Origin of the sequence: Micromonospora sp. NPDC005173, from assembly GCF_040608515.1 — a bacterium.
Classification (GTDB): Bacteria; Actinomycetota; Actinomycetes; order Mycobacteriales; family Micromonosporaceae; genus Micromonospora.
This window is the reverse complement of record NZ_JBEXIK010000012.1, coordinates 1-115,343: the sequence shown is the minus strand read 5'-3', so window position 1 is coordinate 115,343 and position 115,343 is coordinate 1. Positions and strand designations below refer to the sequence as shown.

102 protein-coding genes and 2 pseudogenes (1 of these 104 running past the window's edge) are annotated in these 115,343 nt (G+C 71.9%); 32 read left to right on the top strand and 72 right to left on the bottom strand.

The window, feature by feature from the left end:
• A protein-coding gene (locus ABZV00_RS16400; RefSeq protein WP_355606610.1) for a hypothetical protein crosses the window boundary here: on the top strand, positions 1-865 show its 3' portion. 215 nt of this gene lie to the left of the window's left edge; the window shows 865 of its 1,080 coding nt (coding positions 216-1,080); its start codon lies off the left edge, out of view; the stop codon is at positions 863-865.
• A 13-nt stretch (positions 866-878) separates the two neighbouring features.
• On the opposite strand, the gene ABZV00_RS16395 is transcribed toward ABZV00_RS16400, so the two are convergent.
• On the bottom strand, positions 879-1,388 hold the full coding sequence (locus ABZV00_RS16395) for a hypothetical protein (RefSeq protein WP_355606607.1): 510 nt from the start codon (positions 1,386-1,388) through the stop codon (positions 879-881).
• 214 nt (positions 1,389-1,602) lie between these two features.
• Between ABZV00_RS16395 and ABZV00_RS16390 the strand changes: the two genes are divergently transcribed.
• Together ABZV00_RS16390 and ABZV00_RS16385 are read left to right on the top strand one after the other, a co-directional pair.
• Complete coding sequence (locus ABZV00_RS16390; RefSeq protein ID WP_328423779.1) at positions 1,603-1,830, top strand: helix-turn-helix domain-containing protein; 228 nt, start codon at positions 1,603-1,605, stop codon at positions 1,828-1,830.
• 102 nt (positions 1,831-1,932) lie between these two features.
• Complete coding sequence (locus tag ABZV00_RS16385; RefSeq protein ID WP_355606604.1) at positions 1,933-2,523, top strand: Rv3235 family protein; 591 nt, start codon at positions 1,933-1,935, stop codon at positions 2,521-2,523.
• Between the two features lie 303 nt (positions 2,524-2,826).
• Here ABZV00_RS16385 and secA read toward each other — a convergent pair whose 3' ends face one another.
• Positions 2,827-5,748, bottom strand: a complete 2,922-nt coding sequence (gene secA, locus ABZV00_RS16380) for a preprotein translocase subunit SecA (protein ID WP_355606602.1) — start codon at positions 5,746-5,748, stop codon at positions 2,827-2,829.
• 168 nt (positions 5,749-5,916) lie between these two features.
• Here secA and ABZV00_RS16375 point away from each other — a divergent pair, with 168 nt between their 5' ends.
• Both ABZV00_RS16375 and ABZV00_RS16370 read left to right on the top strand, forming a co-directional pair.
• Positions 5,917-7,068 (top strand): GNAT family N-acetyltransferase, encoded by a 1,152-nt coding sequence (locus ABZV00_RS16375; protein WP_355606599.1) that lies wholly within the window; start codon positions 5,917-5,919, stop codon positions 7,066-7,068.
• Positions 7,069-7,103: 35 nt separating this feature from the next.
• A complete protein-coding gene (locus ABZV00_RS16370) occupies positions 7,104-8,177 on the top strand; it encodes a GNAT family N-acetyltransferase (protein WP_355606806.1) in 1,074 nt (357 codons plus the stop codon).
• A gap of 73 nt (positions 8,178-8,250) precedes the next feature.
• On the opposite strand, the gene raiA is transcribed toward ABZV00_RS16370, so the two are convergent.
• The 8 genes and pseudogenes from raiA to efeU form a co-directional block, all read right to left on the bottom strand.
• The gene (gene raiA / locus ABZV00_RS16365) at positions 8,251-8,886 is read right to left on the bottom strand and encodes a ribosome-associated translation inhibitor RaiA (RefSeq protein ID WP_328423771.1); all 636 of its coding nucleotides are present in this window, start codon (positions 8,884-8,886) and stop codon (positions 8,251-8,253) included.
• Positions 8,887-9,131: 245 nt separating this feature from the next.
• A pseudogene (locus tag ABZV00_RS16360) lies at positions 9,132-9,823 on the bottom strand (ComF family protein).
• Positions 9,824-9,827: 4 nt separating this feature from the next.
• Positions 9,828-11,639, bottom strand: a complete 1,812-nt coding sequence (locus tag ABZV00_RS16355) for an LpqB family beta-propeller domain-containing protein (RefSeq protein WP_355606595.1) — start codon at positions 11,637-11,639, stop codon at positions 9,828-9,830.
• Entirely contained in the window at positions 11,636-13,294 is a 1,659-nt protein-coding gene (mtrB, locus tag ABZV00_RS16350) for an MtrAB system histidine kinase MtrB (protein ID WP_355606804.1), read from the bottom strand. The genes ABZV00_RS16355 and mtrB overlap by 4 nt, the downstream gene beginning before the upstream one ends.
• Positions 13,295-13,405: 111 nt before the next feature.
• Complete coding sequence (mtrA, locus tag ABZV00_RS16345; RefSeq protein WP_355606592.1) at positions 13,406-14,095, bottom strand: MtrAB system response regulator MtrA; 690 nt, start codon at positions 14,093-14,095, stop codon at positions 13,406-13,408.
• Between the two features lie 226 nt (positions 14,096-14,321).
• Entirely contained in the window at positions 14,322-15,599 is a 1,278-nt protein-coding gene (gene efeB, locus ABZV00_RS16340; protein ID WP_355606589.1) for an iron uptake transporter deferrochelatase/peroxidase subunit, read from the bottom strand.
• 25 nt (positions 15,600-15,624) lie between these two features.
• A complete protein-coding gene (gene efeO, locus ABZV00_RS16335) occupies positions 15,625-16,758 on the bottom strand; it encodes an iron uptake system protein EfeO (RefSeq protein WP_355606586.1) in 1,134 nt (377 codons plus the stop codon).
• A gap of 23 nt (positions 16,759-16,781) precedes the next feature.
• On the bottom strand, positions 16,782-17,759 hold the full coding sequence (efeU, locus tag ABZV00_RS16330; RefSeq protein WP_355606584.1) for an iron uptake transporter permease EfeU: 978 nt from the start codon (positions 17,757-17,759) through the stop codon (positions 16,782-16,784).
• A gap of 168 nt (positions 17,760-17,927) precedes the next feature.
• Here efeU and ABZV00_RS16325 point away from each other — a divergent pair, with 168 nt between their 5' ends.
• On the top strand, positions 17,928-18,086 hold the full coding sequence (locus tag ABZV00_RS16325; protein ID WP_328423755.1) for a hypothetical protein: 159 nt from the start codon (positions 17,928-17,930) through the stop codon (positions 18,084-18,086).
• Positions 18,087-18,158: 72 nt separating this feature from the next.
• Here ABZV00_RS16325 and ahcY read toward each other — a convergent pair whose 3' ends face one another.
• The 18 genes from ahcY to ABZV00_RS16235 all read right to left on the bottom strand — a co-directional run bounded on the left by ahcY (position 18,159) and on the right by ABZV00_RS16235 (position 35,425).
• On the bottom strand, positions 18,159-19,637 hold the full coding sequence (gene ahcY, locus ABZV00_RS16320) for an adenosylhomocysteinase (RefSeq protein WP_355606581.1): 1,479 nt from the start codon (positions 19,635-19,637) through the stop codon (positions 18,159-18,161).
• Between the two features lie 276 nt (positions 19,638-19,913).
• Positions 19,914-21,077, bottom strand: coding sequence for a mannose-6-phosphate isomerase, class I (manA, locus tag ABZV00_RS16315; protein WP_355606579.1), 1,164 nt, complete (start codon positions 21,075-21,077; stop codon positions 19,914-19,916).
• 3 nt (positions 21,078-21,080) lie between these two features.
• The gene (locus ABZV00_RS16310) at positions 21,081-22,088 is read right to left on the bottom strand and encodes a cation diffusion facilitator family transporter (RefSeq protein ID WP_328423749.1); all 1,008 of its coding nucleotides are present in this window, start codon (positions 22,086-22,088) and stop codon (positions 21,081-21,083) included.
• A 67-nt stretch (positions 22,089-22,155) separates the two neighbouring features.
• Complete coding sequence (locus ABZV00_RS16305; RefSeq protein WP_355606575.1) at positions 22,156-23,352, bottom strand: SIS domain-containing protein; 1,197 nt, start codon at positions 23,350-23,352, stop codon at positions 22,156-22,158.
• On the bottom strand, positions 23,349-23,534 hold the full coding sequence (locus tag ABZV00_RS16300) for a Trm112 family protein (RefSeq protein WP_328423745.1): 186 nt from the start codon (positions 23,532-23,534) through the stop codon (positions 23,349-23,351). The genes ABZV00_RS16305 and ABZV00_RS16300 overlap by 4 nt, the downstream gene beginning before the upstream one ends.
• Positions 23,535-23,595: 61 nt before the next feature.
• Positions 23,596-24,981, bottom strand: coding sequence for a phosphomannomutase/phosphoglucomutase (locus tag ABZV00_RS16295; protein WP_328423743.1), 1,386 nt, complete (start codon positions 24,979-24,981; stop codon positions 23,596-23,598).
• A gap of 69 nt (positions 24,982-25,050) precedes the next feature.
• Positions 25,051-26,103, bottom strand: a complete 1,053-nt coding sequence (locus tag ABZV00_RS16290) for a hypothetical protein (RefSeq protein WP_355606572.1) — start codon at positions 26,101-26,103, stop codon at positions 25,051-25,053.
• A 151-nt stretch (positions 26,104-26,254) separates the two neighbouring features.
• Complete coding sequence (nfi, locus tag ABZV00_RS16285; RefSeq protein WP_355606569.1) at positions 26,255-26,923, bottom strand: deoxyribonuclease V; 669 nt, start codon at positions 26,921-26,923, stop codon at positions 26,255-26,257.
• Between the two features lie 206 nt (positions 26,924-27,129).
• Positions 27,130-27,441, bottom strand: coding sequence for a hypothetical protein (locus ABZV00_RS16280; RefSeq protein WP_355606566.1), 312 nt, complete (start codon positions 27,439-27,441; stop codon positions 27,130-27,132).
• Between the two features lie 109 nt (positions 27,442-27,550).
• Complete coding sequence (locus ABZV00_RS16275; RefSeq protein WP_355606564.1) at positions 27,551-28,207, bottom strand: tetratricopeptide repeat protein; 657 nt, start codon at positions 28,205-28,207, stop codon at positions 27,551-27,553.
• The gene (locus tag ABZV00_RS16270) at positions 28,207-28,812 is read right to left on the bottom strand and encodes a DinB family protein (RefSeq protein WP_355606801.1); all 606 of its coding nucleotides are present in this window, start codon (positions 28,810-28,812) and stop codon (positions 28,207-28,209) included. Before ABZV00_RS16270 ends, ABZV00_RS16275 begins: the two co-directional genes overlap by 1 nt.
• A gap of 5 nt (positions 28,813-28,817) precedes the next feature.
• A complete protein-coding gene (locus tag ABZV00_RS16265) occupies positions 28,818-29,264 on the bottom strand; it encodes a hypothetical protein (protein ID WP_355606562.1) in 447 nt (148 codons plus the stop codon).
• Positions 29,264-29,908 (bottom strand): endonuclease V, encoded by a 645-nt coding sequence (locus ABZV00_RS16260; protein ID WP_355606559.1) that lies wholly within the window; start codon positions 29,906-29,908, stop codon positions 29,264-29,266. The genes ABZV00_RS16265 and ABZV00_RS16260 overlap by 1 nt, the downstream gene beginning before the upstream one ends.
• A 104-nt stretch (positions 29,909-30,012) precedes the next feature.
• The gene (locus ABZV00_RS16255) at positions 30,013-30,321 is read right to left on the bottom strand and encodes a hypothetical protein (RefSeq protein WP_355606556.1); all 309 of its coding nucleotides are present in this window, start codon (positions 30,319-30,321) and stop codon (positions 30,013-30,015) included.
• Between the two features lie 135 nt (positions 30,322-30,456).
• Positions 30,457-30,762, bottom strand: coding sequence for a hypothetical protein (locus ABZV00_RS16250; RefSeq protein ID WP_355606553.1), 306 nt, complete (start codon positions 30,760-30,762; stop codon positions 30,457-30,459).
• Between the two features lie 15 nt (positions 30,763-30,777).
• On the bottom strand, positions 30,778-34,656 hold the full coding sequence (locus tag ABZV00_RS16245; RefSeq protein ID WP_355606550.1) for a toxin glutamine deamidase domain-containing protein: 3,879 nt from the start codon (positions 34,654-34,656) through the stop codon (positions 30,778-30,780).
• 17 nt (positions 34,657-34,673) lie between these two features.
• Positions 34,674-35,006: a hypothetical protein gene (locus ABZV00_RS16240; protein ID WP_355606547.1), complete on the bottom strand. Its 333-nt coding sequence runs from the start codon at positions 35,004-35,006 to the stop codon at positions 34,674-34,676.
• A complete protein-coding gene (locus tag ABZV00_RS16235) occupies positions 35,003-35,425 on the bottom strand; it encodes a YbaB/EbfC family nucleoid-associated protein (protein WP_355606545.1) in 423 nt (140 codons plus the stop codon). The genes ABZV00_RS16240 and ABZV00_RS16235 overlap by 4 nt, the downstream gene beginning before the upstream one ends.
• Before the next feature lie 78 nt (positions 35,426-35,503).
• Here ABZV00_RS16235 and ABZV00_RS16230 point away from each other — a divergent pair, with 78 nt between their 5' ends.
• The gene (locus ABZV00_RS16230; RefSeq protein ID WP_355606542.1) at positions 35,504-36,745 is read left to right on the top strand and encodes an SUKH-3 domain-containing protein; all 1,242 of its coding nucleotides are present in this window, start codon (positions 35,504-35,506) and stop codon (positions 36,743-36,745) included.
• Here ABZV00_RS16230 and ABZV00_RS16225 read toward each other — a convergent pair.
• Positions 36,742-38,181, bottom strand: coding sequence for an aldehyde dehydrogenase family protein (locus tag ABZV00_RS16225; protein ID WP_355606539.1), 1,440 nt, complete (start codon positions 38,179-38,181; stop codon positions 36,742-36,744). The two genes, ABZV00_RS16230 and ABZV00_RS16225, sit on opposite strands and share 4 nt — an antisense overlap.
• A gap of 258 nt (positions 38,182-38,439) precedes the next feature.
• Complete coding sequence (locus tag ABZV00_RS16220; protein WP_355606536.1) at positions 38,440-39,552, bottom strand: RNA-guided endonuclease TnpB family protein; 1,113 nt, start codon at positions 39,550-39,552, stop codon at positions 38,440-38,442.
• Between the two features lie 102 nt (positions 39,553-39,654).
• Here ABZV00_RS16220 and ABZV00_RS16215 point away from each other — a divergent pair, with 102 nt between their 5' ends.
• Together ABZV00_RS16215 and gabT are read left to right on the top strand one after the other, a co-directional pair.
• A complete protein-coding gene (locus tag ABZV00_RS16215) occupies positions 39,655-41,091 on the top strand; it encodes a gamma-aminobutyraldehyde dehydrogenase (RefSeq protein ID WP_355606533.1) in 1,437 nt (478 codons plus the stop codon).
• Between the two features lie 5 nt (positions 41,092-41,096).
• Positions 41,097-42,368 (top strand): 4-aminobutyrate--2-oxoglutarate transaminase, encoded by a 1,272-nt coding sequence (gene gabT / locus ABZV00_RS16210; RefSeq protein ID WP_355606531.1) that lies wholly within the window; start codon positions 41,097-41,099, stop codon positions 42,366-42,368.
• Positions 42,369-42,418: 50 nt separating this feature from the next.
• Here gabT and ABZV00_RS16205 read toward each other — a convergent pair whose 3' ends face one another.
• Positions 42,419-43,096: a hypothetical protein gene (locus tag ABZV00_RS16205; RefSeq protein WP_355606528.1), complete on the bottom strand. Its 678-nt coding sequence runs from the start codon at positions 43,094-43,096 to the stop codon at positions 42,419-42,421.
• 186 nt (positions 43,097-43,282) lie between these two features.
• Between ABZV00_RS16205 and ABZV00_RS16200 the strand changes: the two genes are divergently transcribed.
• Genes ABZV00_RS16200 through ABZV00_RS16190 form a run of 3 tightly spaced genes read left to right on the top strand, consistent with a single transcriptional unit; the run spans position 43,283 to position 46,458 of the window.
• Entirely contained in the window at positions 43,283-44,560 is a 1,278-nt protein-coding gene (locus ABZV00_RS16200) for a GAF domain-containing protein (protein WP_355606525.1), read from the top strand.
• A 48-nt stretch (positions 44,561-44,608) separates the two neighbouring features.
• On the top strand, positions 44,609-46,114 hold the full coding sequence (gene adh / locus ABZV00_RS16195; protein WP_355606522.1) for an aldehyde dehydrogenase: 1,506 nt from the start codon (positions 44,609-44,611) through the stop codon (positions 46,112-46,114).
• Positions 46,111-46,458, top strand: a complete 348-nt coding sequence (locus ABZV00_RS16190) for a DUF779 domain-containing protein (protein WP_355606798.1) — start codon at positions 46,111-46,113, stop codon at positions 46,456-46,458. Before adh ends, ABZV00_RS16190 begins: the two co-directional genes overlap by 4 nt.
• A gap of 246 nt (positions 46,459-46,704) precedes the next feature.
• Here the strand turns inward: ABZV00_RS16190 and ABZV00_RS16185 are convergent, their stop codons facing one another.
• The 9 genes from ABZV00_RS16185 to ABZV00_RS16145 all read right to left on the bottom strand — a co-directional run bounded on the left by ABZV00_RS16185 (position 46,705) and on the right by ABZV00_RS16145 (position 56,648).
• Positions 46,705-47,595, bottom strand: a complete 891-nt coding sequence (locus ABZV00_RS16185) for a hypothetical protein (protein ID WP_355606519.1) — start codon at positions 47,593-47,595, stop codon at positions 46,705-46,707.
• A gap of 220 nt (positions 47,596-47,815) precedes the next feature.
• Entirely contained in the window at positions 47,816-48,589 is a 774-nt protein-coding gene (locus ABZV00_RS16180) for a G5 domain-containing protein (protein ID WP_355606796.1), read from the bottom strand.
• A 301-nt stretch (positions 48,590-48,890) separates the two neighbouring features.
• Entirely contained in the window at positions 48,891-49,904 is a 1,014-nt protein-coding gene (gene speB / locus ABZV00_RS16175) for an agmatinase (RefSeq protein ID WP_355606516.1), read from the bottom strand.
• The gene (locus ABZV00_RS16170) at positions 49,901-51,103 is read right to left on the bottom strand and encodes a saccharopine dehydrogenase C-terminal domain-containing protein (protein ID WP_355606514.1); all 1,203 of its coding nucleotides are present in this window, start codon (positions 51,101-51,103) and stop codon (positions 49,901-49,903) included. Before ABZV00_RS16170 ends, speB begins: the two co-directional genes overlap by 4 nt.
• Complete coding sequence (locus ABZV00_RS16165) at positions 51,103-52,557, bottom strand: FAD-dependent oxidoreductase (RefSeq protein WP_355606511.1); 1,455 nt, start codon at positions 52,555-52,557, stop codon at positions 51,103-51,105. The genes ABZV00_RS16170 and ABZV00_RS16165 overlap by 1 nt, the downstream gene beginning before the upstream one ends.
• A complete protein-coding gene (locus ABZV00_RS16160; RefSeq protein ID WP_355606508.1) occupies positions 52,554-53,396 on the bottom strand; it encodes an ABC transporter permease in 843 nt (280 codons plus the stop codon). Before ABZV00_RS16160 ends, ABZV00_RS16165 begins: the two co-directional genes overlap by 4 nt.
• Positions 53,396-54,310, bottom strand: coding sequence for an ABC transporter permease (locus ABZV00_RS16155; RefSeq protein WP_328423717.1), 915 nt, complete (start codon positions 54,308-54,310; stop codon positions 53,396-53,398). Before ABZV00_RS16155 ends, ABZV00_RS16160 begins: the two co-directional genes overlap by 1 nt.
• The gene (locus tag ABZV00_RS16150) at positions 54,307-55,458 is read right to left on the bottom strand and encodes an ABC transporter ATP-binding protein (protein WP_355606504.1); all 1,152 of its coding nucleotides are present in this window, start codon (positions 55,456-55,458) and stop codon (positions 54,307-54,309) included. The genes ABZV00_RS16155 and ABZV00_RS16150 overlap by 4 nt, the downstream gene beginning before the upstream one ends.
• Before the next feature lie 5 nt (positions 55,459-55,463).
• On the bottom strand, positions 55,464-56,648 hold the full coding sequence (locus ABZV00_RS16145; protein ID WP_355606501.1) for a spermidine/putrescine ABC transporter substrate-binding protein: 1,185 nt from the start codon (positions 56,646-56,648) through the stop codon (positions 55,464-55,466).
• 205 nt (positions 56,649-56,853) lie between these two features.
• On the opposite strand from ABZV00_RS16145, the gene ABZV00_RS16140 reads away from it, so the two are divergent.
• On the top strand, positions 56,854-57,366 hold the full coding sequence (locus ABZV00_RS16140) for an Lrp/AsnC family transcriptional regulator (protein ID WP_328423711.1): 513 nt from the start codon (positions 56,854-56,856) through the stop codon (positions 57,364-57,366).
• Between the two features lie 84 nt (positions 57,367-57,450).
• Here ABZV00_RS16140 and ABZV00_RS16135 read toward each other — a convergent pair whose 3' ends face one another.
• Positions 57,451-57,645 (bottom strand): DUF397 domain-containing protein, encoded by a 195-nt coding sequence (locus tag ABZV00_RS16135; RefSeq protein ID WP_355606498.1) that lies wholly within the window; start codon positions 57,643-57,645, stop codon positions 57,451-57,453.
• Positions 57,636-58,406: a helix-turn-helix transcriptional regulator gene (locus ABZV00_RS16130; protein WP_355606495.1), complete on the bottom strand. Its 771-nt coding sequence runs from the start codon at positions 58,404-58,406 to the stop codon at positions 57,636-57,638. Before ABZV00_RS16130 ends, ABZV00_RS16135 begins: the two co-directional genes overlap by 10 nt.
• 601 nt (positions 58,407-59,007) lie before the next feature.
• On the opposite strand from ABZV00_RS16130, the gene ABZV00_RS16125 reads away from it, so the two are divergent.
• Positions 59,008-60,354 carry an aspartate aminotransferase family protein gene (locus ABZV00_RS16125; protein ID WP_328423707.1) on the top strand — a complete coding sequence of 449 codons (1,347 nt, stop codon included), beginning with the start codon at positions 59,008-59,010 and terminating at the stop codon, positions 60,352-60,354.
• 17 nt (positions 60,355-60,371) lie between these two features.
• A complete protein-coding gene (locus ABZV00_RS16120) occupies positions 60,372-61,751 on the top strand; it encodes an FAD-binding oxidoreductase (RefSeq protein WP_355606793.1) in 1,380 nt (459 codons plus the stop codon).
• A 126-nt stretch (positions 61,752-61,877) separates the two neighbouring features.
• On the opposite strand, the gene ABZV00_RS16115 is transcribed toward ABZV00_RS16120, so the two are convergent.
• Complete coding sequence (locus ABZV00_RS16115; RefSeq protein WP_328423703.1) at positions 61,878-62,243, bottom strand: DUF3499 domain-containing protein; 366 nt, start codon at positions 62,241-62,243, stop codon at positions 61,878-61,880.
• 152 nt (positions 62,244-62,395) lie between these two features.
• Here ABZV00_RS16115 and ABZV00_RS16110 point away from each other — a divergent pair, with 152 nt between their 5' ends.
• The gene (locus tag ABZV00_RS16110; protein WP_355606491.1) at positions 62,396-62,845 is read left to right on the top strand and encodes a metallopeptidase family protein; all 450 of its coding nucleotides are present in this window, start codon (positions 62,396-62,398) and stop codon (positions 62,843-62,845) included.
• Positions 62,846-62,898: 53 nt separating this feature from the next.
• Here ABZV00_RS16110 and ABZV00_RS16105 read toward each other — a convergent pair whose 3' ends face one another.
• The 8 genes from ABZV00_RS16105 to ABZV00_RS16070 form a co-directional block, all read right to left on the bottom strand.
• The gene (locus tag ABZV00_RS16105; RefSeq protein ID WP_088980572.1) at positions 62,899-63,156 is read right to left on the bottom strand and encodes a WhiB family transcriptional regulator; all 258 of its coding nucleotides are present in this window, start codon (positions 63,154-63,156) and stop codon (positions 62,899-62,901) included.
• A gap of 468 nt (positions 63,157-63,624) precedes the next feature.
• Positions 63,625-63,954 (bottom strand): phospholipase, encoded by a 330-nt coding sequence (locus ABZV00_RS16100; protein ID WP_355606488.1) that lies wholly within the window; start codon positions 63,952-63,954, stop codon positions 63,625-63,627.
• 20 nt (positions 63,955-63,974) lie between these two features.
• Positions 63,975-65,369 carry a DUF4331 domain-containing protein gene (locus ABZV00_RS16095; protein WP_355606485.1) on the bottom strand — a complete coding sequence of 465 codons (1,395 nt, stop codon included), beginning with the start codon at positions 65,367-65,369 and terminating at the stop codon, positions 63,975-63,977.
• 50 nt (positions 65,370-65,419) lie between these two features.
• Complete coding sequence (locus tag ABZV00_RS16090; protein ID WP_328423687.1) at positions 65,420-65,698, bottom strand: hypothetical protein; 279 nt, start codon at positions 65,696-65,698, stop codon at positions 65,420-65,422.
• Positions 65,699-65,856: 158 nt separating this feature from the next.
• Entirely contained in the window at positions 65,857-68,367 is a 2,511-nt protein-coding gene (locus ABZV00_RS16085; protein WP_355606482.1) for a bifunctional FO biosynthesis protein CofGH, read from the bottom strand.
• Positions 68,368-68,535: 168 nt separating this feature from the next.
• Positions 68,536-69,483, bottom strand: a complete 948-nt coding sequence (locus ABZV00_RS16080; protein WP_355606479.1) for a hypothetical protein — start codon at positions 69,481-69,483, stop codon at positions 68,536-68,538.
• Positions 69,484-69,541: 58 nt separating this feature from the next.
• Positions 69,542-70,948 (bottom strand): transposase, encoded by a 1,407-nt coding sequence (locus ABZV00_RS16075; protein WP_355606476.1) that lies wholly within the window; start codon positions 70,946-70,948, stop codon positions 69,542-69,544.
• Positions 70,945-71,166, bottom strand: coding sequence for a hypothetical protein (locus ABZV00_RS16070; RefSeq protein WP_355606811.1), 222 nt, complete (start codon positions 71,164-71,166; stop codon positions 70,945-70,947). The genes ABZV00_RS16075 and ABZV00_RS16070 overlap by 4 nt, the downstream gene beginning before the upstream one ends.
• 101 nt (positions 71,167-71,267) lie before the next feature.
• Here ABZV00_RS16070 and cofD point away from each other — a divergent pair, with 101 nt between their 5' ends.
• Positions 71,268-72,215: a 2-phospho-L-lactate transferase gene (cofD, locus tag ABZV00_RS16065; protein ID WP_355606474.1), complete on the top strand. Its 948-nt coding sequence runs from the start codon at positions 71,268-71,270 to the stop codon at positions 72,213-72,215.
• Positions 72,212-73,300, top strand: coding sequence for a coenzyme F420-0:L-glutamate ligase (locus ABZV00_RS16060; protein ID WP_355606471.1), 1,089 nt, complete (start codon positions 72,212-72,214; stop codon positions 73,298-73,300). Before cofD ends, ABZV00_RS16060 begins: the two co-directional genes overlap by 4 nt.
• Before the next feature lie 13 nt (positions 73,301-73,313).
• Here ABZV00_RS16060 and ABZV00_RS16055 read toward each other — a convergent pair whose 3' ends face one another.
• Entirely contained in the window at positions 73,314-74,312 is a 999-nt protein-coding gene (locus tag ABZV00_RS16055; protein WP_355606468.1) for a winged helix-turn-helix domain-containing protein, read from the bottom strand.
• Positions 74,313-74,659: 347 nt separating this feature from the next.
• Here ABZV00_RS16055 and ABZV00_RS16050 point away from each other — a divergent pair, with 347 nt between their 5' ends.
• Positions 74,660-75,268, top strand: a complete 609-nt coding sequence (locus tag ABZV00_RS16050; RefSeq protein ID WP_355606466.1) for an NUDIX hydrolase — start codon at positions 74,660-74,662, stop codon at positions 75,266-75,268.
• Here ABZV00_RS16050 and ABZV00_RS16045 read toward each other — a convergent pair.
• Positions 75,237-76,328, bottom strand: a complete 1,092-nt coding sequence (locus ABZV00_RS16045) for a sugar phosphate nucleotidyltransferase (RefSeq protein ID WP_355606463.1) — start codon at positions 76,326-76,328, stop codon at positions 75,237-75,239. The two genes, ABZV00_RS16050 and ABZV00_RS16045, sit on opposite strands and share 32 nt — an antisense overlap.
• A 63-nt stretch (positions 76,329-76,391) precedes the next feature.
• Entirely contained in the window at positions 76,392-77,537 is a 1,146-nt protein-coding gene (locus tag ABZV00_RS16040; RefSeq protein ID WP_328423673.1) for a glycosyltransferase family 1 protein, read from the bottom strand.
• Positions 77,538-77,692: 155 nt separating this feature from the next.
• Here ABZV00_RS16040 and ABZV00_RS16035 point away from each other — a divergent pair, with 155 nt between their 5' ends.
• Complete coding sequence (locus tag ABZV00_RS16035; protein ID WP_355606460.1) at positions 77,693-78,382, top strand: TIGR03089 family protein; 690 nt, start codon at positions 77,693-77,695, stop codon at positions 78,380-78,382.
• A gap of 16 nt (positions 78,383-78,398) precedes the next feature.
• On the opposite strand, the gene ABZV00_RS16030 is transcribed toward ABZV00_RS16035, so the two are convergent.
• A complete protein-coding gene (locus tag ABZV00_RS16030) occupies positions 78,399-80,408 on the bottom strand; it encodes an acetoacetate--CoA ligase (protein ID WP_355606457.1) in 2,010 nt (669 codons plus the stop codon).
• A gap of 175 nt (positions 80,409-80,583) precedes the next feature.
• Positions 80,584-81,102, bottom strand: a complete 519-nt coding sequence (locus ABZV00_RS16025; protein WP_328423667.1) for a hotdog domain-containing protein — start codon at positions 81,100-81,102, stop codon at positions 80,584-80,586.
• Between the two features lie 23 nt (positions 81,103-81,125).
• Between ABZV00_RS16025 and ABZV00_RS16020 the strand changes: the two genes are divergently transcribed.
• A complete protein-coding gene (locus tag ABZV00_RS16020) occupies positions 81,126-81,797 on the top strand; it encodes a hypothetical protein (protein WP_328423665.1) in 672 nt (223 codons plus the stop codon).
• 32 nt (positions 81,798-81,829) lie between these two features.
• On the opposite strand, the gene ABZV00_RS16015 is transcribed toward ABZV00_RS16020, so the two are convergent.
• Both ABZV00_RS16015 and ABZV00_RS16010 read right to left on the bottom strand, forming a co-directional pair.
• Positions 81,830-83,122, bottom strand: coding sequence for a multidrug effflux MFS transporter (locus tag ABZV00_RS16015; RefSeq protein ID WP_355606453.1), 1,293 nt, complete (start codon positions 83,120-83,122; stop codon positions 81,830-81,832).
• 253 nt (positions 83,123-83,375) lie between these two features.
• Positions 83,376-84,545, bottom strand: coding sequence for an acyl-CoA dehydrogenase family protein (locus ABZV00_RS16010; protein WP_355606450.1), 1,170 nt, complete (start codon positions 84,543-84,545; stop codon positions 83,376-83,378).
• Positions 84,546-84,795: 250 nt separating this feature from the next.
• On the opposite strand from ABZV00_RS16010, the gene ABZV00_RS16005 reads away from it, so the two are divergent.
• Both ABZV00_RS16005 and ABZV00_RS16000 read left to right on the top strand, forming a co-directional pair.
• On the top strand, positions 84,796-86,223 hold the full coding sequence (locus tag ABZV00_RS16005) for a UDP-glucose/GDP-mannose dehydrogenase family protein (protein ID WP_355606447.1): 1,428 nt from the start codon (positions 84,796-84,798) through the stop codon (positions 86,221-86,223).
• A 151-nt stretch (positions 86,224-86,374) separates the two neighbouring features.
• Positions 86,375-91,276 carry a permease gene (locus tag ABZV00_RS16000; protein WP_355606444.1) on the top strand — a complete coding sequence of 1,634 codons (4,902 nt, stop codon included), beginning with the start codon at positions 86,375-86,377 and terminating at the stop codon, positions 91,274-91,276.
• Between the two features lie 70 nt (positions 91,277-91,346).
• Here ABZV00_RS16000 and purE read toward each other — a convergent pair whose 3' ends face one another.
• The 6 genes from purE to mca form a co-directional block, all read right to left on the bottom strand.
• The gene (purE, locus tag ABZV00_RS15995) at positions 91,347-91,838 is read right to left on the bottom strand and encodes a 5-(carboxyamino)imidazole ribonucleotide mutase (RefSeq protein ID WP_328423655.1); all 492 of its coding nucleotides are present in this window, start codon (positions 91,836-91,838) and stop codon (positions 91,347-91,349) included.
• Between the two features lie 38 nt (positions 91,839-91,876).
• Positions 91,877-93,052: a 5-(carboxyamino)imidazole ribonucleotide synthase gene (locus ABZV00_RS15990; RefSeq protein WP_328423653.1), complete on the bottom strand. Its 1,176-nt coding sequence runs from the start codon at positions 93,050-93,052 to the stop codon at positions 91,877-91,879.
• Between the two features lie 163 nt (positions 93,053-93,215).
• Positions 93,216-95,252 carry a thioredoxin domain-containing protein gene (locus tag ABZV00_RS15985; RefSeq protein ID WP_355606440.1) on the bottom strand — a complete coding sequence of 679 codons (2,037 nt, stop codon included), beginning with the start codon at positions 95,250-95,252 and terminating at the stop codon, positions 93,216-93,218.
• 111 nt (positions 95,253-95,363) lie between these two features.
• Positions 95,364-97,844 carry a bifunctional diguanylate cyclase/phosphodiesterase gene (locus ABZV00_RS15980; protein ID WP_355606790.1) on the bottom strand — a complete coding sequence of 827 codons (2,481 nt, stop codon included), beginning with the start codon at positions 97,842-97,844 and terminating at the stop codon, positions 95,364-95,366.
• 230 nt (positions 97,845-98,074) lie between these two features.
• On the bottom strand, positions 98,075-98,368 hold the full coding sequence (locus tag ABZV00_RS15975; RefSeq protein ID WP_328423647.1) for a hypothetical protein: 294 nt from the start codon (positions 98,366-98,368) through the stop codon (positions 98,075-98,077).
• Between the two features lie 48 nt (positions 98,369-98,416).
• Positions 98,417-99,298, bottom strand: a complete 882-nt coding sequence (mca, locus tag ABZV00_RS15970) for a mycothiol conjugate amidase Mca (protein WP_328423645.1) — start codon at positions 99,296-99,298, stop codon at positions 98,417-98,419.
• Between the two features lie 200 nt (positions 99,299-99,498).
• Between mca and ABZV00_RS15965 the strand changes: the two genes are divergently transcribed.
• Both ABZV00_RS15965 and greA read left to right on the top strand, forming a co-directional pair.
• Positions 99,499-99,939 (top strand): DUF4307 domain-containing protein, encoded by a 441-nt coding sequence (locus ABZV00_RS15965; protein ID WP_355606436.1) that lies wholly within the window; start codon positions 99,499-99,501, stop codon positions 99,937-99,939.
• A 167-nt stretch (positions 99,940-100,106) separates the two neighbouring features.
• On the top strand, positions 100,107-100,604 hold the full coding sequence (gene greA / locus ABZV00_RS15960; protein WP_355606433.1) for a transcription elongation factor GreA: 498 nt from the start codon (positions 100,107-100,109) through the stop codon (positions 100,602-100,604).
• Between the two features lie 38 nt (positions 100,605-100,642).
• On the opposite strand, the gene ilvA is transcribed toward greA, so the two are convergent.
• The 4 genes from ilvA to ABZV00_RS15940 form a co-directional block, all read right to left on the bottom strand.
• Positions 100,643-101,863 (bottom strand): threonine ammonia-lyase, encoded by a 1,221-nt coding sequence (gene ilvA, locus ABZV00_RS15955; protein ID WP_355606431.1) that lies wholly within the window; start codon positions 101,861-101,863, stop codon positions 100,643-100,645.
• Between the two features lie 154 nt (positions 101,864-102,017).
• A complete protein-coding gene (locus tag ABZV00_RS15950; RefSeq protein WP_355606427.1) occupies positions 102,018-103,019 on the bottom strand; it encodes a DUF4328 domain-containing protein in 1,002 nt (333 codons plus the stop codon).
• Positions 103,020-103,064: 45 nt separating this feature from the next.
• Positions 103,065-104,474, bottom strand: coding sequence for an amidase (locus tag ABZV00_RS15945; RefSeq protein WP_355606424.1), 1,410 nt, complete (start codon positions 104,472-104,474; stop codon positions 103,065-103,067).
• A 12-nt stretch (positions 104,475-104,486) separates the two neighbouring features.
• Complete coding sequence (locus ABZV00_RS15940) at positions 104,487-105,629, bottom strand: cystathionine gamma-synthase (RefSeq protein WP_355606422.1); 1,143 nt, start codon at positions 105,627-105,629, stop codon at positions 104,487-104,489.
• A 67-nt stretch (positions 105,630-105,696) separates the two neighbouring features.
• Here ABZV00_RS15940 and ABZV00_RS15935 point away from each other — a divergent pair, with 67 nt between their 5' ends.
• From ABZV00_RS15935 to ABZV00_RS15920, 4 genes are all read left to right on the top strand, one after another.
• Complete coding sequence (locus ABZV00_RS15935; protein ID WP_355606419.1) at positions 105,697-106,131, top strand: HIT family protein; 435 nt, start codon at positions 105,697-105,699, stop codon at positions 106,129-106,131.
• 73 nt (positions 106,132-106,204) lie between these two features.
• Entirely contained in the window at positions 106,205-106,867 is a 663-nt protein-coding gene (gene msrA / locus ABZV00_RS15930; RefSeq protein WP_328423629.1) for a peptide-methionine (S)-S-oxide reductase MsrA, read from the top strand.
• A 398-nt stretch (positions 106,868-107,265) separates the two neighbouring features.
• Positions 107,266-108,195, top strand: a complete 930-nt coding sequence (locus ABZV00_RS15925; protein WP_355606416.1) for a ribonuclease Z — start codon at positions 107,266-107,268, stop codon at positions 108,193-108,195.
• Positions 108,192-108,701 carry a GNAT family N-acetyltransferase gene (locus tag ABZV00_RS15920; RefSeq protein ID WP_355606414.1) on the top strand — a complete coding sequence of 170 codons (510 nt, stop codon included), beginning with the start codon at positions 108,192-108,194 and terminating at the stop codon, positions 108,699-108,701. Before ABZV00_RS15925 ends, ABZV00_RS15920 begins: the two co-directional genes overlap by 4 nt.
• Positions 108,702-108,854: 153 nt before the next feature.
• Here ABZV00_RS15920 and ABZV00_RS15915 read toward each other — a convergent pair whose 3' ends face one another.
• A complete protein-coding gene (locus tag ABZV00_RS15915) occupies positions 108,855-110,225 on the bottom strand; it encodes a cystathionine beta-synthase (RefSeq protein ID WP_355606411.1) in 1,371 nt (456 codons plus the stop codon).
• Between the two features lie 72 nt (positions 110,226-110,297).
• A complete protein-coding gene (locus tag ABZV00_RS15910; protein ID WP_328423619.1) occupies positions 110,298-110,654 on the bottom strand; it encodes a YkvA family protein in 357 nt (118 codons plus the stop codon).
• A 150-nt stretch (positions 110,655-110,804) separates the two neighbouring features.
• Between ABZV00_RS15910 and ABZV00_RS15905 the strand changes: the two are divergent.
• The 3 genes and pseudogenes from ABZV00_RS15905 to ABZV00_RS15895 form a co-directional block, all read left to right on the top strand.
• A pseudogene (locus ABZV00_RS15905) lies at positions 110,805-111,877 on the top strand (SGNH/GDSL hydrolase family protein); the annotation flags it as partial.
• Positions 111,854-112,666 (top strand): SGNH/GDSL hydrolase family protein, encoded by an 813-nt coding sequence (locus tag ABZV00_RS15900; RefSeq protein WP_355606787.1) that lies wholly within the window; start codon positions 111,854-111,856, stop codon positions 112,664-112,666. The pseudogene ABZV00_RS15905 and the gene ABZV00_RS15900, both read left to right, overlap by 24 nt.
• A gap of 78 nt (positions 112,667-112,744) precedes the next feature.
• Entirely contained in the window at positions 112,745-114,007 is a 1,263-nt protein-coding gene (locus ABZV00_RS15895; RefSeq protein ID WP_355606408.1) for an acetyl-CoA C-acetyltransferase, read from the top strand.
• Between the two features lie 7 nt (positions 114,008-114,014).
• Here the strand turns inward: ABZV00_RS15895 and ABZV00_RS15890 are convergent, their stop codons facing one another.
• Both ABZV00_RS15890 and ABZV00_RS15885 read right to left on the bottom strand, forming a co-directional pair.
• The gene (locus tag ABZV00_RS15890) at positions 114,015-114,335 is read right to left on the bottom strand and encodes a hypothetical protein (protein WP_355606405.1); all 321 of its coding nucleotides are present in this window, start codon (positions 114,333-114,335) and stop codon (positions 114,015-114,017) included.
• 46 nt (positions 114,336-114,381) lie between these two features.
• Positions 114,382-115,140 carry a Bax inhibitor-1/YccA family protein gene (locus tag ABZV00_RS15885; RefSeq protein ID WP_355606403.1) on the bottom strand — a complete coding sequence of 253 codons (759 nt, stop codon included), beginning with the start codon at positions 115,138-115,140 and terminating at the stop codon, positions 114,382-114,384.
• Positions 115,141-115,343: the final 203 nt, after the last annotated feature.

Sequence of the window (115,343 nt, the reverse complement as noted above, 5' to 3'; positions counted from 1 at the left end):
GCCCGGCGTGATCTCAGCCGCGCTGGTGGCGGGGGCGGCCGTCGCCCTGGCCTGCGGCAACGTGCTGTCCCGCCGGTACGGCGACTGGGTCACCCTGCGCTTCGTCGGGGCGATCGGGGCGGGAATGCTGGTCGGGCTGGCCGCCGCGCTGGCGATCAACCTCACCTACTTCGACACGTCGACCACCAACGTGATCGCCGGCACCACCGCGGCCGCGGCGATCATCGGTGGCGCGATCGCCGGTGCGCGGACGGCCCCGGCGGTCGGTGCGGTGGTCACCGCCGCGCTGGGCACGCTGGTCTTCGTGGTCGCGTTCAGCCCCGCCCGGGACCCGCTGTTCGACCTCTTCGGCGCGGGCGACAGCCAGGAGTCGCTGGTCGACGCGGCGAAGTGGGTGTCGCGCACCGAGTCGCTCCTCGCCGGGCTGCTGGCCGGGCTCCTCGCCTTCGGCTACCTGACCTGGGCGCGCCGACGGGCCGTCCGCCGCGATCCCGAGACGTCGGCGCTGCGCTGGCCGGCCTACCTGCTCGCCGGCGCCGGGCCGGGGCTGCTCCTGCTGCTCGCCGAGGTGATCATCCGGATCGGTGGCCGGTCACTGCTCGACCTGGCCAGCGCGTTGAGCGAGGCGGACGCGGTGGCGCAGACCTCGCTGGGCACCTCGCGGGTGGACAACGGCATCTGGGTGCTCTTCGTGGGGGCGTTGACCGCGCTCATCGCGTTCGGCCGCACGCTCAGCCCAGCCCACTCCGACGACGACGAACCCGTCGCGGCGAGCGCCCCGGACCGGGCCGACCCGTTCGACTCGGATCCAGCCGACGCGGACCCTGTCGACGCGGACCAGGCCGAGGCCGACCCAGCCCGCTGACCGGGCGGCCGGCTCAGCCGGCAGCGCGCAGCAGCAGGTCCAGCTCGGTCACGTCGTACCACTCCAACTCGTGGTCCTCGGCGCCGTCGACCGTGAACTGGGCGTCGGGGTCGCCAGCGGCGGCCTCGGCCACCACGTCGGCCGCGGCGGCGACCTCCTCGACAGCGTCGGCGCCGTCCACGTGGATCGCCGCGACGGCGCCCACCGGCACGGCGTCGGCCAACGTCACCATGCTGGAACCCAGCTCACCATCACCCCGGCCGACCGCAGCCGGAGGCAGGTCGACCGAGACGACGACCCGACGGCGGGGCGCGGCCGAATCGGCCCGGAGCAGGTGCAGCGCGTCCTGGGCGGCGCGGGTGAACGCCACGTACTCCAACTCCTCCTCATCGCCCTCCGCGTACCACTCGCGCAGCGCCGGGGTCACCGCGTGCCCGCTGTCGGCGGTCAGCCCCTGTTCCCGCAGCCGGGCCAGCATCGGTACGGTCGCCGGCACATACACCCGGACAAGCTCGTCGGTCACCGGTCGTCTCCCCGCTCAGTCCTCCACCGGCGGCAGCCGGCACGGGCGCAGATCATGCCGCACGCCGTGACCGTCATACACCTCGCCTCCGGCCGGTGGAAGTTCCCCGCCGGTGTGTCTCGCCATGGTCGGTCCGCCGCCGGGCCCCGAGTGCTGGGCCGCCCGGGCTGTCAATGGCAAACTAAGGCAAACGACATCAACCCCGGGAGTTTCTGTGGAGCCGAGGTTCCTGCTGCTCTCCGACGTCGCCGCCGAGCTGAACGTGTCGGACTCGCAGGTCTACCACATGGTGCGCAGCGGGGAACTGCCGGCGATCAAGATCGGTGGACGAGGCCAGTGGCGGGTCGAGCGTGCCCGGCTGGAGGAGTACATCGAGCGCAAGTACACCGAGACCGCCGACTGGGTCCAGGACAACCCGCTCGTCGAGCGCGACCCGGAGTAGCCTCCTGCCTCCACTGCGCCATTGACCGCAGCCGCTCCATCGCTCGGAATCGAACCTGTCGGAGGCAAACGAAGGCAAACGCAAGATTAAAAGGGGGCTACGATGAGCGAGCCGCGATCCGGTCCGTCCCGACCACCCGTGCGGCTGCGCCCCGTCCCGCCCATCGACCCGCCGTACGCGGACGAGGCCGACGGGGCGTACTGGACGGCGCCGACCCACGGCCAACTCGCCCTCGACCTGTTCGCCTCGACCCGTCCGGACCCGGTTCGGCCGCCGGACCGTCGCGCCGCCCTCCGCCGGGTGCCCACCCGGCCCACCACCCACCCGGGCGCACCCCTGCCACCGGCGACCGCCCCCGAGGCGACCCGGGCCGCGCACCGTTTCGTCGGCACCTGCCTGGAGGTGGTCAACGGCTACCGGTCACCGGCTCAGGTGCCGCCCCTGCTCGACCCGGGCCGGGCCGGTGAGCTGCTGACCGAGCTGGCCCGGGCGTCCGGGCGAGCCGGTTCGCCCCGCCGCCGCGCCGCGCGGCCGGTGGTCCGACTGCTCCGGCTGCGGCTCGGCGAGCCCCGCGAGTCCGCGGTGGAGGCGGCCGCCGTGGTCACCGGCGGCGGCGGTCGGAGCTGGGCGATGGCGCTCCGCTTGGAGCACCGACGAGGCCGCTGGCTCTGCACCGCCCTGCACATCCTCTGAGCGCGACCACCGCCCCGCCGGGACCGCCCGACCAGGGCCGCCCCGCCGGGGTCGCCCGACCAGGGCCGGGGAAGGGGCCCGGCGGCCGGTTGAGGTGTTGATCGACTCCATGTCGCCGACATTGGGGCATCCCGGCGCCAAGACACCGCGACATCGCCGACATGGAGTCGATCACTCCGACCCAGGCGACCCCACCCCGCGCCGGTCGGCGGCCCGGCCGGTCGGCGCGGGTTCCCGGCGTCGGTGCTGGAGACACGGACGGGCCCCGGCCAGATCGGCCGGGGCCCGTCGCGCTGCTGTCGGTCAGTTGCCGCCGTTGGGGGCGCCGTGGCACCGCTTGTACTTGCGGCCCGAGCCACACGGGCACGGAGCGTTGCGGGACGGGCCGTTGCTGGCCTCGGCCTGGTTCGGTGCCGGCCGTCGGGAGGCGGCCGACGGCACCGCCGGGCCACGCAGCCCGGAGGCCGGCCGCTGCGGGGCGGACGGGGCGCTCGTCCCCGGCGACGCCGGGGCGCCCGGGGCCGGTCGACCCACACCCAGCGCCGGAGCCTGCTGCTCGGCCTGCTCGACGGCCACCGCACCGGGGCTGGCCTCACCGTCGATGGTGGGGGCGGAGTATTGCAGGCCCTGCCGCTGCGGCGCCCGGTTGAGACCCTTGGCTCGGATCTCCACCGGCTTGTCGAGCAGCGTGACCTCCTCCGCGTCCGGCTCCGGCTCGGTCACCTGGACATCGACGTTGTAGAGGAAGCCGACCGTCTCCTCCTTGATGCCGTCCATCATGGTGGCGAACATGTCGAAGCCCTCGCGCTGGTACTCCACCACCGGGTCGCGCTGGGCGTACGCCCGGAGGTTGATGCCCTCCTGGAGGTAGTCCATCTCGTAGAGGTGCTCACGCCACTTGCGGTCGATCACCTGGAGCAGCACCATCCGCTCGAGCTGGCGCACCCCCTCGGTGCCGACCTGCTCCTCACGGCGGTCGTACGCGGCGTTCGCGTCCTCCTTGAGGCGGGCGACCAGGAAGTCGGCGTCCATGCCGGCCCGGGAGCCGCCGGCCTCCTCCTCCAACTCCTCGATCGTCACGCCGACCGGGTAGAGCTGCTTGAGGCTGGACCAGAGCTGCTCAAGGTCCCAGTCCTCGCCGTACCCCTCGGAGGTGGCACCCCGCACGTACGCCTCGACGGTGTCGTCGATCATGTTGCGGACCTGCTCAGAGAGGTCTTCGCCGTTGAGCACCCGGAGCCGCTCGGCGTAGACGACCTGGCGCTGCTTGTTGAGCACCTCGTCGTACTTGAGCACATTCTTACGGATCTCGGCGTTCTGGCCCTCGATCTGGGCCTGGGCACTCTTGATCTGCCGGGTGACCATCTTCGACTCGATGGGCACGTCCTCCGGGATGTTGAAGCGCTCCATCACCGCCTCGACCGCGCCGGCCCGGAAGCGCCGCATCAGCTCGTCCTGCAGCGACAGGTAGAAGCGGGACTCGCCCGGGTCACCCTGCCGGCCGGCGCGACCGCGCAGCTGGTTGTCGATCCGCCGCGACTCGTGCCGCTCGGTGCCCAGCACGTACAGGCCACCAGCGGCGGAAACCTCGTCCGCCTCGGCGTCGCAGGCCTGCTTCCACGTGGGCAGGACCTCCTCCATCGCCTTGGCGTACTCGTCCTCGTTCTCCAGCGGGTCGAGGCCGCGCTGGCGCAGGTCGTTCGCGGCGAGGAACTCGGCGTTGCCGCCGAGCAGGATGTCGGTGCCACGGCCGGCCATGTTGGTGGCCACGGTGACCGCGCCCTTACGCCCGGCCTGGGCGACGATCTCGGCCTCCCGCGCGTGGAACTTGGCGTTCAGCACGTTGTGCGGGATGCCCCGCCGGCGCAGCAGCTGGGAGAGGATCTCGGAGTTTTCCACCGAAACGGTGCCGACCAGCACCGGCTGACCCATCTGGTGCCGCTCGGCGATGTCCTCGATGACCGCGTTGAACTTGGCCTTCTCCGTCTTGTAGATGACGTCCGGCCGGTCCTCGCGGACCATCGGGCGGTGCGTCGGGATGGTCACGACGCCGACCTTGTAGACCTTGTTGAACTCGCTCGCCTCGGTCTGCGCCGTACCGGTCATCCCGGACAGCTTGCTGTAGAGGCGGAAGTAGTTCTGGAGGGTGATGGTGGCCAGGGTCTGGTTCTCCTGCTTGATCTCCACCCCCTCCTTGGCCTCGATCGCCTGGTGCATGCCCTCGTTGTAGCGGCGGCCGTGCAGGATGCGACCGGTGAACTCGTCGACGATCAGGACCTCACCGTCGCTGACGATGTAGTCCTTGTCGCGCTTGTAGAGCTCCTTGGCCTTGATGGCGTTGTTGAGGTAGCCGACCAGCGGAGTGTTCACCGACTCGTACAGGTTGTCGATGCCGAGCCGGTCCTCGACCTTGGCGACACCGCGCTCGGTGACTGCGATGGTGCGCTTGGAGTGGTCGACCTCGTAGTCGCCCTCGCCGTCGGTGCCGGGCTGGAGCCGGGCCACCACGCCGGCGAACTCGCCGTACCAGCGGGCCGAGTGCTCGGCCGGGCCGGAGATGATCAGCGGGGTACGTGCCTCGTCGATCAGGATCGAGTCGACCTCGTCGACCACCGCGAAGTTGTGCCCGCGCTGCACCAGTTCGTCCTTCGACCACGCCATGTTGTCGCGCAGGTAGTCGAAACCGAACTCGTTGTTGGTGCCGTAGGTGATGTCGCACTCGTACGCGGCACGGTGCTCGGTAGCCGGCCGGTTGGGCAGCACCACGCCGACGGTCAGCCCGAGGAACTCGTGCACCCGGCCCATCCACGCCGCATCGCGCTGGGCGAGGTAGTCGTTGACCGTGATCACGTGCACGCCGTCGCCGGAGAGCGCGTTGAGGTAGACGGCCATGACCGAGGTCAGCGTCTTACCCTCACCGGTCTTCATCTCGGCGATGTTGCCGAAGTGCAGCGCCGCGCCGCCCATCACCTGGACGTCGTACGGCCGCTGGCCGAGCACCCGCGCGGCCGCCTCGCGGGACACCGCGAACGCCTCCGGCAGCAGGTCGTCGAGGGTCTCGCCGTCGGCGAGCCGCTCGCGGAACTGCTCGGTCATGCCCCGCAGTTCCTCGTCGGTGAGGTTGACGTAGTCGTCCTCGATCGAGCTGACGGCGGCGGCGATGGCCTTGAGCCGGCGCACCATGCGGCCCTCGCCCGCGTTAAGGACCTTTTCCAGAATCGACACGGATCAACGCTCCCCTAGACAGTCTCGAACCATCGTAGGCGCTCCATCGGCGCGATGGTCACTGGTGGCGGCGGTCCACCCCGCCGAACCCGACATAACTCGCGCACCGGGTGCGTACCGAAGGTTATCCGGTTACGCCGTCGGCGAACGTTCCGGCACGATGCACGGGTGGAGCCTGTGGAGATCATCGAGGACGGCCTGCTGTTGCGGCCCTGGCGGGACGCCGACGCCGACGCGGTGCACCGCGCGTGCCAGGACCCCGACATCCAGCGCTGGACCACCGTACCGCGCCCATACCTACCCGAACACGCGCACGGGTTCGTCACCGAATTGAGCGGGCGGGCCTGGGCGGAGGGCACCGGGGCACCGTTCGCGGTCTGCGACCCGACCACCGGCGAGCTGTTGGGTTCCTGCGGGCTGATCTCGATCAGCGATGCCGGCACCGGCGAGATCGGCTACTGGACGGCCCCGTGGGCGCGCGGCCGAGGGGTGACCGTCCGGGCCGCCCGCGCGGTGGCCCGCTGGTCCTTCGACACGCTCGGGCTGCGCCGGCTGATCTGGCAGGCCGAGGTGGGCAATCACGCCTCCCGGCTGGTCGCGCTCCGGGCCGGGTTCCGGATCGACGGCCGGCTGCGGCTGGCCGACCCGGCGCTCAAGGGCAGCGCGGACGGCTGGATCGGGTCTCTACTGCCCGGCGAGGTGCCCGAGCCGGGGTCGACCGAGCCGGCCGGTCCGGGCACCCTGGCCGCCCTGCGGGCCGCCGTCTTCGGCCGCCCGCAACCCACCCTGTTCGCCACCGCCGGGGCCGGCGAGCTGCGGCTGCGTCCGATGGAGGAGCAGGACCTGGACGCCGTGGTGGAGACCTGCCGGGACCCGGGGACCATCCGCTGGACCACCGTGCCGGACCCGTACGAGCGCTCCGACGCGCAGTGGTACGAAAACTTCGGCCGGGAAGCCTGGGCTCTGGGGGAGGCCGCCTGCTTCGTCATCGCCGACCCGGATGACCGGTACGCCGGCTCGATCGACCTGCGGCTCTCCCCCGCCGATCCGCTGCTCGCCGATGTGGGCTTCATGACCGCCCCGGCGGCCCGTGGCCGCGGCTACATGCCGGCGGCGCTGGCCGCCCTGAGCGCCTGGGGCTTCACCACGCTGGGCCTGGCCCGGATCGAGTGGAAGGCGCACGTGGGAAACACCGCCTCCCGCCGGGTGGCCGAGAAGGCGGGCTTCGCGTTCGAGGGGACGGCCCGCGGCGGCCTGCAGCACCGGGGTGAGCGGGTCGACGTCTGGGTGGCCGCGCTGCTCGCCAAGGACCTGACGTGACCCTGCAGCAGGTCGTCGAGGCGCACGGGGTACGGCTGCGTCCGTTCCGGGCCGCCGACACCGCCGACGTCGTCGCCGCCTGCGCGGACCCGCTCACCCAGCGGTTCATTCCGGGCATGCCGGCCCCGTACACGGAGACCGACGCCCGCTGGTGGATCGACGCCGGCGCACCGGCGGTCTGGACCGGGGGCGGCGCGGTGTACGCCGTCGCTGACCCGGCCACCGACCGGCTGCTCGGCGGGGTGGGGCTGAGCAACCCGGTGCCCGCGCGAGGTCAGGCCGAGGTCGGCTACTGGGTGCGGCCGGCGGCGCGCGGGCGGGGGGTGGCCGCCGCGGCCACCCGCGCGCTGAGCGAGCACGCGTTCGACACCGGGACGGTCCGGCTGGAGCTGCTCACCGACCCGGAGAACGGGCCGAGCCAGCGGGTCGCGCTGGCTGCCGGCTTCCACCACGAGGGGGTACGCCGCTCGGCCGGCGCGCGCCGCGACGGCGTCCGGCACGACCTGCTGGCCTGGGTACGCCTCACCGACGACCCGCCCGGCCCGGCCGCCCGGCTGCTGCCCGACCTGCCGGGCGGGGTGCTCACCGATCAGGTGGTGGCCCTGCGCCGGCTCGCCCCGGACGACGCGGAGCTGATGTACCGACTGCACAGCCGGCCCGAGGTGGTGGCGAACCAGGCGCCGCCCGTGCCGCCGGAGCGGTCCGCCATCGAGCGGCGCTGCCGGCTCGCGGAGAGCGGGTGGCTGACCGGCGACATCGCCCGGCTGCTGATCACCGACGTGGCCAGCGGCGAGCCGGCGGGCAGTTGCGGGTTGTCGTACACCGACGTGTCCAGCGGTGAGGGGTCGATCGGCTACGCGTTGCTGCCCGACTGGCGGGGCCGGGGGTACGCCACCCGGGCGGTCCGGCTGCTGGCCGGTTGGGCGTTCGGGCCGGCCGGCATCGCCCGGCTGACCGCCGGCACCGTGCCGGAGAACACCGCCTCGCACCGTGTGCTGGAGCGGGTCGGCTTCCACCGCGAGGCCCTGCAGCGCGCCCGGCTCCCCGGCCTGGCCGGCGCCCGCCTCGACGACCTGACCTTCGCCCTGCTACCCGCCGACCTCCGCTGACAGATCATGGAGTTGTGGGGGGCGGTCGGGGCCGCCCCACCACAACTCCATGATCGACGCGGGTCAGGCCCGGTCAGGTGGCGAGGGAGATGATGCCGTAGTCGTAGGCGTGGCGGCGGTAGACGACGCTCGGGCGGCCGGACTCCTTGTCCTGGAACAGGTAGAAGTCGTGGCCGACCAGTTCCATCTCGAACAGGGCGTCGTCGATGGTCATCGGTTCCGCCGGGTGCACCTTTTCCCGGGCGATGTGCCACGGCTGCTGGTCGTACTCCTCCTCCACCCGCTCGGCGACGGCCGTGCCGGAGCGGGCACCGTCACCGTTCGCGCTCAGCGGGGCAGCCACCAGGTCCGCGACCGGCAGGTCGGCGGTGGCGGCGGCGACGGAGATCGGCGCGTGCCGACCACGGTGTACGCGGCGACGATCGGCCGCGCGGCGCAGCCGCGTGTCGAGCTTCGCGATGGCCGCGTCGAGCGCGCTGTAGAAGTCATCCGTGCAGGCCTCGGCCCGGATCACCGGGCCCCGGGAAATGCAGGTGATCTCCACCCGCTGGCAGTGGTCGGCCTGGCGCGGATTGCGCTCGTGGAACAGCTCGACATCGACACGAATAAGTTTGTGGTCGTAGCGTTCGACCTTTGCGAGTTTCTCGGCTACGTGCACCCGGTAATGGTCCGGCACTTCGACGTTACGGCCCTTGACCACGATGTCCACGTGACCTCCCTTGTTCGGACGGTCTTCGATCCGGTAACCCGGTCGCGCGCCCTGGGGAGCCCCGCTGGCGTCGACCGGTCAGTACGGCTACGCCTCCTCTCACCGCCGGAGGCGGGTGGAATGACCTCCTACCCCCGACAGCGAAACGCTAACTCTTGTTCGCCCGGTCGTCACCCCAAGTTGCCGAGACCGCCCAGTATTTTTCGCAGCTCATACACCAACGGGTGAAACGGAAACACGGTCGGTTACAAACGGAGTCGTTTCTCGGTCGCCGCGAGCACCACGGCGACACTCGGTGCCCGCCCGGTCCCGGCCAGCACCCGGGACGCAGCGGCCAGGGTGACCCCGGTGGTGACGATGTCGTCCAGCAGCACCACCACGGGTGCGCCGCCCCCGCTGGGCGCACCGGAACGGAGCCGGAACGCCGCCTCGGCCGCCGCCCGGCCGGCGCTGTCCAGGGTCACCGAGTCGGGTCGGGGCAGCGCGCGCAGCGGCCGGTCCACCCGGACCGGCCAGCCGCCCCGGCTCAGCCGGGCCGCACAATGCCGGGCCAGCCGATCGAGGTGGTCGCCGTAGCGGGCCCGGGCCGCTGCCGCGGTGTCCGGCACCGGCACCAGCGCCACCGGACAGGCCCGGCCGACCGCCGCCGCGACAACCTCGGCGAGCAGAGCGCCGAGTGGGCGGCCAGCCCGTGCCGGCCGCGCTCCTTGTATGCCAGCAGGGCCTCGCGCAGCGGGCCGGCGTACGGGCCGAGGGCGACGCAGGGCGGCAGGCCGGGCGGGACGGGGGTGGGAAGTACGGGCCGGGGGCGGAGTGCGCCCAGCGCCGTCACACAGGCCGGGCAGACGCCATGTCGCAGGCCGGGGCGGCGCTCTCGACAGCCCGCGCAGTCGGCGGGCACCACCAGATCGGCGAGATCCGCCCAGAGCCCGCGCACGACGTCAGTAGAGGAAGAACGGGGCCGACGGGTTGCTCGCGCGGACCCCGGCGGGCGGCGGGGCGATGTCCCGCACCCGTTGGGCCTCGATCCGTTCGAACGGGCTGCTGCGGTAGGCCACCCCGTTCGCCTCGTACATGTACGCCCCGCTGGGCAGCGGCACACTGCGATTGGTCGGGTACGCCGTCAAGTGGTTGACCTTGGCACCCACGTCGGTCCGCAGCGGCGTCTCCAGGGCACCGTCGACGCTGATCTCGTAGATCGCCGGCTGGCCGGCGGACCCGGCCACCACCAGCCGGTCCTCGCTGCCCCAGTCCACCGCGGTGAGGCCGGTCAGCGAGGTGACCAATGACCGGGGCGGGCCGATGGAGACTCCCCCGCCGTCCAGGTTGACCGCCGCGACGTAGAGCCGGCCGCCGGCGATCAACGCGACCCGCTGGCCGTCCAGCGCGGCCGCCACCGCGGTGACCTCGGTGGAGGGCAGGTTGAGCGGTACCGGGTACATCCGGGCGGCCTCGTCGAAGCGGTAGAGCCGGCCGTCGGCCACCACCAGGCCCCGAGCCGGGCGGGAGTCGATGGTGCGCAGCCAGACCGGGCGGCTGATCGAGGCGTACTCGGGCCCCCTCCGGTTGGGCACGCTGACCGGAACGCGGCCGGTGCCCACGGCGAGCCGGTGCCGGCCCTTGCCGCTGGTCACCACCATCGCGGCGAGGATCCTGCTGTCGTCCCGGGCCAGACTGGCGGAGACGATGTTGCGGTTGGCCTCGGCCGCCAACGGCACGGCGCCGCTGGGCTCACCGACGAAGTCGAGCGGGCGGATGGCGCCCTCGTACACGCCGAACCGCTGCGGGCTCTCCGTGATCGGGTAGAGCCCACGGGACATTCGGCGCTCATTCAGATCCTGTACGGGCTGCGAGTTGTTGCGGATCTTCAACTCCAGCTCGCCCGGCAGGTCGCCCAGCGACCAGGCGAGCTGCGTGATCAGCTGGTCGATGCGGGTCTTGTCGTCACCGGACATGTCCAGGTTGACCTCCCACCGGCCGTTCGCACCGGTGGCATTGTTGATCAGCTCGGTGCGGTCGGGTAGCCCGACGACACCGGGGCGCAGCCACTCGGAAGGGCCGCCGACCAGCCACTTCACCACCTCGTTGACCCTGCGCTCGTCCGGCACGGCCAGCGGCAGGTAACGCTGGTCGGGCACCAGCCGACTGCGGTCGGAGTTCCAGAAGTAGATCGACTCGTCCTGGTAGTACTGCTGGAGGGCCACGTCGCTCAGCAGCAGCACGTTCGGTGGGTTGAGGACGTACAGGCCGGCGCGCTCGTCGTTGCCGGCTCCGCCGAGTGCCCCGCTGCGCAGCCCGAACTCGTACTCCGTCTCGGTCGCCACCGGCGGAGCCAGGGTGCCGTTGGTCCCCAGCACGCCGATCTGCTGCACCGTGATCTTCACGGTGGTGGTCGAGTCGCTGTTGAGGGTGAAGACCGTCTCCCGCAGGCGGACCACGGTCAGCGCGACCTCACTGCCCTTCTTCTCCTGCAACCGGGACCGGTGCTCCGGGGCGACGAACTGCTTGACCCGCTCGTAGGCCCGGTCCGACTCGCCGGCGGCGGCGGACAGGAAGTTGCGCACGAACGCGTCGTTGGCACTGCCGCTGGCCGTCCGCGACGGCGGTTCACTGCCCCGGCCGTTGACCGAAGCGGCCTCCGCCGCGGTGCCACCCTTGCCGTCCACCCGCACGTCGGACGCCTCCGGGATGCCGCATCCGGCACCCAGCAGCAACACCACGCCCAGTGCCCCGAGCAGACCCTGACGCCTCACGAGCTCACCTCCGCCCGCTGCTCGTCCCCGGCCGCTGCCGGGTTGATCGCCAGCGCCCCGCCGGTGCCCGGCCCGATGGCCAGCGGGCCACCGTCCCGGGGGCCACCGAACGGCAGCGCGGCGTCGGCGGGCACCAGCCGCAGCGGTGAGGTGGTCAGCCGGTCACCGGCGCGGGCCGGCAGGGTGAGCCGGAACTGGGCGCCCTGCCCGGGCGCACCCCACGCCTCCAGCCAGCCGCCGTGCAGCCGGGCGTCCTCCAGGCTGATCGACAGGCCCAGCCCGGTACCCCCGGTCTGCCGGGCCCGGGACGGGTCCGCCCGCCAGAACCGGTTGAAGACCAACTTCTCCTCGCCCACCTTGAGCCCCACCCCGTGGTCCCGCACGGTGATCGCCACGGCGGTCTCGTCGATGCCGAGGGTGATCAGCACCGGCCGGCCCTCACCGTGCTCGACGGCGTTGCCGACCAGGTTGCGCAACACGCGCTCGACCCGGCGCGGGTCGACCTCGGCGATCACCGGCGTGCCCGGGAGATCAAGCTCGATCGGTACGCCCACCCGCCCGGCCAGGCCGGCCAACCGGTCGACCACCCGGTGCACCACCGGCACCAGGTCGGTCGGCTCGGCGTCCAGCATGGCGAAGCCCGCGTCGAACCGGCTGATCTCCAACAGGTCGGTGAGCAGCTCCTCGAAACGGTCCAGCTCGGCCTGGAGCAGCTCGGCGCTGCGGGCCACCGCCGGATCGAACTCGTCGCGCTCGGCGAAGATCAGGTCGGCGGCCATCCGGACCGTGGTCAACGGGGTACGCAGCTCGTGCGAGACGTCGGAGGTGAACCGGCGCTGCAACCGGGACATCTCCTCCAGGCGCAGGATCTGCCGTTGCAGGTTGGTCGCCATCTGGTTGAACGAGGCGGCGAGCAGAGCGAGGTCGTCCTCCCCGTTGACCACCATCCGCTGGTCGAGCAGGCCGGCGGACAGCCGCTGGGCGGTCCGCGCGGCGACCCGGACCGGGTTTACCACCAGGCGGGTGACCAGGGCCGCGAGCAGCCCGAGCAGGATCACCAGGGCACCCCCGGTGGCCACCACGGTGGCTCGGGCGTCGGCGGCGGTGGCGTCCTGCCGGGTCAACGGCACGAGGTAGTACAGCTCGATCTGGCCGAACCGGGTGGGCACCGGCGAGCCGTACACCAGATATTTGGTCGGCTCCCCGGTGAGCCGTCCGGTGCGGATCTGGCTGGCCACCTTGCCGTCGGCGACCGCGGCCCGCAGCTCCGGGCTGATCAGTGGCTGGACGTTCACCGCGGGCGCCGTGCGGGTCTGGATGATGTTGGGGTAGCCGTCGGCGGTGATCGCCACCACCACACCACCGGTCTGCTGGGGGTCGCCGCCGGCCAGGTAATTGACCGTGTCCTCGATGGTCTCCTGGAGCTGCGCCTCCTGCGGCTGGCCGTAGAGGGAGACCTGCTTGACTGCGTAGCCGGCGCCGCTGTTCACCCGAATCCGGACATCGGTGCGGGCGTTGTCGAGCAGGATCGTGGTGATCTTGTCAGCGATCAGGTACGCGAAACCGCCGACCAGCAGGCTGGAGGCGACCAGCGTGATGGTCACCACCCGGACCTGGAGCGAGCGGCGCCAGGTCTGGTGCACCCGGGCCACCATCCGGGCGGCCCGCCCGCTCAGGGCACGCCACAGCTCCCAGCCGGCGCCGGGCCGGCGGGCAACCGTGGGCGGGGGGTGCGGGGGCGGGGAGGTCGACACAGTGTGACCAGGCTATCCGGTCCCCGCCTTATAGCCCACGCCCCGCACGGTGAGGATGATTTCCGGCCGCTCCGGGTCCGGCTCGATCTTGGCGCGCAGCCGCTGCACGTGCACGTTGACCAGCCGGGTGTCGGCAGCGTGCCGGTAGCCCCAGACCTGCTCCAGCAGCACCTCGCGGGTGAAGACCTGACGCGGCTTGCGGGCGAGCGCGACCAGCAGGTCGAACTCCAGCGGAGTCAGCTTCACCTCCTCGTCGTTGCGGCTGACCGTGTGCGCGGGCACGTCGATGGTGATCTGGTTGCTGGGCGGCCCGATGGTCAGCATCTCCGGCGCCACATCCTCGCCCCGGCGCAGCCGGGCCCGCATCCGGGCCACCAGCTCCTTGGGCTTGAACGGCTTGACCACGTAGTCGTCGGCCCCGGACTCCAAGCCGAGCACCACATCGACGGTGTCGCTTTTGGCGGTCAGCATGACGATCGGCACGCCGGACTCGGCCCGGATCGAGCGGGCCACGTCTATACCACTCATTCCGGGCAGCATCAGGTCGAGCAGCACGATATCCGGACGACTGTCGCGAAATGCCGCCAACGCCCGCTCGCCGTCGGCCACGAACGAGGGCAGGAAGCCCTCGCTCCGCAGCACGATGCCGAGCATCTCGGCGAGTGCGGGGTCGTCGTCGACCACCAGTACCCGGGCTCTCATGGGATTAATATTGCATCCCCATTCAGTTTGGTGGGACCGGCGTCACCCGGTACGGATAGCGCCGTCGGCAAGTGTGGCATCCCGACCTGCGGCGACGGCGCCACATGGTGCGGGGGCTCGGCGCGCGGAAAGTTCCCGGGCCGAGCCATCACCATGATCCCCCTTCGGCGCCGCCCGGCGCCACCGCTACCTCCGGCCGGTCGCACTGTCACGATCACGACCGAGGTCAGCCAAAGAGTGCCCGCCCCCAGTGGTCCCCGCCGTCGCGCACTCCGGGCGGGCATGCGAACAGGCCGCTGGAGACGTGCCGAAGGTATTCGTTCATCACGTCGTGCCGGGCCAACTGGGTCTGGATCGGCACGAACTGCCGGCGTGGATCCCGCTGGTAGGCGATGAAGAAGAGGCCTGCGTCGAGCCGACCGAGGCCGTCCGAGCCGTCGACGAAGTTGTAGCCCCGGCGCAGCAGGTGGGCGCCGGCGTTCCGGCTGGGGTGCGCCAGCGTGACGTGGGCGTGCTCGGCGATCACCGGCTGCCCGTCGTCACCACGGGCGGCGAAATCCGGCTCGTCGAACTCGTCGGTCCTGCCCAGCGGGGCACCGCTGCCCTTGGTTCGGCCGACGATCTCCTCCTGCTCGGCCAGCGAGGTCCGGTCCCAGGTCTCCACGAGCATCCGGATCTTGCGAGTGACCAGGTACGAGCCGCCGGCCATCCAGTCCGGCCCGTCGCCCGGCTGCACCCACAACTGGTCGCGCAGCAGGTCGGTGTCCTCGGCCTTGAGGTTGGCCGTGCCGTCCTTGAAGCCGAACAGGTTGCGCGCCGTGGCCTGGTCGCGGGAGGTCGACGAGGTACGACCGAAGCCGAGCTGCGACCAGCGGACGCTCACCACACCCATACCGAGCCGGGCCAGGTTGCGGATCGCGTGCACCGCCACCTGCGGATCGTTGGCGCACGCCTGCACGCAGAGGTCGCCGCCGGAGAGTTGCGGCTGCAACGCGTCGCCGGGGAACTTCGGCAGCTCGGCCAGGGCGGCCGGGCGCCGGTCGGCGATGCCGAACCGGTCCCGGCCATCGGCATCGCGGAACAGCGTCGGCCCGAAGCCGATCGTCAGGGTGAGCTGCGACGGGGGCAGGCCGAGCGCCTCGCCGGTGTCGTCCGGCGGGGCCTCCGGCATCCCGCCGACCGCGCCGAGCACCCCGGCGTCGCGCCCGGCGGTCATCCGCACGGCGGCAGCCGTCCACTCCTGGAGCAGCTCGACCAGCCGGGCCCGGTCCTTGGTGATCACGTCGAAGGCGACGAAATGCAGCCGGTCCTGAGCCGGGGTGACGATGCCGGCCTGGTGTTCGCCATGGAACGGCACCGCTCCCGCCGGGTGGTCGCTGGCCGCGGCCGGGTCACGAGAGTCGCTGATCAGCGCGCCCGCGCCCGCCGCCACCCCGGCGACTCCGGCCACTCCGACACCGGCGAGCGTGATCGCCCGCCGCCGGCTCAACCTGCTTCCGCTCATCGACTCGACTCCCCCTGACGTCCGGTCACCGGGCGACGACCGCAGCGACCTTGCTGATCGGCTCGGCGAGCGCGTTGATGCCGTCGGAGAGCTCCTTGAGCTCGGCCTTGCTCAGCGCGGTGTGCAGCTTCCAGCCGTCGCCGTCGCGGTGCTTGCCGAGCAGCGCCTCGACGTTGGTGAACTCGGTGTCGAGCTGCGTGACCAGCTCCGGCGAGCGCTGCTCCAGCGCCGGCCGCAGGGCGGCCACGGCGGCCTTGGAACCTTCCAGGTTGGCGGCGAAGTCCCACAGGTCGGTGTGCGAGTAGCGGTCCTCCTCGCCGGTGATCTTGCCGCTGGCCACCTCGTCGAGCAGTTCCTTGGCGCCATTGGCGAGCTGGAGCGGAGAGAGCTTCTCGGCGTTGGCCTTGGCCACGATCTCCTTGACGTCGACCAGCAGCCGGTCGGCGATCGGGCCGTCCTTGCTGATGTCGCCGGACTGCCAGAGGTCCTTCTCGATCCGGTGGAAGCCGGTGAACTCCATCCCCTCCTCGATGACCTCCTCGCGGCCGTCGATCTTGGGGTCGAGGTCGCCGAAGATCTCGGCCACCGGCTCGATCCGCTCCCAGTAGGTACGGGCCACCGGGAAGAGCGCCTTGGACTTCGCCACGTCGCCGGCCTTGACCGCGGCCACGAACTCCTCGGTCTTCTCCAGCAGCGCGCCGGTCTGGCTCTTGACGTACCGCTGGTAGTTGTCCGTGGCGCCCGCCAGCGCGGCGTCGGCGGTCAACGGCTCCGCCGACCCACTGACCTTGAGCGCGCCCCGGATGCCCTTGCCGCTCATCCCCGGCTTGCAGGCCGTCTCGTACGTGCCGGCCGGCAGCTCCACGTGCAGCTCACGGCTCAGCCCGGGGGCGATGTTCTCCACCTCGCCCATCACCCGGTCGCCGGAGGCGTACACGTAGAACTCGGTCACCTTCGCACCGGAATTAGTGATCTTGAAGGTGGCGGTGCCGGCGCCGAGGTCGGTGGTGCCGACGTCGCAGGCGGTGTCGCTGGCCTTGACCACGATCGGGCCGCCGGCCGTGGCCGAGTCACCCTTCTCCGAGTCGGAGCAGGCGGCAACACCGGTCGTCGCCAGCACGCCGGCGGCGGCCAGCGCGAAAAATCGGGCGGTACGCATCTGAGCTTTCTCTCCTCGTGGGGTCAGGCACGCTGCGGCGTGGTCGCCGCGTCGGCCTCGGGGTCGGCCCCGCGCTCGGTGCCGGTAGCGGTGGTGGGGGTGGGGGTGTTCGCGGTGTCGCTCGCGCCGGTCGTCGGGGCCGCCTCGCTCGCGGGCCCGCCCGGTGCCGCGACGGGTGCCGCGACGGGTGCCGACCTGCGGCGGGTCGGGCGCAGGAAGAGCAGGAGGACCGGCACGGCGTACCCGACCCAGGCGATCGTCTCCAGCACGGTGGGCGCGGGAGTCACGTTGAACATGCCGGCGAGCAGCGCGGCGTACCAGGTGCTCGGGTCGAGCACGGTGGTGATGTCGAAGGCCAGGTCGTTCAGGCCGGGCAGGACGCCGGCCTCCTGGAAGTCGTGCACGCCGTACTTGAGGATGCCGGCGGCGACCAGGATCAGCAGCGCGCCGGTCCAGGTGAAGAACTTGCTGAGGTTGATCCGCAGGGCACTGGCGTACAGCAGCCCGCCGATCACCACGGCGGTGGCGATGCCGCCGATCAGCGCGAGCAGCGGCCCGCTGTCGCCGGCCGCGCCCTGGGCTGCGGAGTAGAAGATCAGCGCGGTCTCCAGGCCCTCGCGGATCACCGCGAGGAAGGCCATCCCGGCGACCGCCAGAGAGCCGACGGCCAGCGCCTCGGTGAGTTTGCCCCGCAGCTCGCCGGCGATACTCCGGGCAGCCCGACGCATCCAGAAGATCATCCAGGTGACGAAGACGACGGCGGCGACGGAGGTGACCGCCTCGAACAACTCGCGGTCCTCGGAGCGGGCCAGCAGGGAGGTCGAGGTGTACTCGATCAGCCAGCCGAAGAGCACCGAGAGCGCAACGGCCAGGCCGACCCCTGCCCAGACCTGCGGCAACCGGTCCCGCCGCTGCGACTTCACCAGGAAGGCCACGAGGATGCTGACCACCAGGGTCGCTTCCAGGCCCTCCCGCAGGCCGATCAGATAGGTGGCGAACATCGGGACTCCGAGATCCTCAGGCACTTCTCAGCTAACTTAGGGCAGCCATACCTTCCTCCTGATCAGAGGCCTCGTCAAGCCGTTCTCGACAAGCTCACCTGGGTCGCGACCGAGCCTCGGCCGAGCGACGATCAGCCGGTGCCGTCCGGGCTGTGAAAGGATCCCGCCGTGAAGGGATTCCTGCCGTGGCTGACGGTGCTGGCCGTGGTGCTGCTGCTCAGCGCGCTGCGCATGCGGGCGCTGGCCACCGTCGTGTCGCTCGGATGGCTGGCCTGGTGTCTGTGGACGTGGTTCCGCCCCGCCCGCCGTCGTTCCCACCCGGACTGACCAGGGTCCAAACCGGCCGGGAACGACGAACCGGGCCGGCTGCGGACAGCCGACCCGGTACGAAAGTGTCGATCAGTAGCGGTAGTGGTCCGGCTTGAACGGACCCTCGGTGGAGACGCCCAGGTAGGCGGCCTGCTCCTTGGTCAGCGTGCTCAGCTTGGCGCCGAGCGCGCCCAGGTGCAGCCGGGCGACCTTCTCGTCCAGGTGCTTGGGCAGCACGTAGACGCCGATCGGGTAGTCCTCGGTCTTGGTGAACAGCTCGATCTGGGCGATCGTCTGGTTGGCGAACGAGTTCGACATCACGAAGCTCGGGTGCCCCGTGGCGTTGCCCAGGTTCAGCAGGCGGCCCTCGGAGAGCACGAGGATGGCGTGCCCGTCGGCGAAGCGCCACAGGTCGACCTGCGGCTTGATGTTGACCCGCTCGACGTCGGAGCGCTTGGCCAGGCCGGCCATGTCGATCTCGTTGTCGAAGTGGCCGATGTTGCCGACGATGGCCTGGTGCTTCATCCGGGCCATGTGCTCGTTGGTGATGACGTCGTAGCAGCCGGTGGCGGTGATGAAGATGTCACCCAGTTCGACCACGTCGTCCAGGGTGGCGACCTGATAGCCGTCCATCGCGGCCTGCAACGCGCAGATCGGGTCTACCTCGGTCACCACGACCCGGGCGCCCTGGCCACGCAGCGACTCGGCGCAGCCCTTGCCCACGTCGCCGTAGCCCATCACGACCGCCATCTTGCCGCCGATCAGCACGTCGGTGGCCCGGTTGATGCCGTCGATCAGCGAGTGCCGGCAGCCGTACTTGTTGTCGAACTTGCTCTTGGTCACCGAGTCGTTGACGTTGATGGCCGGGAAGAGCAGGGTGCCGGCGCGGTGCATCTCGTAGAGCCGGTGCACGCCCGTGGTGGTCTCCTCGGTCACGCCCTTGATGCCGGCGGCGATCCGGGTCCAGCGCTGACCGTCCTCAGGGAGCGAGCGGTGCAGCAGCTCGAGGATGACCGCGTACTCCTCGGAGTCGGCGGACTCGACCGGCGGTACGACCCCGGCCTGCTCGAACTCGGCGCCCTTGTGCACCAGCAGGGTGGCGTCGCCGCCGTCGTCGAGGATCATGTTCGGGCCCTGCCCGTCCGGCCAGGCGAGCACCTGCTCGGTGCACCACCAGTACTCCGGCAGGGTCTCGCCCTTCCAGGCGTAGACCGGCACGCCGGCGGGGGCCTCGGGGGTGCCGTCCGGGCCGACGACGATCGCCGCGGCGGCGTGATCCTGAGTGGAGAAGATGTTGCAGGAAGCCCAGCGCACCTGCGCGCCGAGGGCCACCAGCGTCTCGATCAGGACGGCGGTCTGGATGGTCATGTGCAGCGAGCCGGTGATCCGCGCGCCGGCGAGCGGCTGCGCCTCGGCGAACTCCCGGCGGATCGACATCAGGCCGGGCATCTCGTGCTCGGCGAGTTGGATCTCCTTGCGCCCGTATTCGGCAAGCGACAGATCCGCCACCTTGAAGTCGCCCTCGGCGAGGGTGCTACCGCTGGGGAACGCCGGGAGGGTGCTGGTCATGAAAGCTCCTGTCGAACGATGTCTGCGCCGACCCTCCACCTTACGCGCGTCGGCGACGGGCGCCAGGGACGGTCCGCGGACAGCGCACGGGGCGGTCGGTGATGGACAGAAATTCCGCCCACTCCCGCCCGCCCCGCGCATCCCCCCGGTTTGGTTCCCCGCACGTTGTCGGACCGTCGTCGCGATAACGCTGCGTACTCATAGGGTCACACCCGAGCAGCACAGCGTCAAGCTATTCCGGGAAAGTCGGACTTGTGTCGTCGCGGTGAGTCAGCGTCAACGCAGTCCGGCGGTGGCCACGTACGCCTCACCGCTGCCGCTGACCCGCAACTGCTCACCGGCCGCGGTGCCGATCGCCGCCTGACCGGACCCCAGCGTCAGCGCGCCAGCCCCGTCGTCCACGGTGATCGGGCCGACACCGCAGAGCACCACCCGGGGACCGGGCAGCGACAGCGTGACCGAGGGCACCGCCGCCCCGACCCGCACCCGGTGCAGCGCGAAGTCGTCCACCGGCACCGGCCACCAGTCCGCCCCCGGGGCGACCGGCTGCGCGGTCCGTACCGGATCGTCGAGCACCTCGAAGCGCAGCACCCGCAGCAACTCGTCGACGTCCACCCGCTTCGGGGTCAGCCCGCCGCGCAGCACGTTGTCGCTGGCCGCCATGATCTCCACTCCGCAGCCGCTCAGGTAGGCGTGCAGGTTGCCGGCGGGCATCCAGATCGCCTCCCCGGGCACCAGCCGCACGTGGTGCAGCAGCAGCGCGACCAGCACGCCCGGGTCCCCCGGGTAGGCAAGAGCCAGCCGGCGGGCCAGTTCCGCGTCCGGGCTGTCGGTCGAGGCCACCACCACGGACCCCAGCAACTCGCCGCGCTCCGCCGCCGGCCAGGCGAGCAGCGTCTGCACCGCCGCCCGCAGCCCCGCCGGCCCCGTTCGCAACGCGGCGACCACCGGCGCCAACGCCGGTACGCCGAACGCAGCGAGCGCCTCGGCCGACTCCGCCGGGTCCCGGAAACCGCACAGCGCCTCGAACGGCGTCAGCGCCACCAGCAGCTCCGGCTTGTGGTGCGGGTCGGAGTAGTTGCGCTCCTCCAGCGGGCGCCCCGTGTCCGCCGCGAAGCCCGCCCGAGCCTGCTCGGCGTCCGGATGGGCCTGCAGGCTCAGCGGGGCGTCGGCGGCGAGCACCTTGAGCAGGAACGGCAGCCTGCTGCCGAACCGATCCGAGACCCGCTGGCCGAGCCACTGCCCCGGCTCGTCGCGCACCAGGTCGCAGAGGCTGACCCGGAGACCGGCCCGCTCAACGCTGGCCGGGGCGCCCGGGTGGGCGCCCAGCCACAGCTCCGCCTCCGGGCCGGCGCTGGGCACCGGTCGCCCCTGCAACATGGCGATCGCCGAGCGGGACCCCCAGGCGTAGTCCCGGATCGGTCCGTACAGCAGCTCCACCTGTCAGCCCCCGGGCCGCCCGGCCGCCTCGCCCGATCCATCCCCGGGTTGCGTCACGGCGGTGTCGGCGGCCGCACCGGTGCCGGCCTCGGCGGCGGCGGCGCTGTAGATGTCCGGCTCCAGGTAGATCACCCGGGCGGTCGGAACGGCGGCACGGATCCGCAGTTCCACGGCGTTGATGCCCCGGGCCAGATCGTGGGCGTTCTCGCAGGCCTGCACCCCGATCTTCGCGGCCACCATCAGCTCTTCCGGCCCCAGGTAGAGCGTCTTCATGTGGATGATCCGCTCCACCTCGGGGCCTTCGGTGATCGCCCGCTCGATGGCGGCCACGTCCTGCTGCTCGGCGCCTTCACCGAGCAACAGGCTCTTGGTCTCGATGGCCAGCACAACGGCGATCGTCACCAGCAGGATGCCGATCATCGCGGTGCCGGCGGCGTCCCACTCGCCGTTGCCGGTGATCAGCGTCATGGTGACGCCGAACAGCGCGAAGACCAGACCGACCAGCGCGCCGAGGTCCTCCAGCAGCACCACCGGCAGCTCGGGCGCCTTGGCCCGGCGGATGAAGTGCACCCAGGACTGGTTGCCCCGGACGAGGTTGGACTCCTTGATGGCGGTTCGGAAGGAGAACGACTCCATGATGATCGCCGCCACCAGCACGACGACCGGCACCCAGTGCCAGGATTCGATTCCCCCCTTGTGCTCCCACTTGTGGTACGCCTCGTACAGGGCGAACAGGCCACCGACGCTGAACAGCACGATCGACACGATGAACGCGTAGACGTAGCGCTCCCGGCCGTACCCGAACGGGTGCTCCGGGGTGGCCGCCCGCTTCGCCCGCTTGCCGCCGAGCAGCAACAGGGCCTGGTTGCCGGAGTCGGCGACCGAGTGGATCGCCTCGGCCAGCATCGACGACGAGCTGGTCAGCAGGAACGCGACGAACTTGGTGACGGCGATGCCGACGTTGGCCAGCAGGGCGGCGACGATCGCTTTGGTTCCGCCGTTGGCGCTCATGCGAGCGCCCCGCTCTGCCGCACTGCGCTGCCCGGTGCGCGCGTGCCGCGCCGCCCCCTACATTCGTTCACTGGTTCGACAGCTCCTTCATTTCGGTGATGGCTGGTACCGCCATCGGGTCCAGTCCGTGGGCTAGGGCAAGGTAGACCGAGGCGAAGTCCGGGACGGCGATCAGCGAGGCCAGCCGCTCCAGCGCGGAGCCACCCTCGGCGGTCACCACGTCGCACCGCACCCCGCGACGCTCGGCGAGGGTCTGCACCGCGTCCGCGCGGCGCTCCTCGACCGCCAGCGGCTCGTCCGTGTCGTCCTCGGCGTTGAGCCCGCCATCGCGCAGCAGCACGAGCCGCAGTCGGGTCCCCTCGCCGTCGTCCTCCGCCGGGTCGGCGAAGATGTCCCGCTCCCCCTCGGCCAGGCCACCGAAGACGCCGTCCAACAGGCCGACCCGGCCCCGACCGGCCTCACCGAGCGCCCCGGTGACCACCGGGTAGCGGGCGTTGGCCGACAGGGTGTCGCCGAACCGGCGGGCCGCCACGGTGGCCAGCGGGGACGAGCCCCAGACGATCGGGATCGAGCCGGCCAGGCCCAGGGCCAGCGACTTCGCCGGGTTGACGAAGGACTCCGCGGCGGACCGGCAGCGGTCGGCGTCCGCGTCGAGCCGGGCCGCGGTCTCCGCCAGGTCCGCTTCGTTGACCTTCACCAGCCCGAGGGAACGGGCGGCGAGCAGGACCGGCACGGTGAGCGCCCAGAGGCTGGCCCGCGCCGGTGCGCGCCGTGGCACCGGGATGAACGGTGCCCGGGCCCGCTCGGCGACCGACTGCAACTGCGAGTCGGGGGCACCCACCGCGACCAGCCGGGCGCCCCGCCGGTGCGCCGCCTCGGCGGCGCCCAACGCCTCCGGGCTGCGACCGGACGCGCTCACGGCGATCACCACGTCGGCCGCACCAACCCAACCGGGTACGCCGGCGCTGCGGTGCGCGATGACCGGGACCGGGCAGCGCGGCCCGGCGACCGTGGCGAGTATGTCCCCGGTCCGCCCCGCGGTGCCGATGCCGGCGATCACCACTGCCCGGGGCCGCCCGTCGTCGGCGAGCACCGCGAGGTTCGCCTCGGCGGCCAGGGCGGCCGTCTCGCGGACCTGCGCGCCAGCCGAGGCGGTGTGCCGGAGCATGCCGCCCGGGTCCTGCTCGGCCAGGGCATCCGGGTTGTCGAGCAGGGCCTCGTCGGCGTCACGACGTCCGCTGACCCCGGCCGTACCGTCGATCATGAGGGCTGCCCGGGGCCGCCGCGCGCCTCGTCGAGCAGCAGCACCGGCACGTCGTCGCGGACCTCGAAGATCCGGGCGCACTGCGTGCAGGTCAGCGTCTGCGCCTCGGCGTCGTAGGCGAGCGGGGCGTGGTGCGTGTCCGGACAGGCGAGAATCTCGAGCAACTGCGGATCCAGGGCCATGGCACGGCTCCTTCCACGTGTGCGGCTTCACCGGCGGCGGTGCCGACCGGCGCAGGCGATCTTATCGGCGAACGCGGCCGAGCACCTCGTCCCGCAGCGAGACCATCCGCTCGCGGGTGGGCGCCTCGACGTTGAGGCGCAGCAACGGCTCCGTGTTGGAGGCACGCAGGTTGAACCAGGCGCCATCGGGGAAACGCAGCGTGAGCCCGTCCATCTCGTCGGGCACCGCATCGGGGTACGCGGCCCGCACCTCGGCCACCGCCGCCGCCTGGTCGAGCACCGTCGAGTTGATCTCACCGGAGGCGATGTAGCGCTCGTACTCGCCGGCCAGCACGGACAGCGGCAGTGACTGCTCGCCGAGCGCGGCCAGAGTGTGCATCGCGGCGAGCATCCCGGTGTCGGCGAACCAGAAGTCCCGGAAGTAGTAGTGCGCGGAGTGTTCACCGCCGAAGACCGCGTTGGTCCGGGCCATCTCCGCCTTGATGAAGGAGTGCCCGACGCGGGCAACCACCGGCTCCCCACCGTGCTCACGGATGATCTCCGGCACCGCACTGGAGGTGATCAGACCGTGGATCACCGTGGAACCCGGGTGCTTGGCCAGCTCGCGCGCGGCGACCAGGGCGGTGATCGCCGACGGCGAGACCGGCTCACCGCGCTCGTCCACCACGAAACACCGGTCGGCGTCGCCGTCGAAGGCCAGCCCGATGTCGGCCCCGTGCTCGACCACGGCGCGCTGGAGGTCGACCAGGTTCGCCGGGTCCAGTGGGTTGGCCTCGTGGTTGGGGAAGGTGCCGTCCAGTTCGAAGTAGAGCGGGACGATCTCCAGCGGCAGGGCCGACAGGGCGGCGTCGCCCAGCACGGTGGGGACGGTGAAGCCGCCCATCCCGTTGCCGGCGTCGACCACCACCTTCAGCGGCCGGCTGCCGGAGAGGTCGACCAGCTTGCGCAGGTACGCGGCGTAGTCGGGGAGCAGGTCCCGCCGCTCGGCGGGCCGGGTCGGCTCGCCGGCCGGCCGGGACTCGCCCGAGTCGAGCAGCGCCTGAGCCCGCTCACGGATCTCTGCCAGCCCGCTGTCCTGGCCGATCGGACGCGCACCGGAGCGGCACATCTTGATGCCGTTGTACTGCGCCGGGTTGTGACTGGCGGTGAACATCGCACCGGGCAGGTCGAGCGAACCGGAGGCGAAGTAGAGCAGGTCGGTGGAGGCGAGCCCGATCTCGATCACCGAGCGTCCCTCGGCCCGGACTCCGGCGGCGAAGGCGGCCGCCAACCCGGGCGAACTGGCCCGCATGTCGTACCCGACGACGACCGCGTCGCCCGGCTCCTCAGTGGTGTTGAGCAGTTGGGTGAATGCTGCTCCGAGTGCCTCGGCGACCCGCTCATCCCACTGGTCCGGCACCGTCCCTCGGACGTCGTACGCCTTCACGATCTGGGACAGATCCGACACTAGTTCCGCTCCTCGGGCCGCAGGTTCCACCGAACCTGAGCGTATCGGAGGGTCGACGCCGGCCCCCGCTCAGCCGGGGAGCCGGGGCATGAACACGGTGTGATCGCCGCCGTCGGCGGGCGGGTCGCCGGGCAGCGGCCGGGCCGGAGGATTGCCCGGCATCGGCTGCGTCGCGTCCGGCGTCGGCGCGGGATCGGCCGGCCGTGCCCCGTAGACCCCACCGGTGGCGGGCCGGGGGGAGGGCACTGTGCCGTAGCCGTCGGCCGGCTGCGGTTGGCCGTACACCGGGCCGGGGTGACCGGGCGCGGTCGGCGACCCCCCGCCAGAGCGGTAGGTGGTGCCACCGGGGTTGCCCGGCAGCGGCCCCAGCGCCCCGTCGGTCGGCGTCCGATCCTGCCGCGAGCGACGGAACAGCAGCCCGATGAGCAGCAGCCCAACCGCCACCATCGCGATGCCGAAGAACATCACCGGCGAGCCGCCCCCGGACGATTCGGCCGCGGTAGCCGTGGTGTCGGGCGCGCCGTCCAGCGCGGCCGGATTCACCGCGTCGACCGGCGCGGCCTCGGTCGTGGCCACGCTCGGGGTGGGCGACGGCTTCTTCGACGGGGTCGGCGACGCGGAGGCCCGGCCGCCGGTCACCTTCGCCGAGTCGGAACCCTGACCCAGCTCCTGCCCTGCCGCGCTGGCGGCCGCGCCGGTCACCACGAGCCGACCAGCCGGAGCACCGGCGGCGAACGCCACCCGGTAACGCACGGTGATGCCCTTGCCCTTGCACAGGGTCGGCTTCGCCGGCGAGGTCTGCCCGGTCACCACGCTGCCGTCACCGCCGGAAACGGCCACCGGGAACCAGGTCCCGCCCGCGTTGACCTGCACCGTCACCTGGTCCGGCTGGAGACCCTCAAGGCGCAGACCCAGGGCGGTACGCAGCAGGACGCACCCGTCGGAGCGCTTGCGCACCGCGACGTTCACCCCCTGCGCGGAGCCGCCGGCGGCGAAGCTGCTGGCCGAACCCACCCGGACCGAGTCGTCGTCGGCCAGCGCCGGCGACGCACCGAGCATCACCAGGCCGCCCACCAGACCGCAGACCGTCCCGAGCCGCGCCACGCGCCGACGTACCGTCATGATCACCTCACCGTTCCTCCCCGGGTGGGGTCCGCGGTCAGGCTACTACCGGCCCACCCCCACCCCTGGTCATTGAGCGGGCCGTATGTGTGCGGCGTTACGGTTTGAGGCCCGGCCCGCCGACCTGCTGCGGGCTCTGCCGGACTGCTGGCTAGGGATGCCCGGCTAGCGCGCGAGCGAGGGCGTCCCGGCAGAGCCGGTCGGCGGTACGGGTGGTCTCCGGCAGTCGGTAACGCGGGGTCAGTGCGAGCACCTGCGCGGCGGCGTTGTCCAGGCTCATCCGGTGCCCGACGCTCACGAAGACCGGCTTCACCCCGTCCTGGGTCCGCAGGACCCGGCCGACGACCTCGTCGCCGTCACGCAGCGGCGACCAGGCACCCCGCTCGGCGGGCGGTGGATCCCACTGACCGACCAGGGGCGTCTTCCCCACCCCGATGGCAGGCAGCCCAGTGACCACGCCGAGGTGACAGGCGAGCCCGAATCGGCGCGGATGGGCCAGCCCGTGCCCGTCACAGACCAGCAGGTCCGGGCGGGTGCTCAGCCGGTCCAGTGCGGCGAGCAACGCGGGCAGCTCACGGAAGGCGAACAGCCCCGGAACGTAGCCGAACGCGGGCCGGCCCACGCTGACCGCGGAGTCCACCACGGCCAGCGTCCGGGCGTCCAGCACGGTCACGGCCGCCGCGAGGAGGTCACCGCTCTGCGCGTACGCGACGTCCAGGCCAGCCACCGTCGCGGGCGCGGTCGGCCCCGGCCCGACCAGGTCCACCAGCGGCCGCAACTCCTCCTGCACAGCCACCGCCTCCACCACACTGCCCGGCACCGCCCCGCGCGCCGGCCTCGCCCCCGGCGCAGGTGCCGACGCGGCCGCGGGCCCCGACGCGGGCCTTGACCCGGACGCGCGTCCCGGCACGGACGTGTGTCCCCGCACGGGCGCTGCCGCGGACGCGGGGGTTGATCCACTCGGTATCGGCGATGTCGGGCCATCCAAGCCCGCCGGATACCCCGACATCGGCGAAACGGAGTCGATCACGGCCGACGAGGTCCGTCGGCGGGGCCACCGCTGGCCCCGCCGTCCGATTCGTCCTGGTTAGAAGGTCCGATCGGCAGGCCATCGACGGTGGAGCTGGCAGCCACTTGCGGCTCGCCGCCGGGACTGTCCCGTTCGGCCCGATTTGTGGTGGCGCCCAAGGCGATCGCGAAGGCAACACCGATTGCGACGCCGAAGGCAACACCGCCTGTCGAGCCGAACAAGGGAATGCCGATCGCCAGACCGACCAGGATGCCAGCCGGCCACGCCCAGGCATTGGACTTGCCGCTCTTCGTGTCGGACTTCGCCATGCACCGATGTTATTCGGCGCTGCGAACCCCTCCGGAGCCCCGAGGTAGCGGCCCAGCGTCGCACCGCCGCCCGCGCCTCCCGCCGCCCACGTTGGCCGACGACCAGTGATCAGGCGAGGCTGAGCTCGTCGCGAGCCTCCTCGACCCACTGGCCCACGCCGTACGCGCCGCTGCCGGCCGCGAGTTCCGCTGCCTCGTCGAGGAGCTGCCGGGCGGCATCCCGATCGCCGCCGCTCGCCGCCAGATCCGCCAGGCCGATCAGGTTCGCCGCGACACCCGGGGTGAATGACAAATTCCGGCGCAGCCGGGTCGACTCCGTCAGCAGCTCCCGCGCCGCGTCGACACGACCGGCGGCCTGCTCACCGAAGCAGAGGTGCCGAAGCACGTACGACAGAGTCAGTTCATCGCCCGCCTCGGTAGCCAGCTCGCGCGCCCGGGCGAAGGCCGGGTCAGCGGTCGCCTGGTCCTGGCGGATCACCTGGTGGACCGTGCCGACCCAGAAGAGCGACTCGCCCTCGCCGCGAGCGTCGCCCAACTCGCGGTAAAGCTGCGCCGCCCGCTCGAAGAGCGGCAGCTCTGCCGCATCCTCCGAACCCGAGCCCAGGAAGCGGGCGTGCAGGAGCCGGCCCCGGGCCAGAGCAGCGTCCGCATCCAACGCCGTGAGGTCCCGCTCCGCCTCGTCCAAGTGCTTCGCGTCGCCGCCGAAGACCGCCTGCTCGTAGCGCTCCTGCGCCCGCGTCAACCGAGCATCCACACCTTCGCTCATCACTGACCCACCCTTCCATCGATCCGCTCGCGTAACAGATCGGCGTGGCCATTGTGTCGCGCGTACTCCTCGATCATGTGCACCAGCAGCTCGCGCAGCACGATGACGTTGCCCTTGCGTTGCCGCCCCTGCACCCCGAGGTCGGACGCCTCGACCACGAACCGCTCGGAGAACTCGACCTCCGCCCGCCAGGCGCGCCGCGCCTCGTCCACCACCGAAGGGTCGGCGATCGCGCCATCGAAGTCGCCATCGGGATCGTCTTTTGAGCAGTAGATCTGGGGCGCATCCTGACCGGCCATGGTCCGCCGGAACCAGCCCCGCTCCACTTCGGCCATGTGCCGGATCAGGCCGAGCAGCGACATCGTCGACGGCGGAACCGAACGCCGCGCCAGCTGCTCGGCGTCCAGGCCGGCACATTTGAGCTCTAGAGTGAGCCGCTGGTTGCGCAGGAATTCGACGAGGATGCTCCGCTCGTCGACGAAGTTGCCGCCCGAACGCGGGTCGTCGTCGCGATGAACGAACATGTCCGACCAGCCGAAGACCCGGATGGGCTCGCTGTCGGAGGTCTTCGCCTCGGCGCTGTGGTCGGCGTCAGAGTCGTCCATGCGCGTCACCTCGGCTGCCCGGCCAGCAACTCGGGATCGGCGCCTGGATCGCCGTCGGCGCGTAGCTGCTCCTCGAACATCACGAACGTCCGCTGGCGAATCCCCCGGATAAGTGCCTGCTCCTTCAGCGTCAGGTGGCGCCCCTCGGCATCCGCCCGGTCCTCGATCGACCGCACCGTCTCGTAGAGAGCGAAGATTGGCCCTTCACCCGTGAGGTAGTGAGCCCGGTACGCCTCTACCTCCTGCACGAAGTCTTCGGCGGTACGGCGGAATATGTCGCCTCCCACACCCAACGTGACTTCCACGAAGAGATTGTTCTTCTCCTGCCATCCTCCGGTCTCAATAAACACCCGCCATACCCGAGCGCCACCGTCCGGGGTCTCCACGATCTTCACCGGCGACTGGTAGTAGAGGTAATAGGCGGGGAGCACAAGGCCCGGCATTTCGGCCATCAGGACTGCTCCTCGTATGTCGACTGCAATGCCTGCCAGAAGAGGCGTTGCTCGCGTAGGCGGATGCCGTTAGTGATCGCTCGCTCACGTGCCGTCAAAGTTCGATCCTCCGCTTGGGCAAGGGCATCCACATCGCGTCGCACCTCGTAAAGCACATGTTCCCAAACTGCGACGGCGTCGAGCGCAGCCAGATGCAGGTCGCCGTCGCGCAGCGGCGACCAGGCACCCCGCTCGGCGGGCGGTGGATCCCACTGACCGACCAGGGGCGTCTTCCCCACCCCGATGGCAGGCAGCCCAGTGACCACGCCGAGGTGACAGGCGAGCCCGAATCGGCGCGGATGGGCCAGCCCGTGCCCGTCACAGACCAGCAGGTCCGGGCGGGTGCTCAGCCGGTCCAGTGCGGCGAGCAACGCGGGCAGCTCACGGAAGGCGAACAGCCCCGGAACGTAGCCGAACGCGGGCCGGCCCACGCTGACCGCGGAGTCCACCACGGCCAGCGTCCGGGCGTCCAGCACGGTCACGGCCGCCGCGAGGAGGTCACCGCTCTGCGCGTACGCGACGTCCAGGCCAGCCACCGTCGCGGGCGCGGTCGGCCCCGGCCCGACCAGGTCCACCAGCGGCCGCAACTCCTCCTGCACAGCCACCGCCTCCACCACACTGCCCGGCGGCGGCGATGATCCACTCGATATCGGCGACATCGGGCTATCAGACGGCCCGGAATGCCCCGATGTCCCCAACATGGAGTCGATCACCCTCGATCCGGGCCGTCGGCGTCGCCCCCGGTGGCGCTGCCGTCTGGATTGTCCCGGGTGGAGGGACCCGCCGGGCCAGTGCCGGTGGAGCTGGTATCGCCATCTGGGTCGCCGTGGGCGGCGGGAGCTTCGGTGCGCTTACTGGTCGCGCCAAAGGCGATCGCGAAGGCAACGCCGATGGCGACGCCGAAGGCGACTCCACCCGACGAACCGAACACGGGGATGCCGATCGCCAGGCCGACCAGGATCCCGACCGGCCACGCCCACGCCTTGGACCTGCTGCTGTCCGTCTCGGAGCTCGCCATGCCCCTGATGCTAATTCGGGCCTTGCAATCTCCCCCGGTCGGAAGCGGTCTGGCCACCAGTTCGGCTCCCGCGCCGGTCGGCACCGTCGTAGCGGTCGACGTGCCAGTGGTCGTCCAGAAAATCGAATCGGCTGTCTACCGACGATGGCTGACCGAGGCTATCTGCACCCCCGTCGCCTCGACCTCGGCCCGGAGCACCGTCAGCAGACTCTGCACGTCCGATTCCGCAGGGTCCGCTACCAGCTCAATGTCGAGGCGCCACCGGTGACTGTCCACATCCCGCCACAGCTCGACGTTCGCCGACGCTCCGGCGACTGTCCGCTTGGCCTCGCCGAACAACTCGTCCCAGTCGTCGCCGAGTCTCCCGGCCTTGCTCAGACCAAGGGTTGATCGCAGCTGGTCCAACGTGGCCTGCTCCAGGCTCCCCGCCAGATCAATCACCCAACTATCCGACATTCACGCTTCCCTAATGATCCAGTCCGAGTCTCGGAAATGAGACGACACCCCGGTTTGCGATCGATCCGGCGGTCCGTCGTTCGGAAATATCGCCGGCACCACATCACGGCGCAAACCATCGGTGTATCGCTCGACCCATTCGAACAAGTGAGGAAAGCACTCTCGCGCCACCTTCCTTGTCACGAACCCGAACCTTGCATTGACAAGACGCAGGTCAGGATATTTCTCGGCCGCATGTTGTCGGGCCCGCTCAACCATAGCGTCGGAGGAGATCTGGAAGTCGTAGTCACTCGGCTCTTCCAGACCCAGCCGGTACATGGAGTCGAACGGCCTACGCCGCGGGAGCGGTGACCCTTGGGACCAGTCCCGCAGACGCGCCAACGCCTCCGGGTCGTCGACCAACTCTGACTCCGTCGGCATCTGCTTGTGTGAGCCTGAGAAGAAGAGGGCCGACGAGCCCTGGAGCCGAACGTCGACCGTTGAGGGATCCAGGCCATCCCTCCGCAGTGCGTCGAAAAGCCCGGCCGTCATCTCTGCGTACTGGGCGCGGGTAGCTCCGAGGGGCGCCGATCTGTCAGCCCAGGCCAAGACCGCTTCGGGTGCGATGCCCAAAAATTTACAGTCATTTGGCTCCAACCGGCGGCCAGAATCATCCTCGGGCAGCAATGGGCCGGCGGCCTGCCAGCCGAGGTCGCCCAGCGCTTCCTCCGCCGTACTCTCCACGGCTTCCGGGTGGGCTGGCCCGCCATCGGGAGCTGAGCCTGGGCCGTCCAGTAGCAGGTACATCCGGTTGATGTACGGGTCGCCGTGGCCGCCGTCGTCGAGCGTCGGCGGGTGGTCCGGCAGGTCGGGACGCTCGCTGAACCGCCCCCGGGGTAGCCCACCGAGGGGCATCGGCCGGCCGCTCCCATCGAGCACCAGCGCGTCGATGCCGACCACGTGGGGGTACAACGGCCGGTCCCGGACGAGGCCGGTCTGCGGGTCGACGTAGAGCACCGTGCCGTTCTGGTTGAGCGCCACCCAGGCGTGCGAGCCACCGTTCGGCCAGTCGGTGACCAGGAACGCGTAGCTGCCGTGGCCTCCCAGCAGCAGTTGGTCGTGCAGGTTGGCGTAGCCCCGGTCGGCGGCCCGCCGTGCCTGCGCGGGGTGCGACCGCTGGCCGCCGGGCGGGGCGAGAAGCTGCTGGAAGCGTCCGCCCGTCGCGTCCTCCACCCGGCCCGGGCCGCCCGCCTCGCCCCGGATCGGTCGCCGGATGTCACCGTCCAGGTAGCCGTCGAACGTACGCGGCGCCGACACCCGTGGTCGGCCGTGCACCCACGTCTCGAACAACGACAGGGTGCAGTCCAGGCAGTTGATGCCGCGGGTGGCGTCGGCCTCGGGACCACCGTCGTTGAGGAGCCGGAACCAGCCGCCCCGCCGGGGGTCGGCGGTGCGGACGACCGTGCCGTCCGGCTCGCGGGGCATCTGCCGCTCGACGTCGACCTGATGCAGGGCAAGCGGCGGACGCAGCCCACCGGGCTGCCCGTACGGCCGGGAGTCGTCGATCGGCGGGGGAACATCATCGCCGGTGAGCCGGGACCGACCGGCGGTCTCCACCGCGCCGAGGGCGAGCGCGCCCATGTCCTTGTTGGCCTGCCGGAACGCCACGTCGCCGATGTCCACGACCGGGGGCGCCGTGGTGCCGGCCAGCACCGCGTCGGCCAGGTCACGGCATTCGGCGTACGCCCGCATTTCGTCGTTCGCGGTCCGCTGCCAGCCGTCGGCCCACCCTGGGTGACCGGTTTGGCGGAGCTGCCGGGCGTAGTTGGCGTACTCCGCGGCCCTGCGGTCGTGCTCGGCGGCCAGAGCGCGCAGTCGGCTAGTTTCCGCCTGCCGGCGGCTGTTCTCGAACTCGCTCCGTCGCGACTCGTAGTAGCCCTGGTAGCGCCGCCGCTCGGCGGCTTCTGCCTCGGCCGTCCACCGGGCCGCGTACCAGTCGCTGCTCTCGATATCGGGCAGCGACGAGTCGTCGAGTGCCGCCACGTCCGCAGGAACCGATGCCCTACCGCGAGCCGGATGGTCGGGCGGCGCGAGAGCCTGCCGGGTCGCGAAGCGGGACGGCAGGCCGGCTCGACCCACCGACGGCCTGACCGACGAACCGGTGGTCGTTCCGCCCCACGCGCTACCCGCCGCCGCACCGGGCGTGGTCACGACGCTGGGCGCCGGGCCGGTGGACGTGGCGGGCGGCGCCAGAGCGGTGACGGTGGGAGCGACCGTGCTCGGGGTGGTGACGGGCAGCCCCGGAGCGGTGACGGTCGCGGCGACCGCGTTCGGGGTGGTGGCGTGCGGCGCGCTGACCGGGTTGCCTGCCGCGACACCGGCTGCCGGCCCGGTGGCGTGATCGAGAGGACCGGCCACGGGCGCAGCGACCGAGGAGAGCGTGGGATCAGCGACAGCCGAGGAGAGCGTCGGATCGGCCACGACCGCCTGCGATGCAGCCGACCACTCCGTCGAAGGCACCCTCGTCCCGTCACCCGGCCTGTCTGACGACGGCACGCCATCGAGTGAGGACCCCGAAGGGCTGTCGTCAACCTCGGACACGCCGACGACGGCCAGCGACGAAGAACCGTTCACGTCCAAGGACGTGGGTTGCGGCGGTTCGGCCCCGTGCGACAAACCCGTGCCCGAATACGTCGGCAGCTCACCGCGCAGGGGCGACGCGTGGTCGGGCGACACCGGCGACGCGATGACGTCCGCTCCGGCCACCGCCGACGCCTGCGCGGGTATCCCCGGAACCACCGCAGGCGAGGCCATTCCGGACGAGGTCACCGGGGAGGAACCGACCGATGAGATGGAGGGGCCGGCGAGCGAGGCTCCGGCGAGGGCATTGGCCTGCGCGTCGAGTCTGGCTTGCAACGCGTGGTCGGCCTGCCCGGTCGCCGAACCGGTGGCACCGGACGCGGCGGCCCGGACGGCGTCCTCCACCGAGGTCAGGCCCTGGCCGGTGGCCAGACTGGCGGCGCTCTCGGCGAGCACCTCGCCGGTCATCTCCCGGCCCAGGTGCTCTCCGACCCGTGCCGCGCGCCCGGTCGCGTGCCGGCCCAGGCCGGCAAGCGGCGCAACGGCCCCGCCGGCGAGCCCGCCGACCGCCGACGCGCCCAGATCGGTCAGGTCCACGCCGTGCGCCCGTCCGGTGGAGTTCTGGTACGCCTGGGTCGCCAGGCTGATGCCGGCCTCCTCGGCCGCTTCCTCCAGCCCTCCACGGGTGGCTCGTTTGGCGAGCCCGCGCGCGCCGCCCCGTGCGACCTGCTTGGCTGCCCGCTCGCCGGCCTCCTTGAGCCCATGCTTGAGGGACTTGCTGGCCAGTTGGCCCATCAGCCGTTTGAAGATCTGCTGGATCAGCAGCCGGGTCACGGTGATCGCCGCGCCGGCCGCCGGGGATGCGGCACCGGCGGTGAGCACTGCGGCAACCGCGAGCGCGAGCAGCTCGACGACCAGGATGCCCAGCTCGATCCAGACTTCCAGTTTGGCGCCCTCGATGTCGCAGCCACACTCCTCGACCAACCGGCCCAGGTCGGCGGTGACCGCGAGCAGCACCGGCAGCGGCGCGTCGTCGCCCTCGGCGATCCCCCGCCAGGCCGCCTCGAACGCGGCGTCGACCGACCCGACGCCGCCGTATCCGCTGCGGACCTCGGCGGCGGCCGCCGCGGCGTCGGTGTGCGGGCCGGCGAGTACCGCGGCGACGGAGTACCACTGGTCGGCGAGGTCCCAGACGGCCCGCTCGTTCCCCTCCGGCCACTGCACGCCGACCACCAGGTCGAGGGCCTCGTAGATCCAGCCGGGCACATCCCAGGGTGCGTAGTCCAGCGGGTGCGGAATCGGGCTCGGCAGCACGCTCATCGGAATGGGCCCGCCCGTCAGCGCTGGTCGGCGGCCCGGTCGAACCGGGCGGCGCTGGTCCCGTCGGTCTGCACGCTCGCGTCGACCGCGCGGACCACGTCGCTGCCGAGCTCGGTGAGCCGGTGCCCGACGCCTGCCCAGGCCCGCAACACGGTCTGCTCGAACCCGCGATAGCTCCGCTCGAATGCGGCGCCGATGTCGTCACGGCCCCACGGTCGGGCACCGCCGGCGGCCTCGATCTCACCGCCCTCCGCCGCGCGGCGGGCCGTCACCGCCTCACCGGCGAGGGCCAGGTCGGCGCCGCCTCGGCAGGCCCGGGACGGATCGAGCCAGAGCTGCCCGTCGGTCATGCCGACCCCTCGCCCCGGCCGAGTACGGCGTCGGCCCTGCCGAGCAGCGCGCCGTAGTCGCCGGTGCGCAGGAACTCCACCGAGCCGGAGCCGGCCGGCATGGTTTCGGCGACCATCTCACGGGTGGCGGCGGTGGCGGCGACCGTGGCGGCGCGGACCGTCTCGGTGATCTTCCGGCTCAGCGCCTCGGCGTCCCGGTCCCGGTAGACGGCCGGGTCCAGCTCGACCGCAACCAGCTCGCCCCGGGCCCCCACGGTGGCGCTCACCTGCCCGTCGGCCGACCGCCGGGTCACCCGCAGCTCGGCGAGCCGCACCTGCAGACTGTCCAAACCGGACCTGAGCTGCTGGTACTGGCCGTACACGTCGTCGAATCGGGCCCGTAGCTCGCGATTGGCGTCCCGGTCCACGCGTTCGCTCACCGCCGCTCCTCCCGTCACCGTCGGTAGGCCGAACCATACCGGGTGCCACCGATCCGTGTAGTCCGGTAGTTTCGGTGCGTGATCGACCGTCAACAGGCCGAGCAGCTCGCAGCCATCTGGGCCAACCGGGATTCGCTGCGCCTCGGCTACGAGTGCACGCCGACGGTCGACGAGTTCGATCTCGGCTACGTCATCACCTCCGTCGTGCCGGCCGAGGTACGCACAGTGCCCGGTGACCTGCCGACGACCGTCATCGACAAACAGACCGGGAAGGTCACCACCTGGCCCCGCGTGCCGAGCACCGTTGTGGCGGACATGTACCGGCGCAGCCAGCCCACCGGGTCCGCCGCTGCACGCACCGTCGATCAGTCAAGCCTGCTGGTCCGGGAAATCCATCGGGCTGCCACCCCGAACACCACCGCGCACCTGACCATTGACGGTCGAATTTGGACGGCCCAGGGCACGAAGGGCGACGTCCCGCTGAACCACCACCCGCTCATCCGCACCTACCTGGACCAGCTCCCCCCTGGCGAGTTGGTCCGCGGCGGCGACAGTCATGCCGAGCTGATCGTCATCTCCGACGTGCTGCACGAGTACGACCACCGGCGAGCCGCCGACGGCATCGCCCCGATGGGTCGGGCCGAGGCTGCGGCACTGCTGGAGGACGCCCGGTTCGAAATCTTCCGGATCCGTGAGCCGGGTGATCCAGCAGGTGGTCCCGCCGAGCGGCCCTGCGATTCGTGCATCAACTTCCTGGTGCGCGCCAACGTCCTGCCCGAGTCAACTCGGGCGTACACCGAAGCCTGGTACCCGCCGGCGGACATCGACCCCGACCCGGGCCGCTTCCCGCCGGAGGTGGCCAACGCGCTGGTGGCGGCCGGCTGGCGGCCACACCTCGGCGACCAGCTCATGGCCGCCGCGGCCGTGCGGGACGTGACCGCCGTGCCGGGGCAGGCCCACCGGCACGCTGTCTTTCCCGCCGTCATGGAGACGCTGACCGCGTTCCCCAGCCTGGTCGGCGCCCGGCGTGGCCCGGGCGAGCAGGTGTGGATCTCCCGCTTCGACATCCGCCCGCACACCATCGCGCACACCGCCGACACGCTCGCCGACTTCGGTGCGGTGCTCGACGCACGGCTCTTCCCGATCGGCACCGAGCAGCAGGACAGCATCCTGGCGGTGGACGAGCGCGGCCGGGTCTTCGCGCTCGATCAGGCCGGCGAGTGGTTCCTCGGGGACACCATCGACGCCGCGCTGACCACCCTCCTGCTCGGGCGGGCACCCGCCCGGGTCAGCGACGACGGCACCTGGCAGGCCGGCTAGAGCGCCAAACCGGTCAGCACCATGACCCGCGGCTCGGTGTAGTCGTCCATCGCGCTGCGCAGTCCTTCCCGGCCGACGCCGCTGCCCTTGACCCCGCCGTACGGCATCTGGTCGGCCCGGTACGACGGCACGTCGCCGACGATCAGCCCGCCCACCTCCAGGGACCGCGCAGCGGCGAAGGCCACGTCCAGCCGCCGGGTGAACACGCCCGCCTGCAACCCGTACGCCGAATCGTTGACCGCGGTGAACGCGGCCTGGTCGTCGGCGACCGGGGCGACCACCAGCACCGGCCCGAACACCTCCTCGGCGACGACCTTGGCGTCCGCCGGCACGCCGGTCAGCACGGTCGGCGGGTAGGTGGCACCGTCACGGGCCCCGCCCACCTCGACGGTGGCACCGGCCGCGACCGCCTCGGCCACCCACGTCTCGACCCGGCGCGCCGCGTCCTCGGACACCATCGGCCCCACGTCCGTCAGCTCCGAGGAGGGGTCACCGGTGCGCAGTGCGCGCACCGCCGCCACCAGCCGGGGCAGGAAGTCGGCGAAGAGCGAGTGGTGCACGTACACCCGCTGGACGGCGATGCACGACTGCCCGGCCTGGTAGTTGGCGAACGTGGCGATGCGCTGCGCGGCGAAGGCCAGGTCCTCGTCCGACGTCCAGTCCGCGCAGATCACCGCCGCCGCGTTGCCGCCCAACTCCAGCGTCACGTGCTTCTCCGGCACCTGGCGACGGATGGCCGCGCCGACCGGCCCGGATCCGGTGAACGACACCACCGGCAGCCGGGGGTCGGTGACCAGTTCGGCGGCACGGGAGTTCGGCAGCGGCAGGACCGAGAACATCCCGGCGGGCAGCTCTGTCTCGGCCAGCAACTCGCCCAGCAGCAACGCGGACAGCGGGGTCGCCGGGGCCGGCTTGACGATGATCGGCGCGCCGACCGCGATGGCCGGTGCCACCTTGTGCGCGACCAGGTTGAGCGGGAAGTTGAACGGCGCGATGCCCAGCACCGGCCCCTTCGGCACCCGCCGGACCAGCGCGATCCGCCCGCTGGCGGCCGGGTCGGTGTCGAGTCGTTGCAGTTCCCCGGAGAAGCGTCGGGCCTCCTCTGCGGCCCACCGGAAGGTGGACACCGCCCGTCCGACCTCGGCTCGGGCCCATTTCACCGGCTTGCCGTTCTCGGCGGTGATCAGCGCCGCGACCTCCTCGGCGCGTTCGGCGAGCCGCCGGGACACGTGGTCCAGGGCCGCCGCTCGGGCGTGCGCGGGCAGGGCCGCGGCCTGCGCGGCCACTCCGGCCGCCGCGGCGACGGCGGCCTCGACCTGTTCGGCGGTGGCCAGCGTGGTACGCCCCACCGGGCGACCGTCGTACGGGTGGTGGACGGTCAGCTCCCCCTCGCCGTGGGCGGGGCGGGAGGCGACGAAGAAGGCTGCGGACTCCACGCCGAGCAGCGTAGACGAGGAAGCACCCGACGGAAACAGTCGCCGGAGCCCTTGTCTGCCGCGAATTCAGTAGCCAAGATGGCAGACAGATTGCGATAACCGCCGCAGACAGACAGACCTCGGAGAGATCCAGTCTTGACATCCTCCTGGCCCTCAAGGACCGGAATTCCTCGCCGTCACCAGCGAGGGTTCCTGTTTCACCGCCGACTGCCCGAAGGGAGAACTCCCGTGAGGCCTTACGTCAGCTCCACAGGCGTTTTAGCTCTCCGCCAGCCCGGCGGCGAGGATGTTTCTGGCGGCGTTGACGTCCCGGTCGTGCGCGGCATGGCAGCCGGGGCACGTCCAGGCGCGGACGCCGAGGGTCATCGCGGTGTTGATTCGCCCGCACGCCGAGCAGGTCTTCGTGCTCGGGTGCCAGCGGTCGATGGCGATCACGGTCCGCCCGTACCAGGCGGCCTTGTACTCCAACATGCCGCGCAGGTCCGACCAGGCTGCGTCCGCGATAGCGCGGGCGAGACTGTGGTTGCGCAGCATGTTGCGCACGCTGAGGTCTTCGATCACGACCGTTTGGTTCTCGCGGACGAGTCGAGTGGACAGCTTGTGCAGGTGGTCGCGCCGCCGGTCGGCGATGCGGGCATGGATCCGGGCCAATGCCACCCGGGCTTTGGCCCGGTTGGCGGAGTCCTTGGCTTTGCGGGACAGGTCGCGTTGCGCTTTGGCCAGCTTGCGCCGGTCGACGCGCTCACGCCGGGGGTTAGTAATCTTCTCCCCGGTGGAGAGGGTCAGCAGGCTGGTGATGCCGGCGTCCACCCCGACCGTCGTGTCGATAGGCGGCAGAGCGGCGACCGTCGGGTCTTCGACCAGCATGGACACGAACCAGCGGCCGGCCGGGTCACGGGACACCGTGACCGTAGACGGCTCGGAGCCGTCGGGCAGGGGCCGGGACCACACGATGGTCAGCGGCGTGTCCATCTTGGCGAGGGTGAGTTGCCCGTAGCGCCAGCGAAACGCCGAGCGGGTGTACTCCGCCGACGCCCGGGACTTGCGCTTGGACTTGAACCGCGGGTACCTGGCGCGCTTGTTCCAGAACGCGGCGAAGCCGGCTTGCAGGTGCCGCAGGGCTTGCTGCAACGGCACCGAGCTGACCTCGTTGAGATAGGCCAGTTCTTCGGTGCGTTTCCATTCGGTGAGCCACGCCGACGACTGCACGTAGGTGCTGCGCTGCCGGTCGACGGTCCACGCACGGGTGCGCGCGTCGAGGGCGAGGTTGTACACCTTGCGCACGCATCCGAAGGTGCGGTTGAGCGCCGCAGCCTGTTCGGGCGTCGGATAGAAGCGGTACTTGTATGCCCGCTTCACAACCTCACCCATGCTTCACATCCTACCAACAGTCCATGTGACGCCATTTCCGAGAGGAGGGAGCGGCGTTTCCTCCCGGCCCTGCACGGCCGGGTTTCCACGCCGCACAACTAGATGAGTGACCAGCAGCAGCTGCGCAACTTCGTCAACGGCTCCTACGTCGAACCGGCCGACGGTGGCTACGCCGACCTGATCGACCCCTGCACCGGTGAGGTGTTCGCCCAGGCCCCGGTCTCCCGCGCCGCCGACGTGGACGCGGCCATGACCGCCGCCGCCACCGCGTTCGAGAGTTGGCGGGAGGTCACCCCGGCCGAGCGGCAGAGGGCCATGCTCAAGCTCGCCGACGCGGTGGAGGCCCGGGCAGCCGAGTTGGTCGACGCCGAGGTCCGCAACACCGGCAAACCGCGCCAGCTCACCGCCGAGGAGGAGCTGCCGCCGGCGGTGGACCAGTTCCGCTTCTTCGCCGGCGCCGCCCGGCTGCTGGAGGGGCGGTCCGCCGGGGAGTACCTGGCGGGGCACACCTCGTACGTGCGGCGCGAGCCGATCGGCGTCTGCGCCCAGGTCACCCCGTGGAACTACCCGCTCATGATGGCCGTCTGGAAGATCGCCCCGGCACTCGCCGCCGGCAACACGGTGGTGCTCAAGCCATCGGACACCACGCCGGTGTCGACGCTGCTGCTCGCGGAGATTGCCGCCGAGTTCTTCCCGCCGGGCGTGTTCAACGTGGTCTGCGGCGACCGGGACACCGGTCGTACCCTCGTCTCGCACCCGACCCCGCAGCTGGTCTCGATCACCGGCTCGACCCGCGCGGGCATGGAGGTCGCCGCCGCGGCGGCCCCCGACCTGAAGCGGACCCACCTGGAACTTGGCGGCAAGGCCCCGGTGGTGATCTTCGACGACGCGGACGTGGCGGCGGCAGCCGAGGCCATCGCGATGGGCGGCTACTTCAACGCCGGGCAGGACTGCACGGCCGCCACCCGAGTGCTGGCCGGCCCGGGCATCCACGACGACTTCGTGGCGGCGCTCGCCGAGCAGGCCCGCAACACGAAGACCGGCGCCCCGGACGACGCCGACGTGCTCTACGGCCCGCTGAACAACGCCAACCAGCTCGCCCGGGTCAGCGGTTTCGTCGACCGGCTGCCGGACCACGCGGCGATCCAGAGCGGCGGGTCCCGGCAGGGCGAGCGCGGCTACTTCTACGCGCCGACCGTGGTCTCCGGGCTGCGCCAGGCCGACGAGATCATCCAGGACGAGGTGTTCGGGCCGGTCATCACCGTGCAGCGCTTCTCCGACGAGGACGAGGCGGTGCGCTGGGCCAACGGCGTCGACTACGGCCTGTCCGCCTCGGTCTGGACGAAGGACCACGGGCGTGCGATGCGGATGACCCGGCGGCTGGACTTCGGCTGCGTCTGGGTGAACACGCACATCCCGTTCGTCTCCGAGATGCCGCACGGCGGCTTCAAGCACTCCGGGCACGGCAAGGACCTGTCGGTCTACAGCCTGGAGGACTACACCCGGATCAAGCACGTCATGCACAACATCGAAGGCTGACAGCGGTGACCACATCTGACGAGTTGCACAAGCGGCGCGGCGCGGCGGTCGCCCGGGGCGTCAGCAGTGTCGTGCCGTCCTACGTGGACAGAGCCTCCGGCGGAACGATCACCGACGTCGACGGTCGGGAGTGGATCGACTTCGCCGCCGGCATCGCGGTGACCAGTGTCGGCAACTCCGCGCCGAAGGTCGTCGAGGCGGTACGGGCGCAGGTCGAGCGGTTCACCCACACCTGCTTCATGGTCGCACCGTACGAGTCGTACGTGGCGGTGTGCGAGCAGCTCAACGCGCTGACGCCGGGCGGGTTCGAGAAGCGCTCGGCGCTGTTCAACTCCGGCGCCGAGGCGGTGGAGAACGCCGTGAAGATCGCCCGGCACGCCACCGGCCGACCGGCGGTGGTGGTCTTCGACCACGCGTACCACGGCCGGACGAACCTGACCATGGCGTTGACCGCGAAGAACATGCCGTACAAGCACCGGTTCGGGCCGTTCGCCGGGGAGATCTACCGGGTGCCGATGTCGTACCCGCTGCGCGACGGCGGGTTGTCCGGCGCGGAGGCGGCGGCCCGGGCGGTCGAGATGATCGAGAAGCAGGTCGGCGCGGAGAACGTGGCCGCATTGCTGATCGAGCCGATCCAGGGTGAGGGCGGTTTCGTGGTGCCCGCGCCGGGTTTCCTGCCGGCGCTGCGGGCCTGGGCCACGGCGGCCGGGGTGGTCTTCGTGGCCGACGAGATCCAGACCGGCTTCTGCCGCACCGGGGACTGGTTCGCCTGCCAGCACGAGGGCGTCGAACCCGACCTGGTCACCCTGGCCAAGGGCATCGCCGGCGGCCTGCCGCTGGCGGCGGTCACCGGTCGGGCCGAGCTGATGGACGCCGTGCACGTCGGCGGGCTCGGCGGCACCTACGGCGGCAACCCGATCGCCTGTGCCGCCGCGCTGGCCACCATCGAGACCATGCACGAGCTGGACCTGGCCGGCGCGGCCCGCCGGATCGAGGCGGTGCTGGCCCCCCGGCTACGGGCCATCGCCGAGCGGGACCCTCGGATCGCCGAGGTACGCGGGCGGGGCGCGATGCTCGCCGTGGAGCTGGTGCAGCCCGGCACGCTCATCCCCGACCCGGCCAGCACGGCGGCGGTCTCGGCCGCCTGTCACGCCGCCGGCCTGCTCACCCTGACCTGCGGCACGTACGGCAACGTGCTGCGTTTCCTGCCACCGCTGGTGATCTCCGACGTGTACCTCACCCGGGGCGCCGACATCCTCGACGCCGCCTTCGGCTGAGTGCAGGAAGGGCACCTTCCCAAGAAGGTGCCCTTCCGAACCCGGCAACGTCAGCGCAGCACCTCGACGGTGTTGCGGCGGACCAGGTTCTTGCCCGGCTCGCGGATCTGATCCATGGCGGCGGAGTTGAGCAGCACGCAACTGCCCGACGGGCCGGTCACCGTCACCGTGGTCACCCGGTTGTTGTCCAGGTTGGTGACCCGCAGCCGGGTGCCCACCGGGAACTGACCACTGGTCGCCGCGGGAGCCCCGGCCTCGGCGAAGAAGGTGATCGAGCCCTGGCAGGCCGAGCGGGGCGCCGGACCGGGCACGCCGGGCGATGCGGCGCCGGGACGTACCGTGCCGGCACCCGGCTGCCCGGCGGGCGGCGCGGCGGCGCCGTCCAGGCGTTCCACCACGTTGCGGCGGATCACGTTCTTCCCCGGCTCCCGGACCAGCTCCATGGCTGCGGCGTTGAGCAGCACACAACTGCCCGACGGGCCGGTCACCGTCACCGTGGCCGCCCGGTTGTTGTCCAGATTGGTCACCCGCAGCCGGGTACCCACCGGGAACCGGTCGCTGGTCGCCGCCGGTGCACCGCCCTCCGCCGAGAAGGTGACCGAGCCCGAGCAGGCGGACTGTCCCGTCGGGGCGGTGCCGGCGAACCCGAAGCCGGTCCCCACCGCCACTCCCGCCGCGGCGAGCACCGCCACGGTCGCCGCCAGCACGTGCTTGCGCTGCACCCTCATCGCCGTCACTCCCGTCCTCGGTGTGTCCTTCACCGCCTGGTACGGACGGGAGCGCCCTACCGTTCAGTCGGCACGCGCACCGATCCCCGAAACGGCCAGGTTCGCGGGCCCTTTCCACCCTCGGGGTCCCGATGGTTGGCAGTCAGGGGTGAGCTGCGTCACGATGGGGGCCGAGGAGGTCGCCCGATGGCTGACCCGTGGCTCGCCCTGGAGTTCGGCGTCGATCCGGCAGAGCGGATCGCGCAGGTCGGCGCCGCCCACGAGGCGTTCCTCACCGCCGGCGCCGCACCGCACCGGGTGCGGGAGGTGGTACGCCGCTCGTGGGAACGCTCGGCGCGACTCGACCCGGAGGCCACCCCGCCGGTCGACCTGGTCGACGACGCGCTGGCCGCCTACCGGGCCGCCCACTCGCTGGCCCGGGTGCTGCCACTCTTCCGGGACCTGCTCGGCGGCATCGCGCAGGACGGCGCGCACCTGATGGCGGTGTGCGACGCGTACGGGCGGCTGCTCTGGGTGGAGGGACATCCAGGGGTGCTCCGGCACGCCGAGCGGATGAACTTCGTGCCCGGCGCCCGCTGGGACGAGACGCACGCCGGGACCAACGCCCCCGGCACCGCGCTGGCCGTCGACCACAGCGTGCAGATCTTCGCCACCGAGCACTTCAGCCGGCCGGTGCAGCGCTGGACCTGCGCCGCCGCGCCGATCCATGACCCGGTCACCGGGCGGCTGCTCGGCGCGGTCGACATCACCGGCGGCGACCACCTGGCCAACCCGCACAGCCTGGCGCTGGTCCGGGCCACCGCCCGGGCCGCCGAGGCACAGCTGGCCGCCGACCGTCCGGTGGAGCCCGGCGTCGCCATCGTGACCGCGCTCGGCCGGGACGAAGTAGAGCTGCGGGTCGACGGACGGCGCCTCCGGCTCGGCCGGCGGCACAGCGAGCTGCTGGTGCTGCTGCTCCACCATCCCGAGGGGCGCACCGGCGAACAGCTCGGCCTCGACCTGTACGGCGACGACCGGCTGCACCCGGTGACTCTGCGCGCTGAGCTGTCCCGGCTGCGCCGGGTGCTCGGCCCCGAACTGCTCGATTCGCGGCCGTACCGGCTGCGCGGCACCGTCCGGGCCGACTTCACCACCGTCGCCGACCGGCTGGAGCAGGGCGATCCGGCGGGCGCGCTCGACGCGTACCCCGGGCCGTTGCTGCCCGGCTCGGACGCACCGGGAGTGACCCGACTGCGCCGGCTGATCGACGGCCAGCTCCGCGCGGCCGTGCTGGCCGCCACGGACCCGTCGCTGCTCGCGGCCTGGACCGCGACGCCCGCCGGCGCCGACGACCTGACCGCCTGGCAGGCCCTGGCGCGGGCGTTGCCGGTGGGCGCGCCGCGCCGGCCGCTCGCCCTCGCCCGCATCGACCAGCTCGCCGGGGAGTACGACCTACCGCGCGCAACGTGGCTGCAACGTTCCTGAAACTAACGTCGCCGTCGGCACACCCGCACAACGACGGCGGAGGTAACCATGACGCGCTACGACGCGCCCACCCACTGGCAGTCCCGTTACGACCACTTCATCGGCGGCGAGTACGTCAAGCCGCACGGCGGCGCCTACTTCGAGAACCCCACCCCGGTCACAGGGCAGACCTTCACCGAGGTGGCCCGAGGCACCGCCCCGGACGTGGAGAAGGCCCTGGACGCCGCGCACGGCGCGGCCGACGCCTGGGGCCGCACCTCGGTGGCTGAGCGGGCACTGATCCTCAACCGGATCGCCGACCGGATGCAGGAGAACCTGGAATCGCTGGCCATCGCCGAGAGCTGGGAGAACGGCAAGCCGGTCCGGGAGACGCTGGCGGCCGACATCCCGCTCGCCATCGACCACTTCCGCTACTTCGCCGGGGCCATCCGGGCACAGGAGGGCTCGCTCGGCGAGCTCGACGACGACACCGTGGCGTACCACTTCCACGAGCCGCTCGGCGTGGTCGGGCAGATCATCCCGTGGAACTTCCCGATCCTGATGGCGACCTGGAAGCTGGCACCCGCGCTGGCCGCCGGCAACGCCGTGGTGCTCAAGCCGGCCGAACAGACCCCGGCGTCCATCCACTACTGGCTGTCGCTGGTGGCGGACCTGCTGCCGCCGGGCGTGCTCAACATCGTCAACGGCTTCGGCGTGGAGGCCGGCAAGCCGCTGGCGTCCTCGTCCCGGGTGGCCAAGGTGGCGTTCACCGGCGAGACCACCACCGGGCGGCTGATCATGCAGTACGCCAGTGAGAACATCAAGCCGGTCACCCTGGAGCTGGGCGGCAAGAGCCCGAACATCTTCTTCGACGACGTCAGCGCGTCCCGCGACGACTTCTTCGACAAGGCGCTCGAAGGCTTCACCATGTTCGCGCTCAACCAGGGTGAGGTCTGCACCTGCCCGTCGCGGGCGCTGATCCAGCAGGGTCACTACAGCGACTTCCTCGCCGCGGCCGTCGAGCGCACGCAGGCGATCGTCGCCGGGCACCCGCTGGACACCGACACGATGATCGGGGCGCAGGCATCCAACGACCAGTTGGAGAAGATCCTGTCCTACCTGGACATCGGTCGGCAGGAGGGCGCCAAGGTGCTCACCGGCGGGTCGCGCGCGGACCTGGGCGGCGAGTTGTCCGGTGGGTACTACGTCGAGCCGACGATCTTCGAGGGCGACAACTCGATGCGGATCTTCCAGGAGGAGATCTTCGGCCCGGTGGTCTCGGTGACCTCCTTCGCCGACCTCGACGACGCCGTCAAGACCGCCAACGACACCCTGTACGGGCTGGGCGCGGGCGTCTGGACCCGGGACATGAACACCGCGTACCGAGCCGGGCGGGCCATCCAGGCCGGCCGGGTGTGGACCAACTGCTACCACGCGTACCCGGCGCACGCCGCGTTCGGCGGGTACAAGCAGTCCGGCATCGGCCGGGAGAACCACAAGATGATGCTGGAGCACTACCAGCAGACCAAGAACCTGCTGGTCAGCTACTCCACCCAGAAGCTCGGCTTCTTCTGATGAACCTCGTCTCCGTGACTCCCGCAGCGGCCGACCTGATCCGGTCGCTGCGGGAGCGGCACGGACCGCTGATGTTCCACCAGTCCGGCGGCTGCTGCGACGGCAGCGCCCCGATGTGCTACCCGGCGGGCGAGTTCCGCACCGGCTCGTCCGACGTGCTGCTCGCCTCGCTCGCGGTCGACGGAGTGTCCGAGCCGGTCGAGTTCTGGATGTCGAAGTCCCAATGGGAGCTGTGGAAGCACACCCGCCTGACCGTCGACGTTGTCCCCGGCCGAGGCAGTGGCTTCTCCCTGGAGGCCCCCGACGGCCTCCGCTTCCTCATCCGCTCCCACCTAGCCGCCTGACACCAACCCAACCCCACCCCACCCCACGCCCGCACCGCCGCGGCCCGCCCCACCCCCGCCCCGCCCCGCCCCACCCCCGCACCGCCCCGGCCCGCCCGGCCCGCCCGGCCCCGACGATCATGGAGTTGTGGTGGGCGTTATATCAAGAATCGCGCCTTCTGTGAGGCACCACAACTCCATGATCGCGGGGCGGGGCGGGGGCTGGGTGGGTGGGGCTGGGGCTGGGTGGAGGTGGGGTGGGGTGGGTCACGGGCGGAGGAGGGGGGTCAGGGTGGTGATGATGTGGGCCGGGCGGTGGTAGAGGTCCAAGTCGGTGAAGTGACGCATTTGCCAGCCGTTCGCGGCCAGCCAGTTCATCCGTGCCCGGTCGTGCCGGAGGCGGGTACGGTCCAGATGGGAGATTCCGTCGTATTCGACACCGACCCGACGTAGTCGGTAGCCGAGATCGAGGCGATAGAGCGGCACCCCGTCGCGGTCCGACACCCAGATCTGCGGTTCCGGCGGAGGGAGGCCGCCGTCGATCAATACCAGGCGAAGCTGGCTCTCCTGCCGGCACTCGGCTCGGGGGTCGGCGAGTGGGATGAGTTGGCGCGCCTGGCAGACGCCGCGCAGGCGCTCGTGTCGGGCGACCTCGCTCCGAAGATCCTCAGGCTGGCAGGCGCCGACGCGAAGACACAGGTCAAGCAGCGGCATCGCATCCATTCGACGCAACAATCGGGCCAGGTCCACCGCACACCGGGCGGCCGGCGCGCAGGGCACGCCACCCAGGAACACCGGGTCTCCCACCGGAACCACCGCTTCGTGGGCGACGACACCTCGAATGTGTGGCACATTCTCTCCAGCAGGGACGATCACGTGAACATCGCGGTTGCGTACGTCCCCGAATCCGTGCAGCTGCGCGCCAGTGTAAAAGCCGACGACGGCCGTGTCAGGGAGCCGCCGGAATATCGCCGGCAGGTGCAAGCGCTGCGCCGGCGATCGCCCGTAGATGCTGCGGGACAGTCGGTACAAGCGGGACGTCTCGGCCAGCCGGCGCACCTGTTCACGACTGGCGCCTGAGGCAAGCAGCTCGGAATATCGATACAGACGCTCTGCCATGCCGGAGAAATCTGCCGCGTCCCACTGCGGATCCTCCACCCCGCCGACACAGCCTGTGGACAACCACCCACTCTGTGCACAACCCCCAAACAACCTCCACCCGTGCTACTCGCGCCCCCTCGATTCAATCGGGCCGCCCGGCACCAGCTCGGCCTGCTGCCGCTGGCGATCATGGAGTTGTGGTGCCGGACGAAAGGCCACGAAAGCTGTCCACCTGCCCACCACAACTCCACGATCGACGTCGATGGCGGAGACGGGGTTAGTCGCAGCCGTAGCCGTCGTTGTCGCGGTCCAGGTCGTAGATGTCGGTGCCGATGACCTTGACAGTGCCACGGACGTAGGCGGGGCCGTTGCCACTGCCGGGCAAACAGTCGACGTCGCTGGCGATCGGGACGCAGGGGCTGTAGTTCGGGTCGCAATTCGCCTGCGGCTTCTTGGTACCGACGGCGACGACCTCGGTCACCGGCTGCTTCGTCACGACGGACTTGACCAGCTTCTTGCTCGTCTGCACCCCGTCCGTGGTGGTCACCTGGTAGGTCAGCGTCTTTACGCCGTCCACACCGTTGGTCCGGACCACCCGCTTGCCCTCGGCCAGGGACGAGTCCTTCACGGTCCGAACACCGTGTCTGACCACGGCTCGCTCCGTCACGGTCGTCACCCGCACGACCGGCGAGGGCGCGACGCTGGACGGGGTCGAGGCCGGCGAGGTAGCGGCGGAGTCGGAGGGTGCCGCCACCGGCGACGCGTCCTGCGCGGCGGCCGCGTCGGTCGGCTCAGCGGGTGCCGCCACGATGGGCTGCTGCGGCTCCTCGGCGGCGGTGCCGGTCCGGTTCGGGGTCGGCTCGTCGACCATCGCGCCGATGATGGCGGTGCCGGTGCAGCACAGCAGCAGGATCGACAGGGTGATCGAACCGACGACGACGGCGACGCGGCGGCCCGGGCTGGCTCGGCGGAACCAGTTCGGGGCGGGCGGTCGGTGCCCGGGACCGAACGACGGCGGGTGCGGCGGGCCAGGATTCGGCGGTGGTTGCATCGTCACGGCGATGAGTGTCGTCGCAAACACTGCGCGCAATATCGACCGTCGTGCTCGTCACCTACGCCGTTCGCTCGTCATCGGCCATCGATGAGCGGCCGCCCTGCCACCGACCCGTTACGGACCACTGACGGGACGACAGGCCAGGCATCCGCTTGGCCGAACCGGGTGGGGCTGATCGTGCGGCCGATCCGGGCACCAAATCTGCGAATCACCATTTACCGACCACCGCTGCGCGTAATCCACAAAGGAGGTCCATGGTCGGCCCGCCTGACGTGTCGGATTGCCGTCAATCCGCTGGTCAGCGGGCGTCGAGGAGGGGTTGGTTCGGGTTCCATGGTGGACCACCGGCGGCATCGCGGCGGCGGCGGGCGATTGCCGAGAGCGCCTCCAGGACCACCCGGTTTCCCAGGTACGCGGTGATGTCGGCGTGGTCGTACGGCGGGGCGACCTCAACCACGTCCACCCCGACCACGGGCAGCTCGTAACAGACCCGGCGGACGGCGTCGAGCAACTGCCGGGAGGTCAGGCCGCCTGGTTCCGGGGTGCCGGTGCCGGGTGCCATCCCGGGGTCGACCACGTCCACGTCGACGGAGAGGAACACTCCCTCGCACTCGTCGACGGCGATCGTGAACGCCTCGGTGAGGCACGTGTCGAGTCCGCGGGCGACCAGCTCGGTCATCTCGTACGACCGCATCCGCTGCTCAGCCATCCAAGACAGGACGTCCGGGCCCGGCCAGTAGCCGCGCAGCCCGATCTGCAGGAAGCGGTCTCCGCGTACCGCGCCGGACTCGATGAGCCGGCGCATCGGCTGGCCGTGCCCGTGCAGCGAGCCGAACTCGATCTCCCCGGTGTCGGCGTGCGCGTCGAAGTGCACCAGCGACACCCGGCCGTGCCCGTGCTGCCGGGCCACGCCGGTGGCGTCGGGCAGCGCGATGGAGTGGTCCCCACCGAGCACCACCGGGATGGCACCGGCGGATGAGGCGGCGTAGACCGCTGCTTCCAGGGCGGCCAGCGAGCGTTCGATGTCGCCGGAGAACATCTCGACATCGCCGGCGTCGTACACCCGCAGGTCGCGGAGCGCGTCGACGCGCAGCGCGAGAGACGGGCGGGAGCCGTCGTGGGCCAGATAGCACGCCTGGCGGATCGCCGACGGCCCGAACCGGGTGCCGGGCCGGTGCGAGGTGCCACCGTCGAAGGGCGCCCCGATGATCACCACGTCGGCGTCGGCGTACGACGCGGGGTCGTCAAGCGTGCACCGGTCCACCCCGAGAAAGGTGACGTCCGGCCCGTACATGGCCCCGTAGCGGCTCATCGCTCCTCCATTCCCCACGGCGAGCCGTAGGCGGTCAGCAGGTCGAGGAAGGGCATCGGGGGCAACGCCTCCGGGCCGAGCACGCCGACGCCGGACCAGACGCCGGTGGCGAGCAACTCCAGCGCGACCACCGGGTTGACCGCGGTCTGCCAGACCACCGCCTGGTGGCCGTACTCCCGCATCGACCACTCGTTGTCGACCACGTGGTACAGGTAGACCTCCCGGGGCTGCCCGTCGGGGCCGAGACCGCGCACCCAGGTGCCGGCGCAGGTCTTGCCGCGCATCCGCTCGCCGAGGGTGGCCGGGTCGGGCAGACAGGCCGCGACCACGTCGCGCGGGGACACCTCGACGCCGCGCACCCGGACCGGGGAAGCAGCGTCCAGGCCGAGTTTGTGCAGCGTCTTGAGCACCTCGATGAACTCGTCGCCGAGGCCGTACTTGAAGGTGACCCGGCGGGCCTTGACCCAGCGCGGGATGAGCAGCACCTCCTCGTGCTCGACGTTGACGCACTCGACCGGCCCGATTCCCTCGGGGAAGTGGAAGACCTCCGGCTCGGAGAACGGCTCGGTCGTGTACCAGCCCCGATCCTTCTCCCAGACCACCGGCGGGTTGAGGCACTCCTCGATGGTGGTCCAGATGGAGAACGAGGGCGCGAAGTCGTAGCCGTCGACGGTCAGGTTCGCGCCGTCCCGGACGCCGATCTCGTCGATCTCGCTGAACAACTCGTCGGCGGCGTACCGGGCGAACACGTCGGACAGGCCGGGTTCGACGCCGATGCCGCAGAGCGCCAGCCGACCGGCCGTGGACCACGCATCGGACACAGCGAACTGCTCGTCGCCGAGCATCACCCCGGTTTCGGCGTACGGGCGGGACGGGTGCGGATGCGACAGCGACATCGCCATGTCGAGGTAGTCCGCACCGGCCGCGAACGCACCGTCGAAGATCGGCATGACGAAGCGCGGGTCGACGGCGTTGAGCACGTGGGTGATCCGATGCTCCCGGCAGAGCGCGGCGACCGCGTCGGCCGACGAGGCGTCCACCTGGGCGGCGACGAAGCGGTCACCGTGCCCGGCGATCGCCCGCTCGGCGCGTCCCGGGTCGTGGTCGGCGACCACCATGGTCTCGAAGTAGGAGCGTCGGGCGGCGATGGCTACGGCGGCGGAGCCGACGCCACCGGCGCCGACGAGGAGGACACGCATCAGGAATCAAACCCCAAACCGAGACGATCGAGAGTACGGAGCCAGAGGTCGCGACGGCCGTCGCGCGCGTCAGCACGGGCCATTGACCAGCGGGTGAGGTTGATGCCGATCGCGCGGACGGGTTCCGGCGGGAACGGCAGTGGCTTGCTGCGGACCAGGTCGAGCCGGGTCAGCGGGTTGTCCCCGCCGGCCAGCAGGTCGAGCAGTACCCGGGCTCCGAAGCGGGTGGCCCCCACGCCGAGACCGGTGTAGCCGGCCGCGTACGCCAGCCGGCCGCCGTACGCGGTGCCGAAGAACGGGCAGAACCGGGTGCAGGTGTCGATGACGCCACCCCAGCGGTGGCTGAAGCGCACGTCGGCGAGCTGCGGAAAGGTGGTGAAGAAGTGCGCGGCGAGGGCGGCGAAGGTGGCCGGGCGCTGCTCCAGCTCCGGCGCTACCCGGTTGCCGTAGTGGTAGACCGCGTCGTAGCCGCCGAAGAGGATCCGCCCGTCGGCGGTGATCCGGTAGTAGTGGAACTGGTTGCCGGTGTCGGCCAGCCCCTGCCGGTTGCGCCAGCCGATCGCGTCCCGCTGGGCCGGGGTGAGCGGTTCGGTCATCAGCACGTGGTCGTAGACCGGCACCAGGTACGCCCGCAGCCGGCGCAGCAGCGGCGGGAAGGCGTTGGTGGCCAGCACGATTCGTCGGGCCCGCACCGACCCGGGCCGACCTGCGGCCGGCGCACCGGCCATGCCGGCCTCGGCGGGATCGGTGCCGAGGGTGCTGGCGTACAGCGCGGCACCGTCGGCGCGCAGCCCGGTGACCCGGGTGTGCTCGTGCACCCGCACGCCGAGGTCGAGGCAGGCGCGGCGCAGCCCCCACGCCAGCTTCGCCGGGTCCAGCATGGCCACCCGGTCGGCGTCGAACATCCCGCCCAGGTACGTCGGTGAGTTGACCTCGGCGCGCACCTCGTCGCGGTCCAGCAGCCGCACGTGGTGGCCGTACCGCTGGGCCAGCTCCGCGTCGGCGGCCAGCCCGGCCACCTGGTACGGCGCGACGGCGACGGCCAGCTCGCCGGTGCGCTCGAAGTCGCAGTCGATGCCGAAATCGGCGACGGTGGTGGCGATGGCGTCCAGGTTCTCCCGGCCGAGTCGTTCCAGCTCGCCGATCTCACCGGGGAACCGGTCGACGCCGTTGGCCAGCCCATGGGTGAGCGAGGCCGCGCAGAACCCGCCGTTGCGCCCCGACGCGGCCCAGCCGCAGGTACCGGCGTCGACCAGCAGCACGTCGCGGTCGGGGTCGGCCTGCTTGGCCAGCAGGGCGGCCCAGAGCCCGCTGTACCCGCCACCGATCACCAGCAGGTCGGCGTCCTGCGGGCCGGCGAGCGGCGGCAGCGGGTCGGGGCGGTCCGGGCGGTCGAGCCAGTACGGCACGGGCGCCGCGTCGGCCAGCGCCCGGCCGGTATGCGGCAGGGTCATGACGACCGGCGCGTCTGACGGCCCGATGCCGTGCCGGCCAGCAGGTTGGCGCGGCGGGATCGCCGCCCGCGCAGCGAGCTGAGCCCGACCAGCAGCAGCGCGATCGCGAACATCGCGGTGCCGATGACGTTGACCTGCGGCGGGATGCCCCGCTGGGCGGCACCCCAGACGTACATCGGGAACGTGACGGTGGTGCCGGCGTTGAAGTTCGTGATGATGAAGTCGTCGAAGCTCAGCGAGAAGGCCAGCAGCGCGGCGGCCACGATGCCGGGCAGCACCAGCGGCAGGGTGATCCGCCGGAAGGTCTGCCACTCGCTGGCGTAGAGGTCCATGGCGGCCTCCTCCAGCCGCCGGTCCATCCCGGCCAGCCGCGCCTTGACCGTGACCACCACGAACGAGACGCAGAACATCACGTGCGCGATAACGATGGTCCAGAAGCCCTGCGGCACCCCGGCGGAGACGAAGAGGGCCAGCAGCGAGGTGCCCATCACCAGCTCCGGGGTGGCCATCGGCAGGAAGATCAGCACGTTGATGCCGGACCGGCCGCGGAAGCGGTGCCGGACCAACGCGAACGCCATCAGGGTGCCGAGCACGGTGGCGACCACGGTGGCGATGAAGCCGATCTGCACGCTCCGGACCACCGCGTCGCACATGTCGGAGGTGGCGCAGGGCTGACGCCAGTTGTCCAGGGTGAACTCGTTGAAGTCGTACGACAGCCGGCTCGACGGCCGGTTGAACGACAGCCCGGCCACCACCAGGATCGGCAGCGCCAGGTAGCCGAGCACCAGCAGCGCCACGATCATCACCCAGCGGTCGGCCAGCCAGCGGGACACTCTCATCAGAGAACCTCCTCCGTGCCGGCCTTGCGCAGGTAGCCGAAGACCACCGCGAGGATCGCCGCCATCAGCAGGAACGACAGCGCCGCGCCCTGCGGGTAGTCCAGCCGGACCAGGAACGCCGAGTCGATGACGTTGCCGATCATGTACTCGTTCGGGGTGCCGAGCAGCTCGGCGTTGATGTAGTCACCGCTGGCCGGAATGAAGAACAGCAGCGTGCCGGCGATCAGGCCGGGCATGGACAGCGGCAGGGTCACCCGGCGGAACGCCTGCACCGGGCTGGCGTACAGGTCACTGGCTGCCTCCAGCAGCCGGTAGTCCAGCCGTTCCAGGCTCGCGTACAGCGGCAGCACCAGGAACGGCAGGAAGTTGTACGTCAGGCCGAGCACCACCGCGAACGGGGTGGCCAGCAGCCGGCCGTCCGGGGCGAGCAGGTGCACGTCGCGCAGCAGGCCGACCAGCGCGCCGTTGTCCGACAGGATGGTCTTCCAGGCCAGCGTGCGGACCAGGAAGCTGGTGAACATCGGCGCTACCACGCAGACGAGCAGCAGGTTCTTCCACCGGCCGGCCTTCTGCGCGATGGCGTACGCCAGTGGGTAGCCGAGCAGCAGCGCCAGCACCAGGGCCAGACCGGCGTAGCCGAACGAGCGGAGGAACTGCGGCCAGTACGCCTGCAACACGTCCGGGTAGTTGCCGAACGCCCAGGTCATCGCGTACCCGGTGGAGAGCGAGCCGCTGGGGTCGTAGAGGCTGGCCGAGGCGAGCTGCACCAGCGGCACGCCGAAGAAGACCAGCAGCCAGGCCGCGCCGGGCAGCAGCAGCAGGTACGGCAGCAGGCGGTACTTCCCGGACCGGGCGGCCGGCGGCGTGGGCGGCGGCTGCCCCGATCCGGTGGGCACCTGGGCCAGGAGTGTCACGACGACGCACCCACCGGCTCGTCGAGCACCGGGGAGGTCCGATCGGTGTCGGCGGCATCCCGGGGCAGCAGGAACGCGTGCCGCGGGTCCCAGTACGCCACCGCCTCGCTGCCGACCGGAACCTGCGCCACCGCACCGCTGTTGGCCGCGAAGACCGACAGTTCGGTGCCCCAGCCGGTGCGCAGGAGGTACTGCGTGCTGACTCCGACGTAGGAGGCATCGGTGACCACCCCGGTGACGTGCTGGTGGCCCGCGGGCACCTGGTCGGCGGAGCCGACCAGATGGAGCTTCTCCGGGCGTACCCCCAGGTGGACCGGGCCCTGGTCGGCCCTGGCGCGGCCGGCGGGCACCGAGAAGCGCGCGCCGTGCGCGGTCACCGCGACCTCGCCGCCGCCGGTGCCGGCGGCTTCGCCGGCGAGCAGGTTGGACTGGCCGAGGAAGTTCGCCACGAAGGCGGTGGCCGGGAACTCGTAGATGTCGGCCGGGGTGCCGAGCTGCTCGATCCGGCCGGCGTTCATCACCGCGACGGTGTCGGCCATGGTCATGGCCTCCTCCTGGTCGTGCGTGACGTGCACGAAGGTGATGCCCACCTCGGTCTGGATCCGCTTCAGCTCGATCTGCATCTGCCGACGCAGCTTCAGGTCGAGCGCGCCGAGCGGCTCGTCCAGCAGCAGTACCTGCGGCTGGTTGATCAGCGCACGGGCCAGCGCGACCCGTTGCTGCTGGCCGCCGGAGAGCTGGGCCGGGCGACGGTTGCCGTAGTCGTCGAGCTGCACCAGCGACAGCATCCGCATGACCTCGTCGTCGACCGAGCGGATGCCACGTCGACGCAGCCCGAAGGCCACGTTCTCGAAGATGTTCAGGTGCGGAAAGAGCGCGTAGCTCTGGAAGACGGTGTTGACCGGGCGCTTGTACGGACGCAGCCGGGCGATGTCCCGGTCGCCGAGCAGCACCTGGCCGCTGGTCGGCTCCTCCAGACCGGCGATCATCCGCAGCGTGGTGGTCTTGCCGCAGCCGGACGCGCCGAGCAGGGCGAAGAACGAGCCCTGCGGGACGGTCAGGCTGAGGTCGTCGACCGCGGTGAAGATGCCGAACCGCTTGGTGAGGTTGGCCAGGCGCAGGTCGCCGGCGGGTGTCTCGCGCGCCATCCCCGTCACGCTCCGATGACCTGCTGGAACTTGCCCTCGAACTCCTTCTCCTGCTTCTCGTCCAGGGCCATGAACACCTTGGACTTCGACAGCAGCGCCTCGTCGGGGAAGATCAGCGGGTTGGCGGCCAGCTCCGGGTCGATCTTCTCCATCTCGGCCTGGGCGCCCTTGACGGGGCAGATGTAGTTGACGTACGCGGCGAGCGTCGCGGCGACGGCCGGCTCGTAGTAGTAGTTGATCAGCGCCTCGGCGTTGCCCTTGTGGGTGGCCTTGTTGGGGACCATCATGTTGTCGCTGAACAGCATCACGCCGGAGTCGGGTGCGACGAACTGCACCTTCTCGTTCTCGCTGGAGAGCTGGATGACGTCGCCGGACCAACCGATGCACGCGGCGATGTCGCCCTTTGCCAGGTCGGGTGCGTAGTCGTTGCCGGTGAACTTGCGAATCTGCCCCGAGTCGACGGCCTTCTTGAGCTTGTTGAGCGCGTCGTCGAACTGGGCCGTGGTGAAGTTGGCCGGGTCGTGCCCGTTGGACTGCATCAGCAGGCCCATGGTGTCGCGCATCTCGCTGAGCGCCGTCACCTTGCCCTTGAGATCGGGGCGGGTGAGCAGCTCGTCCACAGTGCGCAGCTCCTTGGTGACACTGCCGTTGTACGCCAACCCGGCGAGGCCGGACTGCCACGGGATGGAGATCCGGTTCTCGGTGTCGAAGGAGCGGTTGAGCAGTGACGGAAGCAGGTTGGCCTGGACGTTCGGGATCTTCGCAGGGTCGAGCTTCTGGATCCAGCCGAGCCGGATCATCCGGGCCGCCATCCAGTCGGTCAGCACGATGATGTCCCGGTCGGTGCTCTGGCAGGCCGCGAGTTGGTTCTGCACCTTGCCGAAGAACTCGTTGTTGTCGTTGATGTCCTCGGTGTACGTGACCTGGATGCCGCTCTTGGTGATGAACCCGTCCAGGCTGGGCCGCTTGGACTCGTCCTTCTCGTCCACGTCCATGTACTGCGGCCAGTTGGAGAAGGCAAGCTTCTTCTCGGTGCCGGAGAGGTCCTCGCTGACGCAGCCGGCCTCGGTCTGCTGGGCACCCTTGGTGCCACAGCCGGCGAGGCTGCCGCCAGCGGCGAGCAACGCAGCCGAACCGAGAGTGCCGGTGAGCAGTCCACGCCGGGTGAGGGGCCGGAGGGGAGTACGCATGACGACTCCTAGGGGGTCATCGTCGGCGGGCGGGACGGGGGTGGCGCGCCGGCGGGAGGTCAGGTGCCATGGACGACTGATCCTGACATGAGGTGACCTCCCTTACAAGGGATTCCGTTGCGGGAATAGCGATGCACGACGAAATACGCCAGACTGCGCGGGGACACACGCGCGACATCACGATTCGGGACATGGGGAACGGACGATGACGAACCGACAGCATGAGAACGGCACCGGCGGGCGACGGGTAGCTGTCCGTGAAGGTGCCAATCACGCTCTGCTGGACGACGTGGCCAAACAGATCATCGAACAGCTCCAGGAGGACGGCCGCCGGCCGTACGCCACCATCGGCAAGGCGGTCGGGCTCTCCGAGGCGGCGGTCCGCCAGCGGGTGCAGCGGCTGCTCGACTCCGGCGTGATGCAGATCGTCGCGGTGACTGATCCACTCCAGCTCGGTTTTCCCCGGCAGGCGATGATCGGCCTGCGTACCGACGGCGACCTGGAGGCGGTGGCCGACCGGCTGGCCGAGCTGGTGGAGGTCGACTACGTGGTGATCACCGCCGGGTCGTTCGACCTGCTCACCGAGGTGGTCTGCCGCAACGACGACCACCTGCTGGAGATCCTGCAACGGCTGCGCGCGGTGCCCGGGGTGCTCTCCACCGAGGCGTTCGTCTACCTCAAGCTGCGCAAGCAGACCTACACCTGGGGTACGGCCTGACGCATGCCCTTGATCCACTCGACATCCCCGATATCGCGGTATCAACCCTGCCCTGACACCGCAGTTTCGGCGATATGGAGTGGATCAGTGGGTCGGCTGGCGAAGAGCGTCGACGAAGGACGCCCAGGCGGCCGGAGCGAAGGTCAGGGTGCTGCCGTCGCGGTCCTTGCTGTCCCGGACCAGCACCCGGCCGGGCAGATTGTCGGCCACCTCAACGCAGTCGCCGCCGTTGTTGCTGCTGCGGGTGGCGGTACGCCAGCGGGCGTCGGTCATGTCCATGTCTTGGCCACTTCCCTGATCAGCTCGATCGACCGGCGTTGGGGGAACGCCTCGCCGGTGACGCTCTCCCACCTGCGTCCAAGGCTAGCGACGTCGATGGGATCGGTCACGACCTGACCGCGTAGCTGGTTGTCGAGATACGCCAATTCCGTCCCGTCGGGCAGCCGGCCCAGAACGAAGGGACCGGCCAGACCGGTGTGCCACGGACTGTCGGCCGGAATCACCCGGACCTGCACGTGCTCCCAGTCGGCCACCGCCGCGAGGTGCGCCAGTTGTCGGGCCATCACCGACCCGTCGCCGACCGGCCGGCGAAGCACCACCTCGTCGATCACCGCGATGAGTTGCGGTGGGTGGTCAGCGGCGAGGACGGACTGACGCTCGATCCGGCTCGTCACGATCTGGTCCACCTCGGCCGGCGCGACCAGCCCGCCGGTGCCCAGCACCGCGCGGGCGTACCCCTCGGTCTGTAGTAGGCCCGGCACCAGCAGCGGCTGATAGGACCGGATCGAGGTGGCGTCCTGTTCGAGTTCGGCCCAGGGGCGAAACCACGGCAGGTCGCGGCGGCGGAACGGCTCGGGCCAGAGGTCGGCGGCGTCTCGGCGCAGCACCTCCGCAACCGCGACCCGGGTACGCGGGTGTGGAATGCGCCCCGCGGCGAGCCACCGCGCCGCCGACTTCGGATGGACGTCAACCTTCTCGGCCAGCGACTCGACCGTCTCCCCCGCCTGGGCCATCGCCACCCGCAACGCCTCGTTCGCCACCGGATCCTCCTGCCAGCCAGGTGCACACTGCGGAGCACAGTAGCCACGCTCCGTGTCCGTGTCCGCCGACTACCGGGGTGTTGCGGTGGACGTGTTGGCGCGCATCCAAGACGCTCCGCAACGGCCCCGAAGGTGCTCTGCCACCGTCCCCCGCGCGCCCACGCCCCCGCGCCGCGCCGACCCGCCGGGTTGATCCACTCGACATCCCCGATATCGCGCTATCAACATCGCCCCAAGCCCCCACATCGGCGATATGGAGTGGATCAACCCGCTGCCAACGCCCGACGGCGGGCGGGCCGGGGCGTGGCGGGCGGCGGGCGGCGGGCGGTGGGGAGGCGGCGGGCGGGTGCTCATATTTGGGGCAGCTCGACAGCGGGGCGCGACCACACCCGCCGGGTCACAGGGCAGGCACCCGCCGACCAGGCCGGCCGCCCGTGATACGAATTCCGTTGCGCATACTGTAACCCCTCGCTGATTCCGTTGCGCTCGGGCCAGTGCGCCACCGATACCACTTGCCTCGGACCACAAGACTGTGCGATAACCGTTGGCAGAGCGGCCGGCGTCACCCCTTGGACCGGCCCGACGAACCGATGGGGCTGACATGGCCAACGCCACCGACCACCTGTGGATGCACTTCACCCGGATGGCGAGCTACTCCGCCGGCGAGGTGCCGACCATCGTGCGCGGCGAGGGCGCATACGTGTGGGACGCCCAGGGTCGCCGCTATCTGGACGGGCTCGCCGGGCTCTTCGTCGTCAACGCCGGCCACGGCCGCACCGAGCTGGCCGAGGCGGCCGCGAAGCAGGCCGGTGAGCTGGCGTACTTCCCGCTCTGGTCGTACGCCCACCCGAAGGCCGTCGAGCTGGCCGAGAAGATCGCCACGCTCGCCCCCGGCGACCTGAACCGGGTCTTCTTCACCACCGGCGGCTCCGAGGCCGTCGAGGCGGCGTGGAAGCTGGCCCGGGCCTACTTCAAGCGCACCGGCCAACCCAACAAGTACAAGGTGATCAGCCGGTACATCGCCTACCACGGCACCTCGATGGGCGCGCTGTCGATCACCGGCCTGCCCGGCATCAAGAGCGACTTCGAGCCGCTGGTGCCCGGCGCGATCAAGGTGCCGAACACCAACTTCTACCGCGCGCCGGAGCACGGCGACTCACCCGAGGCGTTCGGCCGCTGGGCCGCCGACGAGATCGGCCGGGCCATCGAGCGGGAAGGGCCGGACACTGTCGCCGCGGTCTTCCTGGAGCCGGTGCAGAACTCCGGCGGCTGCTTCCCACCCCCGCCCGGCTACTTCGAGCGGGTCCGGGAAATCTGCGACGCGTACGACGTGCTGCTCGTCTCCGACGAGGTGATCTGCTCCTGGGGGCGGCTCGGCGAATACTTCGGCGCCGTGCGCTACGGCTACCAGCCGGACATCATCACCACCGCCAAGGGCATCACCTCCGGGTATGCCCCGCTCGGCGCGATGATCGCCAGCGACCGGTTGATGGAGCCGTTCCTCACCGAGACCGGGATGTTCGCCCACGGGGTGACCTTCGGTGGCCACCCGGTGTCCTGCGCGGTGGCCCTGGCCAACCTGGAGGTCTTCGCCCGCGAGGACCTGATCGGGCACGTACGGGCCAACGAGGACGCCTTCCGATCCACCCTGGAGAAGCTGTACGACCTGCCGATCGTTGGCGACGTTCGCGGCGACGGCTACTTCTACGGCATCGAACTGGTCAAGGACAAGACGACCCGGGAGACCTTCGACGAGGCCGAGTCGGAGCGGCTGCTGCGCGGCTTCCTGTCCACGGCACTGTTCCAGGCCGGGCTCTACTGCCGGGCCGACGACCGGGGCGACCCCGTCGTGCAGCTCGCCCCGCCGCTGATCGCCGAGCAGCAGCACTTCGACGAGATCGAGCAGATCCTGCGCACGGTGCTCACCGAGGCATGGGCACGACTCTGACCGGCGATCCGGCCGGGATGCCCCGCTATCGGGAGCTGTCGCACTGGCTGTCCACCGTGGACGAATCGCTGACCCCGCGACCGACGCTGCCCGGCGACACGGACGCCGACGTGGTGATCGTTGGCGCCGGCTACACCGGGCTGTGGACGGCATACCACCTGGCCCGGGCCGAGCCTGGGCTCCGGATCATCGTGCTGGAGAAGGAGATCGCCGGGTACGGGGCGTCCGGTCGCAACGGCGGCTGGTGCTCGGCGCTCTTCCCCACCTCCCTGACCGGGCTGGCCCGCCGGCACGGACGGGACGCGGCGGTCGCCATGCAGCAGGCCCTGCACGAAACGGTCCGCGAGGTGGGCCGGGTGGTCGCGGCGGAGGGCATCGACTGCGACTGGGCGGACGGCGGCACGGTCACCCTGGCCCGCACCGGCCCGCAACTCGTCCGCGCGCGGGCCGCCGTGGACGAGGCCCGCGCGTTCGGTTTCGGCGCGGAGCACCTGACGCTGCTCGACGCCGGCGAGGCCGCCGCCCGCTGCGCCGCCGAGGGGGTACGCGGTGGGACGTACACCCCGCACTGCGCGACCGTGCACCCGGCGAAGCTGGTCCGTGGCCTGGCCCGGGTGGTGGAACGACTCGGGGTGGCCATCCACGAGCGCACCCCGGTCACCGCGATCCGGGCCGGCGCGGCGGTCACCGCCGCCGGCACGGTACGGGCGCCGGTGGTGGTCCGGGCGACCGAGGGGTACACGCCCACGCTGCCCGGTCAGCGGCGGGCCGTGGCACCGGTGTACTCGCTGATGGTGGCCACCGAACCGCTGCCGACGGAGACCTGGGCACGGATCGGGCTGGCCCAGCGCGAGACGTTCTCCGACCACCGACACGTGATCATCTACGGCCAGCGCACTGCCGACGGTCGGCTGGCGTTCGGCGGGCGCGGTGCTCCGTACCATTTCGGGTCCCGGGTCTCCCCCGACTACGACCGGGAGCCACGGGTCTTCGCCGCGCTGCGGCGGACGCTCGGGGAGCTCTTCCCGGTGCTCGGCCCGGATGTGCCGGTGACGCACACCTGGGGCGGGCCGCTCGGTGTGGCCCGGGACTGGGCCGCCTCGGTCGGCTTCGACCGGGCCAGCGGCCTGGCCTGGGCGGGCGGTTACGTCGGGGATGGGGTGGGCTCCAGCAACCTCGCCGGCCGCACCCTGGCGGACCTGATCCGTGGCGAACGCACCGAGCTGACCACCCTGCCCTGGGTCAACCACCGCTCCCCCCGCTGGGAGCCGGAGCCCCTGCGCTGGCTGGCGGTCAACGCCGGCCTACGACTCATGACCAGCGCCGACGCAGCGGAATCCCGCACCAACCGCCCGTCCCGCCGAGCCACCACCTTCTCCCGCCTCCTGGGCAACTAACCCCGCCCCCGCACGCCGCCTCTCCCTGTTGATCAAGAGGTTTCGGTCACCGAACGGCGCGATTTTGACGCAAACTTCTTGATCACCAGGGCGGAGCGGGCCTGGGGGGTGGGGTGGGGTGGGGGGTTAGTGGTTGGGGGGGATTACGCGGAGGTGGCCTCGGCGGCCGGTTTGGTGGGGGTTTTCGTGGTGCTGGTCGTCCGATGGGGGGCGGGGGGCCGGGCGGGCGGCCTCGCGGACCGCCTCGGCCAGCGCGACCAGGTCGTCGGTGGTGGGCGGCGGCGGCTCGAACTCGCCCTCGTGCCGGACCACGTCCCAGCCCCGCGGCGCGGTCAGGCTGCGGGCGTGCTGCTCACACAGGTCGTACGTGTGCGGCTCGGCGAAGGCCGCCAGCGGACCCACCACCGCTGTCGACTCGTTGTAGACATAGGTCAACGTGGCGACCGCTTGCCGGGGGCAGCCGTTACGGGAGCAGCGCCGTGGTGACCTCACGGCGGCAGGGTATCTCCATTACCGGGTCCGGCGCACCGCTTCGCGTTGCGACACGCCCGTCGTGGTGATCACAATCCGCCGACCCCGTCGCGCCGCGCCACGCGAGCGGCGCTGCCGCTGGCCAGCCCGACGCGGGCGCTACCCTTTGCCTCATGACGAGCCCGGAACACCGCCGCCCCGGCTCCGGCCGCCGCGCTCACCGCGACCGGCATGGACGCGGCCTGCGCGGGCGGCTGGTGCCGGCAACCGTGCCACTGGCGCGGACCAAGGCGGAGATCTTCGACGACCTGGTCCTGGACACCGTCGAGACGTTGGAGCGCCGCTTCGCCAAGGAGTTGGCCGGCGTCGAGTTCGCGGTCGAGGACGTCCCGCCGGACCTGAACGTCTACGACTCCGACGTGCTGGAGGACGGCGAGGTCCCGCTGGCCCGGCTGCTGCCCGGCCGCCCGGGCCGGCAGGAGGTGCCGCCGCGGATCGTGTTGTACCGGCGACCCCTGGAATTCCGGGCGATGGACCGCGAGGACCTCGCCGACCTCGTGCATGACGTGATCATCGAACAGGTAGCCAACCTGCTCGGGGTCGACCCCGACGAGTTGGCCTGAGCCGTCCCCGCACGGGCGAGCCGGGCGGCCCCCACCGCCCCGACCCGAGCCGCTCAGGCGACCCGCCGCTTCAACTTGCGCCGCTCCCGCTCCGAGAGCCCACCCCAGATGCCGAACCGCTCGTCGTGACCGAGAGCGTATTCGAGGCATTCAGTCTTGACCTCGCAGCGCGAGCAGATCCGCTTCGCCTCGCGGGTCGAGCCGCCCTTCTCGGGAAAAAACGCCTCGGGGTCGGTCTGCGAGCACAGCGCCCGCTCCTGCCACTCCGGCGCGTTTCCGAGCAGGTCGGCCACCTCAAGCTGGCCGTCCATCAAATGCCTCCTTGTCGCGCACCGGCGTCATCGCCGCTGCAACCCCCCACGCGAAAGGCGTGCTTGTCCGTCCGGTCCCGTTTTGTTGCGTTCCGCGCGAACAACCCCATTCAAATTACACGCGTGTAATGCGTGCGCCGTCAAGCCAAACTTGATAATGGAGTCGCCCTCCCGACACACCCGGCCGGACACTCGGACCGTCCAGCCTCGCAACCTGCCCTATCGATTCAGACCCCGGCCGAGTAACGCCCTCTCCGGCGAGTTGCCCGACTTTTCTGCCGTGGCGCTCCCACGACGGCTCGCCACCACGACGCCGCCAGGAACACTGAATGACCCCCTCCACAAAAGCTGATCTTGGTGGGAGACAGGTTAACGCGGCATGGCCCAGACCGCCCGTCGAGCCATGGACACCGCTCGCGCCCCGCTCACAATGTGGACGGGGCGCAACGGAGAAATTGTGTCGTGGGGTCAGCCGGTCGCCCCGAAATCCCTGCTCGGCCACACGAACTCAGCTATCTCTCCACCGTGGACAGAAACCGTCCCGACTCGCACATCGTCGTCCCACCAGACGGTATAGATGGCGGCCGGCAGATCGGGGTAGACCGCCGTGTGGAACGACCCGTCCCGCACCCGGCGTTCCCGCACCGCCGAGTGTGTCCGCTGCGCACCGTCCCGGCTGATCTCGATCTCGCGGCCGAGCAGATCCTGACCGGTGTAGACGATGAGGGCTCCGGTCTCACCGCCCAGATCGAGGACGACGCTCCCGGTCTCCGACGGCCCGTACGCGTGCTCGTGCATCCGCTGCTCCCCCGCGCCGCTCAGGACGACGCCGACGGGTTGTTGAACCCGTCGTACGGCGTACCCAGGTAGGGGAAGTTTCCGAGGAACGGGGCGCTCACGTCGGCGGCGCTCAGCCCCGGGGTGAGCGCGGCGGTCGCCGCGTCCGGACGGAAGGTCCTGTCCACCAGCGGGACGGTCAGCCCGGCGATCGCCCGCAGCGCGATGCTCACCACGTCGTCGCCGACCCGTCGCCCGTTCGGGAAGCCGGCCAGGTCACCGCCGAGCACGCCGAACCGGTCCGGCTGCCGACTGGGCGGGATCGCGGTGTTCAGCCGCAGCAGGTCGGCCTGCACATCCCCGGTGGTGTTGGTGAAGCCGTCGATCAGCCCGGCCGGCACGCCGGTGAGCAGGATCGCCACCAGGTCCGCGCGGGCCTTCTTGGCCTTGGTGAGCTTGTCCAGGTTGGGAAAGACGTCCGGGTAGAGCGCCGGCAGCAGCGCCGCCAGCTCGGGTTGCTCGACGAACTGCGCGAACCGCTTGTCCTCCGACGGCGGCAGCGAGTTCCACAGGTCCTTCTTGGACATCGGCACGATGACCTCGTTGAACAGCGGATTCCCGAGCCGGGAGACCTGGGTGAACGGGCCGGTCGCGGTGTCCGCGGCCCCTCTGTCGCCGAGCACCCGGACCTGCCGGCGGGACGCCGACGTCCACACCCCGATCACCGAGGCCCGGTCGGCCGCGCCGTACCGGTTGGCGCGCCGGCGCACGCGGCTCAGCGGCACCTGCACGGCGATGCTGTGCACGTTCATCCGGTCGGTGGCGTTGACCGGCTCCCCCTCGGCCTTGAAGATTTTCTTGCCGGCCACGTGCAGTTGCTGGAACGGCCGCAGCGTGCCGAGATCGAAGATCGCCCCCAGGTCGACGAAGAAGCCGTCCGCGCGCTGCCCGGCGAAGACCCGCTCCCCGGTGGAGAGCGAGTAGGTGGCCTGTCGGACCAGTTCGGCGTACTTCGGAGTGGAGAGCGGGCCGACGTTGCACGGCGGGCAGGGCAACTTGTGCGCCAGCCGATGCTCCCGGCCGTCGGCCACCCGGGTCAGGCTGTAGAACTGCCGCCGGTTCCAGTTCTCGCTGTCCAGCGAATCGATCGGGCCGGTGTTGTAAAGAAAACTGTTCGGATTCGTGATCTCGGTGGTGAATTCGAAGCGGTAGGTGACATCCGGACGACCGTCGCCGTCGTTGTCAATATGGATCTCGTAGCGCACGTCGTCACCGAACTCGAAGAAGTTCGGGCCCCCGGAGGGGAGCTGCAACGGCACGTAGTTGGCAATCAGCGTGACCGAGTCGGGCTTGTCGGGGCTGACGAACGCGTACAGGTCGGAGCTGTCGGCGACCGGATCCTTGGCTATTTCCGGGGCCTCGCGGTGGGAAGACATGGCGGACCAACCTCACTGGGCGGGGACAGGGTGGCGGGCGGAGCGTCGGGTCAGCGCCGGGCGGCGCGCCGCAGCCGGTCCGCCAGGCCGCGGTCGCGTACCTCGATCCGGGACTCACCGACGAAGATGTCCATCGTTCCGGAGGCGGCGTCCCGCAGGTGCACGACGATCGGGTCGTCGGCCCGGCCGGCCGCGCCCGGTGCGTTCTGTGCGGCTGACAGGCCCGGCACGGTGAGCGCGGCGGCGCCGAGGGTGGCGCTGGCCGCGGCGGTCAACGTCTGCCGGCGGGTCAGTCGCGGCCAGGGCCGCTTCCGCTGATCACTGGTCATGGGCAACCTTTCGGCGGCGGCGCGAACGCGCCCGGTGGGACGGACGGGTCCCGCGCCGCCTACCGACGCCGCCGGGCCCCAGGGACACCGGCGGCGGTCCTCGCCGCGACCGCCGCCGGCACCGCTTGGTACGGCCGGCGGCGGGAAAAGGTTCGACCTCAGGGCCGGACGTGACCGTACGCGGTCGTGCGCTTGCGCGCCGGGCGACCGGCCGCCGTGGCGATGGCCCGCAACTGCTCCTCGGTCCGCGCCGAGCCGTTGTCCGAGCCGGCCATCCGGGAGATGGTCTCCTCCATCAGCGTGCCGCCCAGGTCGTTGCAGCCGCCCTGGAGCATCGCCACGGTGCCCTCGTCGCCCAGCTTCACCCAGGAGCACTGGATGTTGTCGATCCGGCCGTGCAGCAGCAGCCGGGACATCGCGTGCACCACCCGGTTCTCCCGCCAGGTGGGCCCCGGCCGGGCGATGCCGGCGAGGTAGATCGGGGCGTTGGTGTGCACGAACGGCAGCGCGACGAACTCGGTGAAGCCACCGGTGCGGTCCTGCACACCGGCCAGCACCCGGAAATGCGCCAGCCACTGCCCGGGATGATCGACGTGGCCGTACATCATCGTGGAGCTGGACCGGATGCCCAGCTCGTGGGCGGTGCTGACCACGTCGACCCAGGCGGCGGCCGGCAGCTTGCCCTTGGTCAACACCCAGCGCACGTCGTCGTCGAGGATCTCCGCGGCGGTGCCCGGGATGGTGTCCAGCCCGGCCTCGCGCAGCTGGGTCAGCCACTCGCGCACCGGCACGCCGGCCTTCGCCGCGGCCGTGACGATCTCCATCGGGGAGAACGCGTGCACGTGCATCTCCGGCACCCGGGCCTTGATCGCACGCACGATGTCCGCGTACCCGGTGACCGGCATCTTCGGGTCGATGCCGCCCTGCAGGCAGACCTCGCTGGCGCCGGCCGCCCACGCCTCCTCGGCCCGGTCGGCCACCTGATCGACGGAGAGCCGATACGCGTCGGCGTCCCGCTCGCGCTGAGCGAAGGCACAGAACCGACAGCCGACGTAGCAGACGTTGCTGAAGTTGATGTTGCGGTTGACCACGTAGGTGACGTCGTCGCCGACCGCACCCTGACGCGCCTCGTCGGCGAGCCGGCACAGCTGGTCGAGCGCCGGCCCGTCCGCGCCGAACAGGGCCAGCGCGGCATCGGTGTGCCGGGGCTCCAGCAGCGCGGCCGGGTCGTCGGCGGCCAGCCGCAGCCCGGCCCGCAGGTCGTGGTCGCCGGCGAGGGCGGTCGGCCCGGCGGTCACCTTCGTGGCGACCTCCGCCCAGTCCCCGTAGACGCTGTCGAAGTCGCCACGCCGGTCGTCCGTCCGACCGGTGGTGTCGATGGTGGCGTGCAGGTCGGTCCGCCCGCCGAACACCTCCTCCGGCTCCTGCCACGGGCGGCCCTGCGGCCGGGCCGACTCGACCGCCAACCCGGTCGCCGGATCGGCCAGCGCGCTGACGTGCGGCAGCAGCCGCGGGTCGAGCCACGGGTCACCGGCGCGCACGTACTCGGGGTAGATGGTCAACCGCTCGCGCAGGGTGAACCCGGCCAGCTCGGTGTGCCGGGCCAGCTCCTCGATCTGCGGCCAGGGACGCTCCGGGTTGACGTGGTCCGGGGTGAGCGGGGAGACACCGCCCCAGTCGTCGATGCCGGCCCGCAGCAGCAGGCCGTACTCCCCGGCGATGAGGTTCGGCGGGGCCTGGATCCGGGCCTTCGGGCCGAGCAGCAGCCGGGCCACCGCCACCGTGGCGGCCAGGTCGTGCAGCTCCGCGTCGGGCATGCCGCGCATCGCCGTGTCCGGCTTGGCGCGGAAGTTCTGCACGATCACTTCCTGGAGGTGGCCGTACTCCCGGTGCGCGCGGCGGATCGCGAAGAGTGCGTCCACCCGCTCGGCCGGGGTCTCCCCGATGCCGATCAGGATGCCGGTGGTGAACGGCACCCCGACCCGGCCGGCGTCGTCGAGCACCCGCAGCCGGACCGCCGGCTCCTTGTCCGGCGAGCCGAAATGCGGGCCGCCCGGCTCGGACCAGAGCCGGGTCGCGGTGGTCTCCAGCATCATGCCCATGCTCGGCGCGACCGGCTTGAGCCGTTGCAGCTCCGACCAGGACAGCACCCCGGGATTGAGGTGCGGCAGCAGCCCGGTCTCCTCCAGCACCGCGACCGCGCAGGCGCGCAGATAGTCCAGGGTGGAGTCGTAGCCACGCTCGTCCAGCCAGGTCCGGGCCGCCGGCCAGCGCTCCTCCGGCCGGTCACCGAGGGTGAACAGGGCCTCCTTACAGCCCTGCGCGGCGCCCGCCCGGGCGATGGCCAGCACCTCGTCGCGGTCCAGGAACGGCGCCGGCAACCGGTGCGGCACGGTGGCGAACGTGCAGTAGTGGCAGCGGTCCCGGCAGAGCCGGGTCAGCGGGATGAAGACCTTCTTGGAGTACGTGACCACGCCGGGCCGGCCGGCGTCGCGCAGCCCCGCGTCGCGGATCCCACCGGCCACCCGGAGCAACTCGTCGAGCGCGTCACCACGGGCGGAGAGCAGCGCGGTCGCCTCGTCGACGTCCAGCGCCCGCCCAGTCGCGGCCCGGCCCAGGGCCCGCCGCACACTCGCCTCGCTCGGACCGGAGTGGGTGCGATCAACCATCCACTCAGCCTAGGCGCTGCGCCCGGCCGCCCCACTGGTCCCAGCCCGCAGGGTGGGAAAGGGCACGCCTCCCGCGTCCGGCCACGGTGGGCGCGGTCGGTCACGGGAGGCGTACGGGTGTTGGTGCGCAGCGCGGCCCGCACGGTCAGGCGCAGGCAGCGCGGCTGATCAGCGCAGCTGTTCCGGATGCTCGCCCGGGTTAATCCGCTGGGTACGGTCGCTGTCCACGCCACCGGGGAGGACGATGGCCTCGGTCGCGTCGACGGACTGGCGCGGGATGGCCTGCGTCGGGTCGGCCGACGGCGGCTGCCCGAACGGCGGTGCGGCCGGCATCGGCGGCGCGGACTGCGGGACGGGGTTGGCCGGCGGCGCAGACTGCGGGAACGGCGGGGCGGACTGCGGGAACGGCGGCGCAGACTGCGGGGCCGGCTGGAACGGCGGCGAGGGCTGACCGTACTGGCCGGGGTACTGCGCCGGCGGGTAGCCGCCGGGCTGACCGGGGGCCTGCCATCCGCCCGCCGGCTGGCCGCCGGGCTGCCCCGGGGCGGGCCAGCCACCCTGCTGCTGCGGCCAGCCCGGCTGGGGCTGGCCCGGCTGCGGCTGGCCGTAGACGCCCGGCTGCGGCTTCGGCCGGGGCACGTAGTACAGCTTCCGCCAGATCGTGTAGACCACCCAGGCCGCGACCGCGAAGATCATCAGCCAGGCGAAGCGGGTGAGTACGCCGAGCAGCACGTCGAGCACCTCGGCCTCGGCCAGCCGACCCACCATCCAGATCAGCATGGTCAACGTGCCGAGCAGCGCGCTGAACGCGTACTCGCCGAGTGCCACCTGCGTGATCAGCTTCGCCTTCGGCAGCACCGGCGAGATGTGGGTGGCCAGCAGCACGGCCAGCAGCGGCACGACCGCCGCCTCGAAGCCGATGAACGTGAAAGAGGCGCTGCCCGCACGGTCGGTGAAGGAGCTGAAGTCGCTCGGGATGAGTAGCCGCAGCAGGCCGACGAAGAGGAACACCGCGTTGGCGCCGAGCAGCGCGAGCGCACCCAGTTCGCGTAGTGGCTTGGTCAGCTGGCGGGCCTGCGTCGCGTCGGTGGACGCGGGCTCGGCGGGGCTGGTCACGAGCTCCTCCTCGGGGCCTGGACGGACAGGGCGCACGTGAGCCTAGTCTGCTTCCTTGTCATTGCTCATTGCTGAGCACTTCGGATGATTCGCTCTCCGCCTGGCGGGCCGGGCTGGAGTCCGGGAGCGGCAGTCTGCTCCGGTGGCGATCGGCCCGCGCCTGCACGATCTGCTTCACCACGTGGTGCGGGGTGCGCAGGGTGATGTCGGGATCACCATGTCGTCGCAGGACGTTGATCGCGGCGTTCACGTCGGCCTGCCACACCACCCCGCACGAGGTGCAGTGAAGTCTGTCACCGCTGCGGTGCCCGAGAGCGCCGCAGCGGTGACAGACTTGTGAGGTGTAGGCGGCGTTGACGTGCACGAGCGCAGAACCTCTGCGCTCCGACACGTTCGTCAGTGCCTCGGCGGTGACCCCTTTGGTCCACGCGGCGAGACGCCGGTTGGTGTTCCTGCCGAACTGCTTACGCCCGGCGAACGTCTTCGTTAGGTCTTCGGCCACCACGATGGCGGCGGTGTCGACCACCCGGTGCACGGCGGTGAAGATCTCCGTGCGCACCCGCGCCTGGTGACGGCCGGCCTGCCGGTCACGCTTGATCGCGCCCAGGTTGTTGCGGGCAATCCGGTCAGCTTTGGCGTGGTTGCCACGCAGGGCGGCGGTGTTGGCGACCGACCGCACCTTCGCACGGCGGCGGTTGCGTTCCTTGAGGCGGTCGGACTCGGTGGTCAGCAGGTGACCGAGACCTTCGCCGTGGTAGTTGCCGTCGGAGTCGGTCAGCGCCTCCGTGTAGCCCTTGTCCACGCCGATTGTCGCCTCACCGCACGGCCGCTGCGAGGTCTTCATCATGGCGGCGTCGATCTGGTAGTGGATCTCCACCCGGTCGCCGCGCAGGATCAGCCGCAAGGTGCCCGTTGGGACGAAGGTGGTGTTCAGCGGGATGCGGACCAGCTGGCGTCGCACGAGGCCGGGTACGGCCAGCCACAACCGCCCACGCGCGTCGACGCGTGTGTTGTGCTGGTCGGCGCGCACCACGATCTGGTCGCGGGTGCGGTTGTGCCCCCGCCGCCAGCGCGAGCGCATCAGCCGCGACAGATACGGGTCCTCGGCCCACCGATCAGCTTTGAGCAGACCGAACAGCCGCCTACGCTGGGCAGGGTCGCTGGTGTGGCGTCGGATGGCCCTGCGCACCGGCACCTTCGCGGCCTCGAAGTTCGCCGTGATGTCGGCCATCGCGTCGCGGACGGTCTCCTTCCACGCGTTGGCCAACACCCCGAACTGGCGGTGGGTGCCGTCGGCCAGCCAGCCGTCGCGGACCTGCCGGTCGGTGAGCCGAGCACCGCCAACCGAGGCGTAGCGCTGCCACACCTCGGAGCGCACCCGCCCCAGCCGCCGAGCCTGCTCAACGAGCGCGGCGTACTTGCCAGCGTTGAGCCGGTGCGAGTAGGCGATCCGGGTCGTCTTCACGCCGGGTCCTCGGTCAGGTCCACTGAGTTGAGCTGCTTCTCGTAGCGGCGTAGTCCAGACAGGCGGCAGGAGAAGGTGTGCACGATCGCCAGTAGGTCCTGCACCAGCTCCTGCCGGAACGGACGGCGATCTTGCCTTCCGCCTCCCACCGCCGGATGGTCGACGTCGACCGCCCCACCCGGTTTGCGAACTCCCCCGATCCGGTAAACGCTGCTCATTACACCCACTTGTAGCCACTTCCAGTCAAGAAATCAACCCTAGAGTCACTGCTCCCGGGCCACCAGCGAACCGGAGCGTCACGTGCGCGAGGATGGTCGACATGCGCATCGTGGTTCTGGCCGGCGGCATCGGCGGCGCCCGGTTTCTGCTCGGCGTCCGGGCGTACGCCCGCGAGGTCGGCGCCGAGGTGACCGCCGTAGTCAACGTCGGCGACGACCTGTGGCTGCACGGGTTGAAGATCTGTCCCGACCTGGACAGCGTCATGTACACCCTCGGCGGCGGCGCCGACCCCGAGCGGGGCTGGGGCCGAGCCGGGGAGACCTGGACGGTCAAGGAGGAGCTGGCCGCGTACGGGGCGGAGCCGACCTGGTTCGGCCTCGGCGACAAGGACATCGCCACCCACCTGGTACGCAGCACCATGCTCAACGCCGGCTACCCGCTGCATGCGGTCACGGAGGCGCTGGCGACCCGCTGGGAGCCGGGGGTACGTCTGCTGCCAGCGACCGACGACCGCCTGGAGACGCATGCTGTGGTCGACCGCGACTCGGGCCAGCAGGCGATCCACTTCCAGGAGTGGTGGGTGCGGTACCGGGCCGACATCCCCACCCACCGCTTCATCTTCGTCGGCGCGGAGACGGCGAAGCCGGCGCCGGGGGTGCTGGACGCGATCGGCACGGCAGATCTGGTGCTGATCGCGCCGAGCAACCCGGTGGTGAGCGTCGCACCGGTGCTGGCCGTGCCGGGCCTGCGCGAGGCGGTGGCCGACGGGCCCGCCCGGGTGGTGGGCGTCTCGCCGATCATCGGCGGTGCGCCGGTCCGCGGGATGGCCGACCGCTGCCTCGCCGTTCTCGGTGTCGAGTGCAGCGCGGCCGGCGTGGGCAGGCTCTATGGAGGCCGAACGGCCGGCGGGCTGCTGGACGGCTGGCTCGTGGACGAGCAGGACGCGGGCACGCTGGTGCCGGAGGTGACGGTCCGCGCGGTGCCGTTGCGGATGACCGACGATGCGGCGACGGCGGCGATGGTCCGCGCCGCGGTGGAGTTGTCGTGAGGCTGGAGATCCTGCCGGTGCTGGGCATCGGCCACGTGACCGAGGGCGACGACCTGGCCGCGTTGATCGCCAACGCCGCGCCCTGGCTGCGCGACGGCGACGTGCTGGTGGTCACCAGCAAGATCGTCTCCAAGGCCGAGGGGCGGCTGGTCGACGTCCCGGCGGACGGGCCCGAACGGCTCACCGCGAGGGACGAGGTACTGGCCGGGGAGACCGCCCGGGTGGTGGCCAGCCGGGGGCCGACCCGGATCGTGCAGACCCACCACGGCTTCGTGATGGCCTCCGCCGGGATCGACGCGTCGAACGTGGACAAGACCCGGCTGGTGCTGCTGCCGGTGGACCCGGACGCCTCGGCCCGGGCGCTGCGCGCCGCGCTGAAGGAGCGCTACGACCTGGACCTCGCCGTGATCATCACCGATACCATGGGCCGCCCCTGGCGCAACGGGCTGACCGACGTGGCGCTCGGCGTGGCCGGAATGCCGGCCATCCGCGATCACCGGGGCGAGGTGGACCCGTACGGCAACGAGCTGCAACTGACCCAGATGGCCGTGGTGGACGAGCTGGCGGGTGCCGGCGAGCTGATCAAGGGCAAGTGTGACCAGGTCCCGGTCGCGGTGGTGCGCGGCTACCTCTCCGCCACCCGCCCGGACGACTCCGTTGGCGCGCGGGCGCTGGTCCGCGACGCCGCCCAGGATCTGTTCTCGCTCGGCACCGCCGAGGCCCGGGCCGCAGGGCTGGCCGACGCCGCCACCCTGGCCGACGCGCCCGGCGCCACGTCGGCCGACCCGGCCGCCGCCCGGCGAGCGATCGACGCGGTCGCCGGGGTGGTCGCCCCCGGCACGGTCTTCACCCTGGTCGACGAAGCGGAGGTACGGGCCGGTCTGATCGCCGCGGTGCCCGGCTGGCCGGCCGGCGCCACCGCCCTGGTGCTCGGTTCGCCACCAGCCCCGGTCGACCCAATGGACCTGGTCCGCTTCGGCGCCGACCTGCACCGGCTGCGCGTCGCCCTGGCCGCCGAAGGCATCGGGTCGGCCCTGCTCCCCCCGCCCGCCGGCAGCCCGGCCAGCGCCGCGCTCGCCCTGTAGACGGCTGGCCGGGTCAGGCGTCCAGCATGGCCCGGCCGAGCGGAGTCAACGTGTGCAGCACGGTGTTGCGTTCCCGGTGACTGACCAGCAGGCCGGCGTTGCGCAGCACGGTGGCGTGCTGGCTGGCCGCCGCCGGTGAGATGTTGAGCCGGCGGGCCACCTCGCCGGTGGTGCAGCCATCGTCGCTGGCCTGCAACACCGCCGCCCTGGTCCGGCCGAGCAACGCGGCGAGCGAGTCCCGGACGGAGCCCGGCACGGTCGGTGCGGCGCCGTCGGCCGGCGCCAGCCCGCCCAACCGGTCCACCGGATAGACCAGCACCGGCGGCAGCGCCGGGTCGAGCAGGGCGACCGGGGTAGCCGCGCAGAAGAACGACGGCACCAGCAGCAGCCCCCGGCCGTCCAGGTGCAGCTCCCGGCTGTGCGGGTAGTCGCGGACCTCAAGCACCCCGCCCTCCCAGCGCATCGCCGGTCGGAGGCTGGCCAGCAGCCCCTCCACGCCGCCGTCGAGCAGGGCCCGGGCCCGTCGGGTCCGGTCCGCCTCCACCGCGGACTGGATCCGGCTCCAGTACGGGCTGATCGCCAGCGACCGGTACTGCTCCATCGACTCGGCGAGGTGACGCAGCACGTCCACGTCGCCCCGGGCCAGTGCGGAGGCCGAGGACGGCAGCGGGTTCTCGGAGGCCAGCACGGTCAGGTCCCGGTGCAGCACCTCCTTGGGGGTGCTGCGGACCGCGTCCAGCCCGGCACCGAAGCCGTGGACACTCGCGTACGGGGTGAGGAAGTCGGGGAAGTAGCCGCGCGGCGGGTTCAGCGCGAAGAGCAGCCGGAGCTGGTCGGAGGCGACGTCCTGGCGCAGGTGCCGGGCAACGGTGCGCCGCCAGTTCGACGTCAGCGGATCGCGGTTGCGGCCCTGCAACACGTGCAGGCTGAGGACCGACTCCCAGACCGGGTCCGCCGCCGGCGCCACCCGGGTCCGGAGGATGTCCTCGCCGGAAAAGTGGATCTTCAGCATGGAGTGCTCCCGTGTCGCCAGCAGAGGGACGCCGGGCGACCGTTCGACTCTACCTGGCCGGCAATTATCTCCATCTTTAAGCCAGGGCTGAAAAACCTCGACGCCTCCGGGGGCGGTTCGGCATGCTTCCAGTTGCCCGTACACGGCACCGGCGCGTCTCGCACGCACCCGGCACCGCGGGACCGGGGAGGACCGGTGATCGGGCGGCACCACGAGGGTCTGCGGCCCTTGCTCCGCAGAGGTGCCGTCCGGTCATCCGTCGTCACAACATGACGCCGTCCCACGAATTCGACGAGTCGCAGGGTCACCGCGCAAGCCTACGGACCGGGCGCTCGTACAGTGGCGGGGTGCCCGACACCGCGTTCACCGGACCCGCCGCCCACCCCAGCGCCTACGCGACGCTGCACGCCGACGCCACCGCGCTGCTCGACGGCTGGCGACCCACCGGCCCGGCCGCCGCCGAGGCGCGGGACCGGACCCTCGCGCTGCTCGCCGCCGGGCCCGTCGCGATGAGCCGACCACACCGCCCCGGGCACGTCACCGCCAGCGCACTGGTGCTGGACCACACCGGCTCGCGGGTGCTGCTCTGCCTGCACGGCAAGTTCGGGCGCTGGGTGCAGCTCGGCGGGCACTGCGAGCCCGACGACCTGACCCTGGTCGGCGCCGCGCTGCGCGAGGCCACCGAGGAGTCCGGAATCGCCGGCCTGCGCATCGACCCCGTGCCGATCGACGTGGACATCCACCCGGTGAGCTGCCAGGGCGGCTCGCTGCACCACGACGTCCGGTTCGCGGTGGTCGCCCCGCCCGGCGCGGTGGAGCAGGTCAGCGACGAGGCCCAGGCGCTGGGGTGGTTCCCGCCGGACCGGCTGCCCGAGCCACTGGCCGGCGGGACCGTGCAACTGGTCGCGCCGGCCCTCGCGGCCCTCAGACGTAGCCCTCTTCGCCCCGCTCCTTGAGCTCGTCGACCAGGGCCTTGACGTCCTGGGCCCGGTCGCGTGGGCAGACCAGCACCGCGTCCGGTGTGTCCACCACGATCAGGTCACGCACCCCGAGGACCGCCACCAACCGGCCGGACTGCGGCACCACCACCAGGTTGGCGCTGTCCCGCAGCAGCACACCCGGCTTGGAGCCCGCGCCGAGCACCACGTTGCCCGCCGCGTCGGCCGGCAGCACGTCACCGAGGGTGTGGAAGTCGCCGACATCGTTCCAGCCGAAGTCGCCCGGCACCGTCGCCACCCGACCGGCGGTGGCCGCGCCCTCCATCACCGCGTAGTCGACGGAGATCTTCGGCAGGGTCGGCCAGACCGTACCGAGCATGTCGTCCTGCTCCGGTGTGCCCCAGGCGGCGGCGATCGCGGTGACCCCGGCGTGCAGGGCGGGCTGCTGGCGGGCCAACTCTTCGAGGAACACGTCAACCCGCCAGACGAACATGCTCGCGTTCCACAGGTGCCGGCCCGAACGGACGTACGCCTCGGCGACCTCGGCGGCCGGCTTCTCCTTGAACTCGGCCACCGGGCGCCACGGAACGCCCTCGATCGGATCGCCGGTCTCCAGGTAGCCGTAGCCGGTCTCCGGACGGGTCGGCGTGATCCCGACCGTCATCAGCATGCCCTGCTCGGCTCCGCGGACCGCCTCCCGGACCGTACGCACCCAACTCTCCGGGTCGCCGATCAGGTGGTCGGCGGCGAAGCTGCCCATCACCGCCTCCGGGTCGCGCAGCGAGATCACCGCAGCGGCCAGCGCGATCGCCGCGCAGGAGTCCCGGGGCGAGGGCTCGACCAGGATGTTCTCCTCGGGCAACCCGGTGAGCTGCCGCGCCACCGCCGCGACGTGCGCGGCACCGGTGACCACAAGGGTGTGATCCGGTGTGGCCAGCGGCGCCAGCCGCTCCACGGTCGCCTGGAGCAGCGACGCGTTGGAGCCGGTCAGCGGATGGAGGAACTTGGGATGACCGGCGCGGGACAACGGCCACAACCTCGTGCCACTGCCACCTGCCGGAATGACCGCATAGAGCATCCGCACATCATGCCCGAAGGACCTGGACCGGGTGGGCAGGTCCGCAGCCGGCTGCCCGGCCGGTCAGGAGCGGGCGCGGCTCCAGGCGGCGATGTGCACCTCGGCGCTCGACTCCCAGGTGAACTCCTTGGCTCGATCGAAACCGGCCTTCGCCAGCGACAACCGGCGCTGCTCGTCGTCCAGCAGGGCGGCCAGGTCGGTGCCGATCTGCTCCGCGTCCTCTGAGGTGTACGCGACCGCGTCGCCGCCCACCTCGGGCAACGAGAGCCGGGGCGTGGTCAGCACCGGGGCGGCGCACGCCATCGCCTCCAGGATCGGCAGCCCGAACCCCTCGCCATAGGACGGGTAGGCCGCCACCAGCGCACCACCGAGGAAGCCGGGCAGGTCGGCGTAGCGCAGGTAGCCGGGCCGCAGCAGCCGCAGGTGGGAGGGGACCTCGGCCACCGCCCGGTCGATGTCGTCGTCGTGCCCCTGCCCGCCGGCGATCACCAGCGCGGGCGGGTCGGCCCGGTCGGCCACCGCCCGGGCCCAGCCACGGATCAGGTTGGGCACGTTCTTGCGTGGCTCCTTGGCCCCGAGGAAAGCCACGTAGCTGCTGTTGCCCAGCCCCAGCCGGGCGCGCACGCGGGCCTTCTCCTCCTCGCTCGGCGCGTGGAAGGCGGCGTGGTCGACGCCGTGGTAGGCCACGTCGATCCGGGTCGGGTCGGCGTCGAGCAGCCGGATCAGCTCGTCCCGGGTGGCCTTGCTGGGCACGATCACCCGATCGGCGCGGCGCAGCGAGGTCTTGATGGCGCTGCGGAAGAACGTCCGGCGGGACTTGTCGTAATGCTCCGGCTCGGTGAAGAACGTCGCGTCGTGCACGGTGACCGTCACCGGACACCCGGCCCGCAGCGGGCAGGTGTAGAAGGGCGAGTGCAGCACGTGCGCACCCACCTGCTGAGCGAGCAGCGGCAGCCCGGTCTGCTCCCAGGCGAGCCGCGCCGGGCGGTGCGCCACGGCGGCCGGGGCGGGGATGATCTCCGCGCCGGGCAGCATCCGGGTGTACCGCTCCAGGTCGGTGCGGAGGCTGACCACCGCCAGCTCCACCCCCGACCCGCACACCTTGCCGAGGGCACCGAGCAGACCGTCGACGTATCGACCGACACCACCACGGTCGGCGGGGACACTCGTGGCGTCGATGAGCACGCGGGGCGGGCGACCGGCGGTCACGGGGCGACTCCTTGTAAATGGCGGGTCTGTGGGCAACAACACTCCGGTGGCCAAGCCTACGCTGGAGCACGGGGCCGACGCTGACTGCGACCCGACGGTACGCCGACTTGTCACCGTCTTCGAGTACGGGCCACAGGGGCGTATCGTTCGCGCCGATGGCCGACAACATTGCCCGGGTGTTCGCCGACGCGATCGCGACCGACCCGACCCGACCGTTGCTGACCTGGTACGACGACGCCAGCGGCGACCGCACCGAGCTTTCCGGCGCCACGCTGGCGAACTGGGTGGCGAAGACCGCCAACCTTCTCGTCGACGAGGTCGGCCTCGCACCGGGCACCCCGGCCGGGGTGCTGCTGCCGCCGCACTGGCAGACCGCAGCGGTGCTGCTGGGTTGCTGGTCGGCCAAACTGGCCGTGGTCGACACGCCGGGCGACGTGGACGTGCTCTTCGCCGCCGCCGACCGGCTCGACGAGGCGCAGTCCTGGTCCGCCGACGAGCGGTACGCCCTCGGGCTGTCCCCACTCGCCGCCCCGCTGCGACAGGTGCCACCCGGGTTCGCCGACTACGTGGTCGAGGTACGCCGGCACGGCGACCACTTCACCCCGCAGCCCGGGCCAGGCCCCGCCGACGGGCCCCTGCTGGCCCGCGCCCAGGCCCGCGCCACGGAGCTGGGCATCACGCCCGGTGCCCGCATCCTGATCGACACCGCCCGGTACCCGGACCCGGTGGACTGGCTACTCGCCCCGCTGACCCAGGCCGCCACCGTCGTCCTCTGCGCCAACCTCAACCCCGCCAGCCTGGCCGCCCGCACCACCACCGAACAGGTGACCCACACCCTGCCCTGACCCACCGCCGCCAGCGTCAGGCGGGGGTGTTGTTGGGGGCACGGCGTTGGGCGAAGGTGGCGAAGGCGGTCAGGGACTCGGGGTTGACCAGGGCGCCCTTCGCGGCGGCCGAGTCGACCGGAGTGCCGGTGAGGATCTTCTTGACCGGGACCTCCAGCTTCTTCGCCGAGAGGGTACGGGGCACCGCGCGTACCTGGTGGATCTCGTCGGGCACGTGCCGGGGCGACAGGGCGGTACGCAGCTCGCGGCTGATCTTCGCGCGCATCGGGTCGTCCAGCTCCAGGCCCTCGGCGAGCACCACGAAGAGCAGCAGCTCGCCGGCGCCGCCCTCGTCGTCCTCCAGGTGCACGACAACGGAGTCGACCACCTCGTCCAGCCCCTCGACCACCGAGTAGAACTCGGCGGTGCCCAGCCGCACGCCGCCACGGTTGAGGGTGGCGTCCGAGCGTCCGGTGATCACGCAGCCGCCCCGGGCGTTGATGGTGATCCAGTCACCGTGCCGCCAGACGCCCGGGTAGACGTCGAAGTACGCCTCCCGGTAGCGGGTCCCGTCCGGGTCGTTCCAGAAGCCCACCGGCATGCTCGGCATCGGTTCGGTGATCACCAGCTCACCCAGCTCGCCGATCACCGGGGTGCCGTCGGCGGATCGGGCCTCCACCTTGGCGCCCAACGCCCGGCAGGCGATCTCACCGGCGTACACCGGCAGCAGCGGCACCCCACCGACGAAGCCGGTGCACACGTCCGTGCCGCCGGAGAGCGACTGGAGCTGGAGGTGGTCGCCGACGGTCTCGTACACCCAGGTGAAGCCCTCGGCGGGCAGCGGCGCACCGGTGGAGCCGACGCCGCGCAGCGCGGACAGGTCGGCGACCTCGCGGGGCACGAGACCGGCCTTGCGGCAGGCCAGCAGGAACGGCGCCGAGGTGCCGAAGTACGTGGTGCCGGTCTCCGCCGCCAGCCGCCACAGCCCGCCCAGATCGGGCTCAGCCGGCCGGCCGGGCTCCGCCCGGACCGCCGGGTTGCCGTCGAACAGCACGATGGTCGCGCCCACCGCCGGACCGGAGACCAGGAAGTTCCACATCATCCAGCCGGTGGTGGTGAACCAGAAGAACCGGTCGGCCGGGCCCAGGTCGTGGTGCAGGGCGAGCATCTTCAGGTGCTCCAGCAGGATGCCGCCGTGGCCGTGCACGATCGGCTTGGGCAGCCCGGTGGTGCCCGAGGAGTAGAGCACGTACAGCGGGTGGTCGAACGGCACCGGCGTGAACGCCAGCGGCTCGTCGGTGGGCGCGGCCAGGTCGGCCCAGCCCAGCGCGTCCACTGGCGCGGCCTCTGTCGGGTCCAGGTAGCCGATCCCGACGGTGTGCCGCAGCGACGGCAGGGCGGCCCGGATGGCGGCGACCTCGGCGCGCCGGTCCACCGGCTTGTCGCCGTACCGGTAGCCGTCCACTGCGACCAGCACGGTCGGCTCGATCTGCTGCCAGCGGTCGACGACGCTGCGGGTGCCGAACTCAGGCGCGCAGGACGAGAAGATCGCCCCGAGGCTGGCGGTGGCCAGCAGCAGGACGTACGTCTCGGGGATGTTCGGGGCGTACGCCGCCACCCGGTCACCGGCGGTGACGCCGAGCCGGCGCAGCCCGGCCGCCACCCGGCGGACCTGTTCGCGCAGCTCGGCGGCGGTCAGCGTGACCGGCGCGCGGGTCTGCCCGTGCGCGATCACCACCGGGTCGTCGTCGGCCCGCCCGGGCATCCGCAGCACGTTTTCCGCGTAGTTGAGCGTGGCTCCGGGGAACCAGCGGGCGCCGGGCATCCCCCGCTCGGCCAGGGTCGCCGTCGGCGGGGTGTGCGCCACCACCTCGAAGTGGTCCCAGATCGAGCGCCAGAACGCGTCCAGGTCGGTGACCGACCAACGCCACAGCGCGTCGTAGTCGGCGAAGTCCAGCCCACGGTGCTCCCGCAGCCAGCGCAGGTAGTCGCCGATGCGGGTCCGCTCCAGTACGTCCGCCGGCGGCGTCCACAGCACGTCACCCACTGCTCCACCCTCCCCCTGGCCCGGCACGACACTGTGATTGGGCCGTGGCGCCATCTTGCCCTACCTCGAAGCGCCATTCTGCGCACCGGGTACGGCCACCGACGCGTGCCCACGCCACATGCCCCAGCCGCGACCTGTGTGGGCCGCCGCTCAACCCGCCCCGGCCCGACCGCGTTCAGCCCGCGCGGTGCGCCTGGATGGCGCGGCGGCGAGCGAGACGGTGGGCACGACGGATCTCCGCCTCCCGGTACCGGCGCTCGTCCTCCGGCGTTTCCGGCAGCACCGGGCGGACCATCCGCGGCGCCCCGCCCACGTCCACCCCGACGAAGACCAGGTACGCGGTGGCCACCCGGACCGGCGCGTCCTCGGCCGAGTCCCACCGCTCGGCGACCACCCGCACGCCCACCTCCATCGAGGTCTGCCCCGTCCAGTTCACCTGGGCGTGCGCGTGCACCAGGTCGCCGACCCGGACCGCCTCGGAGAAGACGATCTCGTCGATCGCCGCGGTCACCGCCGTGCCGCCACTGTGCCGCGCGGCGGCAGCCCCCGCCACGTCATCGACGAACTTCATCAGGACCCCGCCGTGCACGGTGCCGTAGAGATTCACGTCGACGGCGGTCATGATCTTACTCAGCGTGACCCGGGAGTACGACGTCGGCTTGCCGGTCGGAGCGGCGGAGAGGTGCTCGGTCATGCCGGAAACGGTACGGTGCGCGGATGCGACATCTCTGGAGCTTCCTCGCCGGGCTGGTGGTGGCGCCCATCACCTGGGTGTTGGTCACACTGGGGCAGGACGGGTCGAGCCGGACGGTCGACCGCTGGGTGGAGATCGGCACCTTCAACACGGCCAACCTGATCGAGCCGGCTGTGTACCTCGGTGTCGGTGCTGTCCTGCTCGGCCTGCTCGGCACACTGCGCGTCTCGCCGCTGGGCCCGCTGGTGGCCGGGCTGCTGCTGGCCATCCCGTACGTCGGGATGTTCATGGCACCGTTCGAGGTGCGGGATGCGATCCCGCAGGGGTGGAAACTGTTCGGCGATCCGCTGCCGCTGCGGCTACCGCTGGAGAACGGCACCCTCTTCCTGATCGGCCTGCTGCTGCTGATGGCGACGTTCAGCAGGCAACGCTGGCAGGCCTGGCCGCGTCCGGCGACCGAGCCGGCCGCGACGCCAACACCCGTGCCAACGGACGGCCCCCCGAGCGACAACCCCACACTGACCGACTGGCCGCCCCGCGAGCCCGCGGAGCGCGACACCACCCCGGTCACCCTGGGTTACCCGGCCGATCCGACACCGACCGACCCGCTGCCCCGCCGGGTGGGTGGCGAGTCGCCGTGGTCCGCGCCGCCGCGCGGCCAGTCCCGCCCCGAGGACACCACCGAAATCCGCTGATCATCGGGCGGGCCGGGTGACCGGCCCGCCCCCTAGTGCACGGCGACAGCCAGGTCCGGGTCGACGGTGCCGAGGTCGGCGCGGGGAACGACGAGGAGCATGACCGCCAGCGCGGCGGCCATGCCGCCCGCGATCACGATCGCCATCGGCACGCTCCCGGTGCCCAGGAACCCCACCAGGGGTGCCGACACCGCGCCGATGCCGAACTGCACGGCGCCGAGCAGCGCCGCGGCGGTCCCAGCGGCCTCGCTGTGCCGGGTCATCGCCAGCGCTGGTGCGTTCGGCAGGGCCAGGCCCGCCGCGGCCAGGACCAGCCACAGCGACGCCAACAGGGCGCCCAGGCCACCGAGGCCGGTCACAGCGAACATGATCAGCAGCAGCCCGGCCGCCGTCCCGGCGATCAGGGCGCTGACCAGGATCTGCTGTGGGGTGAAGCGACGCAGCAGCCGGACGTTGAACTGGGTGGCCCCGATCAGGCCGACCGAACCCGCCCCGAAGGCCAGGCCGAACTGCTGCTCGTCGAGGCCGTACTGCTCCTGCAGCACGAAGGACGACCCGGAGACGTACGCGAACAGGGCGGCCATGGCCAGCCCGGCGACCAGCACCAGACCGATGAAGGCCCGGTCGTTGAACAAGCGCCGGTAGTCGCGCATCGTCGCACCCACCCCGCCATGCCGGCGGCGAGCCACCGGCAGGGTCTCCGGCAACCGGAGCGCGGCCACGACGGTCAGCAGCACGCCCAGCACCGCCAGCGTCGCGAAGACACCCCGCCACTCGGTCCAGCGCAGCACGCCGCTGCCCAGGGTCGGTGCGAGGATCGGCGCCAGGCCCATGACCAGCATCAGCCGGGAGAAGATCCGGGCGAAGGCGGCACCGCTGAACAGGTCGCGTACGACGGCGGTGGCGACCACGGTGGCGGCCGCCACCCCGAGGCCCTGCAGCACGCGCAACGTGCCGAGCACGGCGATGCTGGGCGCGAACACGCACAGCACAGATGCCACGACGTGCACGACCAGCCCGGCCAGCAGAGGTGTACGCCGCCCGACCACGTCGGAGAGCGGCCCGATCAGCAACTGGCCCAGCGCGAGGCCGACCAGGGTGCCCGTCAGCGTCAACTGCACCGCGGTCTCGGTGGTCTGCAGACCGGCCGTGATGGCGGGCAGCGCCGGCAGGTACATGTCGATGGTCAGCGGCCCGATCGCGATCAGCGCGCCCAGCACGAGCACGAGCTGCACCCGTTGGCGTTTGGTCATCAGGTCGCCGGGCAGCACCTCCTGCTCGGCGGCGGAACCGGGGCGGGTCTTGTCCACCAACTGCTTCATCATCTCGATCTCTCTGCGTGTTCGTAGACGTCGTTGGGCGCGCCCGACGCTGGGCAGCGAGTGGAGGACAAGGCAAGGGACGGCGGCACGGATCAGCCGGAGGTCAGGTGCGTTGATTCTCCCCGGTCGTCAACGACACGAACCCGCACGAAATGCTCGGTGTGTGGGGAGTCACGTGTGCCCTCGTGGCACAACACAGGCGGCCGACCGAGAAATTCAACTCGGTCGGCGCCCGGGATCTGACTGGGAGGAAAGCCTAGGCAACGCCGTTGAGCAGCTGCCGCGCCATGACGATCCGCTGCACCTGGTTGGTGCCCTCGTAGATCTGGGTGATCTTGGCGTCCCGCATCATCCGCTCGACCGGGTAGTCCCGGGTGTAGCCGTAGCCACCGAGCAACTGCACCGCGTCGGTGGTGATCTCCATGGCGGCGTCCGAGGCGAAGCACTTGGCCGCCGCGCCGAAGTAGGTCAGGTCCGCGTCGCCACGCTCGGACTTGCCGGCCGCAGCGTAGGTGAGCTGCCGGGCCGCCTCCAGCTTCATGCCCATGTCGGCGAGCATGAACTGGACGCCCTGGAACTCGGCGACCGCCTTGCCGAACTGCCGGCGCTCGGCCACGTACCCCTTGGCGTAGTCGAGCGCGCCCTGCGCGATCCCGATGGCCTGCGCGGCGATGGTGACCCGGGTGTGGTCCAGGGTCCGCATCGCGGTGGCGAAGCCGGTGCCCTCCGCGCCGATGATCCGGTCCGCCGGGATCCGCACGTTGTCCAGGTAGACCTCACGGGTCGGCGAGCCCTTGATGCCGAGCTTCTTCTCCGGGGCGCCGAAGCTGACCCCGGCATCGGACTTCTCGACCACGAAGGCGGAGATGCCCCGGGACCGGGCAGTCGGGTCGGTGACGGCGAAGACGGTGTAGAACTCGGAGACGCCGGCGTTGGTGATCCAGCGCTTCACACCGTTGAGCACCCAGTGATCCCCGTCACGTACCGCGCGGGTGGTCATCGACGCCGCGTCGCTGCCCGCCTCCGGCTCGGAGAGGCAGTACGAGAACATCGCGTCCCCCGCCGCCACCGGCGTCAGGTAGCGGCGCTTGAGCTCCTCGGAACCGGACAACAGCAGCGGCATCGTGCCAAGCTTGTTGACCGCCGGGATCAGCGAGGAGGACGCGCAGGCCCGGGCCACCTCTTCGATCACGATGGCGGTGGCCAGCGCGTCCGCGCCCGCACCGCCGTACTCCTCGGGGATGTGCGGGGCGTGGAAGTCGGCCGCCCGCAGCGCGTCGTAGGACGCCTTCGGGAACTCACCGTTCTCATCGGCCTCGGCGGCGTGTGGGGCCACCTTCGCCGTACAGACCTCGCGGACCGCCTCCCGGATCGCCACGTGCTCCTCAGGCAACCGGTAGACGTCGAACGACTCCCCTGCGGCCATGTCGGCCCCTCCCCTTCACCGCTATCATGCGCAGTCTGTAGCGTCTCCTGACCGCCGACGGCGCAGACTGAAGACTAGCGACTGCAGTTCAAGTGATGTTACCGGCGCGTAGGTATAGACATGACGGAGCACCCAGGCCGCTGCGCGATGATGGAAGAAGACAGTTGAGCCACCCCTCCGGTGCCCGGCCAGGCGCCGCAGCAAAATGCGACGCGACGAAGCGCCGCCAGTGCGAGCGGAGAAGACAGGCGTGACGATCCCCTATCCCACCATTCAGCCGACCCCCGCCATCGCCGCGGTGACGCCGCCCTCGGGTGCGGCCCGGCCGCGGGTGACCTTCCTGGGGACCGGTTACCTGGGTGCGACGTACGCCATCTGCTACGCCGAGCTGGGGTACGAGGTGCTCGGGTTCGACGTCGACGCTGACAAGATCGCGATGCTCAACGCCGGTCAGGTGCCGATCCACGAGCCCGGCCTGGACGAGCTGCTCAAGCGCAACCTGGCCGCCGGCCGGCTGCGGTTCAGCACCGACATCGCCGAGACCGCCGACTTCGGTGACGTGCACTTCATCTGCGTCGGAACCCCCCAGCGCGCCGACGGGATGGGCGCCGACCTGTCGTACGTCGAGGCCTCGGTGACCAGCCTGGCGCAGCACCTCACCCGCAAGGCGCTGATCGTCGGCAAGTCCACCGTGCCGGTGGGCACCGCCGAGTGGGTGGAGCAGCTGGTCGGCAAGCACACCCCCAACGACCTGGGCGTCGAGGTGGCGTGGAGCCCCGAGTTCCTCCAGGAGGGCTTCGCCGTCGACGACGTGCTGCGCCCCAACCGGATCGTGGTCGGCGTGAAGAGCGAGTGGGCCAACGGCATGCTCTACGCCGCCCACAAGGGTGTCTTCGACCTGGCCGCCACCGAGGACCGCGAGGTGCCCCTGGTGGTCACCGACTTCGCGACCGCCGAGCTGGTCAAGGTCGCCGCGAACGCCTTCCTGGCCACCAAGATCTCCTTCATCAACGCGATGGCCGAGGTCTGCGAGGCCTCCGGCGGCGACGTCACCCAGCTGGCCCGGGCGATCGGCTACGACCCGCGGATCGGCAACCGGTTCCTCCAGGCCGGTCTCGGCTTCGGCGGCGCCTGCCTGCCCAAGGACATCCGGGCCTTCCAGGCCCGGGCGCAGGAACTGGGCGCCGGCGAGGCGCTGCGCTTCCTGCACGAGGTGGACCTGATCAACCTGCGCCGCCGGACCCGGGTGCTCCAGCTCGCCGCGGACCTGCTCGGCCGCCGCTCCGGGCCGGCCGGCCCGGACTTCTCCGGCACCCGGATCGCCGTGCTGGGCGCCACCTTCAAACCCAACACCGACGACGTCCGCGACGCCCCAGCGCTCGCCGTCGCCGCGCTGCTGCAGAAGGCCGGCGCCGACGTGCACGTGTACGACCCGCAGGGCACCGAGAACGCCCGCCGCGCCGTACCCGAGCTGACCTACGAGACCGGCATCAACGAGGCGGTCAGCGGCGCGGACCTGGTCTGCGTCCTCACCGAGTGGGCCGATTTCCGCAACGCCGACCCGGTCGCCCTCGGCGAGCTGGTCGCCGGCCGCAAGGTGGTCGACGGCCGCAACTGCCTCGACTCCACACTGTGGACCCAGGCCGGCTGGGAGTACCGGGGCATGGGCCGCCCCTGACGGATCAAACCCCACCGGCCGGTCTCGGAGCACCCTCCGTGGCCGGCCGGTGTCGTTTGTTTGCCCCGGACCCGCCGACAAGTGTCGTAATCCGCGCCAGCTTTGGGCATGCTGCGACAGTGGATGTCCACAGTGCGGGTGGAGGGATGTCGTGGCGACGTTTCAGTGCTCCTCGTGCGGCCAGGAGATCAAGCCGGCTGTCCGCTGCCCGCACTGCGGGGCCGACCAGCCGCAGTGGGTCGAGCACCTGGCGGACATCGAGCGCTCGATCGCGGAGATGAAGGCGCGCGACGCCGCCATCGCCAGCGAGCAGCGGCAGATCGCCGCCAAGATGCAGGCCGCGCTCTTCCAGCGGGACATCCTGGCGCACGCCAGTGAGGAACGGCTCAAGCAGGCCACCCGGCCACGCCGGGTGCTGCGCCGCCGACCCGGCCGCCGGCCACCGACCGCCACCACCGGCGCCCCGCCCCGGGTGCCCCGCCAGGGCAGCCCGCCCGCCCCGGAGGACCCCCCGCCGCCGCCACCACCGCCCCGGGCGTCCTGGCTGGACGCGGACGACCCGGAGCACCCGCCGGAGGCGTCCTCCCGCGAGGTGCAGAACATCCCACTCGGGCTGGGCGCGTTGCTGCTCGGGGTGGCCGCGGTGGTCTTCGCCGCAGTGGCGACCAGCTCGATGGACGCGCTGGCCCGGCTCGGCATCCTGCTCCTCGCCACCGTCCTGATGCTGCTCGCCCCACCGGCACTGGCCCGGCGCGGGCTCACCTCGACCGCCGAGACGATCTCCGCGGTCGGCCTGCTGCTGGTGCCGCTGGCCGGAAACGCCCTATGGGCGGTGGACCGGATCGGAAACGGGGGCTCCTCCGGAGCGGTCTTCGCCGGGGTGATCTTCGCGTTCACCGCCGCCGTCGCGTTCGGGTACGCCAGGTGGACGGGTCTGCGCACACCCCGGTTCGCCACCGTGCTCGCCGCGCAGCCGGTGCTGCCGCTGCTCGCATACGACCGGATCACCGGGCCGGGTGGCTGGGCCCTACTGCTGACGCTGGTCGCCCTCTTCGACCTCTGGCTGACCCGCACCGGGGTCGCCGTGGAGCGGCCCGTCCGGCAGGACCTGCCGGAGCCCGGCATGCCCCCGGCGCCCCCGCAACGCAGCGCCGAGAGCCGACCCGAGGGCGACCCGGAGGAGGCCGCCGAGCTGCTCAACGCCGATGCCGGGGCCGCCGACACCCGGCCGACCCGCCCGGTGCCCGGGCTGCGCGAGCTGATCTGGCTGCTGCACGCGGTGGCAGTCGCCGTCGCCCTGGCGTACGCCGTCACCGCCCTGCTCCAGGCCGAGACCGTGCCGGCGGCGACCGGCGCCGGGGTGGCGCTGCTGCTGGCCGCCGCGGTCGGGCTGGCCGGCGCGCTGGTGCTGCGCCGCCCGCCGCTGCCCGACGTCGCGGCCGGCATCCTCACCCTGGCCGTGATCGGCGCGCTCGGCAGGATCGCCTCGGTGGCCCTGCCCGGCCGGTCGTTGCTGCTGATCGCGGCGGTCATCACGGTGACCGGGCTGGCGGTGCGCGCGGTCCCCGAGGCCGCCCGGCGCGGCCCGCAGGTCGCCTCGGCGGTGGCGCTCACCGTCAGCGGGCTGGTGGTCGCCGGGGGCGCGCTGCGCGCCGGAGTGGCGCCGGTCCAGGCGGCACTGCCCGCCTGGGGCGCCGACCTCGACCAGTACCAGGCCGAACTGGCCGCTGCGGTCGGCCCCACCACCTGGCAGCTCGCCGCCGCCGCGTTCCTGCTCACCGTCGCCGCGGTGCTGGCCCTGCCGCCGGAGATCCGCCGCGAGTTCGCGGTCGCCGGGGCGGCGCTGACCGCGCTGGCCGTGCCGGCCTCGTTCGGTCTCGGCTGGGCGTATGCGCCCTGGCCGATGGTGCTCACCGCGGTCGGCATCGGCGTGATCGGCCTCTCCGCGCGGACCAGCCGGGCCGCCCTGGCGCATGGCATCGGGGCCGCCGTGGTGGGCATGTTCGGTGCGGGCGCCAGCCTGGTCGGGCCGACGCTCACCGCCGCGGTCCTGCTCACCCTCTTCGCGGCCGGCGCGCTGGTCGCGCTGGCACCCCGGATCCGGATCGCCTCGGCCGCAGCCGACACGGTCGCCGCCTGGGCCGCCGGGGGCGCCGCTTTCGCGCTGCCCGGGGCGGTCGCCGCGTTCGTGGCCGCCACCGTGCCGACCGATCCCACCCCCACCCCCGCCAGCCTGCGCGAGGTGACCGTCCCGGTGCTGGCGGCGAGTTTCCTCGCGGTCTGCGTCACCCTCGGCTACGCCGCCGTGGTGCAGGTCTCCCAGCGACGCATCCCGACACCGCTGTCCGTCGGCACCGGCCTCGGCGCGCTGGTGGTCACCGCCGCCGCCTTCGGCGCACCCGGGGCGACCGTCGCCGACGCCTGGGTCGGCGCAATACTGCTGGTCGCCGCCGTGCTGCTCTTCCTGGCACCGTCGATCGACGCCGGACGCCGCTCCGACCTCACCCTGGACGGCTCCGACCTGGCCGCCGCGGCGGTGACCACCGCCCTGATCGCCACGCTGGTCCGGATCGCCTCGGTACTCACCCCGGGCGGGCAGTTGGCGGTGGCCGCCGGTCTGGTGCTGGTGGTCGCCGTAGGTGCTCGCGCCATGCCCGAGGAGTGGCGGCGCGGGCCAATCCTCGGCATCACCGTCGGCGGCGCACTGATCGGCGTACTCGCCGGCTGGACGGCGCTGCGCGGCGGGCTGGGCGTGCTGGCCACGCCCGGTCCGATCTGGGACGGCAACCTGACCGGCTGGCCGGCCGCGCCGACCGGAGGCGCCACCTGGCAGGCCCCGGTCGCGCTGGCGCTGCTGGCCGTCGCCGCCGGCATCCTGCTCCCGCCGCCCTGGCGGTGGGACGTGTCCGGCGCCGCGGTGGTGCTCGCCACGATCGGCGCACCGACCGCCTTCGACCTGCCCTGGTGGTCGCCGGTCCTGGTCGGCGGGATGGTCGCCACCGTCTTCGGCATGGCCGCCGTGGCCACGGAGGAGGCCCGGGCGGGGCTGTCCCGGGCCACCGTGGCCGGGGTGGTCGCGCTGCACGCGGCCGGCGCCGGCCTGGTCCGGCCGTGGACCACCGCGCTGGCGCTGGGCAGCATCGCGCTGATCGGCGTGGTGGTGGCCACCCTGGCCCGCGTACTGGCGGGTCCGCAGGTGACCGACATCGAAACCGACGGGATGCCACCGCACCTGGCGCAGATCGGCGGCGCGGCGACCGGTGCCGCGCTGCTGGCCCTCCCCGGCGCGGTAGCGGCGCTGTCCGCCGAGTTCCAACACTCGGCGCAGGTGGTGCTGACCGCGGCGCTGGCCGCGTCCAGCCTGGGCCTGGCCGCCGCGGCCGCAGTCCGCCGGCAGGTGCCGCAGTACCTGCCCTGGGTCAGCGTGGCCGTGGTTGGCGGGGCCACCATCAGCGCGCTCGCCGCCATCCCCACCGGCCTCCCCTCGGGTGTCTACGCGGCCGCCGCCGCCCTGCTCGGCGTGCTCGCCGAGTTGATCCGGGCGGCCACCGTGCCGCCGACCGGCTCGGCGCAGCCGGTCCGCCGCTGGGCGGTGCTGTTCAGCGGCGCGATGCGGCGGTTGCCAGACGACCCGGACCGTCGGCGATGGCGGGTCAGCCCGTCCGCCGGCGCGCTGGCCGCGGCGGCCCTACCGACCGCCCTGGCGCTCGCCTCGATCGGACCCGCCCTGGTCACCGCCCTGGTCGAACCGCACCGCACGTTGGCCCGCATCTGGGAGGGGCCGCCGCCGGAGCTGCTCACCCCACCCCCGGACGTGGTCAACCCGACCCACGTGCTGACCGCGCTGCTGCTCACCGCGACCGCGGCGCTGGCCGCCACCGGGTTCAGCGGCGGGCGGCGGTCCCGGGCCGTACCGGTGGTGCTGCCCGGCGCCGCCGTCACGCTGCTGATCGCGCCCATCGCGCTGGGCATGAGTTGGCCGGCGAGCACCGTCGCCGCGCTCTCCGTCTTCACCATCGCGATGCTCGGCCTCGCGCTGACCCCGCCGCCGCCGCTGGTCGAGCCGGCCCGTTCGCTACGGCTGGCCCGGTTGCTGGTGTTCCTCATCGGGTTGGCCGGCGGCGGCGCCGGGCTGGCCGGCAGCCTGGCCGACCGGCAGCTGACCCTGTTCACCCTCGGCAGCGCGGTCGGCGTGGGCGCGGTGGCGGCGCTGTTCGGCACTACTCAGCGGGCGCGCATCCTCGGCTGGCTCTTCGCATCGCTGATGGCACAGCTCTTCGTGCTCACCGTCGGCCTGGTCGCCGGCCTGGCCGCGGTCTGGTCCGCGTTCGGTGTGCTGGCCGTCGGTGCGGTCCTGCAGGTGCTCGCCGCGACCCTGCCCCGGTTGCGCCGTCCCGAGGCGCAGCGCGAGGCCTCCACGGTGGAGTGGAGCGGGTACGCGGCGGCGCTGATCGCCTTCGCCCTCGCCTTCGACTCGCCCCGCCACATCGCCGCCCTGCTGGCCGCCTGGGGCGCGGTCCTAGGCGTGGCGGCGACCCGGCCCGGTCGGCGGCCGGTGGAGCGCCGGATCCTCTTCTGGGCGGTGGTGGTCTGCGAGATCACCGCCTGGTGGATCCTGATGCGCGTCGCCGACGTGGCGCTGCCCGAGGCGTACACCCTGCCCTTCGCCGCGCTGGCCCTGCTGGTGGGGGTGCTCGAGTTGCGCCACCGGCCGGACCTGAGCAGCTGGGTGGCGTACGGGCCGGCGCTGGTCGCCGCGTTCCTGCCCACCCTGGCGATCGTGCTGGCCACCGAATCCAGCACGCTGCGGCAGATGCTGCTGCTGCTCGGCGCGGTGGCGGTGCTGATCTTCGGCTCGACCAGCCGACAGCAGGCGCCGGTGATCGTCGGCGCGTCGGTCACCGCGATCACCGCGATCCACGCGCTGTTCAGCCTCGGCCCATGGCTGGCGCTGATCCCGGTGGGCATCCTGCTGCTGATCCTCGGCGCCAGCAACGAGCGCCGCCGCCGCGCCCAGGAACGCCTACAGACCGCGCTACGCGGCATGAGATGAAGCGGAGGGTCGTGCGGCGTGCGTGAGTGGGCACGGCGAGCGTGCCGGGTTCGTACGTCCGGCGGGGGGCTTAGGTGAGGGTGGCCTGGAGGGCGGCGTCCTTGGCGACGATCAGCTGTTCCAGGTCCTGCTGATAGGTCGTCATCCGCGCGCGGAGGTCCTCATCGGCGACGCCGAGGATCCGCACGGCCAGCAGGCCGGCGTTGCGGGCGTTGCCGATCGACACGGTGGCCACCGGGATCCCGGCCGGCATCTGCACGATGGACAGCAGCGAATCCATGCCGTCGAGGTGCTTCAGCGGCACCGGCACGCCGATCACCGGCAGCGGGGTCACCGAGGCGACCATGCCCGGCAGGGCGGCGGCACCGCCCGCACCGGCGATGATCACCTTGAGACCCCGGTCGACGGCGTCGCGGCCGTAGTCGATCATCGCGACCGGGGTCCGGTGCGCCGAGATCACCCGGACCTCGTACGACACCCCGAAGTCGTCCAGCACCTCGGCCGCGGCCCGCATCGTCGGCCAGTCCGAGTCGCTGCCCATGATCAGCCCGACAGTGGTCACTGCGGTCCCCTCTTCGTTCGCGACTGCGGGACTCGGGCTCACTCGTGCCCCTCACGCAGCCAGCGGGCGGCCCGCGCGGCCCGCGCCCGTACGTCGTCCAGGTCGTCCCCGAGCACGGTGACATGCCCGATCTTGCGGCCGGGTCGTACCTGCTTGCCGTAGAGATGCACCTTGGCCCCCGGCTCGGCGGCGAAGAGGTGGTGCAGCCGCTCGTCGATCGACATCCCGCCCGGCTCGCCGCCGAGCACGTTCGCCATCACCACGACCGGCGCGGCCAACGCGGTGTCGCCCATCGGGTAGTCCAGCACCGCCCGCAGGTGCTGCTCGAACTGGGAGGTCCGAGCCCCCTCGATGGTCCAGTGCCCGGAGTTGTGCGGACGCATCGCCAGCTCGTTGACCACGATCGCCGGTCGGCCGGCCTCGTCGCGCACCTCGAAGAGTTCCACGGCGAGCAGGCCGACCACGCCGAGCGCGGTGGCCAGGTCGATGGCGAGCTGCTGGGCGGTGACCGCCAGCTCCTCGTCCAGGCCGGGTGCCGGGGCGAGCACCTCCACGTTGATGCCGTCCCGCTGCACCGTCTCGACCACCGGGTACGCGGCCACCTGGCCGAACGGCGAGCGGGCCACCTGCACGGCCAGCTCCCTGCGCAGCGGCACCCGCTCCTCGACGATCAACCGCGTGCCGCCGGCGAGCAGCGTCCGTGCCAGCTCGACGGCCTGGGTGGCATCGTCGACCAGCCAGACGCCCCGGCCGTCGTAGCCACCCCGGGCCGCCTTGAGCACCACCGGCCAACCGACCTGCTCACCGAAACCGACCAGGTCGGCTGGCTCGCCAACCGGCCGCCACACCGGGTTGGGCGCGCCCAGCTCGGTCAGGCGTTCCCGCATGACCTGCTTGTCCTGGGCGTGCAGCAGCGCGTCCGCCGGCGGGTACAGGGTGACGCCTTCCGCCGCCAGCGTGCGGATGTGCTCGGTGGGCACGTGCTCATGGTCGAAGGTGACCACGTCGCAGCCCTTGCCGAAGGTCCGCAGGGCGGCCAGGTCGGTGTGGTCGCCGTACTGGACGTCGGCGGCGACCAGCGCCGCGCCGTCGTCGGGGGCGGTCGCGAGCACACGCAGTGACTGGCCAAGGGCGATCGCGGCCTGGTGGGTCATCCGGGCCAGTTGGCCGCCGCCCACCATGCCGACAACGGGCAGACCGGTACGGGAATCCATAGCGCGGCCAGCCTATCCGGGCCGCCGACGCGGCCAACCGGAGGGCCGGCGCTCGTGCCCGACCCGTCCAGGCGCCGCCGGCCAGCGCCCGCCGTGGGGCGCGAGCGACCTCCCGGGCACTACTCCGGGCAACCATCGGGCCGCACCTGGGCGGCGGGGACGCTCAGCCGAGCTCGGCGACCAGATCCTCGACCGTGGTGACCGGGCGTTGGCAGACGAAGCCCCGACAGACGTACGCGGCGGACCGGCCGTCGACCAGCGGCCGGTCGGCGAGCAGCGGCACACCGGGCTGGTCCGGGCGCCCGGCCACCACCACCGCGCCGGGCGGGGCGTGCCGGTGGGCGGCGGCCACCAGCGGGTCGCCGATCGGGTCGTCGGTCGCCACGGCGATCTCGTACGGCCCGGAGAGCAGCGCCTCGCCGACCGTGGCCGCGTACCCGGTGAACCGGGCGTGCTGCCCGACGATCGGCGCGACCGTGCCGAGCGCCACCTCGGCGGCCTCCCGGTAACGCGTCTCCCCGGTCAGCGCCGCGTACGCCACCAGCCCGGCGATCAGCGCCGACCGGCCGGACGGGGTGGCGTTGTCGGTCGGGTCGGCCGGCCGGGTGACCAGGCGCTCCGCGTCGTCGGCGGTGTCGTAGAAGGCGCCGCCCGGCGCCGCGAAGTGCTCCAGCGCGGTGTCCAGCAGCCCGCCGGCCAGGGTGAGCCAGCGGCCCTCGCCGGTGAGCTGGTGCAGCGCACAGAACGCCTCGGCCACGCAGCCATAGTCCTCCAGCACGCCCGCCGGCTCACCGACCACACCGCCCCGGGAGACCCGGCGCAGCCGGCCGTCCACCAGGTGCACCGAGGCCAGGTGCTCGGCGGCGTCGCGCATCGCGCCGTCGGCGACGATGGTGACGCCCTCCATCAGGTTGGCATCCTCGTCCTGCGACGACGCGTACAGCGCGGCAACCTGCTGGAACTCGACGATGGCGGTGATCGCCAGGCCGTTCCAGGCCGCCACCACCTTGTCGTCGCGGGCCGGCTGGGGACGGGTGTCCCGGGCCGTGAGCAGTCGACCCACCACCTGCTGCCAGCGGACCCGGGTCTCGGGTGCGACGTCGTCGACGTCCCGGGCGAGCCGGAGCACGCTCATGCCGTGCTCGAAGGTGCCCTCCTCGGTCACGGCGAACAGGTCGGCGGCGAACCGCCCGTCGTCCTCGCCCAGCACCTCGACGAGTTGGGCCGGCGTCCAGGCGTAGGTGAGCCCCTCGACGCCCTCCGTGTCGGCGTCCAGCGCGGACGCGAACCCGTCCCCCGGCCGGTGCAGCTCGTCGGCGAGGAACCGGGCGGTGTCCCGGGCCACCCGACGGGCCAGCGGGTCGCCGGTCAGCCGCCAGAGCTGGGTGTAGAGCCGGAGCAGCAGGGCGTTGTCGTAGAGCATCTTCTCGAAGTGCGGCACCGTCCAGTGCCCGTCCACCGAGTACCGCGCGAAGCCCCCGGCGAGCTGGTCGTAGATGCCACCCCGGGCCATCGCCTCGGCGGTGTGGCGGACGATCTCCAGGCTGCGCGGGTCGCCCGTCCGCTGGTGCTGGCGCAGCAGGAAGAGCAGGTTCATGTGCGGTGGGAACTTCGGCGCGCCCCCGAAGCCGCCGTTCGTCGCGTCGTACTCGCCGGCCAGCTTGGCGGCCGCGGCGTCGAGCAGCGGGGCGTCCAGCGGCGCCGTGGGGCCGCCCACGGCCTGGGCGCCCCCGATCGCCTCGACCACCGCGGCGCCCTGACGCACCACCTCCTCGCGCTGGTCCCGCCAGGCGGCGGCGACCGACTGGAGCAGCCGGACGAAGTTGGCCCGCGGGAAGTAGGTGCCGCAGAAGAACGGGGTGCCGTCCGGGGTGGCGAAGACGGTCATCGGCCAGCCGCCCTGGCCGGTCATCGCCTGGGTGGCGGTCATGTAGACGGCGTCGACGTCCGGGCGCTCCTCACGGTCCACCTTGATCGACACGAAGTCGGCGTTCATCAGCGCGCCGACCTGCTCGTTCTCGAACGACTCGTGCGCCATCACATGGCACCAGTGACACGCGGCGTAACCGACCGAGATGAGTACCGGTACGTCCCGTCGCTTCGCCTCGGCGAACGCCTCGTCGCACCAGGGCCACCAGTCGACCGGGTTGTCGGCGTGCTGGAGCAGGTAGGGACTGGTGGCGCCGGCGAGTCGGTTCACCCGACGACCATAGCCAGCCCCGGCGCGGACCGCGCAGGCTCCGCCCGGATGGTCAGGCCGGCCGGTGTGGCCGCCCCGTCCGACACCGATCAGCGGGGGTCGCCCCGGCGGTCAGGAGGCGCCGTCGGCGCGGAGTCGGAAGACGTTCGACTCGGCCGAGTCGCGCAGCGACCCGAGCACCGCGCCGATCTTGTCGGCCGGCATCGGCTTGAAGAAGTGGTAGCCCTGCGCCGAGGTGCAGCCCAGCTCGGTCAGGGCGATCCGCTGCTCGGCGGTCTCCACCCCCTCTGCCACCACGCGCAGGCCAAGCTCGTGGGCGAGGCCCACAGTGGTCCGTACGATCGCCGCCGCCTCGGGCGAGTCGGCCATCCGGATCACGAACGAGCGGTCCACCTTCAACTCGTCCACCGCGATCCGGGTGAGGAACGTCAGCGAGGAGAAGCCGGTGCCGAAGTCGTCCACCGCGAGTTGCACACCCATCGACCGGAGCGTCGCCAGCACCTCGTCGATGACCTCCAGCTCGCTCATCACCACCGTCTCGGTGATCTCCAGGACCAGCCGATGCGGTGGGACCTGGTGCCGACGCAGCGCGTCGGCGATCTCCGCCGGCAGTCGGGGGTCGAGCAGGCTGCGCGCCGACAGGTTGACCGAGATCGGGACGTCCAGCCCCTCCAGGGCCCAGCCGGCGGCCACACCGAGCGCCTTGTCCAGCACGTACCGGGTGAATGCGCCGAGCTGCTCGCTGTTCTCCACGGGGCGGATGAAGTCGGCCGGGCTCAGCCAGCCACGCCGGGGGTGCCGCCACCGGATCAGCGCCTCCACCCCGGTGGGCGCGCCGGTGGCCAGGTCGACCGCCGGCTGCAACGCCAGCACCAGCTGGTCGTCGACCTCCAGCGCCTCCCGCAACTCGGCCAGCAGGGCGAGCTGATCGGTGCTGGCCGCGTCCCGGGCGCTGTCGTAGGCGGCGACGCTGCCGCCGCCCTCCTTGGCCTGGTACATCGCGATGTCGGCGCGGCGCAGCAGCTCGGTCAGGTCGGCGGTGCCGGCGTCGGCCACGACCACCCCGACGGAGACCTCGATCGACATGCGTACGCCGGCCACCTCGGTCGGCGCGGCGAGCCGCTCGGCGATCTCACGGGCCTGGCGCAGCGCGTGCGCCATCGGGGCGGCCCGGTCACCGAGCACCGGCACCGAGGTGAGCAGCAGCGCGAACTCGTCGCCGCCGAGCCGGCCGAGCAGGTCACCGGGGCGGGCCAACGCGCTGAGCCGGTTCGCGGTCAACCGCAGAAGCTGGTCACCGGCGGCGTGCCCGAGGGTGTCATTGACTTCCTTGAACTGGTTGATGTCCAACAGCAGCAGCGCCACCGGGTGATCGTGCGCGAGCTGCCGCAGCGACTGATCGCCCTTGCCGAGCATGGCGGCCCGGTTGGCCAGCCCGGTGAGTGGGTCGTGCACCGCCTCGTACGACGAGCGGGCGGTGACCAGCCGCAGCTCGCGGTGGGTCGCGGCGTCGTGCAGCGCAGCCGCGAGCGCGTCGCCGAACGCGGCCACCGCGTCGCGTTCCCGGGCGGCGGGCGGGGCGGAGCGGGGGAACCGGATCCGCAGCTGACCGACCGGCGCGGCACCCACCGTCAGTGGACGGATCAGCTCGTCCTCATCAGGCTCGGACGGGCGCGGCGGGTCAACCTCCCGGTCGACGAGCTGGCCACCGGCGTCACCCCGGTAGCGGCGCCACCGGCCGTCGGCCCGAGCCACGTCGACGTCCACCAGCTCGGCGTTGAACAGCGTCAGCGCGCCGGTCACCGCCGCGCTGGCCACGCCCCGCTCGTCGAGCTGGTTGAGGGCCGCGGTGGCCTCGGCGAAAGCTCGCCACGTCCGGCGTTCCTGGTCGGAACGCAACCGGTAGCGGTAGGTCTGCTGAAGCAGCCAGAGCAACGGCGGAAGCAGCAGCAGCCACCGTGGGTCGAGCTCCAGCAGCGCGACCACCACCAGGCCGACCGCCAGGTTGCCGACGAACATCAGCAGCTTGCCGCGCAGGGCGGCGAGCAGTGGTGGCCCGATCGGCACTCCGTGCCGCAGGCCCAGCGTCACCCCACCGAGCCAGGCGGTCACCAGGAGGTAGGTCACCGACCCTGCGATCACGGCCAGCGCCAGCCTCGGGGTGGGCGGGGCGAGCAGCGGCTGCCCCAGCGCGCTGGTCACGGACACGGCCAGTGCCGACGCGGCGGCCAGCGACGCGGCGATCCGGACGATCTCCAGCGGCGGACGGCGGTCGTTGTGCAGTGAGTGCACCGTCCAGGCCAGGCCGGCACCGAGGAGGGTGGCCGACGGCAGCCAGCCGGCGGGCGCCAGGTAGAGGCAGACGATCAGCGCCGCCTCACCCCAGGTGATGCTGACCATTCCGGCGGCCGAGCGGAACCGCAGCCGGGCGAACTGGGCGACAGCGAGGACGGCGACGGCGATGCCGAAGCGGGCCGGACCGCCGAGCGGGTCGTCGGCCGGCAGCCCATCCGGCAGGGTCAGCCCGACCCCGGCGGCGACCAGCGCGGTCAGCGTCACAGCGGCGGTGAGCACGAGCAGCCGAGCAGGCATGCCGCGCACCCCGAGCCGGTCGAACGGATCGCCGGCCGGGCCGGAGGTCATCGACCTCCCCCGTCAGCCGACCGACCGACGGTACGGCGGGCGGCCGGTGCTGTGACGGTCATCGGCGCCCCCTTCCGCACACGGCTCGGGGACTTTTGGTCCCCCCGGCGGAAGGCTAAGCCAAACCGGGTGGTCGCAACAGGGGTCGACCACCCGGTTCGGCGTGAATCATGCGCGGACTACCCGTTCCGGTGCTGCTGGTGCCCGTTGGGAGCGGGCGTGGATGAATCGTGCGCCGCGGTCTCGTCTGTCGGATCAGCGACTGCCGATTCGGCCCTGGTCGGGTCGGTCGGGTGCGCCTGCTGCGGGAACCGGTCGGGCAGCCGGCGCAGCCGGGCGTTCATGTTGCGGATCAGCAGGATGGTCGCGGTGGCCAGCAGCAGGATGAGGAAGAGGCCCATCGGCCCAGCCAGGCCACCCGTGCGGGTATCCCCGAAGTTGTTCTCCGCGAGCACCTCGGCAGCGGTCAGCATGGTGTTCCTCCGATGGGCGACTGGTTACCAGAGTAGCGCCGTACGGAATCAGCGCGCGTGCGCCGTCTCCCGCACGCCCGCGAAGAGATCGGACTCGGGCATCGGGCTGTCCACCACCGAACGGGCCAGCTCGTAGTCCTCGGTCGGCCAGGCGCGCTGCTGGAGCTCCATCGGCACGTGGAACCAGAAACCGTCCGGGTCGACCTGGGTGGCGTGGGCGCGCAGCGCGTCGGCGCGGACCGGGAAGTAGTCGGCGCACTCCACCCGGGTGGTGATCCGGGGGCCCTTGTCCGGCCGCTCCTCCCAGCGCTTGAGCCAGTCCTCGTAGGGCGACTCCAGGCCGGCGGCGAGCATGCCCTCGTGCAGAGCCATGATCTTGGCCTTGGAGAAGCCGATGTCGTAGTAGAGCTTCAGTGGCTGCCACGGGGTGCCCAGCTCCGGGTAGCGCTCCGGGTCGCCGGCGGCCTCGAAGGCGGCCACGCTCACCTTGTGGCACATGATGTGGTCGGGGTGCGGGTAGCCGCCCTCTTCGTCGTACGTGGTCACCACGTGTGGACGGAACTCGCGCATCAGCCGCACCAGCGGCCCGGCGGCCACCTCGACGTCCTGGAGGGCGAAGCAGCCCTCCGGCAGCGGAGGCAGCGGGTCGCCCTCGGGCAGCCCGGAGTCGACGAAGCCGAGCCAGGCCTGCTCGACGCCGAGGATCGCCCGGGCGGCGTCCATCTCCGCGCGCCGGATGTCGGCGATGTTGGCCCACACGTCGGGTCGGTCGAGCTTGGGGTTCAGCACACTGCCGCGCTCCCCGCCGGTGCACGTCACGACCAGGACATCCGCCCCCTCTGCGACGTACTTCGCCGTGGTCGCCGCACCCTTGCTCGACTCGTCGTCCGGGTGCGCGTGCACGGCCATGAGACGCAGTTGCTCTGCCAACTTCGGCGCTCCTCGTCTGTGCCGGACGGTGGACCCGACCGGGCTCGACCGGCTGACCTGCCGGGGATCCTCCTCACCCCGTCGCCGGTCGGCACCGCGGGGGGCTCGACCTGCCATTCCTGCCGCTAAGCCGGGCTGGGAGGATGGACCCTGCCATTCTTGCTGATGCCGCCGACAACAACGCCAGGAGATACCCGCCGGTGACCGAGACGCACGCCACAATTCCGCCGGGCGCGCCCGTTTTTCCGGCCGGTCGCTACGGCCGCCGCCGGGCGCCCGGGGGCGGCCGCCCCCGCAAGCTGCTGGCCGCGCTGGCGCTGGTGGTGCTGCTGGCAGCGCTGACCTTGATCTCGGTCCGGCTCTACCAGCAGTACGGCGACCCGGAGTACGACGGCCAGGTGATCACCTACACCGACATCACGGACAACCAGGTGGTGGTCAACTTCCGGGTGACCGTGCCGCCGGGCGGATCAGCGGTCTGCGTGCTGCGGGCGCGGGACCTTGCCGGCGCGGAGGTGGCCCGCGAGGAGGTCACGGTGACCGCCGAGCCCGGCGACCGGCACGTCACCACCCAGCACCGCCTGGCCACCTCCGCGAAGCCGTTCATCGGCGAGGTGCTGCGCTGCCGACCCCCGGCCTGACCTGCCAGAACGCCGTCTCGGCAGGCCACCTGAGGGGTTCCGGTGGACGCCTACCAGCGGTGTTGGACACGGACACCAACGGTCATCGCCGACACGCTGTGTCGTACCGCACTGGTAACTTGGTAGTTCACCTGTCAGCCAGCCACGCACAACTGAGGAGACCGCCTGTGTCTACTGGCAACGAGGCGCCCGCCACCTGGCTGTCCCAGGACGCGCACGACCGCCTCCAGGCCGAGCTCGACGAGCACATCGCCAACCGCCCGGCGATCGCCGCGGAGATCAACGCCCGGCGCGAGGAGGGCGACCTGCGGGAGAACGGCGGCTACCACGCCGCCCGCGAGGAGCAGGGCAAGGCCGAGGGACGCATCCGCTACCTGCAGGAGTTGCTGCGCACCGCCAAGGTCGGCGAGGCACCGACGACGGACGTGGTGTCACCCGGCATGGTCGTGACGATCTACTTCGACGACGACACCGCGGACACCGAGACCTTCCTGCTCGGCTCCCGGGAGATCTCGTCCACGACCGAACTGACCGTCTACAGCCCCGAGTCGGCGCTCGGCAAGGCGATCCTGGGCGGTCGGCCCGGGCAGACCTGCACCTACACGGCGCCGAGCGGCGCCGACATCAAGGTGACCGTGGTCAACTTCGAGCCGTTCTCCGGCTGACCGGCACACGACCCGCCGAGGCGTGGCACCCAGCGGTGTCACGCCTCGGCGGCGAAGACCACCTGGTAGCCGCTGGCCCGTAGCGCGCTGATCAGCGTGTCGGAGTGCTCCACCCCCCGGGTCTCCACCGACAGCGCCACCTCCACCTCGCCGAGGCTCAGGTGCGGGTTGGCCCGCTGGTGCTCCACATCCACCACGTTGGCCCGGTGCTCGGCGATCTGGCTGAGCAACGAGGCGAGCTGCCCGGGCCGGTCCGAGCAGCGCACCGTCACTCGCAGGTAGCGACCCGCGGCGGCCAGACCGTGCTCGATCACCCGCAGCAGGAGCAGCGGGTCGATGTTGCCGCCGGAGAGCACCGCGACCACCGGGGCCTCCACCTCCACCACACCAGCCAGCAGCGCGGCCACGCCGACCGCGCCGGCCGGCTCGACCACCTGCTTGCCCCGCTCCAACAGCATCAGCAGGGCGCGGGAGATGTCCTCCTCGGAGACCGTGACGATCTCGTCGACCAGCTTGCGGACGTGGTTGAAGGTGATCTCCCCGGGCCGGCCGACCGCGATGCCGTCCGCGATGGTGGAGAAGACGGGCAGCCGGACCGGTTCCCCGGCCACCAGTGAGGGCGGGAAGGCCGCCGCGCCGGCCGCCTGCACACCGATGATGCGAACGTCCGGCCGCAACGCCTTGGCTGCCACCGCCATGCCCGAGATCAGACCACCGCCGCCCACCCCGGTGATGATGGTCCGCACGTCCGGGCACTGTTCGAGGATCTCCAGCGCCACGGTGCCCTGGCCGGCGATCACGTCCGCGTGGTCGAACGGGTGGATCAGCACCGCCCCGGTGCGCTCGGCGTACGTGTGCGCGGCGACCAGCGACTCGTCGACGGTGTTGCCGGCCAGCTCGACCTGCGCGCCGTACCCCTTGGTGGCGGCCACCTTCGGCAGCGGCGCGTTGATCGGCATGAAGACCGTGGCGTGTGTGCCCACCAGGCCGGCGGCCAGCGCCACGCCCTGCGCGTGGTTGCCCGCGCTCGCCGCCACCACACCGCGCTCCCGCTCCGCCGCCGACAGCCGCGAAATCCGCACGTACGCGCCGCGCACCTTGTACGAGCCCGCCCGCTGCAGGTTCTCGCACTTCAGCCAGGTCGGCCCGCCAAGTGCCGCACTCAGCGGCCGGGAGGGCTCCAGCGGGGTGGTCCGGACAACGCCGGCGAGCAGTTCCCGCGCAGCCCGCACATCGTCGAGACCGACCAGTTCCGTCATGCCCCGATCGTGCCACCCGCGCCCGCCGCACCCTGCGGCGACACCGGGGTCGGCGGGGGCGCCGTCCCCGTGCACCGGGTTGATCCACTCGACATCCCCGATATCGCGGGATCAACCTCGCCCAAATAGCGCGATATCAGCGATCCGGAGTAGATCAACCCCGAGACTGCGCCTCCGGGCCCACCGGACTGGGCGAGACCTCCGGGCTCACCGTGGTCGGCGTGAGTGGGGCCGGCACCGGCGCACCCGAACCGGCCGGTGGCTCCACGCCCGGCGCAGAGGCCGACGGCATGGCGCCGCCAGCGGCATGCCCACCCGAGACCGACCCAGCCGGCCAACCCTGAGCAGCTGGCCAGACCGGGGCAGTCGGCCAGACCGGAGCGGTCGGCCAGACCGGCAGCGCGCGGGCGATGCGGGCCTCCTGCTCGGTGGAGATCCGCTGGATCAGCACGATCAGCGCGACCGCGGCGATCAGGCAGGCCACCCCGGGCACCGAGTACCGGAGCAGGGAGTCCCGGTAGTAATCGATGTGCGCCTGGTAACCGGCGTCGTTGAAGGGGGTCTCCGGCAGCTTGTCGTACGCCTGACTGTCGAGGCGGCTGACGACCCGCTCACCGATGCTGAACACCAGCCAGGCGGTCCACCACAGGAAAACCAGGGCCGGGGTGCGCCGCCGCCAGAGGCTGTCCCGGGCCACGTTGGCCACCACGCGGGCCGGCACCACGAAGCTCGCGAACGGCACCAGCCAGCCGGCGATCGCCCAGCCGGCCCCGAGCGTTGGCAGCGCGCCCGGGAACGCGTCGGTGTTCTTCCGCGCCCGCCAGGTCCAGATGATCACCAGTACGGCGGCGGCAAGGTACGCCACCGCCATGGGCAGCGCCGCCACCACGGTGACGATGAGCGCGCCGAGCAGCAGATCCGGGTCGCCGTCGGCCCGGGCCTGCCGGGCCATCGCCATCCCCAGCAGCGGGGAGAGCGCCACCGCCAGGAAGAGGACAGCGGTCGCACCGACCGCGATGGAGGCAGCCAGGCCGATCCCGCGTACCCGGTAGGTCGGTAACCCCGGAGTGACGGCGGGCTGGCCCGGCGGCGTGTGGCAACGCGGGCAGTCGTTGTGCTCGGGGGACCTGGGGTCCCCGCAGGTCTGGCAGCGCATTGGTGTCCCCCGGTCCGCGCGACGATGCGCGCACACCGTAGACGATCATGCAGCGGCCGGCGACCCCGTTCCGACCTGGGGGTAGCCGGGGGCGTGCCTCAACCACGGGGCGGCCATCTCGAACTGGCCTGCCACGCCGAGCAGCAGCAGCTCCGAGCCGGGCGGACCGACCAGCTGCACGGCGACCGGCAGCCCGTCCGGGCGGCGGCCCACCGGCACCACGATGGCCGGCAGACCGGCGATGTTCCACGGAGCCGCGAACGGGGCGTACCGGATGTTGGCCGACATGTTCGCCCGCCAGGACCGGTCGGACCAGCGCGCGGCCTCCGGCGGCGCGCTGGCCAGCGCCGGGGTGAGCAGCAGGTCGACCGAGTGGTCGGTGAAGAAGTCGATCGACCGCTCCCGCCAGGCGGCCCGGTCGGCCTCCCGGACGTAGCCGCGGCGCTGGGCCCACTCGCCCAGCGCGACGTGCCGCCGGCTGCGCCGCTGCAGGTCGCGCCGGTTCAGCCCAGCGGCCCGGACGTCGGCTGCGGCGGCGGCGAACCAGGTGGCGATGCCCTGCAGGCCGAGCGCGGTGGGGTAGACCGGATCGGCCGGCATGGTGTCGTGCCCGGCGGCGGCGAGCAGTCGGCCGGCGGCGGCGACCGCGTCCCGGTTGGGCGCGTCCGGCGAGACACCGCGCACCGGGGAGCGCAGCGAGACGCCCACCCGGAGCCGCTGCGGCGGGACCAGCTTCTCCGGCCGTCGACCGGCGAGCACCGAGAAGCCGACCGCCGCGTCCGCGACCGTGCTGGTCAGCATGCCGTGCTCGGTCAGACCGAACCAGTCGTCCGCCCCGAGCTGGCACGGGACCACGCCCCGGCCGGGCTTGAGCCCGACCAGGCCGCAGCAGGCCGCCGGGATCCGGATCGAGCCGAGGCCGTCGTTGCCATGCGCGATCGGCACCAGCCCGGCGGCCACCGCGGCAGCCGCGCCGCCGGAGGAGCCGCCGGGGGTACGCGCGCTGTCCCACGGGTTGCGGGTCACCGCGCTGTCGTCGTCGGTGAGCGCCCACAGCCCCAGTTCGGGCATCCGGGTCACCCCGAGGATCACCGCGCCGGCGCCGCGCAGCCGTCGGACCACCTCGTGATCGGCCTCCGCGACGCTGGTGCGCACCGCTGCCGACCCGTTCCAGGTCGGCAGGCCGGCGACCGGAGTGTTCTCCTTGACCGCCACCGGCACCCCGGCCAGCGGCAGGTTGGCCAGGTCCTCCTGCTCGTCGACCTTCTCCGCCTCGGTGATCGCCTCGCCGCCGCGCACGGCGCGGAACGCGCCCAGCTCGCCGTCGGCCCGCGCGATGTATTCGAGGTGGTCGGCGACGACCTGAGTGGCCGAGACATCGCCTCGGCGTACGCCCCGGGCGATCTGCTTGGCGGTCGCCCCGACCCAGGTCGCCATGATGTCCTGCACGGCCATCCTCCCCAGCGGTCAGCCCAGTGCCTGCTCCAAATCGGCGAGCAGGTCGTCGACCGTCTCGATGCCGACAGACAGTCGCACGAGATCCCCGGGAACTTCAAGCGGCGAGCCGGCAGCACTTGCGTGTGTCATCCGGCCGGGGTGCTCGATCAGGGATTCCACCCCGCCCAGCGACTCGGCGAGAACGAAGAGCTTGGCCCGGTTGCAGATCTCCACAGCGTGGTCCTCGCCGCCGGCCGCGCGGAAGGAGATCATGCCGCCGAACCGACGCATCTGCTTGGCGGCCACCTCGTGGCCGGGGTGCGAGGGCAGCCCGGGGTAGATCACCTCGGCCACCTTGGCGTGCCCGTCCAGGTACGCGGCGAGCCGCTCGGCGTTGTCGCAGTGCCGGTCCATCCGTACCCCGAGGGTCTTGATGCCGCGCAGGGTGAGCCAGGCGTCAAACGGGCCGTTGATCGCGCCCATCGCGTTCTGGTGGTAACGCAACTCCTCGCCGAGCGCGGCGTCGGCGACGACGAGCGCGCCACCCACCACGTCGGAGTGCCCACCGATGTACTTCGTGGTGGAGTGCACCACCACGTCCGCGCCGTGCGCGATCGGCTGCTGCAGGTACGGCGAGGCGAAGGTGTTGTCGACCACCAGCAACGCGCCCGCGTCGTGCGCGACGCCGGCCAGGGCGGCGATGTCGGCGATGCCGAGCAGCGGATTGGTCGGCGTCTCCACCCAGACGATCTTCGTCCGGCCGGGCTGCACGGCGGCCCGGATCGCGGCCGGGTCGGAGACCTTGGCCGGGGTGAACTCCAGGCCCCAACGCTGGGCGACCCGGGCGAAGAGCCGGTAGGTGCCGCCGTACGCGTCGTCCGGGATGACCACGTGGTCGCCCGGCTGGCAGACAGCCCGCAGCAGGGTGTCCTCGGCTGCCAGGCCGCTGGCGAAGGCGAGCCCGACCGGCCCGCCCTCCAGCGCGGCCAGGCATTCCTGGAGCGCGTCGCGGGTCGGGTTGCCGGAACGGCTGTACTCGTATCCGAGCCGGGGCGCGCCGACGGCGTCCTGGGCGTAGGTGCTGGTCTGGTAGATCGGTGGGATCACCGCGCCGGTGCGGGCCTCAGGGTCCTGACCGGCGTGGATGGCGAGCGTCTCGAAGCCGTGGTTCATTCTGGTGAGGCTAGTGCCCCGCCCCGCGGGCCGTGGCGGAGCCGGGCAGTCGGCATAGCCTGAGCCGATGAACGGGTGCGTGTTCTGCGGGATCGTGGCCGGCGAGGTGCCCGCGTTCCGGGTGGCCGACGAGCCGGACGGGGTGGCTTTCCTGGACACCCGCCCGGTCTTCGCGGGGCACGTGCTGGTGGTGCCCCGCGTCCATCTGGTGACCCTGGCCCAACTGCCGGCCGATCTGCTGCCGGGCTACTTCGCGCTCGTTCAGCGGCTGGCGGTGGCGGTGGAGACCGGTCTGGGAGCCGGTGGGACGTTCGTGGCGATGAACAACAAGGTGTCCCAATCCGTGGCGCACCTGCACACCCACGTGGTGCCCCGGACCAAGGGGGACGGGCTGCGCGGGTTCTTCTGGCCGCGTACCCGCTACCCGAGTGACCAGGACGCCCGGGACATCGCAGTACGGGTGGCCTACGCGCTGCCGCCCCCGCCCCGACCGGCGGCCTGACTGCCGGCCAGGCGGGTAAGGAACAAGGGCCCGCCGGCGTTGCATGCGGCAGAGGTACGAGAGGAGTTCCACCGTGTTCCTTCGCCAGTCCAAGGCTGAGCTGCCCACTCCCGACCAGGCCCTGCCGGGCCGCCCCATCGCGATGCCGGTCGCCGACCGACACGAGGTGCTGGGCACCCCGTTGAAGGGCCCGTTCCCGGAGGGCCTCCAGGTCGCCGTCTTCGGTATGGGCTGTTTCTGGGGCGCCGAGCGGCTGTTCTGGACCCTGCCCGGGGTCTTCACCACCTCCGCCGGCTACGCGGGTGGCAGCACCCGGAACCCGACGTACGAGGAGACGTGCTCCGGCCGGACCGGGCACGCCGAGGTCGTCCAGGTGGTCTACGACCCGAGCAAGATCACTTATGAGGACCTGCTGAAGGTGTTCTGGGAGAACCACGACCCGACCCAGGGCATGCGCCAGGGCAACGACGTGGGCACCCAGTACCGGTCGGCCATCTACACCACCACCGACGAGCAGCGGGCCATCGCTGAGTCGTCCCGGGACGCGTTCCAGCCGATCGTGACGCGGGCCGGCAAGGGTGAGATCACCACCGAGATCGCCCCGCTCGGCAGCTACTACTTCGCCGAGGACTATCACCAGCAGTATCTGGCCCCGACGAAGAACCCGAACGGGTACTGCAACCACGGGCCGAACGGGCTGAGCTGCCCGGTCGGCGTGGCCCGTACCGCGGGCTGACCACCGCCCACCCTGCACGACCTCGATGCCCGGCCGCCGAAAAAGGCGGCCGGGCATTCCCGTCTGACCGTGTGATCGAAATCCGTTGCCGAGCCCAGCGGGGACTCGATAGCGTGGCGGTACACGTGAAGGGAGGTGGTCCAGACTTGTATAGCAATCGGACTCGTGAGGTGGCTGTCCGCTAGCCGCTGTCCTCGACAGTGATCGGTCCGCCGCGAGGCGGGCACAAGCAACAACGTCGAGACCGTGTGGCAGCGGTGCGGCGAATCCACGACAGCCACCCGACCCCCGGGGCGCCGGCCCAGTCCAGCCGGCCCGCGCACGAGCGCGGAAAACCCCGGGGGTCGCTCCATCTGCCGGCGAGGCCGGGCCGGTCAGCTCAGCCGGAGGAGATCACCGTGTCGATGCGCGAGCTGGTGGTGCTCGGGACGGCCAGCCAGGCCCCGACACGGCGGCGCAACCACAACGGGTACGTGCTGCGCTGGGACGACGAGGTGATCCTCTTCGACCCGGGCGAGGGCAGCCAGCGGCAACTCCTGCACACCACGGTCACCGCCACCGACCTGACCCGGATCTGCGTCACCCATTTCCACGGCGACCACTGCCTCGGCCTGCCCGGCACCATCCAGCGGCTCTCCCTGGACCGGGTGGCGCACCCGGTCGCCGTGCACTTTCCGGCCGGCGGCGCCGAATACTTCGCCCGGCTGCGGCACGCCACCTCCTTCTACGAGACCGCCGAGCTGCGGGTCGAGCCCATCGAGGCCGACGGGCAGCGGATCACCCTACGCTGCGGCACGCTGGAGGCCCGCCGGCTGCAGCACCCCATCGAGACGTACGGCTACCGGCTGATCGAGCCGGACGGCTGCCGGATGCTGCCGGAGAAGCTGGCCGCGTACGGCATCACCGGGCCGGCCGTCGGCGAGCTGATCCGGGTCGGGCACCTAGACCTCGACGGTCGCCGCGTCACCCGGGACGAGGTGAGCGTGCCCCGGCCGGGGCAGCGGTTCGCCTTCGTGATGGACACCGGCCTCTGCGACGGGGTGTACGCCCTCGCCGAGCACGCCGACCTGCTGGTCATCGAGTCGACCTTCCTGGAGTCGGAGGCCACGCTCGCCGCCGAGGTCGGTCACCTGACCGCGGCACAGGCCGCCCGGGTGGCGAGCGAGTCCGGGGTACGCCGGCTGGTGCTCACCCACTTCTCCCAGCGGTACGGCGACCCGCGCCGGTTCCACGACGAGGCCCGCGCACACTTCGACGGTGAGCTGATCATCGCCGAGGACCTGACCACGGTGCAGCTCCCGCCGCGCCGGGTAGCCTCGGCCGGGTGACCGTCACGCTCCGCCCCGCCACCGGTGACGACCTGAAGGGGGTGGGTGCCCTGCACCAGCGTTCCCGGGTCGCCGCGTACTCCTCGTTCCTTCCGGCCGGGGCACTGGCCGACCCGACGCAGGAGGCGATGGGCCGCTACTGGACCGAACGGTGGAGCTGGGAGCGGGACACCCACCGGCTGACCGTGGCGGAACGCGCGGGGAGGCTGGTCGGGTTCAGCTACCTGGGCCCGGACGACGAGGACGACCCGGCGACCGGGCTGCTGAACGCCATCCACCTGGACCCGGCCGAGCAGGGCCGGGGGGTCGGCCGCGCACTGATGGTGGACGCGCTGGACGCCATGCGGGCCCGGGGCTGGCGGCGAGCGGTGCTCTGGGTGCTCCGGGACAACGCCCACGCCCGTACCTTCTACCAGCGCGGCGGTTGGACCCCCACAGGCACGGAACGCGACGAGTACATAGGCGCCGCCCCCACCCCCCAACTCCGCTACAGCCGCCCCCTCTAGTCCCTCCCCCCACCCCCTCATTCCGTCGATCATGGAGTCGTGGTGGACGACTTAGCCACTTATGCCGGCTCTGCGCGGCACCACAACTCCATGATCGACGGGGTGGGGGTGGGGGTGGGGTGGGGGTGGGGCGTTGACAAGACGCCCTCGGGGTTAGTGGGCTCCTAGGTGGGCTAGGAGGTCCTGGCGGGTTAGGACGCCCTTGGGCTTGCCGTCGACGAGGACCAGCGCGGCGTCGGACTTCTCCAGCAGGCCGACGGCCTCGCTGACCGGCTGGCCGCCACCGATCATCGGCAGCGGGTCGCCCATGTGCCGCTCGATGGTGTCGTGTAGGTGGGCCTGACCGGTGAACAGCGCGTCGAGCAGGTCCCGCTCGGCGATGGAGCCGGCCACCTCGCCGGTCACCACCGGCGGCTCGGCCTTGAGCACCGGCAACTGCGAGACGCCGTACTCACGCATGTAGTCGATCGCGTCCCGGACCGTCTCGGTCGGGTGCACGTGCACCAGCTCGGGCAGCCCGCCCGGCTTGCCGGACAGCGCGTCGGCCACCGTCGGCTCGGTGCCGGAGTTGTCGAGGAACCCGTACCGGGCCATCCACGAGTCGTTGAAGATCTTCGAGAGGTAGCCCCGACCGCCGTCCGGCAGCAGCACGGCCACCACGTCGTCCGGGCCGGCCCTGCGCGCCACCTCCAGCGCGGCGACCACCGCCATCCCGCAGGAGCCGCCGACCAGCAGCCCCTCCTCGCGGGCCAGCCGCCGGGTCATCTCGAAGGACGCCTTGTCGGAGACCTCGACGATCTCGTCGGCGATGCCCCGGTCGTAGGTCTCCGGCCAGAAGTCCTCGCCGACGCCCTCCACCAGGTACGGCCGGCCGGTGCCGCCGGAGTAGACCGAGCCCTCCGGGTCGGCCCCGACGACCCGCACCCGCCCCTCGGAGGCCTCCTTGAGGTACCGGCCGATGCCGGAGATGGTGCCGCCGGTGCCGACGCCCGCCACGAAGTGGGTGAGCCCACCTTCGGTCTGCTTCCACAGCTCTGGGCCGGTCGTCTCGTAGTGCGAGCGCGGGTTGGCCGGGTTGCTGTACTGGTTGGGCTTCCAGGCGCCGGGGATCTCCCGGGTCAGCCGGTCGGAGACGTTGTAGTACGAGCGCGGGTCCTCCGGGGCCACCGCGGTCGGGCAGACCACCACCTCGGCGCCGTACGCCCGGAGCACGTCCTGCTTGTCCTGGCTGACCTTGTCGGGGCAGACGAAGACGCAGTGGTAGCCCTTGAGCTGGGCCACCAGGGCCAGCCCGACGCCGGTGTTGCCGCTGGTCGGCTCGACGATGGTGCCGCCGGGCTTGAGCAGGCCGGCGGCCTCGGCGTCCTCCACCATCCGCAGCGCGATCCGGTCCTTCACCGAACCGCCCGGGTTGACGTACTCGACCTTGGCGAGCACGGTGGCCTGGATGCCCTCGGTGACGTTACGCAGACGTACCAGCGGGGTGTTGCCGATCATGTCGACGACGTTGTCGTAGTACTGCACGGTGTGCCCTTCGTTGCGGCGCCGGCAACGGCGGCCGGGCAGACGTTTCCTCGCCGCCCAGGGTACGTGGCGTCAGGGCACCACCCCTCCGGGGATGACCGAGTCGCGACGCGCCTCCCACTCCAGGAAGCGGTCGGTCTCGGCGAGCACGCTGCCGGCCAACCAGGTGATCATGACCGCGTCGTCGGCCAGCCCGAAGATCGCCAGTGGGATCTCCGGGAGCAGATCGATCGGCGAGACGATGTACGCCGTCGCCGCCGTCATCAGGGCCAGCCGGAGGCCTCCGTCGTACTGCCCCCGGGTGGTGGCCCTGATCATCCGGGGCAGCGCCGCCAACCGGGCGCCCAGCGAGGGCCCACCCCGTGCCCCGGCCGCCAGCGCTCGGGCCAGGGCCGTGAATGCCGCGCTGCGCTTCAGTGTCTTCCCCATCGTCGCGCTCCTCTCCGCCGGATCAGCGTGGCGGGTCGGCGCAAGTCGGCCGGCCTCCCCCGGTCAGGTACCCCGTCGCGTCGATTTCCAGGCACCCGCGAGCCGTCACGACGACAGCGCCGTGTCGGACCGGCGCGATAATCTCGCGGTATGGGGGTGGCTGGTTCCGTCGTACCCGTTGGTCCGCGCTGGCGGCAGGCCCGGCGGGTCGCCCGCCTGGCGGCCATCGGCACGGGCGCCACCGCGGCGGCCGTGGTCGCGACCGGCGGGGTGCTGCTCGGGCAGGCCCGCCAGGCGCGGCGCACCATCCCGATGGCCGAGGCGCCGCCGCCGCGCTGCGACGGGGTGTACGGCGCCAAGTTCCCCGGCCCCGCGCTCACCATGGTCGTGCTCGGCGACTCGTCGGCCGCCGGCTACGGGGTGCACCGCCGCCGGGAGACGCCCGGCGCCCTGCTCGCCACCGGCCTGTGCCGCCGGCTGCAACGGCCGGTGCGGCTGCACCGTTACGCGGTGGTCGGAGCCATCTCGTCGGCGCTCCGGCACCAGGTGGAGGCCGCGCTGGAGTGCCAGCCCGACATCGCGGTGATCCTCATCGGCGGCAACGACATCACCAACCGCACCCCGCGCGGGCTGGCCGTGCGCTACCTGATCGAAGCGGTCCACACGCTGCGCGACGCCGGCTGCGAGGTGGTCGTCGGCACCTGCCCCGACCTGGGCGCGATCCGCCCGATCCAGCCCCCGCTGCGGTGGCTGGCGCACCGGTGGAGCCGGCAGCTCGCCGCCGCCCAGACGGTGGCCGTCGTCGAGGCCGGCGGCTGGACGGTCTCCCTCGGTGACCTGCTCGGCCCCCGCTTCGCCGCCGAACCGACGCGGATGTTCGCCTGGGACCGGTTCCATCCCTCCGCCGAGGGGTACGCGGTGGCCGCCGCCGCGCTGCTGCCGACGATGATCTCCGCGCTCGGCGCGGGGCAGGAACGACGGGTCGCACCGGTGCCGGGCGAGGGCGTACGGTCGCTGCCGGAGGCCGCGCAGGAGGCGGCCCGGCACGCCGGCACGGAGGTCAGCGGCACGCAGGTCCGGGGCCGCGACCGAGGGCCGGCCGGTCGGTGGGCGCAACTGCGCCGCCGGGCGTTCTTCGGTGTCGGTGCGGTGCCGCAGCGCGGGTCCGCCACGGACACTTCGACAGTGGAGGGACTGGCATGAACGAGCGCAGCGAGCGGGGCGTGACCGCCGGTTTCCCGGGCCGACTGGGTCGGGCGGCGGCGCTCTCGCTGCTCGCCGGCACCGTGGGCGGCGCCGCCGTCCTGGCCGGCGAGGCGTTCGTCGCCCGGCACCGGCGCTACGCCCAACCGGAGCTGGGGCTGGCCCTGCGGGCCACGATCGGCCGGGCCGGCGCGCCGCCCCTACGGCTGGTGCTGCTCGGCGACTCGTCGGCGCTGGGCGTGGGCGTCGACCGTCTCGACGACACCATCGGCGGGCAGATGGCCAACCTGCTGGCCGAAGGGCCAGCCGGCCGGCGGGTGCACCTGTCCAGCGTCGGCGTCTCCGGGTCCCGCTCGACGGACCTGTCCACCCAGGTGGCGCGGGCCCTGCTCGGCGAGCGGCCCGACGTGGCGCTGATCCTGATCGGCGCGAACGACGCCACCGGGCTGCGCCGGCCCACCGACGCGGCGGCGTATCTCGGCGCGGCCGTGCACCGGTTGCGCGAGGCGCGGGTCGAGGTGGTGGTGGGCACCTGCCCCGACCTCGGCGCCGTACGGGCCATCGCACCTCCGCTGCGCCAACTGGTCGGCTGGTCCGGGCGGCGGGTGGCCCACGCCCAGACCACGGCCGTGCTGGACGCCGGCGGCACGGTGGTCGACCTGGCCACCGAGACCGGGCCGGTCTTCCGGGCCGACGCAGGGACGCTCTGCCACGACGGCTTCCACCCCTCCGCCGACGGCTACCGGGTGTGGGCGCACGCCCTGCTGCCCGCCGTCGCAGCAGCGGCGGCGGTCGCCTCCCGGCGCTAGACCGGCCCGGTCCGGGGTGACATTTCCCGCCGGGCGGCCTTCTTCCGCGCCAAGTTACCGGCGGGTTAACGTGGTTCCATGCCGATTGAGTCGTCCCGCGACGCCGTCATCGTCGCCACCGCCCGCTCCCCCATCGGCCGGGCGCACAAGGGGTCCCTGCGCGACGTCCGCTCCGACGACCTCGCCGCGACCATCGTCCAGGCCGCCCTGGACAAGATCCCCCAGCTCGACCCGACCACGATCGACGACCTCTACCTCGGGTGCGGCCTGCCCGGCGGCGAGCAGGGCTTCAACATGGGACGGGTGGTGGCCACCCTGCTCGGGCTGGACACCGTGCCCGGCGCCACGCTGACCCGCTACTGCGCCTCCTCGTTGCAGACCACCCGGATGGCCATGCACGCGATCCGCGCCGGCGAGGGCGACGTGTTCATCTCCGCCGGCGTGGAGATGGTCTCCCGCTACGCCCGGGGCAGCTCCGACGGGCTGCCCCCCGAGGCGCAGGCGCTGGTCGGCGGCGGCTGGGAGAACCCGCGCTTCGCGGCCGCCGGTGAGCGCTCGAAGAGCCGCGCCCAGGGCGGCGCCGACGTGTGGACCGACCCCCGCGAGTCCGGCGAGCTGCCGGACATCTACCTGACCATGGGGCAGACCGCGGAGAACCTGGCCCAGGTGTACGACGTCACCCGCGCCGACATGGACGAGTTCGGCGTCCGCAGCCAGAACCTGGCCGAGAAGGCCATCGCCGACGGCTTCTGGGCCCGGGAGATCACCCCTGTCACCACGCCGGACGGCACCGTGGTGAGCACCGACGACGGCCCGCGTGCCGGCGTGACCCTCGATGCCGTCGCCGGCCTGAAGCCGGTGTTCCGCCCGGACGGCCGGATCACCGCCGGCAACTGCTGCCCGCTCAACGACGGCGCCGCCGCCGTCGTGGTGATGAGCGCCCAGCGAGCCGAGGAGCTCGGGCTGACCCCGCTGGCCCGGATCGTCTCCACCGGCGTGACCGCACTCTCGCCGGAGATCATGGGTCTCGGGCCGGTCGAGGCGTCCCGGCAGGCGCTCCGGCGGGCCGGCATGACCATCGACGACGTCGACCTGGTCGAGATCAACGAGGCGTTCGCCGCGCAGGTCATCCCCTCCTACCGGCAGCTGGGCATCCCGGAGGAGAAGCTGAACGTGATGGGCGGCGCCATCGCGGTCGGCCACCCGTTCGGCATGACCGGCGCCCGGATCACCGGCACCCTGCTCAACGCGCTGGAGTGGCACGACAAGACCATCGGTCTGGAGACCATGTGCGTCGGCGGCGGCCAGGGCATGGCCATGGTGCTGGAGCGGCTCAACTGAGCCGACGTCAGAGCGCGCTGCGGGTCGCCGTCACCTCGGCGGCGGCCCGGGCCAGCGCCTCGGCACCCGGCCCGGCGACGATCAGATCCGCCGCCACCACCCGCAACTGATCCGGCAGGGCCAGGTCGTTGTCCAGCCGAGGCACCACCCGGCGGGGCTCACCCTCGGCGTCGGCGGTCAGGTTGGCGATCTCCTGCACGAGTCGGTGCACCAGGTCGGCGCGAGGCACGTTGCCGGTGGTCGCGACCGCCGCCCAACGGGGCTGCTGCCAGTGCCCGATCTGACGGACCAGCGACTGCACGGCCTGATCCAACTCCGCTGCGCTCATCGCCACCGAGTCTACGGCCGGCACCGGCCGCGTCTCTCCGGGCCGGTCAGCGACGCAGGTAGCTGAGCAACCGCAGCAACTGCCAGTAGAGGAAAACCAACCCGGTGATCAGGCCGAACGCGCTCAACCACGCGTACCGGCGGGGTCGACCGTCGCGCACCGAGCGCTCGACGAGGTCGAAGTCGAGGATGAAGCTGAACGCGCCGGCGATGATGGCCACCACCGAGAAGGCGTACGCCAGCCAGCCGACCTCCCCGCTGGCGCTGTAGGTCGCCAACCCCGGGCGCCCGGAGATCAGGTACGACACCAGGTTGACCACGCTGAGCACGGCGATGCCGAGCAGTGTGCCGATCACCAGGCGGGCCAGCCGGGGCGTCGCCCGGATCACCCGGGCCCGGTAGAGCGCCGCCATGCCGAGGAAGACGCCGAAGGTGCCGGCCACCGCCTGCGCCACGATGCCCGGATAGATCAGCTCGAAGGCGCGGCTGGCCACCCCCAGCAGCAGCCCCTGGAGCACGGCGTAGGCGACGATCGGTACCGGGTTGGTGATCCCGCGCAGCGAGATGACCAGGACCAGCACGATCGAGGCGAGGGCGCTGCCGGCCAGCGCGGCGGGCAGCCAGGCCGCCTCCGGCACCACCGCCCAGGACACCGCCGCAGCCACGACGGTGACGAGCAGCAACCCGACCGTGCGGACCACCACGTCGTCGACGGTCATCGCCTCGACGTCGCGGGTGCCGAGCACCCGGGCCTCCACCCGGCCGGTCTCGTCCAGCCGGTTGAGCACCGGGTTGTTGCTGCGCACCGCCGCCTCCTCTGCCCGCGTACCGTTCCTGAACAGTGGTCAGAAGTGACTATGAAGATCAAACTGACACTGCGTCCATCCCGAACGGTCTTGGATGGTCTGGTCCCCCGCGTTCGCTCCCGCGGTCGGCGGCACGGATCGTGTCCGTGGTCCGGTCTGAGGAGGGCGGGTTCCCTCACGTCCCCGTCCACCGGGTCGGGCCT

Excerpts from the sequence above, each read along its gene's own strand:
- ABZV00_RS16025 (WP_328423667.1), bottom strand. The coding sequence starts at position 81,102 with ATGACCGAGCACCTCTCCGCCGCTCCGACCGGCAAGCCGACGTCGTAC.
- efeU (WP_355606584.1), bottom strand. The coding sequence starts at position 17,759 with ATGTTCGCCACCTATCTGATCGGCCTGCGGGAGGGCCTGGAAGCGACC.
- ABZV00_RS16070 (WP_355606811.1), bottom strand. The coding sequence starts at position 71,166 with ATGAGCAGCGTTTACCGGATCGGGGGAGTTCGCAAACCGGGTGGGGCG.
- ABZV00_RS16015 (WP_355606453.1), bottom strand. The coding sequence starts at position 83,122 with ATGATGAAGCAGTTGGTGGACAAGACCCGCCCCGGTTCCGCCGCCGAG.
- ABZV00_RS16305 (WP_355606575.1), bottom strand. The coding sequence starts at position 23,352 with ATGATCGACGGTACGGCCGGGGTCAGCGGACGTCGTGACGCCGACGAG.
- ABZV00_RS16280 (WP_355606566.1), bottom strand. The coding sequence starts at position 27,441 with ATGGCGAAGTCCGACACGAAGAGCGGCAAGTCCAATGCCTGGGCGTGG.
- ABZV00_RS16125 (WP_328423707.1), top strand. The coding sequence starts at position 59,008 with ATGGCCAACGCCACCGACCACCTGTGGATGCACTTCACCCGGATGGCG.
- ABZV00_RS16085 (WP_355606482.1), bottom strand. The coding sequence starts at position 68,367 with ATGGTTGATCGCACCCACTCCGGTCCGAGCGAGGCGAGTGTGCGGCGG.
- ABZV00_RS16300 (WP_328423745.1), bottom strand. The coding sequence starts at position 23,534 with ATGGCCCTGGATCCGCAGTTGCTCGAGATTCTCGCCTGTCCGGACACG.
- mtrB (WP_355606804.1), bottom strand. The coding sequence starts at position 13,294 with ATGGTGGCCCGGGTGCACCAGACCTGGCGCCGCTCGCTCCAGGTCCGG.
- ABZV00_RS16255 (WP_355606556.1), bottom strand. The coding sequence starts at position 30,321 with ATGGCGAGCTCCGAGACGGACAGCAGCAGGTCCAAGGCGTGGGCGTGG.
- ilvA (WP_355606431.1), bottom strand. The coding sequence starts at position 101,863 with ATGACGGAACTGGTCGGTCTCGACGATGTGCGGGCTGCGCGGGAACTG.
- ABZV00_RS16170 (WP_355606514.1), bottom strand. The coding sequence starts at position 51,103 with ATGCGTGTCCTCCTCGTCGGCGCCGGTGGCGTCGGCTCCGCCGCCGTA.
- ABZV00_RS16180 (WP_355606796.1), bottom strand. The coding sequence starts at position 48,589 with ATGCAACCACCGCCGAATCCTGGCCCGCCGCACCCGCCGTCGTTCGGT.
- ABZV00_RS16135 (WP_355606498.1), bottom strand. The coding sequence starts at position 57,645 with ATGGACATGACCGACGCCCGCTGGCGTACCGCCACCCGCAGCAGCAAC.
- ABZV00_RS16200 (WP_355606525.1), top strand. The coding sequence starts at position 43,283 with ATGGCTGACCCGTGGCTCGCCCTGGAGTTCGGCGTCGATCCGGCAGAG.
- ABZV00_RS15890 (WP_355606405.1), bottom strand. The coding sequence starts at position 114,335 with ATGAGCGCAGCGGAGTTGGATCAGGCCGTGCAGTCGCTGGTCCGTCAG.
- ABZV00_RS16275 (WP_355606564.1), bottom strand. The coding sequence starts at position 28,207 with ATGAGCGAAGGTGTGGATGCTCGGTTGACGCGGGCGCAGGAGCGCTAC.
- ABZV00_RS15910 (WP_328423619.1), bottom strand. The coding sequence starts at position 110,654 with ATGGGGAAGACACTGAAGCGCAGCGCGGCATTCACGGCCCTGGCCCGA.
- efeB (WP_355606589.1), bottom strand. The coding sequence starts at position 15,599 with ATGAGCGGAAGCAGGTTGAGCCGGCGGCGGGCGATCACGCTCGCCGGT.
- ABZV00_RS16035 (WP_355606460.1), top strand. The coding sequence starts at position 77,693 with ATGGCCGACAACATTGCCCGGGTGTTCGCCGACGCGATCGCGACCGAC.
- ABZV00_RS15895 (WP_355606408.1), top strand. The coding sequence starts at position 112,745 with ATGCCGATTGAGTCGTCCCGCGACGCCGTCATCGTCGCCACCGCCCGC.
- ABZV00_RS16310 (WP_328423749.1), bottom strand. The coding sequence starts at position 22,088 with ATGAGCGCCAACGGCGGAACCAAAGCGATCGTCGCCGCCCTGCTGGCC.
- ABZV00_RS16265 (WP_355606562.1), bottom strand. The coding sequence starts at position 29,264 with ATGGCCGAAATGCCGGGCCTTGTGCTCCCCGCCTATTACCTCTACTAC.
- ABZV00_RS15950 (WP_355606427.1), bottom strand. The coding sequence starts at position 103,019 with ATGCGCTGCCAGACCTGCGGGGACCCCAGGTCCCCCGAGCACAACGAC.
- ABZV00_RS16245 (WP_355606550.1), bottom strand. The coding sequence starts at position 34,656 with ATGAGCGTGCTGCCGAGCCCGATTCCGCACCCGCTGGACTACGCACCC.
- ABZV00_RS16090 (WP_328423687.1), bottom strand. The coding sequence starts at position 65,698 with ATGACCAGTGATCAGCGGAAGCGGCCCTGGCCGCGACTGACCCGCCGG.
- ahcY (WP_355606581.1), bottom strand. The coding sequence starts at position 19,637 with ATGACCAGCACCCTCCCGGCGTTCCCCAGCGGTAGCACCCTCGCCGAG.
- ABZV00_RS16150 (WP_355606504.1), bottom strand. The coding sequence starts at position 55,458 with ATGGCGCGCGAGACACCCGCCGGCGACCTGCGCCTGGCCAACCTCACC.
- ABZV00_RS15935 (WP_355606419.1), top strand. The coding sequence starts at position 105,697 with ATGAACGGGTGCGTGTTCTGCGGGATCGTGGCCGGCGAGGTGCCCGCG.
- ABZV00_RS16100 (WP_355606488.1), bottom strand. The coding sequence starts at position 63,954 with ATGCACGAGCACGCGTACGGGCCGTCGGAGACCGGGAGCGTCGTCCTC.
- ABZV00_RS16290 (WP_355606572.1), bottom strand. The coding sequence starts at position 26,103 with ATGACGGTACGTCGGCGCGTGGCGCGGCTCGGGACGGTCTGCGGTCTG.
- ABZV00_RS16105 (WP_088980572.1), bottom strand. The coding sequence starts at position 63,156 with ATGGACGGCCAGCTTGAGGTGGCCGACCTGCTCGGAAACGCGCCGGAG.
- ABZV00_RS16045 (WP_355606463.1), bottom strand. The coding sequence starts at position 76,328 with ATGCTCTATGCGGTCATTCCGGCAGGTGGCAGTGGCACGAGGTTGTGG.
- ABZV00_RS15980 (WP_355606790.1), bottom strand. The coding sequence starts at position 97,844 with ATGCCTGCTCGGCTGCTCGTGCTCACCGCCGCTGTGACGCTGACCGCG.
- ABZV00_RS16110 (WP_355606491.1), top strand. The coding sequence starts at position 62,396 with ATGACGAGCCCGGAACACCGCCGCCCCGGCTCCGGCCGCCGCGCTCAC.
- ABZV00_RS16095 (WP_355606485.1), bottom strand. The coding sequence starts at position 65,369 with ATGTCTTCCCACCGCGAGGCCCCGGAAATAGCCAAGGATCCGGTCGCC.
- ABZV00_RS16010 (WP_355606450.1), bottom strand. The coding sequence starts at position 84,545 with ATGGCCGCAGGGGAGTCGTTCGACGTCTACCGGTTGCCTGAGGAGCAC.
- ABZV00_RS16140 (WP_328423711.1), top strand. The coding sequence starts at position 56,854 with ATGACGAACCGACAGCATGAGAACGGCACCGGCGGGCGACGGGTAGCT.
- ABZV00_RS15940 (WP_355606422.1), bottom strand. The coding sequence starts at position 105,629 with ATGAACCACGGCTTCGAGACGCTCGCCATCCACGCCGGTCAGGACCCT.
- ABZV00_RS15975 (WP_328423647.1), bottom strand. The coding sequence starts at position 98,368 with ATGCTGACCGCTGCCGAGGTGCTCGCGGAGAACAACTTCGGGGATACC.
- ABZV00_RS16215 (WP_355606533.1), top strand. The coding sequence starts at position 39,655 with ATGAGTGACCAGCAGCAGCTGCGCAACTTCGTCAACGGCTCCTACGTC.
- ABZV00_RS15900 (WP_355606787.1), top strand. The coding sequence starts at position 111,854 with ATGAACGAGCGCAGCGAGCGGGGCGTGACCGCCGGTTTCCCGGGCCGA.
- ABZV00_RS16020 (WP_328423665.1), top strand. The coding sequence starts at position 81,126 with ATGCGACATCTCTGGAGCTTCCTCGCCGGGCTGGTGGTGGCGCCCATC.
- ABZV00_RS15990 (WP_328423653.1), bottom strand. The coding sequence starts at position 93,052 with ATGGATTCCCGTACCGGTCTGCCCGTTGTCGGCATGGTGGGCGGCGGC.
- ABZV00_RS16240 (WP_355606547.1), bottom strand. The coding sequence starts at position 35,006 with ATGACCGACGGGCAGCTCTGGCTCGATCCGTCCCGGGCCTGCCGAGGC.
- adh (WP_355606522.1), top strand. The coding sequence starts at position 44,609 with ATGACGCGCTACGACGCGCCCACCCACTGGCAGTCCCGTTACGACCAC.
- efeO (WP_355606586.1), bottom strand. The coding sequence starts at position 16,758 with ATGCGTACCGCCCGATTTTTCGCGCTGGCCGCCGCCGGCGTGCTGGCG.
- speB (WP_355606516.1), bottom strand. The coding sequence starts at position 49,904 with ATGAGCCGCTACGGGGCCATGTACGGGCCGGACGTCACCTTTCTCGGG.
- ABZV00_RS16145 (WP_355606501.1), bottom strand. The coding sequence starts at position 56,648 with ATGCGTACTCCCCTCCGGCCCCTCACCCGGCGTGGACTGCTCACCGGC.
- ABZV00_RS16165 (WP_355606511.1), bottom strand. The coding sequence starts at position 52,557 with ATGACCCTGCCGCATACCGGCCGGGCGCTGGCCGACGCGGCGCCCGTG.
- ABZV00_RS16220 (WP_355606536.1), bottom strand. The coding sequence starts at position 39,552 with ATGGGTGAGGTTGTGAAGCGGGCATACAAGTACCGCTTCTATCCGACG.
- ABZV00_RS16385 (WP_355606604.1), top strand. The coding sequence starts at position 1,933 with ATGAGCGAGCCGCGATCCGGTCCGTCCCGACCACCCGTGCGGCTGCGC.
- ABZV00_RS16120 (WP_355606793.1), top strand. The coding sequence starts at position 60,372 with ATGCCCCGCTATCGGGAGCTGTCGCACTGGCTGTCCACCGTGGACGAA.
- cofD (WP_355606474.1), top strand. The coding sequence starts at position 71,268 with ATGCGCATCGTGGTTCTGGCCGGCGGCATCGGCGGCGCCCGGTTTCTG.
- ABZV00_RS16270 (WP_355606801.1), bottom strand. The coding sequence starts at position 28,812 with ATGGACGACTCTGACGCCGACCACAGCGCCGAGGCGAAGACCTCCGAC.
- mtrA (WP_355606592.1), bottom strand. The coding sequence starts at position 14,095 with ATGAGAGCCCGGGTACTGGTGGTCGACGACGACCCCGCACTCGCCGAG.
- ABZV00_RS16160 (WP_355606508.1), bottom strand. The coding sequence starts at position 53,396 with ATGAGAGTGTCCCGCTGGCTGGCCGACCGCTGGGTGATGATCGTGGCG.
- ABZV00_RS15945 (WP_355606424.1), bottom strand. The coding sequence starts at position 104,474 with ATGGCCGTGCAGGACATCATGGCGACCTGGGTCGGGGCGACCGCCAAG.
- ABZV00_RS16205 (WP_355606528.1), bottom strand. The coding sequence starts at position 43,096 with ATGAGGGTGCAGCGCAAGCACGTGCTGGCGGCGACCGTGGCGGTGCTC.
- ABZV00_RS16055 (WP_355606468.1), bottom strand. The coding sequence starts at position 74,312 with ATGCTGAAGATCCACTTTTCCGGCGAGGACATCCTCCGGACCCGGGTG.